General features: G+C 69.2%; 101 protein-coding genes, 1 tRNA gene and 2 riboswitches (1 of these 104 running past the window's edge). Of the genes, 52 read left to right on the top strand and 50 right to left on the bottom strand.

Annotated features, from left to right (window positions below; translation table 11 throughout):
• Positions 1-1,529 carry the 5' portion of a glycoside hydrolase family 43 protein gene (locus AC6CCG_RS20085; protein ID WP_496656400.1) on the bottom strand. The gene continues 718 nt to the left of window position 1, outside the view, so the window shows 1,529 of its 2,247 coding nt (coding positions 1-1,529); its start codon is at positions 1,527-1,529; its stop codon lies off the left edge, out of view.
• A 29-nt stretch (positions 1,530-1,558) separates the two neighbouring features.
• Positions 1,559-3,115, bottom strand: a complete 1,557-nt coding sequence (gene arfA / locus AC6CCG_RS20080; RefSeq protein WP_496656399.1) for an arabinosylfuranosidase ArfA — start codon at positions 3,113-3,115, stop codon at positions 1,559-1,561.
• A gap of 519 nt (positions 3,116-3,634) precedes the next feature.
• Here arfA and AC6CCG_RS20075 point away from each other — a divergent pair.
• The 5 genes from AC6CCG_RS20075 (at position 3,635) to AC6CCG_RS20055 (ending at position 9,225) form a co-directional block, all read left to right on the top strand.
• Entirely contained in the window at positions 3,635-4,966 is a 1,332-nt protein-coding gene (locus tag AC6CCG_RS20075; RefSeq protein ID WP_496656398.1) for an ABC transporter substrate-binding protein, read from the top strand.
• Complete coding sequence (locus AC6CCG_RS20070) at positions 4,963-5,949, top strand: carbohydrate ABC transporter permease (protein WP_496656397.1); 987 nt, start codon at positions 4,963-4,965, stop codon at positions 5,947-5,949. Before AC6CCG_RS20075 ends, AC6CCG_RS20070 begins: the two co-directional genes overlap by 4 nt.
• On the top strand, positions 5,946-6,839 hold the full coding sequence (locus AC6CCG_RS20065) for a carbohydrate ABC transporter permease (protein ID WP_496656396.1): 894 nt from the start codon (positions 5,946-5,948) through the stop codon (positions 6,837-6,839). The genes AC6CCG_RS20070 and AC6CCG_RS20065 overlap by 4 nt, the downstream gene beginning before the upstream one ends.
• Before the next feature lie 16 nt (positions 6,840-6,855).
• Entirely contained in the window at positions 6,856-7,857 is a 1,002-nt protein-coding gene (locus AC6CCG_RS20060; RefSeq protein WP_496656395.1) for a LacI family DNA-binding transcriptional regulator, read from the top strand.
• Between the two features lie 189 nt (positions 7,858-8,046).
• Positions 8,047-9,225 (top strand): DUF418 domain-containing protein, encoded by a 1,179-nt coding sequence (locus AC6CCG_RS20055; protein ID WP_496656394.1) that lies wholly within the window; start codon positions 8,047-8,049, stop codon positions 9,223-9,225.
• Here AC6CCG_RS20055 and AC6CCG_RS20050 read toward each other — a convergent pair.
• Both AC6CCG_RS20050 and AC6CCG_RS20045 read right to left on the bottom strand, forming a co-directional pair.
• On the bottom strand, positions 9,179-9,691 hold the full coding sequence (locus tag AC6CCG_RS20050) for a rhodanese-like domain-containing protein (RefSeq protein WP_496656393.1): 513 nt from the start codon (positions 9,689-9,691) through the stop codon (positions 9,179-9,181). The two genes, AC6CCG_RS20055 and AC6CCG_RS20050, sit on opposite strands and share 47 nt — an antisense overlap.
• Positions 9,688-10,170 (bottom strand): cysteine dioxygenase, encoded by a 483-nt coding sequence (locus AC6CCG_RS20045; protein ID WP_496656392.1) that lies wholly within the window; start codon positions 10,168-10,170, stop codon positions 9,688-9,690. Before AC6CCG_RS20045 ends, AC6CCG_RS20050 begins: the two co-directional genes overlap by 4 nt.
• A gap of 213 nt (positions 10,171-10,383) precedes the next feature.
• A riboswitch (SAM riboswitch) is annotated at positions 10,384-10,496 on the bottom strand.
• A 113-nt stretch (positions 10,497-10,609) separates the two neighbouring features.
• Between AC6CCG_RS20045 and AC6CCG_RS20040 the strand changes: the two genes are divergently transcribed.
• Positions 10,610-10,936, top strand: a complete 327-nt coding sequence (locus AC6CCG_RS20040; RefSeq protein WP_496656391.1) for a hypothetical protein — start codon at positions 10,610-10,612, stop codon at positions 10,934-10,936.
• 71 nt (positions 10,937-11,007) lie between these two features.
• Complete coding sequence (locus tag AC6CCG_RS20035; RefSeq protein ID WP_496656390.1) at positions 11,008-13,500, top strand: glycoside hydrolase domain-containing protein; 2,493 nt, start codon at positions 11,008-11,010, stop codon at positions 13,498-13,500.
• Here the strand turns inward: AC6CCG_RS20035 and AC6CCG_RS20030 are convergent.
• Both AC6CCG_RS20030 and AC6CCG_RS20025 read right to left on the bottom strand, forming a co-directional pair.
• On the bottom strand, positions 13,494-13,718 hold the full coding sequence (locus tag AC6CCG_RS20030; protein WP_496656389.1) for a P-loop NTPase family protein: 225 nt from the start codon (positions 13,716-13,718) through the stop codon (positions 13,494-13,496). The two genes, AC6CCG_RS20035 and AC6CCG_RS20030, sit on opposite strands and share 7 nt — an antisense overlap.
• Before the next feature lie 157 nt (positions 13,719-13,875).
• Positions 13,876-15,381, bottom strand: coding sequence for an ABC transporter ATP-binding protein (locus AC6CCG_RS20025; protein WP_496656388.1), 1,506 nt, complete (start codon positions 15,379-15,381; stop codon positions 13,876-13,878).
• 189 nt (positions 15,382-15,570) lie between these two features.
• Here AC6CCG_RS20025 and AC6CCG_RS20020 point away from each other — a divergent pair, with 189 nt between their 5' ends.
• Entirely contained in the window at positions 15,571-16,203 is a 633-nt protein-coding gene (locus tag AC6CCG_RS20020; protein ID WP_496656387.1) for a hypothetical protein, read from the top strand.
• A gap of 3 nt (positions 16,204-16,206) precedes the next feature.
• Here AC6CCG_RS20020 and AC6CCG_RS20015 read toward each other — a convergent pair whose 3' ends face one another.
• Positions 16,207-16,728, bottom strand: a complete 522-nt coding sequence (locus AC6CCG_RS20015; RefSeq protein ID WP_496656386.1) for a hypothetical protein — start codon at positions 16,726-16,728, stop codon at positions 16,207-16,209.
• A 109-nt stretch (positions 16,729-16,837) separates the two neighbouring features.
• Here AC6CCG_RS20015 and AC6CCG_RS20010 point away from each other — a divergent pair, with 109 nt between their 5' ends.
• Positions 16,838-17,818, top strand: a complete 981-nt coding sequence (locus tag AC6CCG_RS20010; RefSeq protein WP_496656385.1) for a phosphotransferase — start codon at positions 16,838-16,840, stop codon at positions 17,816-17,818.
• Here the strand turns inward: AC6CCG_RS20010 and AC6CCG_RS20005 are convergent.
• Entirely contained in the window at positions 17,778-18,797 is a 1,020-nt protein-coding gene (locus AC6CCG_RS20005; protein ID WP_496656384.1) for a phosphotransferase, read from the bottom strand. The two genes, AC6CCG_RS20010 and AC6CCG_RS20005, sit on opposite strands and share 41 nt — an antisense overlap.
• 74 nt (positions 18,798-18,871) lie before the next feature.
• Between AC6CCG_RS20005 and AC6CCG_RS20000 the strand changes: the two genes are divergently transcribed.
• Complete coding sequence (locus AC6CCG_RS20000; protein WP_496656383.1) at positions 18,872-19,309, top strand: HIT family protein; 438 nt, start codon at positions 18,872-18,874, stop codon at positions 19,307-19,309.
• Positions 19,310-19,384: 75 nt separating this feature from the next.
• On the opposite strand, the gene AC6CCG_RS19995 is transcribed toward AC6CCG_RS20000, so the two are convergent.
• The 4 genes from AC6CCG_RS19995 to AC6CCG_RS19980 form a co-directional block, all read right to left on the bottom strand.
• Positions 19,385-20,341, bottom strand: coding sequence for a hypothetical protein (locus tag AC6CCG_RS19995; RefSeq protein WP_496656382.1), 957 nt, complete (start codon positions 20,339-20,341; stop codon positions 19,385-19,387).
• Positions 20,342-20,501: 160 nt separating this feature from the next.
• Entirely contained in the window at positions 20,502-20,930 is a 429-nt protein-coding gene (locus AC6CCG_RS19990; protein ID WP_496656381.1) for a PIN domain-containing protein, read from the bottom strand.
• Entirely contained in the window at positions 20,923-21,777 is an 855-nt protein-coding gene (locus AC6CCG_RS19985; protein WP_496656380.1) for a hypothetical protein, read from the bottom strand. Before AC6CCG_RS19985 ends, AC6CCG_RS19990 begins: the two co-directional genes overlap by 8 nt.
• Positions 21,778-21,857: 80 nt before the next feature.
• A complete protein-coding gene (locus AC6CCG_RS19980; RefSeq protein WP_496656379.1) occupies positions 21,858-22,559 on the bottom strand; it encodes a VOC family protein in 702 nt (233 codons plus the stop codon).
• 70 nt (positions 22,560-22,629) lie between these two features.
• On the opposite strand from AC6CCG_RS19980, the gene AC6CCG_RS19975 reads away from it, so the two are divergent.
• Both AC6CCG_RS19975 and AC6CCG_RS19970 read left to right on the top strand, forming a co-directional pair.
• The gene (locus tag AC6CCG_RS19975; protein WP_496656378.1) at positions 22,630-23,208 is read left to right on the top strand and encodes a DinB family protein; all 579 of its coding nucleotides are present in this window, start codon (positions 22,630-22,632) and stop codon (positions 23,206-23,208) included.
• 54 nt (positions 23,209-23,262) lie between these two features.
• Positions 23,263-23,862 (top strand): DinB family protein, encoded by a 600-nt coding sequence (locus tag AC6CCG_RS19970; protein WP_496656377.1) that lies wholly within the window; start codon positions 23,263-23,265, stop codon positions 23,860-23,862.
• Between the two features lie 91 nt (positions 23,863-23,953).
• On the opposite strand, the gene AC6CCG_RS19965 is transcribed toward AC6CCG_RS19970, so the two are convergent.
• A complete protein-coding gene (locus AC6CCG_RS19965) occupies positions 23,954-24,439 on the bottom strand; it encodes an HIT family protein (RefSeq protein WP_496656376.1) in 486 nt (161 codons plus the stop codon).
• A 54-nt stretch (positions 24,440-24,493) separates the two neighbouring features.
• Between AC6CCG_RS19965 and AC6CCG_RS19960 the strand changes: the two genes are divergently transcribed.
• The gene (locus tag AC6CCG_RS19960) at positions 24,494-24,811 is read left to right on the top strand and encodes a hypothetical protein (RefSeq protein ID WP_496656375.1); all 318 of its coding nucleotides are present in this window, start codon (positions 24,494-24,496) and stop codon (positions 24,809-24,811) included.
• Between the two features lie 86 nt (positions 24,812-24,897).
• On the opposite strand, the gene AC6CCG_RS19955 is transcribed toward AC6CCG_RS19960, so the two are convergent.
• Both AC6CCG_RS19955 and AC6CCG_RS19950 read right to left on the bottom strand, forming a co-directional pair.
• Positions 24,898-24,971, bottom strand: a tRNA-Ile gene (locus AC6CCG_RS19955).
• A gap of 73 nt (positions 24,972-25,044) precedes the next feature.
• The gene (locus tag AC6CCG_RS19950; protein WP_496656374.1) at positions 25,045-25,857 is read right to left on the bottom strand and encodes a helix-turn-helix domain-containing protein; all 813 of its coding nucleotides are present in this window, start codon (positions 25,855-25,857) and stop codon (positions 25,045-25,047) included.
• Positions 25,858-25,928: 71 nt separating this feature from the next.
• Between AC6CCG_RS19950 and AC6CCG_RS19945 the strand changes: the two genes are divergently transcribed.
• Positions 25,929-26,744 carry a phytanoyl-CoA dioxygenase family protein gene (locus tag AC6CCG_RS19945; RefSeq protein WP_496656373.1) on the top strand — a complete coding sequence of 272 codons (816 nt, stop codon included), beginning with the start codon at positions 25,929-25,931 and terminating at the stop codon, positions 26,742-26,744.
• 118 nt (positions 26,745-26,862) lie between these two features.
• Here AC6CCG_RS19945 and AC6CCG_RS19940 read toward each other — a convergent pair whose 3' ends face one another.
• From AC6CCG_RS19940 to gyrB, 3 genes are all read right to left on the bottom strand, one after another.
• The gene (locus AC6CCG_RS19940) at positions 26,863-27,879 is read right to left on the bottom strand and encodes a DUF3566 domain-containing protein (protein ID WP_496656372.1); all 1,017 of its coding nucleotides are present in this window, start codon (positions 27,877-27,879) and stop codon (positions 26,863-26,865) included.
• A 221-nt stretch (positions 27,880-28,100) separates the two neighbouring features.
• Positions 28,101-30,734, bottom strand: coding sequence for a DNA gyrase subunit A (gyrA, locus tag AC6CCG_RS19935; RefSeq protein ID WP_496656371.1), 2,634 nt, complete (start codon positions 30,732-30,734; stop codon positions 28,101-28,103).
• A gap of 70 nt (positions 30,735-30,804) precedes the next feature.
• Positions 30,805-32,892: a DNA topoisomerase (ATP-hydrolyzing) subunit B gene (gene gyrB, locus AC6CCG_RS19930; protein ID WP_496656370.1), complete on the bottom strand. Its 2,088-nt coding sequence runs from the start codon at positions 32,890-32,892 to the stop codon at positions 30,805-30,807.
• Positions 32,893-33,227: 335 nt separating this feature from the next.
• On the opposite strand from gyrB, the gene AC6CCG_RS19925 reads away from it, so the two are divergent.
• Positions 33,228-33,929 (top strand): hypothetical protein, encoded by a 702-nt coding sequence (locus tag AC6CCG_RS19925; RefSeq protein ID WP_496656369.1) that lies wholly within the window; start codon positions 33,228-33,230, stop codon positions 33,927-33,929.
• On the opposite strand, the gene AC6CCG_RS19920 is transcribed toward AC6CCG_RS19925, so the two are convergent.
• From AC6CCG_RS19920 to AC6CCG_RS19895, 6 genes are all read right to left on the bottom strand, one after another.
• The gene (locus tag AC6CCG_RS19920; RefSeq protein ID WP_496656368.1) at positions 33,930-34,640 is read right to left on the bottom strand and encodes a hypothetical protein; all 711 of its coding nucleotides are present in this window, start codon (positions 34,638-34,640) and stop codon (positions 33,930-33,932) included.
• On the bottom strand, positions 34,637-35,287 hold the full coding sequence (locus AC6CCG_RS19915; protein WP_496656367.1) for a hypothetical protein: 651 nt from the start codon (positions 35,285-35,287) through the stop codon (positions 34,637-34,639). Before AC6CCG_RS19915 ends, AC6CCG_RS19920 begins: the two co-directional genes overlap by 4 nt.
• Positions 35,284-36,645: a hypothetical protein gene (locus AC6CCG_RS19910; protein WP_496656366.1), complete on the bottom strand. Its 1,362-nt coding sequence runs from the start codon at positions 36,643-36,645 to the stop codon at positions 35,284-35,286. Before AC6CCG_RS19910 ends, AC6CCG_RS19915 begins: the two co-directional genes overlap by 4 nt.
• Positions 36,646-36,785: 140 nt before the next feature.
• Positions 36,786-38,456, bottom strand: coding sequence for a hypothetical protein (locus AC6CCG_RS19905; RefSeq protein ID WP_496656365.1), 1,671 nt, complete (start codon positions 38,454-38,456; stop codon positions 36,786-36,788).
• Between the two features lie 33 nt (positions 38,457-38,489).
• On the bottom strand, positions 38,490-40,988 hold the full coding sequence (locus tag AC6CCG_RS19900) for a GH116 family glycosyl-hydrolase (protein WP_496656364.1): 2,499 nt from the start codon (positions 40,986-40,988) through the stop codon (positions 38,490-38,492).
• Between the two features lie 937 nt (positions 40,989-41,925).
• Positions 41,926-42,915, bottom strand: a complete 990-nt coding sequence (locus AC6CCG_RS19895; RefSeq protein WP_496656363.1) for a LacI family DNA-binding transcriptional regulator — start codon at positions 42,913-42,915, stop codon at positions 41,926-41,928.
• Positions 42,916-43,119: 204 nt separating this feature from the next.
• On the opposite strand from AC6CCG_RS19895, the gene AC6CCG_RS19890 reads away from it, so the two are divergent.
• Positions 43,120-44,217 (top strand): glycoside hydrolase family 172 protein, encoded by a 1,098-nt coding sequence (locus tag AC6CCG_RS19890; protein ID WP_496656362.1) that lies wholly within the window; start codon positions 43,120-43,122, stop codon positions 44,215-44,217.
• 75 nt (positions 44,218-44,292) lie between these two features.
• Here the strand turns inward: AC6CCG_RS19890 and AC6CCG_RS19885 are convergent, their stop codons facing one another.
• Genes AC6CCG_RS19885 through recF form a run of 3 tightly spaced genes read right to left on the bottom strand, consistent with a single transcriptional unit; the run spans position 44,293 to position 46,918 of the window.
• Positions 44,293-45,171 (bottom strand): TerC family protein, encoded by an 879-nt coding sequence (locus AC6CCG_RS19885; RefSeq protein WP_496656361.1) that lies wholly within the window; start codon positions 45,169-45,171, stop codon positions 44,293-44,295.
• A gap of 51 nt (positions 45,172-45,222) precedes the next feature.
• A complete protein-coding gene (locus AC6CCG_RS19880; RefSeq protein ID WP_496656360.1) occupies positions 45,223-45,786 on the bottom strand; it encodes a DciA family protein in 564 nt (187 codons plus the stop codon).
• The gene (gene recF / locus AC6CCG_RS19875) at positions 45,779-46,918 is read right to left on the bottom strand and encodes a DNA replication/repair protein RecF (protein WP_496656359.1); all 1,140 of its coding nucleotides are present in this window, start codon (positions 46,916-46,918) and stop codon (positions 45,779-45,781) included. The genes AC6CCG_RS19880 and recF overlap by 8 nt, the downstream gene beginning before the upstream one ends.
• Before the next feature lie 49 nt (positions 46,919-46,967).
• On the opposite strand from recF, the gene AC6CCG_RS19870 reads away from it, so the two are divergent.
• Positions 46,968-47,447 (top strand): GNAT family N-acetyltransferase, encoded by a 480-nt coding sequence (locus tag AC6CCG_RS19870; protein WP_496656358.1) that lies wholly within the window; start codon positions 46,968-46,970, stop codon positions 47,445-47,447.
• A 622-nt stretch (positions 47,448-48,069) separates the two neighbouring features.
• Here the strand turns inward: AC6CCG_RS19870 and gnd are convergent.
• The 3 genes from gnd to dnaA form a co-directional block, all read right to left on the bottom strand.
• Positions 48,070-48,966, bottom strand: coding sequence for a phosphogluconate dehydrogenase (NAD(+)-dependent, decarboxylating) (gene gnd, locus AC6CCG_RS19865; protein WP_496656357.1), 897 nt, complete (start codon positions 48,964-48,966; stop codon positions 48,070-48,072).
• 31 nt (positions 48,967-48,997) lie between these two features.
• Positions 48,998-50,158, bottom strand: coding sequence for a DNA polymerase III subunit beta (dnaN, locus tag AC6CCG_RS19860; protein WP_496656356.1), 1,161 nt, complete (start codon positions 50,156-50,158; stop codon positions 48,998-49,000).
• A gap of 550 nt (positions 50,159-50,708) precedes the next feature.
• Positions 50,709-52,325: a chromosomal replication initiator protein DnaA gene (gene dnaA / locus AC6CCG_RS19855; protein ID WP_496656355.1), complete on the bottom strand. Its 1,617-nt coding sequence runs from the start codon at positions 52,323-52,325 to the stop codon at positions 50,709-50,711.
• Between the two features lie 521 nt (positions 52,326-52,846).
• Here dnaA and rpmH point away from each other — a divergent pair.
• From rpmH to AC6CCG_RS19810, 9 genes are all read left to right on the top strand, one after another.
• Positions 52,847-52,984 (top strand): 50S ribosomal protein L34, encoded by a 138-nt coding sequence (gene rpmH / locus AC6CCG_RS19850; protein WP_377487806.1) that lies wholly within the window; start codon positions 52,847-52,849, stop codon positions 52,982-52,984.
• Between the two features lie 15 nt (positions 52,985-52,999).
• Positions 53,000-53,368 carry a ribonuclease P protein component gene (gene rnpA / locus AC6CCG_RS19845; protein ID WP_496656354.1) on the top strand — a complete coding sequence of 123 codons (369 nt, stop codon included), beginning with the start codon at positions 53,000-53,002 and terminating at the stop codon, positions 53,366-53,368.
• A complete protein-coding gene (gene yidD / locus AC6CCG_RS19840; RefSeq protein ID WP_496656353.1) occupies positions 53,365-53,658 on the top strand; it encodes a membrane protein insertion efficiency factor YidD in 294 nt (97 codons plus the stop codon). Before rnpA ends, yidD begins: the two co-directional genes overlap by 4 nt.
• A gap of 24 nt (positions 53,659-53,682) precedes the next feature.
• Positions 53,683-54,717: a membrane protein insertase YidC gene (yidC, locus tag AC6CCG_RS19835; protein ID WP_496656909.1), complete on the top strand. Its 1,035-nt coding sequence runs from the start codon at positions 53,683-53,685 to the stop codon at positions 54,715-54,717.
• Between the two features lie 146 nt (positions 54,718-54,863).
• Complete coding sequence (locus tag AC6CCG_RS19830; RefSeq protein ID WP_496656908.1) at positions 54,864-55,442, top strand: Jag family protein; 579 nt, start codon at positions 54,864-54,866, stop codon at positions 55,440-55,442.
• On the top strand, positions 55,439-56,062 hold the full coding sequence (gene rsmG / locus AC6CCG_RS19825; RefSeq protein ID WP_496656352.1) for a 16S rRNA (guanine(527)-N(7))-methyltransferase RsmG: 624 nt from the start codon (positions 55,439-55,441) through the stop codon (positions 56,060-56,062). The genes AC6CCG_RS19830 and rsmG overlap by 4 nt, the downstream gene beginning before the upstream one ends.
• Before the next feature lie 4,245 nt (positions 56,063-60,307).
• On the top strand, positions 60,308-61,081 hold the full coding sequence (locus AC6CCG_RS19820) for a ParA family protein (RefSeq protein ID WP_496656907.1): 774 nt from the start codon (positions 60,308-60,310) through the stop codon (positions 61,079-61,081).
• On the top strand, positions 61,078-62,031 hold the full coding sequence (locus AC6CCG_RS19815) for a ParB/RepB/Spo0J family partition protein (protein ID WP_496656351.1): 954 nt from the start codon (positions 61,078-61,080) through the stop codon (positions 62,029-62,031). Before AC6CCG_RS19820 ends, AC6CCG_RS19815 begins: the two co-directional genes overlap by 4 nt.
• A 120-nt stretch (positions 62,032-62,151) precedes the next feature.
• Positions 62,152-62,625 carry a hypothetical protein gene (locus AC6CCG_RS19810; protein ID WP_496656350.1) on the top strand — a complete coding sequence of 158 codons (474 nt, stop codon included), beginning with the start codon at positions 62,152-62,154 and terminating at the stop codon, positions 62,623-62,625.
• Positions 62,626-62,661: 36 nt separating this feature from the next.
• On the opposite strand, the gene AC6CCG_RS19805 is transcribed toward AC6CCG_RS19810, so the two are convergent.
• The 4 genes from AC6CCG_RS19805 to AC6CCG_RS19790 are packed head-to-tail and all read right to left on the bottom strand — an operon-like array spanning position 62,662 to position 66,026.
• Complete coding sequence (locus tag AC6CCG_RS19805; RefSeq protein WP_496656349.1) at positions 62,662-63,024, bottom strand: DUF3817 domain-containing protein; 363 nt, start codon at positions 63,022-63,024, stop codon at positions 62,662-62,664.
• Between the two features lie 2 nt (positions 63,025-63,026).
• On the bottom strand, positions 63,027-63,779 hold the full coding sequence (locus AC6CCG_RS19800; RefSeq protein ID WP_496656348.1) for an SURF1 family protein: 753 nt from the start codon (positions 63,777-63,779) through the stop codon (positions 63,027-63,029).
• Positions 63,776-64,732 (bottom strand): D-alanine--D-alanine ligase family protein, encoded by a 957-nt coding sequence (locus AC6CCG_RS19795; protein WP_496656347.1) that lies wholly within the window; start codon positions 64,730-64,732, stop codon positions 63,776-63,778. Before AC6CCG_RS19795 ends, AC6CCG_RS19800 begins: the two co-directional genes overlap by 4 nt.
• Before the next feature lie 49 nt (positions 64,733-64,781).
• Positions 64,782-66,026, bottom strand: a complete 1,245-nt coding sequence (locus AC6CCG_RS19790; RefSeq protein WP_496656346.1) for an aminotransferase-like domain-containing protein — start codon at positions 66,024-66,026, stop codon at positions 64,782-64,784.
• Positions 66,027-66,201: 175 nt separating this feature from the next.
• On the opposite strand from AC6CCG_RS19790, the gene AC6CCG_RS19785 reads away from it, so the two are divergent.
• The 8 genes from AC6CCG_RS19785 (at position 66,202) to AC6CCG_RS19750 (ending at position 72,356) form a co-directional block, all read left to right on the top strand.
• Positions 66,202-66,372, top strand: coding sequence for a hypothetical protein (locus AC6CCG_RS19785; protein WP_496656345.1), 171 nt, complete (start codon positions 66,202-66,204; stop codon positions 66,370-66,372).
• Between the two features lie 71 nt (positions 66,373-66,443).
• Positions 66,444-67,013, top strand: a complete 570-nt coding sequence (locus AC6CCG_RS19780) for a GNAT family N-acetyltransferase (RefSeq protein WP_496656344.1) — start codon at positions 66,444-66,446, stop codon at positions 67,011-67,013.
• A gap of 13 nt (positions 67,014-67,026) precedes the next feature.
• Complete coding sequence (locus tag AC6CCG_RS19775; protein WP_496656343.1) at positions 67,027-68,163, top strand: Gfo/Idh/MocA family protein; 1,137 nt, start codon at positions 67,027-67,029, stop codon at positions 68,161-68,163.
• A 182-nt stretch (positions 68,164-68,345) separates the two neighbouring features.
• Complete coding sequence (locus AC6CCG_RS19770; protein ID WP_496656342.1) at positions 68,346-69,764, top strand: ABC transporter substrate-binding protein; 1,419 nt, start codon at positions 68,346-68,348, stop codon at positions 69,762-69,764.
• Between the two features lie 6 nt (positions 69,765-69,770).
• Positions 69,771-70,709, top strand: a complete 939-nt coding sequence (locus AC6CCG_RS19765; RefSeq protein WP_496656341.1) for a carbohydrate ABC transporter permease — start codon at positions 69,771-69,773, stop codon at positions 70,707-70,709.
• Positions 70,710-70,711: 2 nt separating this feature from the next.
• On the top strand, positions 70,712-71,638 hold the full coding sequence (locus AC6CCG_RS19760; RefSeq protein ID WP_496656340.1) for a carbohydrate ABC transporter permease: 927 nt from the start codon (positions 70,712-70,714) through the stop codon (positions 71,636-71,638).
• 32 nt (positions 71,639-71,670) lie between these two features.
• Positions 71,671-71,943 (top strand): type II toxin-antitoxin system VapB family antitoxin, encoded by a 273-nt coding sequence (locus AC6CCG_RS19755; RefSeq protein WP_496656339.1) that lies wholly within the window; start codon positions 71,671-71,673, stop codon positions 71,941-71,943.
• Entirely contained in the window at positions 71,940-72,356 is a 417-nt protein-coding gene (locus AC6CCG_RS19750) for a type II toxin-antitoxin system VapC family toxin (protein ID WP_496656338.1), read from the top strand. Before AC6CCG_RS19755 ends, AC6CCG_RS19750 begins: the two co-directional genes overlap by 4 nt.
• A gap of 90 nt (positions 72,357-72,446) precedes the next feature.
• Here AC6CCG_RS19750 and AC6CCG_RS19745 read toward each other — a convergent pair whose 3' ends face one another.
• On the bottom strand, positions 72,447-73,409 hold the full coding sequence (locus tag AC6CCG_RS19745; protein WP_496656337.1) for a hypothetical protein: 963 nt from the start codon (positions 73,407-73,409) through the stop codon (positions 72,447-72,449).
• Between the two features lie 299 nt (positions 73,410-73,708).
• Between AC6CCG_RS19745 and AC6CCG_RS19740 the strand changes: the two genes are divergently transcribed.
• Positions 73,709-74,986, top strand: a complete 1,278-nt coding sequence (locus AC6CCG_RS19740; protein WP_496656336.1) for an alpha-L-fucosidase — start codon at positions 73,709-73,711, stop codon at positions 74,984-74,986.
• A 108-nt stretch (positions 74,987-75,094) separates the two neighbouring features.
• The gene (locus AC6CCG_RS19735; RefSeq protein ID WP_496656335.1) at positions 75,095-76,342 is read left to right on the top strand and encodes a GNAT family N-acetyltransferase; all 1,248 of its coding nucleotides are present in this window, start codon (positions 75,095-75,097) and stop codon (positions 76,340-76,342) included.
• A gap of 65 nt (positions 76,343-76,407) precedes the next feature.
• On the opposite strand, the gene AC6CCG_RS19730 is transcribed toward AC6CCG_RS19735, so the two are convergent.
• Positions 76,408-77,898, bottom strand: a complete 1,491-nt coding sequence (locus AC6CCG_RS19730; RefSeq protein WP_496656334.1) for a glycoside hydrolase — start codon at positions 77,896-77,898, stop codon at positions 76,408-76,410.
• A gap of 126 nt (positions 77,899-78,024) precedes the next feature.
• Between AC6CCG_RS19730 and AC6CCG_RS19725 the strand changes: the two genes are divergently transcribed.
• The 9 genes from AC6CCG_RS19725 (at position 78,025) to manD (ending at position 88,268) form a co-directional block, all read left to right on the top strand.
• The gene (locus AC6CCG_RS19725) at positions 78,025-79,410 is read left to right on the top strand and encodes an ABC transporter substrate-binding protein (RefSeq protein WP_496656333.1); all 1,386 of its coding nucleotides are present in this window, start codon (positions 78,025-78,027) and stop codon (positions 79,408-79,410) included.
• A complete protein-coding gene (locus tag AC6CCG_RS19720) occupies positions 79,407-80,309 on the top strand; it encodes a carbohydrate ABC transporter permease (RefSeq protein WP_496656332.1) in 903 nt (300 codons plus the stop codon). The genes AC6CCG_RS19725 and AC6CCG_RS19720 overlap by 4 nt, the downstream gene beginning before the upstream one ends.
• Positions 80,310-80,319: 10 nt before the next feature.
• Entirely contained in the window at positions 80,320-81,195 is an 876-nt protein-coding gene (locus AC6CCG_RS19715) for a carbohydrate ABC transporter permease (RefSeq protein WP_496656331.1), read from the top strand.
• Positions 81,192-82,415: a glycoside hydrolase family 32 protein gene (locus AC6CCG_RS19710; RefSeq protein ID WP_496656330.1), complete on the top strand. Its 1,224-nt coding sequence runs from the start codon at positions 81,192-81,194 to the stop codon at positions 82,413-82,415. The genes AC6CCG_RS19715 and AC6CCG_RS19710 overlap by 4 nt, the downstream gene beginning before the upstream one ends.
• A gap of 9 nt (positions 82,416-82,424) precedes the next feature.
• Positions 82,425-83,441, top strand: a complete 1,017-nt coding sequence (locus tag AC6CCG_RS19705) for a LacI family DNA-binding transcriptional regulator (protein ID WP_496656329.1) — start codon at positions 82,425-82,427, stop codon at positions 83,439-83,441.
• Between the two features lie 207 nt (positions 83,442-83,648).
• Entirely contained in the window at positions 83,649-84,485 is an 837-nt protein-coding gene (locus AC6CCG_RS19700) for a sugar phosphate isomerase/epimerase family protein (RefSeq protein ID WP_496656328.1), read from the top strand.
• A complete protein-coding gene (locus AC6CCG_RS19695; RefSeq protein WP_496656326.1) occupies positions 84,482-85,681 on the top strand; it encodes a Gfo/Idh/MocA family protein in 1,200 nt (399 codons plus the stop codon). Before AC6CCG_RS19700 ends, AC6CCG_RS19695 begins: the two co-directional genes overlap by 4 nt.
• 38 nt (positions 85,682-85,719) lie before the next feature.
• A complete protein-coding gene (locus AC6CCG_RS19690; protein ID WP_496656325.1) occupies positions 85,720-87,033 on the top strand; it encodes a mannitol dehydrogenase family protein in 1,314 nt (437 codons plus the stop codon).
• Positions 87,030-88,268: a D-mannonate dehydratase ManD gene (manD, locus tag AC6CCG_RS19685; protein ID WP_496656324.1), complete on the top strand. Its 1,239-nt coding sequence runs from the start codon at positions 87,030-87,032 to the stop codon at positions 88,266-88,268. Before AC6CCG_RS19690 ends, manD begins: the two co-directional genes overlap by 4 nt.
• A 75-nt stretch (positions 88,269-88,343) precedes the next feature.
• Here manD and AC6CCG_RS19680 read toward each other — a convergent pair whose 3' ends face one another.
• The gene (locus AC6CCG_RS19680; RefSeq protein ID WP_496656323.1) at positions 88,344-89,126 is read right to left on the bottom strand and encodes a hypothetical protein; all 783 of its coding nucleotides are present in this window, start codon (positions 89,124-89,126) and stop codon (positions 88,344-88,346) included.
• A 363-nt stretch (positions 89,127-89,489) separates the two neighbouring features.
• Positions 89,490-89,594, top strand: a riboswitch (TPP riboswitch).
• Positions 89,595-89,651: 57 nt separating this feature from the next.
• On the opposite strand from AC6CCG_RS19680, the gene AC6CCG_RS19675 reads away from it, so the two are divergent.
• On the top strand, positions 89,652-90,281 hold the full coding sequence (locus AC6CCG_RS19675; RefSeq protein ID WP_496656322.1) for an ECF transporter S component: 630 nt from the start codon (positions 89,652-89,654) through the stop codon (positions 90,279-90,281).
• Between the two features lie 47 nt (positions 90,282-90,328).
• Positions 90,329-92,596: an ATP-binding cassette domain-containing protein gene (locus tag AC6CCG_RS19670; protein WP_496656321.1), complete on the top strand. Its 2,268-nt coding sequence runs from the start codon at positions 90,329-90,331 to the stop codon at positions 92,594-92,596.
• Between the two features lie 52 nt (positions 92,597-92,648).
• Here AC6CCG_RS19670 and trxA read toward each other — a convergent pair whose 3' ends face one another.
• From trxA to AC6CCG_RS19630, 8 genes are all read right to left on the bottom strand, one after another.
• Positions 92,649-92,972 (bottom strand): thioredoxin, encoded by a 324-nt coding sequence (trxA, locus tag AC6CCG_RS19665; protein ID WP_496656320.1) that lies wholly within the window; start codon positions 92,970-92,972, stop codon positions 92,649-92,651.
• A 35-nt stretch (positions 92,973-93,007) separates the two neighbouring features.
• Positions 93,008-94,060, bottom strand: a complete 1,053-nt coding sequence (gene trxB / locus AC6CCG_RS19660; protein WP_496656319.1) for a thioredoxin-disulfide reductase — start codon at positions 94,058-94,060, stop codon at positions 93,008-93,010.
• An 87-nt stretch (positions 94,061-94,147) separates the two neighbouring features.
• Complete coding sequence (locus AC6CCG_RS19655) at positions 94,148-95,332, bottom strand: MFS transporter (RefSeq protein ID WP_496656318.1); 1,185 nt, start codon at positions 95,330-95,332, stop codon at positions 94,148-94,150.
• Between the two features lie 1,315 nt (positions 95,333-96,647).
• Positions 96,648-97,358: an anti-sigma factor gene (locus tag AC6CCG_RS19650; RefSeq protein ID WP_496656316.1), complete on the bottom strand. Its 711-nt coding sequence runs from the start codon at positions 97,356-97,358 to the stop codon at positions 96,648-96,650.
• A 147-nt stretch (positions 97,359-97,505) separates the two neighbouring features.
• The gene (locus tag AC6CCG_RS19645) at positions 97,506-97,985 is read right to left on the bottom strand and encodes a hypothetical protein (RefSeq protein WP_496656315.1); all 480 of its coding nucleotides are present in this window, start codon (positions 97,983-97,985) and stop codon (positions 97,506-97,508) included.
• Positions 97,986-98,016: 31 nt separating this feature from the next.
• On the bottom strand, positions 98,017-98,679 hold the full coding sequence (gene sigM, locus AC6CCG_RS19640) for an RNA polymerase sigma factor SigM (RefSeq protein WP_496656313.1): 663 nt from the start codon (positions 98,677-98,679) through the stop codon (positions 98,017-98,019).
• Positions 98,676-102,461 (bottom strand): murein biosynthesis integral membrane protein MurJ, encoded by a 3,786-nt coding sequence (gene murJ, locus AC6CCG_RS19635; protein WP_496656312.1) that lies wholly within the window; start codon positions 102,459-102,461, stop codon positions 98,676-98,678. The genes sigM and murJ overlap by 4 nt, the downstream gene beginning before the upstream one ends.
• 64 nt (positions 102,462-102,525) lie before the next feature.
• A complete protein-coding gene (locus AC6CCG_RS19630) occupies positions 102,526-104,925 on the bottom strand; it encodes a DUF6049 family protein (RefSeq protein WP_496656311.1) in 2,400 nt (799 codons plus the stop codon).
• Between the two features lie 240 nt (positions 104,926-105,165).
• Here AC6CCG_RS19630 and AC6CCG_RS19625 point away from each other — a divergent pair, with 240 nt between their 5' ends.
• The gene (locus tag AC6CCG_RS19625; protein ID WP_496656906.1) at positions 105,166-106,572 is read left to right on the top strand and encodes a CCA tRNA nucleotidyltransferase; all 1,407 of its coding nucleotides are present in this window, start codon (positions 105,166-105,168) and stop codon (positions 106,570-106,572) included.
• Positions 106,573-106,652: 80 nt separating this feature from the next.
• Here AC6CCG_RS19625 and AC6CCG_RS19620 read toward each other — a convergent pair whose 3' ends face one another.
• Together AC6CCG_RS19620 and AC6CCG_RS19615 are read right to left on the bottom strand one after the other, a co-directional pair.
• Positions 106,653-107,111 (bottom strand): hypothetical protein, encoded by a 459-nt coding sequence (locus AC6CCG_RS19620; protein WP_496656310.1) that lies wholly within the window; start codon positions 107,109-107,111, stop codon positions 106,653-106,655.
• A gap of 74 nt (positions 107,112-107,185) precedes the next feature.
• Positions 107,186-107,848 (bottom strand): TetR/AcrR family transcriptional regulator, encoded by a 663-nt coding sequence (locus AC6CCG_RS19615; protein ID WP_496656309.1) that lies wholly within the window; start codon positions 107,846-107,848, stop codon positions 107,186-107,188.
• A gap of 99 nt (positions 107,849-107,947) precedes the next feature.
• Here AC6CCG_RS19615 and AC6CCG_RS19610 point away from each other — a divergent pair, with 99 nt between their 5' ends.
• Positions 107,948-108,853, top strand: a complete 906-nt coding sequence (locus AC6CCG_RS19610; protein ID WP_496656308.1) for an SDR family oxidoreductase — start codon at positions 107,948-107,950, stop codon at positions 108,851-108,853.
• A gap of 10 nt (positions 108,854-108,863) precedes the next feature.
• On the opposite strand, the gene AC6CCG_RS19605 is transcribed toward AC6CCG_RS19610, so the two are convergent.
• The 3 genes from AC6CCG_RS19605 to AC6CCG_RS19595 all read right to left on the bottom strand — a co-directional run bounded on the left by AC6CCG_RS19605 (position 108,864) and on the right by AC6CCG_RS19595 (position 112,307).
• Positions 108,864-109,808 (bottom strand): hypothetical protein, encoded by a 945-nt coding sequence (locus tag AC6CCG_RS19605; protein WP_496656307.1) that lies wholly within the window; start codon positions 109,806-109,808, stop codon positions 108,864-108,866.
• A 61-nt stretch (positions 109,809-109,869) separates the two neighbouring features.
• Entirely contained in the window at positions 109,870-111,222 is a 1,353-nt protein-coding gene (locus AC6CCG_RS19600; RefSeq protein ID WP_496656306.1) for an MFS transporter, read from the bottom strand.
• A 29-nt stretch (positions 111,223-111,251) separates the two neighbouring features.
• Positions 111,252-112,307, bottom strand: a complete 1,056-nt coding sequence (locus tag AC6CCG_RS19595) for an LCP family protein (RefSeq protein ID WP_496656305.1) — start codon at positions 112,305-112,307, stop codon at positions 111,252-111,254.
• A gap of 151 nt (positions 112,308-112,458) precedes the next feature.
• Here AC6CCG_RS19595 and AC6CCG_RS19590 point away from each other — a divergent pair, with 151 nt between their 5' ends.
• The 3 genes from AC6CCG_RS19590 to AC6CCG_RS19580 are packed head-to-tail and all read left to right on the top strand — an operon-like array spanning position 112,459 to position 113,923.
• Complete coding sequence (locus tag AC6CCG_RS19590; RefSeq protein ID WP_496656304.1) at positions 112,459-112,863, top strand: hypothetical protein; 405 nt, start codon at positions 112,459-112,461, stop codon at positions 112,861-112,863.
• Positions 112,860-113,498, top strand: a complete 639-nt coding sequence (locus AC6CCG_RS19585; protein WP_496656303.1) for an IMPACT family protein — start codon at positions 112,860-112,862, stop codon at positions 113,496-113,498. The genes AC6CCG_RS19590 and AC6CCG_RS19585 overlap by 4 nt, the downstream gene beginning before the upstream one ends.
• The gene (locus AC6CCG_RS19580; protein WP_496656302.1) at positions 113,495-113,923 is read left to right on the top strand and encodes a GNAT family N-acetyltransferase; all 429 of its coding nucleotides are present in this window, start codon (positions 113,495-113,497) and stop codon (positions 113,921-113,923) included. The genes AC6CCG_RS19585 and AC6CCG_RS19580 overlap by 4 nt, the downstream gene beginning before the upstream one ends.
• The last annotated feature ends 160 nt before the right edge of the window (positions 113,924-114,083 follow it).

The raw sequence follows: 114,083 nt of genomic DNA, 5'->3' as shown, positions 1-114,083 counted from the left end.
CGCAGGCCGCGCGCCGTGAGCCGTACCTCGGCACTCGGGTCGGCGAGATCGGACTCACCGACCGACGCCGTCACCTGTTCCCCGTCGACCTCGATGATCACGGTGCGCCAGGTGTCGGACTCGGTCAGCTTCGCCGTCCCGGTGCTCCCGCGGGCGATCACGCGCAGTTCGTCGCCCGGCTCGACCGAGACCACGACGCGGTCCCGGCCACCGCCGAGCACGACCGTGAACTCCTCATCGGTACGGAAGTCGAACCGCACCCGGGCCTTGGACCGTGGTGCATCGGCCTTGGTCCGGGCACCGCCGTCCAGCAGCGCGGTCTTCCCGGCTTGATCATCCTGGGGTCCGCGACGCAACCCGAGGAAGCCGCGCGCCGCCGGATCGTCGGCCGTGATCCCGAGCGCCGAGGTGGTCACCGGCGCCGGTTGCGGACCGTCGCTCGGCCCGGCCCCGGCGCGGGTCCTCGGCCAGCCGTCGATCCAGTCGATCCGGTCCAGCAGCATGGGCCGCCGGTTGATCCCGAACGGGTTGTTCAGCCACGGTTCGTTCCGGTCGATCGCGTGGTAGACGATCCAGTCCCGGCCTTCGGCGTCGGTGGCGATCGCGTGATGGCCGGAGCCGATCCAGCGGTTGCCGTTCTGCGTGATCACCGTCGTGCCGCCGACGTGCGAATCGAGCAGCGAGATCCCGTCGGCATCGACGAACGGGCCGAGCGGGCTCTTGGACCGGCCCGCGAACACGGTGTAGCCGGTGGTCGGGCCCGCGCAGCAGTTCGCCGACGACCCCATCAGGTAGTACCAACCGCCGCGCCGGACGACGTAGCCGCCCTCGTAGCGGTTGTCGATCGCGACCTGGGTCAGTTCGCCGGTCGCGGTCAGGCCGTCGTCGCTGACCTTGCTGGCCCAGATGCCGCCGTGATAGCCGCCGAAGTAGAGGTACTGATCGCCGTTCACGTCGGTGAAGCCGGCCGGGTCGATGGTGCCGAGGAACGTGCCGTCACGCGGCCGCGGCGCGATCACCGGCGCGTCGGTGGGTTGCCACGGCCCGGTCGGCGTCGGCGCCGTCGCGACGCCGATCGCCTCGTCCTCGCCGGGGTTCAGCACGGTGTCGATCACCGTGTAGTAGAGGACGTACTTCCCTTGGATGTAACGGATGTCCGGTGCCCACAGGAAGGAGTTCGGTGCCGCCCAGGAGGGCCGGTTCGACGCGTTGAAGACGGTGCCCTGGTATTCCCAGGAGATCCAGTCCTTGGTCCGCGCGATGTGCATGATCCCGGACGGGTCGCCGGAGCGGAGCGGGTCGGCGGTGGAGTACGCGTACCACCAGCCGTCCTTGCCCAAGATCACCGACGGGTCGGCGAAGGTGTCGGCGAAGCTTTCGCTGATCGCGTTCGTGTAGCGGCCGGGCTTGGCCTCGTCCGCCGCGGCCGGGCCGGACGCTGCTGGTCCGATCAGGGCGAGCCCGGTGACAACGGCCGCCGTGGCGACCATGATCAAGAGGGTACGGATCGGGCGGGGTCTGATCATCATTGATCTCCTCGTCGTACAAAGGGGTTGGGTCAGCCCTCGGAGCGTGAGCTGGTGGCGATGCGGATGCAGTGCCAGGAGGCGGCCGGCAGGACGCCGGTCAGCCGTCCGTCGGTCAGAGTCGAGGCGCCCGGCTTCGGGACCACGCGGTCCGGCTGGTCGGGCGAGTTGTACGCGCGACGGTCGTCGTCGGCGATGTGCAGGTGCTCGATGATCCGGAGATCGGCGAAGGCGCCGAGATCGACAGTCAGGTCGAGATCACGGACCCGGTCCCGGTTCGCGGCGAAGATCACCAACTCCCCCGCGTCGGCGTTCCAGACCGTGGTCGCGTGCAGCGCGCCGACCTCGCCGTACCGCTGGGTGTCGATGCCGGGGCCGCTGACCGCGGGCTGCAGCACGACGCCGTGGCCGTACTTCGCCGTCAGGGCGAACGGGTGGAAGATCGTCTGCCGCCAGGCCGCACCGCCCGGCGCGGTCAGGATCGGCGCGATCACGTTGACCAGCTGCGCCTGACAGGCGATGGCGACCCGGTCGGTGTGCCGGATCAACTCGATCAGCAGGCTGCCGATGACGACCGCGTCCTCGACGTCGTAGACGTCCTCGATCAGGGCCGAGGTCTCCCGGATCTCGAGCTTCTGCTCGCCCTCCCAGCGCTTCTGGAACCAGACGTTCCACTCGTCGAAGCTGATCATGATCTTCTTGTCCGACTTCCGGGCCGCCGCGACATGATCGGCGGTCGCGACCACCGAGGAGATGAAGCGGTCCATGTCCTCGGCGCTGGCCAGGAAGGAGTCGTGATCACCGTCGACCGGTTCGTAGTATGCGTGCGCCGAGATGTGATCGACCAGGTCGATGCAGCGGTCCAGCACGATCCGTTCCCAGCTGCCGAACGTCGGCATCGACCGGTTCGACGAGCCGCAGGCGACCAGTTCGAGCTTCTCGTCGAACCGCTTCATCGCGCGGGCGGTCTCCTCGGCCAGCCGGGCGTACTCCTCCGGCGTCTTGAAGCCCATCTGCCACGGGCCGTCCATCTCGTTGCCCAGGCACCAGACCCGGACGTCGTACGGATCCGCGTGCCCGTTCTTGGCCCGCCGGTCGGCGAGCTCGATGCCACCCTCGGCGTTGCAGTACTGCAACAGCTCGCTGGCCTCGGTGATCCCGCGGGTGCCGAGGTTGACCGCCATCATCGGCTCGAGCTCGAGTCGCTCGCACCACTGCAGGAACTCGTCGGTGCCGACCTGATTGGTCTCGATCGTCTTCCAGGCCAGGTCGAGCCGGACCGGCCGCTCGGCGCGCGGACCGACCCCGTCCTCCCACATGTAGTTGGAGACGAAGTTGCCGCCCGGGTAGCGGATGATCGTCGGACCCAGCTCGCGGACCAGCTCGGCCACGTCGGCACGGAAGCCGTACTCGTCGGCGGTGGGGTGATCGGGCTCGTAGATCCCGGTGTAGACGCAGCGGCCGAGATGCTCGACGAAGGAGCCGAAGATCCGGCGGTTCAGCGGGCCGACCCGGAAGTCCGGGTCGACCTTCATCCGTGCCGGCACCGGTGCTCCGGTGGCTCCGCCTGGCTGCTGGTGATCGGTCAACGTTCCTCCTCGAACCCGGCCCGCCCGATGGCGGCCACCGGAACGCATTCTCACAGCCTGGGTTAACCGTTGTAAAGGTCGGATTCGCCTCCACGAAACGCCCCGGAAGGCCCTGTCGGCGACGATTCGTAATCGTTGTAAACCCTCCCCGTGAAGCGTTGGCGGGCACCCTGTCGATGGATTGGCGGATATCACTCCTAGTCAGGGCGCATTTCACAACAGCGACCCGGAATGGTGTGGTGTGTCGCGCGAAACGGTTCAGCCGACCGGCCCCGATCCGGCGACCAAGCGGGTCGGCGCGGACCGTTGCGGCCGGATGGGGTGCCAGGTATGGTCCCGAGTAATCGTTGTAAGTCCGGGTGATCGTTGGTGGCCGGCCTGCCGCGGGGATCGCCGGCACGCAGACGTCGCAACGAGCCAGATCAAGGCAAGAGACGCGCAATGATCATCGCCCGGTTCACATGCTTCAGGGAGGAAGACATGGCGAAGGCCACCCCGTTCGGTACATCCGTTCCCCGCATGAGCGGGAGTCTGATCAGTCGACGCGGCCTGCTGGGCGGCGCGCTCGGCGCGGCGGCCGTCGGGCTGACCGCCTGTGGCCCCGGTTCGGCCGGCCGGCCCGGGCAGCAGGCGCCGGCCAGCGGCGACGGCGGCGCCAGCGGCTACGACGGCCCGCCGGTGACGCTCGCGTACTGGAACGGCCTGACCGGCGGTGACGGTCCGATCATGCGCAAGCTGACCGATCAGTTCACCAAGGCGAACCCGAACATCAAGATCACCACGACGTCGATCGAGTGGGCCGAGTACTTCCAGAAGCTGCCGGCGGCAGTGAGCAGCGGCAAGGGCCCCGACGTCGGCATCATGCACGCGGACGACCTGGCCACCAATGCCGCCCGCAACGTGATCCAGCCGCTGGACGACGTCGCCACGGCACTGAAGCTGACCGAGGCCGACTTCGCCAAGATCGCCTGGAACGGCGGTCTCTACGACGGCAAGCGGTACGGCATCCCGCTGGACATCCACCCGGCCGGGCTCTACTACAACAAGACCGTGCTGGAGAAGGTCGGCGCCGACCCGGAGAAGCCGCCGACCAACGAAGAAGAGTTCATGGCGATCTTGGACCAGTGCAAGTCCAAGGGCATCCAGGGCTTCTGGGTCTCCGCGCTGAGCGCCGCCGGCCTGCTGGCCCAGACCTTCGTCTATCAGTACGGCGGCTACATGGTTGCCGACGACGGCTCGGCGGTGGGCTTCGCCGACGAGCCGGCGATCAAGGCGATCACCTGGCTCAAGTCCTTGATCGACAACGGCTACAGCCCGAAGAACGCGGCCGGCGACGGTGATCAGGTCTCGCTGAACAGTGACAAGGGCGCGTTCATGATCAACGGCCCGTGGATGGTCACCCCGCTGAAGGAGAACAAGAAGCTCAAGTGGGGTTGCGCCCCGGTGCCGCAGATCGGCACCACCCAGGCGACCTGGGCCGGCTCGCACCAGTTCGTGCTGCCGCGCCAGACCAAGCCCGACGAGAACAAGGCCAAGGCGGCCCGCTTCTTCGTCAACTGGATCTCGCAGCAGTCGCTCGGCTGGGCCGACGCCGGCATGGTGCCGGCCCGGAACTCGGTCCGCGAGCTGCCGGAGTTCCAGGAGAAGACCGAGGTGCTGGAGTTCACCAAGGAGATCGACTACATCAAGTTCACCCCCCCGATCCCCGGCGTCGGTGACGTGATGACCGAGTGGACCACCGGCGTCAGCGAGGCCATGCTGGGCCGCGCCCCGATCGCCGACGCCCTGGGCAAGGCGGCCGAGAAGGGCAACAAGATCCTCGAGTCCAACAAGAAGAAGTACGGCCGATGAGCACGACCGTCCAGGAGCAGAACGCGTCCCGGACGGTCGACGGTTCGCCGGCCCGGCGGCGCCGAGGGTTGCGGTTGCACCATCCGCTCACTCCGTACGCGCTGTGTGCCCCGTACGTGATCTTGCTGCTCACGTTCGTGGTCGGGCCGGCCATCTTCGGGGTCTGGATCAGCCTGCACGACTGGGACTTCCTGCTGCCGGAGAAGCCGTTCATCGGGATGCAGAACTATCTCGATCTGTTCGATCCCGAGTCGGTGATCTCGGAGAACTTCTGGATCGGCATGCAGAACACGGCGATCTTCACCGTGGCCAGCGTGCCGTTCCTGGTCGTGATCCCGCTCGCGGTGGCGCTGCTGCTGAACCGCAGGTTCCCGGCCCGGACGTTCTTCCGGGCGATGATCTTCGCCCCGTTCGTGCTCGGCATCGCCGTGATCGGCGTGTTGTTCAACTACCTGCTGGAGACCGACTTCGGCCTGATCAACGCCGTGATCGAGTTGTTCTACCGGTTCTTCGACCTGTTCCTGCCGTTGGCGCCGTACCAGCCGATCGGCTGGACGCAGACCCAGCCCTGGGCCTGGGTGGCGCTGGTCGGCATGACGGTCTGGTGGACGCTCGGCTTCAACACCGTGATCTACCTGGCCGGCATCCAGGGCATCCCGGTCGAGCAGTACGAGGCCGCCGAGATCGACGGAGCCGGCGGCTGGAACAAGCTCATCCACATCACCCTGCCGGGGTTGCGGATGGTGATGATCTTCATCGTGACCACGACGATCCTGGCCAGTGCCAACATGTTCGGCCAGTCCTACCTGGTCACCAACGGCGGTCCCGGTGACAGCACCCGGACCGCGATCATGGTGATGACCGAGGAGGGCCTGCGCGGCTTCAAGATGGGCACCGCGTCCGCGATGAGCTACGTGCTGGCGATCTGTCTCGCGATCATCTCCGTGATCAACTTCCTGGCCATGAGGGAGCGTAAGCCATGACCACGACCGTCGAACCCGAGGCGCCGCGGCGGTCGCGGCCCACATCGACCCATCGGCGGGCGTACCGCAGGGAACACAATGGCCCGGTCTTCTGGGTGGGCCTGGTGCTGCTGTCGATCATCTTCGTGGCACCGATCCTGTGGATGTTCCTGACCTCGTTCCGCAGCCAGGCCGACGCCCGGCGGATCCCGATCTCGCTGGTTCCGGACGAGATCACCCTCCGCGCGTTCGAGATCATCTTCAACCAGGATCAGAACCCGGTGCTGCTCTGGGCGTTCAACTCCCTCGTCGCGGCCGTACTGCATTCCCTGTTGGTGCTGGCGATCTCGTCGATGGCCGCGTACGCCCTGGCCCGGATGCAGTTCCGTGGCCGGAACCTGATCTTCGGCGTGCTGATCGGCACCATGTTCGTGCCGGGCTTCATCTTCCTGATGCCGAACTACCTGCTGATGGACGGCCTGGGCTGGTTGGACACGCTGTTCGCCCTGGTGGTGCCCGGTGCCGCCGGCGCGTTCGGGGTCTTCTTCCTGCGCCAGTTCTTCCTGTCCATCCCGCGGGAGCTGGAGGAGACCGCGCTGATCGACGGCGCCAACACCTGGACCATCCTGACCCGGATCGTGATCCCGATCTCGCGGCCGGCGCTGGTCACCCTCGGTGTGCTGGCGTTCCTCGGCAACTGGAACGACTTCGTCTGGCCGATCTTCGTCCTGTTCTCGCCGGAACGGATGACGCTGCCGGCCGGTCTGTCCAGTCTGCGCGGTGCGTTCGCGGTCGACTACCCGGTGGTGATGGCCGGTGCGACCGTCGCCGCCATCCCGGTGTTGATCTTGTACGCTTTCGTGCAGCGTTACGTGATCGAGGGTGTCGCCACCAGCGGCATCAAGGGCTGAACCCGCGGAGGGTGGCATGGTTGCCCGGCTGAAGGATGTCGCCGAGTTGGCCGGGGTCAGCGTCAAGACGGCCTCGAACGTCGTCAACGAGTACGAACACGTCAGCCCGGCCACCCGGGCCAAGGTGCAGGCCGCGATCGAGGAGCTGCGCTACCGGCCCAACGTCAGTGCGCGGCAGCTGAAGCACGGCCGGGCCGGCTTCATCGCCCTGGCGTTGCCGCAGCTGGACTCGCCGTACTTCGCCGAGCTCGGCGCCCGGTTCAGCGCGGCGGCCGCCAAGCTCGGTTCGCTGCTGCTGCTGGACGCGACGGGGGCCGAGCCGGAGGCGGAGCGGCTGGTGCTGAACGGCATGCGGTCGCACGTGATCGACGGGATGATCTTCTCGCCGCTGGCGGTCGACGCCGACGAGATCGCCGGCCGGGCGGACGATCTGCCGCTGGTGCTGCTCGGTGAGCGGGCCGTACCGCCCGGTTTCGATCATGTCGCCGTCGACTCGGTCGCCGCGTCGCGGGCGATGACCGATCACCTGATCTCGCTGGGCCGGACCAGGATCGCCGCGATCGGCCGGGAGTCGGTCGCCGGCACGGCGTCGGTCCGGCTCGAGGGCTATCGGCAGGCGTTGGCGAGTGCCGGGCTGCCGTACCGGCCGGAGCTGGTGATCGGAGTCGCCCACTACGACCGGATCGACGGCAAGCAGGCGATGGAGCAGTTGCTGGCGCTGCCGGAGCCGCCCGACGCGGTCTTCTGTTTCAACGACCTGATGGCGATCGGCGCGGTCCGCGCCTGTGTCGAGGCCCGGGTCGACGTGCCGGGCCGGATCGCCATCGCCGGCTTCGACGACATCGCCGAGGGCCGCTTCGGCAACCCGACCCTGACCACCGTCGCCGCCGATCTGGAGTTCCTCGCCGAGGAGGCACTGCGGCTGCTGCTGGCCCGGATCGCGGATCCGGACCGCCCGGCCGAGTCCGTCGCGGTGCCGTGGACCCTGCGGTTGCGTGAGAGCTCGATCGGCCGCTAGCCACAACGCTCCCTGAGCTTGTCGAAGGGCAACGTCGGATGTGGCTGGCCCTTCGACAGGCTCAGGGCACGAAAGGTCGGGTCAGGGCACGCAAGGTCGGGTCAGGGGACGAAAGCTCTGGACGATCGGACCGGTGTTCTGGCCGATCGGGGCCTCGCCTCACACCCCTTTTGCTGCTGGGCTGGTGCCATGACCAGTTCAACCGGACGGATGCTCGCCCCGGACCTTGCCCGCGGCTTCATGCTGCTGCTGATCGCATTGGCCCATGCGCCGTTGTTGATCACCGGACCTGACCTGGCGAACATCGACGAGCGGCTCCGGCCGGCGAGTGGAGTGGCCGATCAGCTGGCCAATCTCGGTCTGACCTTCTTCGTCTTCAGCCGGTCGTTCCCCTTGTTCGCCGCCCTGCTCGGGTACGGCCTCGTGTTGATCATCGAAAGCCGGCGGCGGCGCGGCGAGCCGGACGCCGTGATCCGGTCCCGGATCCGCCGGCGCGGCCGTTGGATGGTGATCTTCGGCCTCGGGATGGCGCTGCTGGTCACGCCGGTGGAGATCCTCGCCCCGTACGGGGTGATCACGATCCTGCTGGCCGGCGTCCTGGTCCGCGACGACCGGGCGTTGCGCCGGGTGATCATCGTGCTGGCCGGGGTCGCCGTGATCACCTCGGTCCTGCTCGGCTTCGCGCTCTCGGCGGGTCCCACCGAAGGCGCTCCGGCGATGGCGCTCGGGCACCTCGGCTACGCCCCGGCCGACCTGGCCCACCGGCTGACCAGCTGGGTGTTCGGGGCGATCATCAACGTCACGCTGTTCCCGATCGCGCTGGCCGTCCTGGTCGGTGCCTGGGCCGCCCGCCACCGGCTGCTCGAGGAGCCGGAGCGCAACCTCGGCCTGCTGCGCCGGATCGTCGCGATCGGGCTGCCGGTCTCGCTGCTCGGCGCGGTGCCGCTGGCCCTGATCGGGACCGGGACGCTGGGGCCCGAGCACGGCTGGTGGGCCCAGGCGCTCCATGTGACGTCCGGTCTCGCCGGCGGCTTCGCGTACGCCGCGATCTTCGGGCTGATCGGACGGCGCGTCCCGGCCACCGCCCGGTGGACCCGGCCGTTGACCGCGATCGGGCAGCGCTCGCTGACCTGCTACATCGTCATGGAGACGACGCTGATCCTGGTGTCGTCGACCGCGTTCCTCGGCTTCGGCGCCCGGGTCGGCCCGGCCGGCGCGATGCTGATCGGCCTGACCGCCTGGCTGGTCGCGGCCCTCGTGGCCAATCTGCTGCGGGCCGCGGACCGGCCCGGTCCGGCGGAGTGGTTGCTCCGCCGGCTGGTCAACCGGCCCGGCCGGGTCGCCGAGCCGGCGAGCTCGGGTGGGTGATCAGGCGGGCGAAGCGGCCGGCCGGAGTGCCCGGATCGCAGACCAGCATCTCCGACCACTGCCGCCAGATCGCCTCCAGCCAGCCGCGGTAGCCGCCGCTGACCCAGGTCACGTTGCCGCGGCCGCGCCGGTGCAGCACCTCGGCCAGCCGGTCCGACCGGTCGCCGGCACCGCAGACCAGGATCACGGTCGTCTCGTCGGACAGGTCCAGCTCGGCCACCTGGTCGGCGCCGAGCAGCAGCGCCCCGGGCAGCTCACCGGTCCGTCGGCGTTCGGCCGGGGAGCGGAGATCGATCACGGTGGCGCCGGCGTCCCAGGCGTGCCGGGCCTCGGCCGGAGTCAGCGCCGGCAGCCGCGGCGCGATCCGGACCGGTGGCGCGGTGAGCGTCGTGCCGTGCACGCCGACATCGAGAGTCGTGCCGTGCACGCCGACATCGAGAACCGTACCGGCGGGGGAGAGGTTCACCGCGGCGCCCCGATCAGGCGGACGTCGACCGAGTCGAGCAGATCGCCGTAGCGCGCGTACCGCCTGGCCTCGACCAGCGTCGGCGGGTAGAGATGCAGGCTGATCGCGGGATCGGACGAGCTGTTCACCAGCCGGTGGATGTGGAACGGGCCGAACTCCGTCGGCCGCCCGGCCTCGTGCACGATCGGCTCGGGGTCGATCTGGGCCGGCCGGGTCGGGTCGTCCCAGGCCAGGTGCTCCAGCAGGGTGCCCTGCAGGACCAGGATGACACCGCTGCCGGCGCCGTGGTCGTGCCAGTCGGTCGACTGGCCGGGCAGCCAGGTCTGCAGCCAGGCCTCGTAGTCGGGCGCCGAGTGGAGATGGGTACGGAAGCGGCTGTCCGGGTCGAAGGTGACCGCGGAGTGCCAGAGCCGCGGCGTGGCCGCGATGATCCTGGCGTGCTGGACCAGGTGAGGGTTCGGGGAATCGAAATCGGACATGATCATCCTCGGGGCAGGGCCGAGCCTCGTGTCGCCGTACGGCGAGCCGGGCAGGGCGGGGTTGTCGAAGGGACGCGGTCAGCGCATTCGACAACAGACGGCGCTTGCCGTCCGAGCAAGATCAACATGGAGCCGGGAACGGAACGCCGCCGCGGGGTCCCGCCAGAGCGGTTCCGCTGTTCCCTTCGTCATCATCGTGCCTCCGCATGTTCTGGAAGTGGCTTGTCCGACGCTCTGCCGGACCAGGTCCTCACCCGGAGCACCCCACCCGCTTCCGCGAGGGTTGCCGGTCAGCGAGCCGGGGCTTGGCGCTGACACTCATGACCTGCCTCGATGATCCACGACGACCGGCGCCTGATTCAACCGAGTTCCACTGTGTCCCACATCACGGACGGTGGTCCAGGTTGGAAAAATCGCTCAGGTGTTCGATACTGACGGGATGGCAGGCGTCAGGGACTCGTTCTGGTGGGAGAAGCTCTCGCCGGAGGAGCAGCAACAGGTCGAGAACGAGGAGTGGCCGCCGGGGGAGACCGCACGTTTCCTGGCCGACCACACCCGGATCGAGGTGGAGGCACGGGTGGTCTGGGCCCGCGACGGGGAGGAGTGGGTCCGCGGCCATGTCACCCGCTGGGTCCGGCCCGTGGTCCTGGTCGAGCTGCACGATCGGCGACGAGCTCGGGTCTGGCTGCCGGCCGGTGACGTCCGCCGGGTGATCGCTCCGGGGTCCGATCGGGACCCGCCGCCGACGGCGGGGCCAGTGGTCTAATCGGGATGTTTGTCGCCGTGCTGGGCCGGTTCCAACAATGAGGTTTCCACCGACTGTAGGGGAGTCAGCCGATGAAGCCGTTCCCGTTGTTCGCTGCCCTGGTGCTCGCCGTCGCCTGTGTCGCGACCGCGCTCACCGCGCCCGCGGCCCAATCGGCCGCGAAGCCTTTACTGTGGGCCGCGCGCGCGTCCACGCACGTCTTTCCGGACTCGTTGCCGGACGACACCGGCGGCGCTCCGGCGCTCGCCCTCGACTCGGCCCGGAACGAGTTCGAGGCCGGCCAGGTCGTCGTCCGCTGGGACCGCGAGTTCACGATCAAGAAGGTCTCGTTCGGTTCGCTGACCTCCGGTCGGCACTCGATCGCCGGGTCGAACCTGTCGTACAACTTCGTCAAGTTCACCTCGCTGAACCACAACTCGGTCTTCGACAAGAACGGCAGCAAGCAGATCGTCTACGCGCCGAGTCGGACCGCGCCGGACGAGTTCCCGGACGGCCTGTCGAACACGCCGACGGTCAAGGTCGAGGCCAACCGGACCCAGCCGATCTGGGTCCGGGTCAAGGTGCCGCGGGACGCCGCCGGCGGGGTCTACCGCGGCACCGTCACGCTGGAGACCGACCAGGGCAACCTGAGCCTGCCGCTGTCGATCAACGTCCGGCCGGTGACCATCCCGGACACCAAGGACAGCGGCTTCACCGACGTCGAGTGGACGTTGTTCTTCGGTACGGTCTCGTATCAGGAACCGCCGGTCGAGACGATGCTCGCCAACTACGGCTTCTCCCCGTTCAGCCCCGAGTGGTGGAAGCTGATGGAGGACTACGCGCGGATCCGCAAGGACTACCGCAACAACAACCTGACCCTGCCGATGAGCACGCTGCTGATGCAGGGCGAGAAGACCAAGGTCGATCCCGACGGCACCGTGCACTTCGACTGGAGCCGGGTCGACGAGGTGGTCAAGTTCTTCACCGAGCGCGGCACGGTCAGCCGCCTGGAGGGTCTCTGGATGGCCGGCGGCCCCGGCTACTGGTCGAAGTGGGACGTCGAGACCCTGGCCACCGGGCCGGACGGGAAGTTGATCAAGAAGTACGTCGACTGGGATTCCGCCGAGGCCGACAGCTACATCACGCAGTACGTCACCGCGCTTCGTGATCATGTGAAGGCCAAGGGCTGGGACCAGCGCTGGTGGATGCACATCGGCGACGAGCCGCAGGGGGCTGTCGGCAAGGCCGGCTGGGAAGGCGTGTACGGCAAGGTGAAGGCCGTCTGGCCGGAGGTCAAGATCGGCGACGCCACCTTCCACGAGCCGGTGGCCAGCGACGTGAGCAAGAACGAGGACATCGTGATCCCCAACCTGCTCAACTACGAGACGCATCCGGCGGCCTGGGACAAGGCCCGCTCGGAGGGCAAGGATCTCTGGCTCTACAACTGCAACATTCCGACGCTCGGCTTCCTCAACCGGTTCGTCGACCAGCCGCAGTACTACCAGCGCCTGATCGGCTGGCTGGCCGCCGCGCGCGGGGCCAACGGGCATCTGCACTGGGCCTTCAACAACTGGAACATCTCGATGGACGACCAGGAGGTGAAGGGCGACTTCTGGACGGTCAACGTCGACAAGGAGCACAAGGACCTGCTGGAGCGGACGCTGCGGCTGGAGTCGCTGCGGGACGGCATCGAGGACTGGGAGGTCGTCGAGATCTTGAAGCGGAAGCATCCGGGACTCGCCACCGACCTGGCCAAGGCCCTGGCCAGCAAGCCCGGCACGTTCACCGGCGATGTCACTTACCTGGAACGGATCCGGGCGCTCGTCCTGGATGCCGCCGCCGGCAAGCCGTTGGCCGCCCGGAACCTGGCGAAGGTGATCACGACCGGCGCCGCCGCTGACCTCGGCGCCCAGCACCAGGTGGACGGTGTCTTCGTCACCTGGGGCGACACGCACCCGGAGTCGTACACGATCCAGACCTCCTACGACGGCAAGAGCTGGGTCGACGCCGGCACCCGGACCGGATCGAAGGGCGGGGAGGAGTTCGTCGGGCTGAACGCCAAGGCGCGCTACGTCCGACTGAAGGCCGCGGCGCCGGGACTGGTCGAGTTCAAGATCGCCGGCGCCCCGGTCGGCCGGCCGAACCTGGTCGGCGGACGGACGTACCACAAGTCGTGGGAGCCGCCGAAGGACTTCGCCGACGACACGTTGCTGGAGTCCACCGACGGTGTCGTGTCGGACAACTTCGGCGACAAGCGGCCGTACGTGATCCAGGGTGGTCCGGACGAGACGAAGGACTTCTCGGTGACCTTCGACTTCGACGCACCGAAGACGGTGCGGGAGGTCGACGTGCAGGGCTACGTCGAGTACTCGTACTATCGCCCGGACACCGTGCGGGTGCTGACGAGCACCGACGGCACCACCTGGACCGACCGGGGCGGGCTGACCCGGCCGAACGACGCCTCCGGCAACCGCTACCTGGTCCGGTTCACGCCGGTCGAGGCCAAACACGTGAAGATCGCGTTCACCCGAACCTTCACCAAGCGGGACAACGGCGTGTTCATCGACGAGATCGAGATCTACTGACCACCGTGCCCTGAGCCTGTCGAAGGGCACAGCCGACCCTGGCGGAGCCGTACAGTGCGATCAGCGTTCTCGATCGTGCTCGGCCGGTGCGCGATGATCAACAGCGTACGGCCCGCCAGGTCCTCGGTGATCGCCCGATGCAGGGCGGCCTCGGTCAGGGCGTCCAGGTGGGCCGTCGCCTCGTCCAAGATCACGATGTCGGGCTGGGCCAGGAACATCCGGGTTAGGAGGGTGCTGAGGAATCCTGGCCGTGGCGGGCGGTGTCCAGGTGCGTGGCCGGCAAGGCGGAGGAGGAGAGCGATGCGGTGCCCATCGCGCGACGACGACAACGCAGCCGGGCGCGTGCCTGGGCGCCGCCCGGTAGGTCAGGATTCCTCAGCACCCTCCTAAGCTCAGCCGTTGACGTTCGCCGCCGGACAGCCGGAAGCCGCGGTCACCGACCACGGTGTCCAGACCCTGCGGCAGCCCGTCCACCAGGTCGGCCAGCTGGGCCCGCGCCAGGGCCCGTCGAAGTTGATCATCGTCCGCGCCCGGCCGGGCCAGGGTCAGATTGTCGCGGAGGCTGGCGTGCAGAACGTAGACGTCCTGGGTGACCATGCCGATGGCCCGGTGCCGGCCGGCCGGTGACAGCTCGGCCAGGTCCACCTCGTCGATCATGATCTTGCCCCGGGTCGGCCGGTGGATGCCGGCGGCGAGCAGGGCGGTCGTGGTCTTCCCTGCGCCGCTGGCTCCGACCAGGGCAGTGACGCCGCCGGGCACCAGGGTGAAGCTCAGATCGGCCACCGCCCAGTCCTGAACCTCCTTCTGCGCGGACTCGGCGGCCAGGTCGGGCAGGGTCGCCGTACCCGGCGCGGGATGTCGGAACCAGACGCCGTCGAAGGTCAGCCTGGTTGCCCGGACCGGCAGTGACCGGGCTTCGGAGCTCGACTCGGTCGGCAGGTCGAGCAGTTCGAAGACCTTCTCCAGCGCGACCAGACCGCCACTCAGGCCGATTCCCTGGATGCTGATCATGATCAGCGGGTCGTAGATCATCTTCACCAGGGCCGCCATCGCGACCACCTCGCCGACCGAGGATCCGTTGACCGCGCCGGAGCCGTACACAACCGCGACGCCGACCGCGGCCAGGGCCGTGGTGACGAACTGCGACGTGTAGAAGGTCCGGTTCCGGCGGATCAGGATGTCGCGGAGTCGGCCGATCAGGCCGGAGAAGGCGGACAGTTCGGCCGCCTGCGTGTGGTAGAGCCGCCGGGCCACGGCGCCCTCCACGTTGCACCGTTCGGTCAGGAAGTGTTCCAGCTCGCTGGTCGCGCCGGTCTGGTCACGGCCGGCGGCGAAGAGCCGCCGGGTGAAGGTCCGCATCGGAAGCAGGAACAGCGGCACCATGGCCAGCACCAGCGCGACGGCCAACAGGTCGAGTCTGGCCAGCGTGATCACCGCGATGATCAACAGGACGCCCTGCCCGACCAGCGTCCCGAAGATCGTCTGGATGACGCCCTGTGCCTCGCTCGGGCTGCGGGTGAGCCGGGACACCACCGCGCCGGCCTTCGACTGGGCGTGGAACGCGTACGGCTGGGCCAGGACGCGGGTGAAGAGCTCGTACCGGAGTCGTTCGGAGATCCGGGCACCGAGTTCGGCACCGGTCGCGTTGGCGACCGCGTTGAGGGCGGCCGCGGTGACGCCGAGGCCGAGGGCGATCCCGGTCCAGCCGAGCGCCAGGTCGACCCGGCCAGGAAGCAGGCCTTCGTCGACGATCCGTTGGAACGCGAGCGGCACCGTCACAGCCAGGCTCGCAGACATGAGCAGCGTGGTGAGATAGCCGATGAGTCGGCGTCGTTGCATGATCAGTTGCGGCCAGAGCCGCAGCAGGAGAGAAGAATTCACCGAGGCCTCGATTCGCTACGCAGCGGCCCCGGCTCGGTGTCAGGGTCTAGGTGCGGCTCTCGGGCAACGCTGTCACTGGATCGGACATGATCGTCACCCCCTTCGCACCTGACCCGGGCACCGTAGCAGCGGCGATCGCCGACAGGAAAGGCATTTTGTGGACGCGGAGTCGCGCGGGACGATGGCCGGGTGGACGATGCCGATCCCACCGATCCGGAGATCCGCCGCCGCATCCTGGCGGTGCGGTCCGCTGTGCGGCTCAAGGACGGCCGGCCGAACGACGGGCGGTGCGGCCACGTCTCGGAGGCACTCGAGGCCGAGTTCGGCTGGCAGCGCCGGTGCGGCTATCTGTTGCTGCTGGACTCCCTGATCAGCTGGGTGCACTGCTGGAACGTCCGGGACGACGGCAGCATCGTGGACGCGACCGCCGACCAGTTCCAGGACCAGTGGCTCGGCGGCGATGTGATCACGATCCGGCTCGGCGATCCTTACCATGATCATTACCGGCTCCGCGCGCCGGAGTGGCTGATCACGATCGATCCGTCCGGACCGATGCTGCACTGTCGGTCCGGCGGGGAGACGCAGTTGATCATCGGCGACGATCCGGACCGCCCCTGGTTCGGCCTGACCCGTTCCTTCGTCCTGATGCTGACCGGCTGCACGGTCCATGATCAAGTCATCGACCTGACCGCCCGGGTGCTGCGGGCTCGCGCGGATGCGCCCGACCCGATCCCGTCCGCGGAACTGCTGCACCCGCTGGTGATCCAGTCGGTCCGGCTCTCGAAGCCCTGGATCGCCCCGGAGTTCCGTGATCCCGTCTAGGGCTCAGGTCGCCGCGGTGCGACGGCCACGGGCGCGGCCGAGGACGTACGCGTGCAGGTCGGCCGGCCGCACCCGGAGACCGGACACGTTGAACGGGATCCGCTTCAGCCGGGACACCTTGCCGCCTTTGACGATGCCGCCCGGCGCGGTGAACCAGATCGCATGGCCACGCGGCTGACTGAGCACGATCTCCTGGATCGGCTCCCAACGGATCGTGGCCCGACCGAACACCGCGCGGCTGTGTACGCCCTCGTCGTCGATGACGATCTTCGGCCCGCGACCGGAGACGACCGCCAGCAGCCCCACCAGCACCCCGCAGGCGATCAAGATCAGCGGCGCCCAGAGCGGGATCTCCGAGCCTGGCCGCGGTGGGCCGGCCGGTTTCACGAGCAGCAGCAGGACACCGAGTCCCGCGATCAGGACGGCACCGATCCACAGCAGGACCAGCAGCACCGGGTGCACCTTCGATCCGACCGCCTCGCCCTCGCCCTCGCGCAACCGTTCCAGACCCCGGGGCAGCTCCATCGCCGACCACCTCTCCGTCGCGCCGAAGGCGCTCTGATCAGGGACGACAGCGTAGCGGCCGACGGCGGGCCGGGACGAGAGAAGTCACGGGCGCAGTACCGTGCTTGGCGTGACGGGAACGACGGCTGGGCGCGACGACGTGACGGAGGCCCTGGCTGCCTGGCGGCTCGAGCCGGTGACCGCGGTGGAGCGGGCGGCCAGCGGCACGATGAACGAGACCTTCCTCGTCACGGCCGGTACGCGGCGCGTCGTGCTGCGGCGGCATCGTCGGACCGACCGAGCCCTGATCGAACGCGAGCATGCGGTGATCGAGCACGCGATCAGCCGGGGCGTTCCGACTCCGGCCGCGCTGCCCACGGCATCCGGTGACTTGATCGTTTCCGCCGGGGGAGCGTTCTACTCCCTGTTCACGTACGCGCGCGGCGACCAGATCGCCGGAGGCCGGCTGTCCGTTCCGCAGGCCGGTGCGATGGGCCGCATGTTGGCCCGCCTGCACCTCGCACTCGCCGACTGCCCCGGTCCGCCGCCACTCGCGCGACCGGCACCGGCGGATCGCTCACGTACCGAAGGACAGCTGGTCGACCTGTTGAACCTGATCATGGCGCGGCCGGACCGGAGCGAGACGGACGAGTGGGCCGAGCAGCACCTGCGGACGAAACTGGACCGGCTGGCCGATCATGCCGAGCCGATCAGGTACGCGGCTCCGGTGAGCTCGCTGCAGTGGGTGCACGGCGACTACCAGGAGTCGAACCTCTTCTTCACCGGTGACGAGGTCTCGGACGTGATCGACTGGGACAAGGCGGAGATCCGCTGGCCGCCCGACGAGATCATCCGCACCCTCGACCTCTCCTGCGCCCTCCACCCGGAACTCTCCGCCGCCCTGCTCACCGGCTACCGCAGTGTGCGTGACGTCGCGCCGAGTGATCTCGACCGGGCGGCGGCCAACTACTCCCATGATCAACTTCACGGGCACTGGGTGTTCGACGAGATCTATCGCCGCGGCAACGACCGCGTCCGGGCCTTCCTGGAACCAGGCCCGTTCGTCCCCTTCACCGAGCGCTGGGCCGACCTCGCCCGGACGCTCGACTGAGCCTTTGGTTGATCATGGATGTCCACGCGGGCACCTGTCGCAGAGTGCGCTGAAGCCAGCCGAGGGTCTGGGCTGCCGCCTCGCCCTCTTCGTTGTGGTCCGAGGCAACCGCCGCCCACCGGCCCTGCGCCCGTTGTGCCTTGAACTCGTACCAACTCGCGATCCCGGCCACCCACTTGGCCCAGTCCGCGGGCCGCAACCGATCGAAGTCTCGCCCCTCGTCCCGATAGCCCGCAACGAAGGCAGCGAACAGATCTGCGGCCGGACCGCCGTCTCCGGCCCACGCCCAGCGCGCTGCCGCCTCGACCGCCTCCACCCGCGGATCGCAGGCACCGGCCTCGTCCCAGTCGAGCATGATCAACATCTGTCCGTGCCGCAGGCTGTTCTCCGGTTTGTGATCACAGTGCGAGGAGATCTCGACGCCGGACTCACGGCGCCATTCCGCCACCAACTGCTCCGCCTCGGTCAACACCGCCCAGCCGTCCTTGATCAACTCTGGCCGGCGATGGGCGAGGCCGTCGTAGGTCGCTCGGTCCGGTCGCATCCAGAGCAGCTTGCTGGGCAGGGAATCTCCGTAGGATTCCCCGAATCCCTGGATCCGGGCCAGCGACCTCCCCGCCGCCCGCACCACCGACCCGTCGACGGGCCGCTGTGGCTCAGCTCCCGGGACGTAGCGATGAAGCCGAACCAGCACCGGCTCACCGCGCGACCCGAGCATCGGCCGCGCCAGCCGCCCGTGCCGATCCGCGATCGGCTCGGCCATCGGCACCACTCCGGCCTCGAACACCGCCCGTTCGAACTCCGCCGCCCGCTCGAGTTCCGGCACGGTGGATACCGGCAGTTCCTTGATCACCTGGACTCCGGCCGCAGCCTCGAGCCGCCAGACCAGGTTGGCGCCGTTCCCGATCCTCCGGGCCGACCGTGGTGCACAGAGTCCGTACGCCGAGCACACCTCCCGAAGGAACTCCTGATCGCGCACGGCCACCCAGTCTCCAGGTCCACGACCGAGGAATCCACTTGATTCGGGCCACAGCCACCGAGGAGCATCACGGAATGCCCCGACCGTGCGTCTTCTGCTCCCTCCTCAACGGCGAGGGAACTGCCGTATGGCTCTATCGCGGTGATCATGCTTCGGCTCTGCTGCCGTTGCAGTCCGGACGACTCGCGCCTGGTCACACCCTGGTGATCCCGACCGATCATGTCGTCGGGGTGCAGGACGCCTCAGTCGAGGCGCTCCGGCAGGTCATCCTGCTGGTCCAAAGGGTGGCCCAGAGTCTCGCGGCCTCCGTCGATGCGCCCGGAGTCAACGTGCTCAACGCGAGCGGTCCCCACACCGGCCAATCCGTCGATCACCTGCACTTCCACGTGGTCCCGCGTTGGGACGGGGACGGCTTGGACACCTGGCTGCAAGGCAGATCGAGCCACCCGGCTGCGGACGACTGGACGCGCCAGCTTCGGACAGCTCTGCACGACTCGATGTCGCAGAATTGACGACAGTTTCCCTTCCACCGTTGGAATCGGACCGATCCGGAAACTGCCGTCACTCTTGCGACAGACCGGCTCGGGTCAGCCGCGGTGACTCAGATCGACCCGCTTCAGGGTGTACGGCGCGGCCACCTTCTCCGACAGGGTGAAGTAGGAGGTGCCGTCGGCCTCGTATTCGATCGCCTCGCCCTGGGCCTCGACGGTGTCGGTCAGCTCGACGCGCTCGCCGGTGAAGGGGAGCCAGGACTGGCGTTCGGAGCGGAACTCGTACACCTTCGTGTAGGTCCGCACCAGCAGGCGGTTCTTGCGCGGGTGGAAGGCGGCGGCGGTGATCTGGGCGGAGTTGGCCTTGCCGTTGACGATCGGCAGGGTGAGGTCGGCGACCTTGATCAGCGTGCTGATCACGCCGGGCTTCGGCAGCGGATCCGGGAACTTGTAGACCGGACTGGTGCCGGTGCTGGTCTTCAAGATCACGTAGATCTCGCCGGTGACCGGGTGCACGGCAAGGGCCTCGGCGTCGGGGCGGCGGCCGTCCGGGTAGACGTACGGGAAGTAGTCGCCGGTGAGGGTGCCGCTGGTCTCGCCGGAGGCCAGGTCCGGCTCGCGGACGCGTACCACGGACATGATGTTGTCCGGCTTCTCCGCGTACCCGCTGTTGGTGCCGATGTCGCCCGCGAAGATGCAGCTGCCGGCCGGGCAGGGGCCGACGGCCATGTCCTCCCAGTCGTACACGTTCGGGATCGTCACGGAGTACTTCCCGAGTACCTGGCCGTCGTTCTCGGAGACCGCGATCATGGTCTGCCGGTTCTTCTCGCTCTGGACGTAGAGCACGTCGCGGTTGATCCGGCTGGCACCGAGGCCGGACGGCTGGTCCAGCACGCTCAGCGGGAGCGCGGTGTTCGGCTGGCCGTCGACGTAGCCGTCCCACAGCTGGCCGACCACGATCGGAGCGCTGGACGGGTTGGCGTGCGCCGCGGTCGGCGCGAGCATCGTGCCGAGGGCGAGCAACGGAACGACCAACCGGACGAAGAGCCTCATGTACGACCTACCTCGAGTGATGACGAGCTGCGGGGCCGATCCCTGCCGGCGTTGAGCCTGGCACAGTTTCTGCCACGTCGCAGACGGAGTCGCCAAGGTTCTTCTGAGGTTCACCCGCCCGTCCCCGAAATGGGGCCGACTCCGGAGCCCATGCGCGTCGCTAGGCTTCGATCTCCAGCAGCCGCAGCTCGGGTACCTGCCGGAAGACATGGTCGCCTGACAGCAGCGGCAGCCCATGAGCCACGGCAGTGGCCGCGACCCAGGCGAGGTCCTGGTGGATCTTGTCGGCCAGCGCGTGACCGCGGGCCCGGCAGTTCGCTCGGAGCTCGGCCCAGGCGATGATCACCTCGGGCGTGACGGGAGCGGTGGGTGTCTGCTCGAGATGGGCGGTGAACCGCTCCGTGCTGTCGGGGCTCCACCGATTGGCTCGCGGCAGGAAGCGCAGCTCGGCCTCGGTCTGGGCGGCGATCACCGGTTGCCGCCCGACGAGCAGCCGGCGCCAGCTCGCGACCTGGGGATCGGCGTCCCGGCGGCCGAGGACGACCCGGCTCCAGACGTCGGCGTCGAGCAGGACGAACTGGTCAGCCATCGAGCGCCGCCAGGAAGTCGTCCAGTTCCTCGGGTCCCAGTTCCAGTGGCGGCGGCGCGGGTCTCCGGGCGGCGACCTGGGCGGCCTCGATCAACGACGGTTCCGGCGCAGTGCCGGTGCGCTGGCCGAGGTCGAACTGCTCGGCGATGACCGCCTGCTCCATCCGGTGGTGACCCGTACCTCGGCCGAGCGCCAGGACTCCGGTGGCGGTGACCGGCTCGCCGACCAGGTGTGCTGCGGCCTCGGCGTTCCGGACGTCGATCAGGTCGATCCCGTTCTGCGCCGCGTCACGGAGCCGGAACCGGGCGGTCCGCAGATCGACCATCTCCAGGACGCCGTGGATGCCGGACTCGCCCGTGCCGCCCGGGATCCGCCGCCGCCAGGGATCCCGGCTGAGCAGGCTGGTCCTCACCTCAACCCGACCATGGCCGGGCACCCTGATCTCCGCTCCCTGGGCAGCCTTGCCGAGGGCGACGACGAGTTGGTCCACGGCGTCCGCGACCGGATCGGAGGCGATGGCCGGCCGGGCGTTCCGCTGAATCCCCTGGACCAGGTCCCAGTACGCCTCGTCGACCCCGCTGCTGATCGGATCCTCAAGATCAAGAGCGGCCTCGTCGCCGACGACGAAGATCAGCCGCGCACTGTTCTGGGCCAGCCCGACCCGAACCGTACCGAGCCGTTCCAGGGCGGCGTCGGTCCGCCCCAGTCCCGTCCGATCGGCGACCGCCCGGGTGAGCCGGTACGTCAACTCCTTGAACGCCTTGATCAACGCGAGCGCGTCACCGGCGAGCAGGGTGCCCTCGCGGCTCGGATGTCCGAGCAGGCGGATCTCGAACTCCCGCGTCATCTCCGCCCAACTCCTCCGTGGACCAGCACCATGATCATCGACCTTAGGCCGCCGCTACGACAGTCCCCGGCAGGCCTGGATCAGGGTACGGGGCGCAGGTTGAACTCGTGGCCATCCGGGCCGGCCAGCACGACTCCGTCCGATGACGCGGAGCGGTGGGTCGCACCGAGCGAGACCAGGCGCGCCGACTCCGCGGCGAGGTCGGCGGTCACCAGGTCGAAGCGCTGCCCGGCCTTCGCGCTCCCGGTCTTCTGAACGCCCCAGGAGTCCCAGGAGATCTTGGTACCACCGAGGGGCGACTGGATCGCGGTCTGGTCGCCCTCGTCCCAGACGAGCGGCCAGCCCAGCGCGTCGTGCCAGAAGAGGCCGACCTCCCTGAAGCCGTCGCAGGTGACCTCGCCGAGGTAGCCGGTGCCGGCCAGGAAGTTGTTGCCCGGCTCGATCACACACAGTTCGTTGCCGCCCGGATCGGCGAGCACGACGAAGGGTTCCTCCGGTCCTTGGCCCACGTCGAGGTGGCGACCGCCCAGCTGAAGCGCCTTCTCGACGGTTCGCTGCTGATCAGCCGGGCTGCTGCTGGTCAGGTGCAGGTGCAGCCTCGGCCGGCCGACTGGTTCGGCGGCGGAGGCGACGAAGCGGAGCCCGACCTGGGTGTCGTCACCAGGGACCAGGACGCCGTCGGGCTCGGTGAGGACGTCCCGCCCGAGCATCTCGGCCCAGAACGTCGCCACCGCCTGCGCGTCCGCCACATCGAAGCTCACCGCTTGCAGCCACAAAGCCATCCCCGAACCCTAGACCGGGTTCACCGCTCGGGTGTTCCGGGTTGTCGGTGGAGCCTGCGAGGTTGGCTGCATGAAGGAGATTCTGTGGTCGGCGCTGCGAAGGAACCGTGACGCGTTCCTGTGGAAGCTGGAGGGCCTGGACGAGTACGAGTTGCGTAGGCCGATGACGCGGACCGGTACGAACCTGCTCGGCGTGATGAAGCACGTCGCGGCCGAGGAGTACGGCTACCTCGGGGAGACCTTCGGGCGCCCCGCTCCGGAGCAACTGGCCTGCTTCGAGGACGGAACGGTCTGGGAGGGTGGCGACATGTGGGCGACGCCGGAGGAGAGCGCCGAGTACATCAAGGGGTTCTATCGACGCGCTTCCGCGCACGCTGACGAGACGATCCGGGCGCTGGATCTGGATGCCGTGGGCTCGGTCCCGTGGTGGGGCGAGGGCCGGCGGGCGACCACGCTCGGCGCGATCCTGACCATGATGATCAGCGAGACCTCACGCCATCTGGGACACGTCGACATCGTGCGCGAGCTGATCGACGGTGCGGCCGGAGGGCGGCGAGACGCCACCGGACTGCCCGACACAGACGGTTGGGACTGGGAAGCCTGGGTGGCCCGACTCGAGAACGCCGCCCGCACGGCCGCTGGGCGTTGAGTGGCACATCCACCCCTTGGCGGACACCGAACGTGCGTGCCAGGCTCGGCTGTCATGACAGGCAAGCGCGCCGACGTGTTCCTCACCTGGATGGGACTCATCGACAGTTACACGCTTGACCGAGCGCGGAAGGACCTCAGCCAGGACGAGCTCGACTTCGAGCCGCACCCCGGTGCGTGGGGCATCCGCCCGCGAGGCGATCAACGGACGAAGCACCTCTGGTCCGAGGAGAACGGCGCGTGGGTCGTCGAGTGCGACTGGGACCTGGCGACGGACGAGCTGAACGGCCGGCCCGTGATCATGCCGATGACGACGATCAACTGGCTGCTCAACCACTTCGGCGCCGCGCCCGGCCTGTTCGCCGAACTCGAGATCGTCGGTGGCCCGACCACCCCGACCCAAGAGATCTACAACCGCATGTGGAGCCACACGGTCATCCCCACCGTCGACGAGAGCCTGGCGCGCTTCAACGACGGCTGGGCCGCACTCAAGGAAGCGCTCAGGACCACGACCGACGAGATGCTCGAACGGGACTACCCGGGACATCCCTGGCGGCGCGGTGATCATGCCCTTGCGGCGATGCTCAACGAGGTGAGCCACCACGGCACCCAGATCTGCATGATTCGCGACATCTACGCCAATCGCTACTGCTAGACCCGCCAACGCTGAAGCGGGTCCGTAAATCACCGCCGCACTTGGTAGGACGGCTGCGATGTCACCCACTATCTCAGCGGTGCTTGGTCTGTCACCCTGGACTGACGCCGTCCCGCCAGCACGCGGCTTCTCGGATCCGGGCGGCGAAGGCATGCTGGTCGGCCAGTTCGACCGGGCGGAGCCGGTGCTCACCGCGGATGAAGGCGTCGCCGGTCCAGCGGGGAATGACGTGCAGGTGCAGGTGCCAAACGTCCTGACTACCGGCCGGCTCGTTGTGCTGACGTAACGACGTACCCTCGCAGTGTTCGACCTCGACCAGGGCGCGGGCGGCGCGGCGACACGTTGCCAGCAGTGGCCCGGTCAACGCGTCCGGCAAGACATAGAGGTGCTCGACATGATCAATCGGCACGACGAGCAGGGTGCCCGGGTTGGTCTCCCACCAGTGCGGCGAAACGATGACCGCCGTCGCCGCGTCGCGATAGACCACGTTGTCCGGAGTGCTGATCGGCGTCGAGCCTCCCGCCAGCAAGACACAGAACGGACAGACGTACCCCGCCGGTTCATGAGACCGCCACATCCGCGGATTATCTACCGTGGCCGTGACGGCGGAGCGGCCGGGCAGAGTGGCGGCGTGCCAGAGCGCCGCCCGGCGCAGGCGGCCCGGAGGGCCGCCCTTGATGCGGTGAACGTGCGCCGGAACTTCCGCCGAGCGCTCAAGCTGGTGCCCACGATCAACGAACCCGGCGACTGGACGCCTCGCGAAATGCGGCACTCGTTCGTCTCACTGCTGTCTGAGCACGGGCTGCCCATCGAGGAGATTTCGAAGCTGATCGATCACGTGGAACGACCGTCACCGATCTTGTGTTCCACCACCAACTGCGGCCGGCGGTTCAAACCGGCGCGCCGGCCAGTGCGGCGCGCCAAGCGAACTGCGAGGACCGCACCGTAGGGGGTTATGGGGGACTCGGTCCCCCAACAGATGACCCCCGACATCGGCGAGGTTGCGCAGCAACCGAGCAGGGTGATCCAGAGGGGTGGGCCTAAGTGGACTTGAACCACTGACCTCTGCCTTATCAGGGCAGCGCTCTAACCGTCTGAGCTATAGGCCCGCGACTGCGGAGTGCCCGAGTGGGCACGAACGGACAGATTAGTCCTTCCGGAGACCTTGCTCAAATCGGTATCTCAGCGGCCGTCCCGGAGCCGGTACGCGGAGGGGCTGAGACCGACCTGGCGGCGGAACCTCGTCGAGAAATAGAGGGGGTCGGGGTAGCCGACTTCGGCGGCGATCTCGGCGATCGGCCGCGTCGTCAGGTCGAGGAGTTGCTTGGCCAGATCGATCCGACGGGCCTGGACGTACTGCTGCGGACTGCTGCCGACCTGCTCGGCGAACAGGTGGCCGAGGCGGGAGGGGGAGAGGTTGGCGACGGCGGCCAGGTCGGCGATGGTCAGCGGGTCGGTGAGGTGGCGGCCGACGTGTTCGATGACGGCGAGGACGCGGTCGTCCATCCGGCCCTCGGCGGGATTCTGGGTGTCGCACCAGAGCAGGGCGAGCTCGAGGGCGTTGACGGCGAACAGCCGTCCCCGGGCGAGGCCGCTGAGCGAGTTCCGGGCGGCCAGGGCCAGGGCGTCGGAGACCCGACCGGCCAGGGTGGGGGAGAGGTCGAGGACGCGCAGGCCTGGGGCGGCTTCGGGCCAGTCGAGCAAGGCCAGCCATTCGGCCCGCGGGTGGAAGTGGGCGAAGAGGAGTTCCCAGTGATCAAGGTAGGAGCCGTAGTCGTGTACGGTGCCGGGCCGGAGCAGGGCGACCGAGTCCGGACGGACGATCACCTCGGCCGTCCCGACGCCGAACCGGCCGGCGCCGCCGAGGGTCTGGATCAGCAGCCAGTCGGTCGTGCCGCGGCTGCGGTAGGTCGCATAGTCCGCCCCCTCCGACAGGTGACCGGCCTCGACCGCGTCGACCTGCGGGATGTGCGACTCGACCCGAGTGATGCCCACAGCACGATCTTCCATGAAGTCGGCCGTCGGTTCCATGGCTCGGTTCGGGATCGAGTCGGATGATCAGGTCTATGTCACATATCTTGCTTGATCAGGACGCCGACCTGGTCGACGCCTACCGCCGCAACGGGGTCGTGCACGTGCCGGGGCTGCTCACCGCCGAGGAGGTCGAAACGATCAAGGTCGCGTTCACCGAGCAGGTGGAGCGGGACAACTCGATCGGGCACGACGACGGGGTGCCGACCGACGATCCGCTGGCCCGCTACCCGCGGTTCGTCCAGCCGCACCGACGGTCCGATCTCGAGGTCGGCCGGCTGGCCCGGTCCTGGATGCTGGAGCCACGGCTGATGCAGCGGGTGCAGCGGCTGCTCGGTCCGACGTTCGCCGCCCAGTCGATGTTCTATTTCAAGCCGCCGACCGCCCGCGGCCAGGCCCTGCACCAGGACAACCTGTTCCTGCAGGCGCACCCGGAGACCTGTCTCGCGGCCTGGATCGCGGTGGACGACTGCGATGCCGAGAACGGTGGTCTGATGGTGGTGCCCGGCTCCCACGTGTACGACCTCGAGTGCCCGGAACCGGCCGACCTGAACGAGTCGTTCTCCGCGGTCCAGGTGTCGATCCCGCCGGGCCTGAGCACCGTGCAGACCGAGATGCGGGCCGGTGACGTGCTCTTCTTCCATGGCAGCACGGTGCACGGTTCGCTGGCGAACAGCAGCGACTCCCGATTCCGCCGGTCGCTGATCTTCCACTACGTACCGCAGGCGAGCGTGGAGATCGCCAAGTTCTACCAGCCGTTGCTCACCCCGGGCGGCGACGAGGTGTGGATCGACGAGTCCGCCGACGGCGGGCCCTGCGGCGTCGGCTGGGGGATGGCCGAAGGTCACTGACCTCTGCGCGTACGAAAGCGCCCTGGGCCCGCGCTGGGCTCAGGGCGCTTCGGCTTGGTCCGGCCTGCCCTTCGACAGACTCAGGGAACGTCGACCGACAGGCTCAGGGAACGTCGACTCAGTCCTCGGCGAGGGTGACCTCGAGGCCGCCGAGCATGGTGGCGGCGAGGTTGTAGAGGAACGAGCCGAGGGTGGCCAGGGCGGTCAGGATGACCACGTCGACACAGGCGATCAGCGCGGCGACGCCCATCACCTTCGGCGTGTTCACGTACTCCTCGATCCGGAACGGCGTGCTGTCGTTCGGAGCATCGGTGACCGATCCGATCATCAGGTTGACCGACTCGAACAGGCCGGAGCCCTGCAGCACAGTCCAGATCGCGTAGACCGCGACCACCAGCACGATGCCGGCCGAGATCGAGAACAGGAACGACGTCTTCATCACCGACCACGGGTCCAGCCGGGACAGCCGCAGCCGGGCCTTGCGGGTCCGGCGGGCCTGACCGGCCTTCGGCGGCAGGCCGAGCTCGGTCCGGGACCGTTCGGTCGGCGAACCGGCCGACGCCGCGGTGCCGACCGGCCGCGTCGGCGATCCGACGTTGAGCATCTCGGTCCGGGCCGCGGAGGACGGGCTCGTGGTGGTGGTGCCGGTCCGGGCGGTGTCAGGACGGGGAGCACCCGGTCGCGACGGGTCCGGCTGGCCGGTCCGGGCGGCCGGGCTCGGCTGCGGCCGGGCCCCTTGTCCGGGGCGGGTGACGCCAGGCTGGTTCGCCCGGGCGACCGGAGTGCCGGGCTGCCGCGTTCCCGCCGCGGCACCGGTACCAGCGGCACCGGCACCGGCTGCGCCCGCGCGGGCGACCGGCTGACGCGAGGTGGGAGCACCGCCGGAGGACGGTGATCCGGTCGCCGGGCGCGGCGCCCCCGCGCCACCCGGCTGAGCCTTCTGACCGAGACCGAGCTTGTTCCGCAACGACTCCTTGGAGGCCCCCGGCTGTGGCGCCGGCTGCCGCGCCTGCACCGGCCGCGGCTGCGGGGACTGCGCCGAACTCGGCTGCGGTCCACCCTGGCGCGGGGCTCCGGGCCGGCCCGGCTGAGCCGCGCCGTTCCGCCCGTAGCTGCCGTTGCCGTTGCCGTTCACCCCGTTGCCGGCGCCGTTCCCGTTGGGGGAGGACTGCCCCGGCGAAGGAACCGGTCGCGGACCGTTGGCCGGCCGCGGTCCGGTGGCGACCCGGCCGGTCCGGTTGGGCGATCCGGCACTGTTCTGACCCCGAGCGGCGTTAGCCGGGCTGTCACCTCCACCGGGTCCCGCACCCCGAGGAGGGATTCCCTCACGGGGAATCTGGCTCCGGTTGGCTTCGCTCACGTCTCATCCTCCTCAGCCCCGCCGGCTTCTGGTTCGTCACCAGCATCCGTTGCTTGCGGGGTGTTTGTCACGGCCTCCGGGGACACGTCCTGCGATTCGTCCTCTGCCGTCTGATCGTCGGCGTCGGCGGACTCGGCGTCCAGTTCGGCCGCTTCTGCTGTTGTCTCCGGATTCAGCGCAATGACCGCCACCGAATCCCCCTCGCGTACGCCAACGAACTTCACACCCATGGTGTCCCGGCCCTTGACCGGCACTTCAGCCACCGCACTCCGGGTGATCTGACCACTGGCCTTGATGGCGATCACTTCGTCATTCTCCGTTACAACCAGCCCTCCGACCAAAGATCCGCGATCTTCGGCCAGCTTCATGGCCTTGATCCCCAGCCCACCGCGGCCCTGCTGGCGGTATTCGGAGACCTTAGTCCGCTTGGCAAAACCGCCGTCGGTGACCGTGAAGACGAACAGTTCGTCCTCCTCGGCCTGCTCCCGGATCGCCGTGATGGAGAGGAGTTCGTCGCCGTCGCGGAACTTCATCCCGGTCACCCCGGACGTCGCTCGGCCCATCGGCCGCAACTGCTCGTCGCTGGCCGCGAACCGGATCGACTGGCCCTTCCGCGAGATCAGCAGCACGTCGTCGGTCGGCGCGCACGGCTCGGCGCCGATCAGCTCGTCGTCCTCGTCGCGGAAGTTGATCGCGATGATGCCGGCCTGCCGCGGCGAGTCGTACGCGGACAGGGCGGTCTTCTTGACCAGGCCGCGCTTGGTCGCCAGCAGCAGGTACGGATACGCCTGGTAGTCCCGGATCGCCAGCACCTGGGCGATCTCCTCGTCCGGCAGGAAGGACAACAGCCCGGCGACGTGCCCGCCCTTGGCATCCCGGCCGGCCTCCGGCAGCATCCACACCTTCGACCGGTAGACGCGGCCCTTGTTGGTGAAGAACAGGATCCAGTGGTGGTTGGTGGTCGCGAACAGGTGGTCGACCTCGTCGTCCACCCGCAGCGACGCGCCCCGGACCCCCTTGCCGCCGCGCTTCTGCACCCGGTACTGGTCGGTGTTGGTCCGCTTGGCGTACCCGCCGCGGGTGATGGTCACCACGACGTCGGAGTCCGGGATCAGGTCCTCGGCCCCGAGGTCTCCGTCGGCCGCGATGATCTGGGTGCGCCGGTCGTCGCCGTACTTGTCGACGATCTCGGCCAGCTCGTCGCCGACGATCTGCCGCTGCCGCTCCGGCTTGGCCAGGATGTCCTTGAGGTCGGCGATCCGGGCCTCGATCTCGGCCAGCCGGTCGATGATCCGCTGCCGCTCCAGGGCGGCCAGCCGGCGCAGCTGCATGTCGAGGATCGCGTTGGCCTGCAGCTCGTCGATCTCCAGCAGCTCGATCAGGCCGTCCCGCGCCTCCTCGGTGCTCGGGCTGCGCCGGATCAGGGCGATCACCTCGTCCAGCGCGTCCAGTGCCTTGACCAGGCCGCGGTAGATGTGGGCGTCCTTCTCCGCCTGGTCCAGCCGATGCTGGGTCCTGCGCTGGATGACCTCGATCTGGTGCGCCACCCAGTAGGAGATGAACTGGTCCAGCCGCAGCGTCCGCGGCACGTCGTCGACCAGCGCCAGCATGTTGCAGCCGAAGTTGTCCTGCAGCTGGGTGTGCTTGTAGAGGTTGTTCAGCACCACCCTCGGCTGGGCGTCCCGCTTGAGGACGATGACCAGCCGCTGCCCGGTCCGGGTCGACGTGTCGTCGCGGATGTCGGCGATCCCGGTCACCCGGCCGGCGTTGACCAGGTCGGCGATCTTGACCGCGAGGTTGTCCGGGTTGACCATGTGCGGCAGTTCGGTGACCACCAGCATGGCGCGGCCCGACTTGTCCTCCTCGATGTCGACGACGGCCCGCATGGTGATCGAGCCGCGGCCCGTCCGGTACGCGTTCTCGATGCCCTCCCGTCCGACGATCAACGCGCCGTTCGGGAAGTCCGGTCCGGGGATCCGCTCGATGGCGGCGTCGAGCAGCTCTTCCGGGGTCGCGTCCGGATGCTCGAGGTACCACTGGACGGCCGCGGCGACCTCGCGCAGGTTGTGCGGCGGGATGTTGGTCGCCATCCCGACCGCGATCCCCGGCGAGGGGTTGACCAGGACGTTCGGGAACCGGCTCGGCAGGACGACCGGCTCCTGCTCCTTGCCGTCGTAGTTCGGCTTGAAGTCGACCGTGTTCTCGGTGATGTCGCGGACCATCTCCATGGCCAGCGGCGCCATCTTGCACTCGGTGTAGCGCATCGCCGCCGCCGGGTCGTTGCCCGGCGACCCGAAGTTGCCCTGACCCTGAACCAGTGGCGCCCGCATCACCCACGGCTGGGCCAGCCGGACCAGGCTGTCGTAGATCGCGCTGTCACCGTGTGGGTGGTACTGACCCATCACCTCGCCGACCACGCGAGCGCACTTGTTCCAGCCCCGGTCGGGCCGGTAGCCGCCGTCGTACATGGCGTAGAGGATCCGGCGGTGCACCGGCTTCAGCCCGTCCCGGACGTCCGGGAGCGCCCGGCCCACGATCACGCTCATCGCGTAATCGAGGTAGGACTTCTGGATCTCCTCCTGCAGGTCGACGGGCTCCCGACGGTCCGCCGGCGGTGCGATCTCGCTCATTCAGTCACTCCATGATCATTTCGTACGTACGACACGGCAGGCTCAGAACCCTTCGACAGGCTCAGGGACCTTAGATGTCGAGGAACCGGACGTCCTTGGCGTTGCGCTGGATGAACACCCGGCGCTGCTCGACGTCCTCACCCATCAAGATCGAGAACATCTCGTCCGCGCGGGCCGCGTCGTCCAGCGTGACCTGGAGCAGGATCCGGTTGTCCGGGTCCATCGTGGTCAGCCAGAGATCGCCGGCGTCCATCTCGCCCAGACCCTTGTAGCGCTGGATCGGGTTGTTGTTCGGGGCCGGCAGCTTCTTGTTCTCCTCGACCCCCACCCGGAGCAGGGCGTCCCGCTCCGCGTCCGAGTACGCCAGCTCGTGCGGCGCGTTGGTCCAGCGGATCCGGAACAACGGCGGCTGGGCCAGATAGACGTGGCCGGCCTCGATCAGCGGCTTCATGAACCGGAACATCAGCGTCAGCAGCAGGGTCCGGATGTGCGCGCCGTCGACGTCCGCGTCGGCCATCATGATGATCTTGTGATAGCGCAGCTTGTCGATGTCGAAGTCCTCGTGCACGCCGGTGCCGAGGGCTGAGATGATCGCCTGGACCTCGTTGTTCTGAAGGATCTTGTCGATCCGGGCCTTCTCCACGTTCAAGATCTTTCCGCGGATCGGCAGGATCGCCTGGATCCGCGGATCGCGACCGCCCTTGGCCGAGCCGCCCGCCGAGTCACCCTCGACGATGAAGACCTCGCACTCCTCCGGATTGGTCGACTGGCAGTCGCTCAGCTTGCCGGGCAGTCCGCCGCCGCCGAGCAGGCCCTTGCGGTTCCGGGCCGCCTCCCGCGCCTTCCGGGCCGCGATCCGGGCGATCGCCGCGGCCTGGCCCTTGCGGATGATCATCTTGCCCTCGGCCGGGTTCTGCTCGAACCAGTCGCCCAGCGCGGCGTTCACGGCCTGCTGGACGAACGAGCGGGCCTCGGTGTTGCCCAGCTTGGTCTTGGTCTGGCCCTCGAACTGCGGCTCCTCGAGCTTGATCGAGATGATCGCGGTGAGGCCCTCGCGGATGTCGTCGCCGGACAGCTTGTCCTCCGGCTTCTTGATCATGCCCCAGTTCTCGCCCCACTTGTTCGCCGTGTACGTCAGCGCGGCCCGGAAGCCCTCCTCGTGGGTGCCGCCCTCGTGCGTGTTGATCGCGTTGGCGAACGTGTGCACCGACGGCTGGTACGAGGTGTTCCACTGCAGCGCGACCTCCAGCCCGAGGCCCTGCTCCGGCCGCTCCGACTCCAGCGCGATCACCGAGCTGTGCACCGGCTCCTTGCTGCCGGTCAGGTAGCGGACGTAGTCGATCAGGCCCTCGTCGTAGCGGAAGCTCTCGGAGAACTTCTGGCCGCCCTCGTCCAGCCGGTCCGGCCGTTCGTCGGTGATGTCGATCTGCAGGCCCTTGTTGAGGAAGGCCATCTCGCGGAACCGGGTGGCCAGGGTGTCGAAGTTGTACGTCGTCGTCTCGAAGATGTCCTCCGAGGCCCAGAACCGGGTCGTGGTGCCGGTCTCCTCGGTCGCCTCGTGCTGCTCCAGCGGCCCGTCCGGTACGCCGAGCGTGAAGGACTGGGTCCACCGGTACCCGTCCCGCTTCACCTCGACCTCGAACTTCTGCGACAGCGCGTTGACCACCGAGGCGCCCACGCCGTGCAGGCCGCCGGACACCTTGTAACCGCCCTGGCCGAACTTGCCGCCGGCGTGCAGCACGGTGAGGATCAGCGTCACCGCCGGCATCTTCTCGGTCGGGTGCTCCTTGACCGGGATGCCGCGGGCGTTGTCGGAGACCTGGATGCCGCCGTCGGGCAGGATCCGGACGTCGATCATCTTGCCGAAGCCGGCCATCGCCTCGTCGACCGAGTTGTCGACGATCTCGGTGACCAGGTGGTGCAGGCCGCGCTCGCCGGTCGACCCGATGTACATGCCGGGGCGTTTCCGGACCGCCTCGAGGCCTTCCAGCACGGTGATCGACTCGGAGTCGTACTCACCGGGGACGCCGAGGCCTGGGCCTGGTTCGAGATCGGAGACCGGGATCTGGACCTGGGAGAGATCCGGTGTCGCGCCGCTGGTCTGGTCGGTGCCGTCGTTCTGGTCGGGCGTCACGGTCTCGTGATCGGTCACGCGCATAGGCTCCTGTCACACAGGCGCCGCCCACGGGCGTGGGGCGCTCGGGCCCCGTGCGGACGGCGCGGTCAAACGTTTCGGATCCGACTGGCGAAGCCGCAGCGGAACCGTAGAACTTGTCCTCTCCATCCTAGCGCTTTTCTGCCCGATCCCGCTTCCACAGCGGCCGGGTCTCGACCTCAGAGGGCCATTCACAGACTGCCGGAGGCGGATCTGCCCGATTTACAGGTGCGGGTGACAGTCCCCGTACACGCCCGAGCCCTCCACGGCGTTCTGAGGCCGTTTCAGCGCATCGGGCCCGAGCTCGCCGCGAGCCTCGTCGCACTACACTGCTGCGCGTGTCGGAGCAGCAATCCCCGCCCGGGGTCCCAGGCCCGCCCGCCTTCCAGGCGCCGCGGTTGGACGAGACGCCGGTCGCCTCGGAATGGGGCCCGCCGGAGCAGGAACCCGACGAGCGGCGCCGACTGCCAGGTCCGGTCCGCGGCCTGATCGTCGTGCTGGCCGTCGCGGTCCTGGTCGCCGGCGTCTGGGCGCTCGGCGGCTTCAAGGTACGGACCGACACCGACGAGCGGGTCCAGCCGGGGCAGACCATCGAGACCGGCCCGTACGAGTTCGCGTTCAGCAAGGCCACGGCCCAGAAGTCCACCGACAGCGACGGCAAGGTGTCCTGGCAGGTCGTGGTCCTGGGCACGGCCCGGACGACCGGGGACGAGGCCATCTCGCCGAGCAACACGATGTTCGTGGCCAAGGATCCGGAGACCGTCGAGCAGCCCGATGCCGGGGACTCCGAGGTCGGGACCGGTGACACGGGCACCCATCCGGCCTACCTGACGCCCGGGCTGCCGCCGGTGCCGTTCCGGGTCGAGTTCCCGTTCAGTGAGCACTTCAAGCCGAGCGGCCGGATCCTGTTCGCGGTCTACCGGCTCGAGGAGGGCAACGCACTGATCCTCGACACCGGCGAGAAGGCCTGGAAGAACTCCCGGTACGTCTACCGCTACGACATCCCGGTCACCGTACTGCCGGAGCAGAAGGATTCCTGATCAGCGCGGCAGCGGCGGCCGGACCACCTGGAACGGCGCTCCGTAGTCCGTGTACTGGACCGCGATCCCGAAGATCTCGCCGGCGAACTGCTTCGGCACCGTGTAGATCTCGATGAACCGGTACGGCACGCCGACCTTGATCTCGTCGGACTGACAGTCCACCGGGACCTTGCTGTCCTTGAGGTGGTCGAGGTAGACCTCCGACCGCGGCTCCAGCTGGCGGTTGCCAGCCACGGCCAGGTTGGCCTGGCAGAAGAAGTGCTCGCCCTCCTCGACCCGCAGGATCTCGATCTCGGCGGCGACGAACACGGTGCCGGCCTCGGCCAGGTACGGCTGGTCGGGGTAGTCCGGGTTGTCGAAGCGCTCGGTGACGAACAGCTGATGCACCCGGTACTGCGCCTTGTTCACCGTGGTCGCCGACGGCTGGCCGGGCGGCACCTGGACGAACCGGTCGTGCATGTGGGTGTCGGCGTACCAGAGCCAGATGACCAGGTACATCAACACCAGGCAGCCCACGGTGACGAGCATCAGCCAGGACCGGCCGCGGGCGGTCAGCGGACGCCGGCCGGGCTGGGCCTGTTCCGGCTGCGGCTCGGACCACGCCGCGGGGTCGGGGGCCGGCCCGGCCGGCTGCGGTACGGGGGCCTCCGGCCGGTGGTCGTGCAGGTGCCAGTCGCCCGGCTGCTGCGGCCCGTGGTCCGGCGTACTCACTGCAACACCCTCGTGCTCGAGATCCGGCGCTCGGTGAGCTGCCCGCCCTGGGCGGCCTCACGCCACCGGTCCGCGTTCTCCGCCGTGATCCCGAGGTGGACCCGGACCCGGTCGTGGTAGCCGGACAGGAAGCCCTGACTCCAGATCTCCAGGGTCAGGTCGTCGATCTGGTTCGGGTCGACCTCGTACAGGAAATCGGTCGTCTCGCCGTAACCCGGATCGGCCCCGATGTTGGTCAAGGATTCGTACGTGTTGTAGACGCGGTCGCCCGAGAGCAGCCGGGAGCGACCCAGGATGGCCTTGTCGGTGCCGGTCGGGTTCGCCAGATCGATCTGGATCTGGACGAACATGCCGGTGGCCTTGGCCTCGATCGACTCGTCCTGGATGAGGATCTGGCCGACCCGGACGTCGCTCACCGTCAGTTCGGCGCCGTTGATCATGACCTTCTCGTCGAGCTTGCCGGGGATGACCCGGAACTCCTTCTCCGGATCGCTGAGCCGCGTGCCGATGGTGGCCACCACGATGCAGGCCACGACCGCCACCACGGCGAGCAGCTTGGACCGCTGCAGGCGCTGGTTGCGCAGCCGGAGCCGCTCCGCACTCGCGGGTGCCTGATTCGGGGGTGCCGGGTTCGGGGTCGTGGTCATGCCGCCACCTGCGCAGGGGTCGGGGCCGGGAGCCGGTCGGCCGGGTGGGCCCGGGCCCGGAACAGCTCCAGGCAGCGGCGGAACGCGACCGCGAGCAGGCACATCCGGAGCGGCTCGAACGGGAGCGTGTAGATCAGGTTCAGCAGCGGGTCGAAGGGCACCCAGAAGTCGATGTCATGGCCGCCGACGATGCCCTTGACCAGGAGGCGCAGGTAGTTGTTGAGGATCTGCTGGATGGCGTACACGATCACGTACGCGCCGAGGAAGATCACGCCGGCCCGGAGGATCAGCCGTACCGAGTTGATGGTCGGCAGGTACTTGTCGTCGATGTCGCCGAGCACGGCCTCCTTGAACTCGACGAAGAACCGCTGCACCGGTGCGGACGGCGGCTTGATGCCGCGGAACCGGCGCCGGTCGCTGCGGTCGTCGAACGCGGTCGCGCCGCGCAGCCGGTTGGCCAGCGGACGCCGGCTCCGCCACAGCTCGGCGACCGACATGACGTGCGTGCCGTACACCAGGGCGGCGACGGCCAGCCAGATGATCGGCTGGCTGACCACCTCCCAGAACGACGGCCAGACGTTGTCCAGATAGAACCGGACGAGTTGGTCGATCAGCTCCGGCACCCGGAACGGCAGCAGCGCGAGCACGTCCCGGATCGCGTCCCGGGCGGTCGCCAGCCAGCCGACGAAGGCGCGGCTCATCACCCAATTGATGATCTGCTGGATCAGCCGGATGCCACCGAACACCACGACGAGCATGAAGAACGCCTCGAGCAGCGCGACGCCGATGCCGAGTACCCGCCAACCCGTCTTGTCGTGCAGCAGGTCGACGCCGCGGCGGACCACGTAGGCCCCGACGACGACGGCCAGCATCAGCAGCGGCTGGTCGTTGGCGATGTTGCCCAGATGGGTGAGCACGTTGTCGGTGCCGATGGCGCTGTTGCGGACCATCTGGTTGATCCACAGCTCGTTGGCGGCGTCGTTGAGCTGACCGAACGCCGCGTAGATGCCCATGAACGGCAGCAGCGTGACCGCGAGCAGGTGGGTGATCGAGTTGTCCCGGTCGTCCTGCGCGTTGTCCTCCTCCGGGATCATCTCCCGGATGCCCAGTTCCCGACCGACCAGCCGCAGCATCAGCACGATCGGGACCAGCTTGGTCAGGAAGCCGAACGAGAAGATCGCCAGCGTCAGCCAGACGTTCTGACCTTCCACGAAGGCCGCGAACTTGAGGGAGACCTGGAAGCCCAGCCAGCCGAGCAGGTAGATGACTGCCAACTGGGGAAACAGCCGCCACCAGACCTTGATCGTGTCCACGATCAGGATCCGGATGTCGGTCCAGAGTTGGCTGAGCGGGTTCATCGCCCACGCATCCTATTCGGGTCGACGGTCACCGTGCACCACGCGCCCGGGTGTCGACGGTGCCGAACTCCGACGCGTCCTGAACCTGTCGAGGGGACCCGCAGACCCTTCGACAGGCCCAGGGGCGCGTGGTGTGAGCTTCAGCCGGCCTGGACCAGCCCCTGACCGACCTCCCCGAGATCTCCGCAGACGTGGACCGGCAGTCCGAGCCGGGCGAACAGGGCCGCCTTGGCGACCAGCGCCCGGTCGGCGGTCTCGGCGTCCGGGGCGTACGCGACCTGGGCGTGGTTCGCCTTGTGCCGGGCCATGAACTGGTCCCGGCTGACCCCGTGCAGCACGACGTGCATGATCGGCCACTCCGGGTTGGTCGCCTGCTTGCGCCGCTCGGTCTCCTCGGCCGGCAGCTCGACGACGCTGGCCCGACCGAGGTCGACCTGGAGTTTGCCCTCGGCGATGTAGACCCGGGACCAGACGATCTCGCCCGGCTTGGAGACGCCGTTGATGGTGCTGCCGCCGGCCGGGAAGAAGACCGGCTGCTGCCGCCAGCCCTCGGCCTTGTCGTAGCCGCCGAGGTGGGAGGCCGGGACCGAGCCGGAGATTTCGTACACCCAGACGAACTGGCCGTCGTAGTCCTCGCCCCAGCGAACGTCGTGCAGCGTGTTCGCCGGGTCGAGACCCATCGCCTTCCAGATCCGGTTGGTCACCAGGGTGTCGACCGCGACGCCCTCGTCGGCCTCGTTGAAGTGCGGGAACGCCTCGCCCTCGGCGATCACCCGGGAGCCGTCCCTGGTGGTCACCGGCGGCCGGTCGACGTTGTTCAGCAGGCCCTCGACCAGATCGCTGGCCGGCACCAGGTCCTTCAGGCCCTGCTGGTACTGGATGCCGATCGCGTCGCAGCCGAAGTCGTCGGCGATCCGCAGCGCGGCGATGTACATCTTGTACTGCCACCGCAGCTGGGCCTCGGTCAGTTCGGTCTTCTCATCGGTGCCGAGCTTGAACGTCATGCCCTTGCCGGTCAGCCACGCGCCGATCTGGTCCGCCTCGGCGTCGTCGACCTTGAGCATCTCGGCGTAGAGGGCGCTCTGCGAGAGCCGCTCCTTGTAGATGCCCAGCTGGTTCAGCAGCTCGTCGTCGAAGATCGCGTTGTACATGCCCATGCAGCCCTCGTCGAAGACGCCGATGATCGCCTTCTCGTCGGCCAGCTGGTCGGCCAGGGCCTCGCCGAGCGCCTTCTCCGGACCCTCGGCGAAGCCGGTCACCGGGTGCACGTGGCTGCTGTCGTGGGTGATGGTGCCGTTCTGCACCCACTCGGCGATCGCGTCGGTGAAGTAGTCGTCGCTGAAGTCGACGCTCCAGATCGTGCTGTACGGCTTGTCCATCTTGGTCAGGCCGGCGTTGAGGCCGAGCAGCCCGACCAGGCCGGGCCAGTCGCCCGCGAAGTTGGCCACCGTGAGGATCGGGCCCTGGTGGGTCCGCAGGCCGGCCAGCACATGGTGGCTGTACTGCCAGACCGCCTCGGCCACGATCAGCGGCGCGTCGACCGGGATCCGCTTGAACACCTCCAGACCCATCCGCTGGCTGCTGATGAAGCCGTGCCCGGTCACAGGATCGACCGGGTTCGCCCGGATGACCGTCCAGCCCTGGCTCTGGAACGCCTTCGTGACACCGGCCTCGAGCTCCTGCTGGATCGGCCAGCCGGCCGTGTTGGCCGATTCGCGAAGATCACCGCTGGCGATCAGATAGGCGGTCTTGGGTGCCGCCGCCGGTCGGTCGAGCGGCGTCGGGACCGCATAGCTGGTGTTCGCTGACATCGTTGATCTCCTTGTCGAATCTGCCGTTGATCTTCAGGCCGCGGTGAAGCGGGCCGTGCGGCCGGCCGGAACCGGTCCTTGATCATCGGGCGTATAGCTCCGGTTGTTGATCACCAGTTCGGCGACGTCGAGGCTGCCGTGGTCCACGGTCAGCTCGGCGCTGTCGCCGGTGATGGTGACCCGGCCCTGGGCGGTGCCGGTGGTGAAGAGGGTACGGAACGGCTGATCATGATCACCGACGACCGGGGCGAAGGCGAGCCGGCCGGTGCCGGCGTCCCAGTCGAAGCCGGAGCAGGCGATGATCAACGCCCAGCTGGCCATCGAGCGGGCGTAGTGGTTGCCGCACTCCGCCTCGTTCCACGGATTGCGGTTGCGGCCGGTGAACCGCTGCCGTACCGCGCGGGTGATCGTCAGTCCCTCGTCGACGAAGCCCTCGAAGATCAGGTGCGCGGCGACCTGGTACTCGATGCCGGTCCAGACCTCGTCGCTGTAGACGAACGGGAGGGCCGGCCGGCCGCCGTTCGGCCAGGAGCACAAGATCAACCCGGCCTCGTCGTTCAGTGCGTATGTCCGCTGGACGCTGACGTGCTCGGACAGGTCGGGCCGGAAGTTGTGGTCGTACACGGCCTTGATCGCGGAGCGTACGTGATCTTGGTCGAGCAGGTGACCGAGCCCGGCGATGTGGGCGAGGAACTGGCCGAGCAACTGGTCCGACAGCACGCCGAGGCCGAACTGGTAGCGGTGGGCGTCCACGTCGTCGAGCTTCTGGACGTAGAACTCCCCGTTGTAGAGCAGCTCGTCCATCGCCTTGGCACCGGTGCCGGCGGCGTCCGCGTAGCGCTTCGCGCGATCCTGGTCGCCGACCTTCTCGGCCATCGCGGCCGCGGCCCGCAGGGCTCCGTAGAACATCACGCTGCCGAGCGGGTTCGGGCCGTAGAACTCGATGTCGTACGTGTTGTGCTGCACCGACTCCAAGATCAGGTCGCCGTCCGGATCCCAATAGCCGAAGGCGAAATCGACGGCTTCGGCGACCTTGGGCCAGAGGTCGGTCAGGAATTGATCATCGCCGCTGAAGCGCCACTCGCGATACATCCGGAGCACGGTGCCGAGCTGGCCGTCGACCGCCGGATGGGAGAAGTCCCAGGGCTTCGTCCCACCGAAGACGCGCTGGCTGCGGAAGTGCATCCGGCCGCCCTCGTCGGTCTCGGTGAGGAACTCGTTGCGGCGAGCGCTGCGCTCCAGGCTCGGGAAGACGTACGCCAGCGTCTGGGCGTAGTTCCAGACGTGGGTGCAGGTGCCGAGGCAACTGCCGTCGCGGTCGAAGCTGCCCTCCCAGGCCAGGAACTGGCCCTCCGGCGTGCCGTTGTCGATCATGAAACAGGTGGTGCTGCGGGCCACCGAGAGGCTGGCCGCTGCGGCGTCGATCACCTCGGCCGGCAGCGTCGAGCCGAACAGCGCATCGGTGAAGCCGCGGGTGCTCGCCTCCAGGACCGGCAGGTGCTCGTGCACGTGCCCGGCCACTGCCCAGGCGTCCTTGAATCGGGTGGCGTAGTGGTTCAGCACCACCTGGTCGTAGAGCTCGCCGCCGGCGTCCCAGGCCCGGTGCCGGTTGGGCACGTGCCAGGAGAGGACGAACTCGAAGTCGCCGGTCTCGCCGGGGGCCAGGGTGCGGTGCAGGGCGAGGCTGCCGATCCGGGCGCCGCCGGTGGGCGGCTGGTCGTCGTAGCTCTCCCGGGTCTCGGCTTCCAGCCGGCCGTCCGCGGTGAGGTCGTTCCAGAAGGCCTGGACGCCGTCGGACCAGTGCCCGGCCAGCCATCGCGGCTTGACCGAGACGTCGTCGTGCCGGGTGGTCAGCGTCGCGGTGCCGTATCCGAAGGCGTCGGGATCGCCGGCCGCGGTGAAGGTGAGCCCGCGGATCCCGTCCGCCTCGCGGTAGTCGACACTCGGCGCGGTCGGGTAGGTCGGGAAGCCGTTGTGCCGCCAGCCGTCCATCCCGACCGGGCTGGCCAGCGACAGGGCGAGCGTCACCTGCTGGGCCTGGTCGGTCGGATTGTGCACCCGGTAGCGCAGGACGGCCGTCGGCAGCCCGGACTCGGCCGGGTCGAGCGGCACCAGCGGCGTGAACGCCTCCAGCGTCGGCCGGACCGGAACCCGGTCGTCGGCGAAGTCGATCGACAGCAGGGGGTAGCGGCCCAGCATCTCGGCCGAGGCGAACCGCGGCAGGCCGGCGACCCGCCCCCAGCCGTACCCGTCCTCACCCTCGTGCGGCCCGGGGAACCGAGCCTCGAGAACCTTGGTCACCGCCTCGCCGTCACCCTCCGCGGGCCGGACGTCGATCGAGCAGAACGTGAACGGCAGGAGATTCCCCTTGCCCGGACTGTTCTGCAACTCCCAGTCGCGGAAGTCTCCGCGAGCCCCGATCGAGACGTTCCCGGTACCGATGCCGCCGAGCGGGAACGCCGCGACAGTGGCATCGGGACCGAGGGGATGAGTGGATGCGAGGTGAAGGTCAGCTGGCTGCTCAGTTGGCACGCCCCCAGCATTGTCGAAATCGATTTCAGTCGTCAAGGGTGAGGGCAGAGGGGATCGCCTTTCGGGAGCATCTTCGAGAGGGTTCTGGTTGCTGTGGCTCGGGGTGGACTTGGGGATCCCCCTGTGGTCGGGACTCGAGTCGAGCGCTGATCGGGTTGGTTCGGCTGTTCGGACCGGGCGCTTCGGTGATCGTGAAGGGGGGCGGGTTCGCGGGGGGTTCGCGGGGGGGCGAGTCTGGGGTGGGAGCGAGGTCTGGGTGGGAGCGAACGTGAAAGCCAGGCCCGGACGTGAAAGCCAGGCCCGCGCTTGAAGACCAGGCCCGCGCCTGGGGCGAGGGGCCGCGGTGGTCTGACGGGGAGGCCTCGGCGCCGAGCATGATCAACGGCCGGCGCGGTGCGGCGTGCCTTATCGAGTGAGCCGAGGACGGCGAGTGATCACGGCGTCCGCGGAGACGCACCGCCGCCCAGCGTGCCGTGTGCGGGCTCGTCCGCTGGTGCCGGCTGGGCTTCCGTCATCCGGCGGACGGCTGTCCGTCGGTCTTGGTCATCGCCCTTCAGGATCGTCGGCGGATCTGCCAGTTCTTGCGGATCCCTCGCAGGGATCCCATGCCCGAGGGAATCTTGTGCGCACCCGCCCGCGATTCCGTCCCCGCCGGGACGACGACCTCTGCCTACCCGGATTGGCGTCGGTTGTCGACATTCCGACGCTCTCGGGGCGTTGCGAGGTGGGTTTGTCGACAACCCACCCGGACTGCCGGTGTCACGGATCGATCGGTCCTTGGCCGCGTCGGCCCCGATCGACCCGGAGATCAGTGAGACGGTCAGGACGACAGAGCTCCCCACCTCATTGCTGCGCGCCTGCGACTGCGACCGCCCCATCGCAGGCGGATGGTTGTCCGCGCACCTACCCCCTCAGACCCCCGCGAGACCAATCCCTCTCAAGTCCGATGAGAGATCGTGGCCGGTTCGACGCTGTGCGACAGGACGACTTCGCGGGCCGGTTCGGCGTCCCCGCCGATCCGTTCCAGGAGCAGGGTCGCTGCCCGTACCCCCATCTCCCGGGCCGGAAGGCGGACGAGAGTGATCGCGGTGGGGGTGAGCGTGGTGAAAGGCAGGTCACCGATGACGGCGACGCCGAACTTCGGCGGAGTGAGACCTTGTTCGGAGAGCACCTGCAGAGCCCCGACGCCCATCAGGTTGTTCGCGGCGACGACGGCGTCCGGCGGCGGGTCGAGGGCGAGCAGTTCGGCGATGGTGTCGCGGCCGCCCTCGACGCGGAAGTTGGCGTGCCGCAGGTAGGCCTCGGGATCCTCGAACTGGCCGTGCTCGGTGACCACCGCGGCCCAGCCGGCGGCGCGTTCCCGGGCGGTGCCGACGTCCTCGGGGCCGGTGATGCAGGCGATCCGCGTGTAGCCGGCCTCGATCAGCGAGCGGGCGGCGATCTCGCCGCTGTCCCGGTTGGCCATCACGACGGCGTCCACGTCGTAACTGATCGGGCGGTCGACGGCGACCACCGGGCGGCCGCGGTCGATCATCCGCTCGATCTTCGGCTGCTCGGAGACCGCGGCGATGATCACGCCGGCCATGTTCTCCAGCGCCGCGATGTCGACGTAGGTGGCCTCCTTGGCCGGATCGTCGTCACTGTTGCAGAGGACCACCGAGTAGCCGGCGGCCTGGGCGACGTCCTCGACCCCGCGGGCGAGCGAGGTGAAGTACGGGTTCTCGATGTCGGGGATGATCAGCGCGATCACCTCCGACGCCTGCCGGCGCAGGGCGCGCGCGGTCCGGTTCGGCACGAAGTTGAGCTCCTCGGCCGCCTGCCGGACCAGCCGGGCCTTCTCCTCCGAGACCGGAGTGCCGTTGTAGACCCGGGACACGGTGGCCGGGGACACGCCGGCACGGGCGGCCACCTCGAAGATCGTCGCCATTCCTGACCTCCCGGTTCCGGACCACCCCGTTGGCATGCGGCGTCGGTCCCGCCTCGGCGTCGCTTGACTCGCAGTATCGCCGATGGGCGGCGACAACGCCGCATTTCCATCGCCGGTGAAAACACCCTATCGGGCCGTACCCGTCGTTGAAATCGATTACACGCGCGTGTTTGAATTTGCGGAACCGACTACAAGGAGAAGTACGTGTCCCACTTCGGCTCGCTCGCCTCGCTGCGACAGGTTGAAACACGTTCGATCAGCCCCGAGAACTTCGACGGCACCCGCGGTGGCGGCGGGCGCGCGACCGAGGGCACCGGCGCCCGCGCCGCGCGCGATCTCGGTCAGGGCTGGAAGGTGTCGCCGAGTGTCGCGATCAAGCCCGGCGAGACGTTCACCCTGGCCGACATCGACCAGGCGGGCAAGATCACCCACATCTGGATCACCACGCATCGTGATCACTGGCGGCAGTTGATCTTGCGCGCCTACTGGGACGGTGCGGCCGAACCGGCCATCGAGGTCCCGTACGGCGACTTCTTCTGCAGCGGCTGGGGCGTCTTCGACCAGGTCAGCTCCGCCATGGTCGCGGCGAACCCGAACGGCGGCTTCAACTCGTACTGGCCGATGCCGTTCCGCAAGTCCGCGCTGCTCACGCTGGAGAACACCACCGACGCCGAACTGATCGTCTACTACCAGGTGACGTACGAGGTCGGCGGCGACGTGGACGGCACCGGCTACCTGCACGCCCAGTGGCGGCGCAGCAACCCGCTGCCGGACCGGACCACGCACGTCCTGGTCGACGGCGTCGAGGGCAGCGGCCACTACGTCGGCACCTACCTGGCCTGGGGCGTCAACTCGCCGGGCTGGTGGGGCGAGGGGGAGATCAAGTTCTTCCTCGACGAGGACGACGAGTTCCCGACCATCTGCGGCACCGGCACCGAGGACTACTTCGGCGGCGCCTGGAACTTCGACGTGCCGGGCCAGGGCTACACGGCCTTCAGCACGCCGTACCTCGGCATGCCGCAGGTGATCCGGCCGGACGGTCTCTACCGGAGCCAGCAGCGGTTCGGCATGTACCGCTGGCACGTGCCCGACCCGATCCACTTCGCGACCGGGCTGCGCAAGGTCGACATCCAGGCCCTCGGCTGGCACAGCGGCTGGCGCTACCTGCCGCTGCACGACGACATCGCCTCCACCGCCTGGTTCTACCTGGACCGGCCGTCGACGAACCGGCCGCCGGCGCCGACGTTCGACACGATGGAGATCAACGACGGCAGCGGGCACCCGCCGGCCGGCAACGCCTGAGAATCAACCGAACCCTGAGCCTGTCGAAGGGCCTGATGATCTTGGCTCCTTCGACAGGCTCAGGGCGCTTCTGGATCAGGGGAACGAACGGTCCTGGCTCTGGCTGCCGCTGACCGGCCGGTTGGACAGTCCGACCGAACCGTCGCTCTCGCCGTTCGACGCCGCCAGCGCTTCTTGATCATCGGCGCGGGACGCGGCATTGCGCAGGTGTACGGCGTCGTCCGGCTGATCGTGCTTGCGGCGCTGCCGGCTGCGGTAGACCAGGTTGAGCGCCTCCACGCCGATCGCGAACGCCATCGGTACGTAGATCAACGCCTTGTCGACCTTCACCCCGAAGCCGTCGACGATCAGGAACACGCCGATCATCACCAGGAACGACAGCGCCAGGATCTTCACCGACGGGTGCTTGTTGACGAAGCTGAAGATGAACCGGGACGAGAAGAGCATGATCCCGAACGAGAGCACGACCGCGGCGATGATCACCAACAGGTTGTCGATCATGCCGACCGCGGTGATCACCGAGTCGAACGAGAAGACGATGTCGAGCAGCAGGATCTGGACGATCACGCCGGCGAACGAGGCCCGCGCCGCCTTGGTGCCGTGGCCCGGCTCGGCGCCCTCCAGTTTCTCGTGGATCTCCTTCACCGCCTTGTAGATCAAGAACAGTCCGCCGAAGATCAAGATCAGGTCGCGGCCGGAGAAGCCCATCCCCAGGATGGTGAACAGATCCGCCTTGAGGCTGATGATCCAGGACGCCCCGAAGAGCAGCCCGATTCTGATGATCATGGCCAACGACAGACCGAGGTTGCGGGCCTTGGCCTGCTGCTCCTTCGGCAGCTTGCTGGCCAGGATCGAGATGAAGATCACGTTGTCCACGCCGAGCACGACTTCGAGGACGAACAGAGTCAGGAACGCAATGAGCAGTTCGGGACCGAGGTCCAGCGAGAAATCCACCAGCGGAGGATAACGGTGGGCAGGCTACGGCACCTGTGAGCGGACTGAGATTCAGCCGTAGGTATCCCGAGGTCCACGGCCGCGGACCGACCGCCGGCCGTGCTTCCAGGACGGCGCGTCCGGACCGAGCACCCGGATCCTGGTCACCGTACCGTCGCCGAGCTGCTGATTCAGGGTGGCGACCAGCTGCGGGGCCATCGACCGCAGCGATGTCGCCCAGGCGGTCGAGTCGGCCCGGACGGTGAGCACCGTGTCGACGTAACTCTCCGGATGGGTGTGCTGGGCGTTCGTGGGGCCGACCAGAGCGGGCCATTTCGACAAGAGGAGGTGGACGCTCACCTCCGTGGTCCAGCCGCGGCTGTCCACCAGCCGTTCGATCGCGCGGCCGAGCAGCTGCGGGTCCCGGTCGTCCGGCCGCGCGCCGGACGACTGCGGTTCGGTGGGCTCCGGACGCGAGGTGCGGGCGCCGTCGGGGCGGCGGCGCAGTCGCCGGGACTGGGCGCCGATCGCCCGGGCGACGTTGCGGGCCAGATTCAGCCCGGTCGGATCATGATCATCGGCGGCCTCGGGGGACCCTTGGCCGGAGCGCGGGGGATCAGGCTCGGCCTCAGTCACGGGTGACCTCGCCACCGGCGACCGCAAACCGGGTGCCGGCCAGCTCGGCCGGCACATCGGCACCGACCGCGGCCGTGACCAGCACCTGCTCGGCGCCGATGACGCCGCGGGCCAGGCGTTCCCGGCGCATGGTGTCCAGCTCGGCGAAGACGTCGTCCAGCACCAGCACCGGTTGGATCCCGTCGTCCTGCAGCAGTTGGAAGCTGCCCAGCTTGCAGGCCAGCGCGTACGACCACGACTCGCCGTGGCTGGCGTACCCCTTGGCCGGGAGCGAGCCCAGCGACAGCACGATGTCGTCGCGGTGCGGCCCGACCAGGGAGACACCGCGCTGCAGTTCGTCGGAGCGACGCTCCCGGATCGCCGTGAGCAACGCCTCGTTCAGCGCTTCGGCCTCGGTCGCCCCGGTCAGGTCGGCGGAGGCCTTGTATTCCGCCGTGGCGTCGTTGTTGGTCGGCGCGATGTCGGCATAGCTCTTCGACACCTGTGGCATCAGGTCGGTCAGCGTCGACAGCCGGGCGGCCAGCAGTTCGGCACCGTTGCGGGCCAGGTGCGAGTCCCAGACCTCGAGGGTCGACTCGGCCTCCGGCCCGGGCTTCCGACCGCCGCGAGCCCGGCCGGCCAGCGACTTGAGCAAGGTGTTGCGCTGCCGGAGCACTCGGTCGTAGTCGGCGCGTACGCCCGCCAGCCGGGGCCACCGCGCCACCAGCAGCTCGTCCAGGAAGCGGCGCCGCTCACTCGGGTCGCCCTTGATGATCGCCAGGTCCTCGGGCGCGAACACCACGGTCCGCAGCACCCCGGCGATCTCCCGCGGCCGCGACACCGGTGACTTGTTGAGCCGGGCCCGGTTCGCCTTGCCCGGCGTGATCTCCAGCTCGAGCAGCAGCCGGCGCTGATCCTCGATGCCGGCCCGCACCCCGGCCCGGACGATCGCGCGCTCGGCACCGGCGCGGACCAACGGCAGGTCGGTGGACACCCGGTGCGAGGACAACGTGGACAGGTATTCGACCGCCTCGACCAGATTGGTCTTGCCCTGGCCGTTGGCTCCGACGAACGTCGTCACGCCGTGGTCGAGCGCGATGTCGACCGCGGCGTAGGACCGGAAATCGGCCAACTGGAGATGGTCGACGTACACGTTGTCCAGACTAACGGTGGGACGACCGCAGACGATCTACGCTGCCGTCGTGACTGAGATCCGTCCGGCCCGCCCCGACGACGCGGCCGCCGTCGCCCAGATCTGGTACGAGGGTTGGCAGGAGGCCCACCGAGGCCGGGTGCCCGATGCCCTGGTCGAGGTCCGGACCCGTGAGTCGTTCGACACCCGCGCCGCAGCCCTGGTCGAGGAGACCAGCGTCGCCGACCAGGACGGCGCGATCACCGGCTTCATCATGATCAACAACGACGAGGTCGAACAGGTGTACGTCGCCGAAGCCGGCCGCGGCACCGGGGTCGCGGACGCCCTTCTCGCCGAGGCCGAGCGCCGCGTCGCCGCCGGCGGCCACCCCCGAGCCTGGCTCGCCGTCGTCGCCGGCAACACCCGCGCCCGCCGCTTCTACGAGCGCAACGGCTGGACCGACGAGGGCCTTTTCGATCACCAGGCCCCCGGCCCGGACGGCCCGATCCCCGTCCCCTGCCACCGCTACGCGAAGTCACTCACCACGTGAAACCAAACCAACCGGACCCGACCATCCGAGAGCCCGCGGACCGCCCCGTCCGGCCGATCATGATCAACAGTCGGTGAGGGCGACCAGCCCGACGCCTGTCGAGACCCGAGTGCCCGAGAGTCCTTGATCCGAAGGCTGGACCGGAGTGACGGGCGCGGGCCCTGACGCGTGTTCGCGGGGAGACGAAGCACCCGCTGGTCACCATCGCCGGGAGGCCAAGACCGAGACCGGCCGCCGGACACCATGATCGCCGCCGGGACCCGGGGATGGGAGCTCATCGGTCGGAGGGTGTGCGCGGACGCTGACGGCCCGGCGGAGATCCCTGGCTCGCGTCCGATCGCGACAACGCGCCCGCCGGGAAGACCTGCGGCCCGGTCCGACCGAGACGATGCACGCGGCTCCACGGCACCACCAACCAGATCAGCGCTCGACTCCTGACCGGATTCCCCGACGAGCGCTGACCGGGAGCGGGGGGTCTGGAGGGGTGGGTGCGCGGATGTGGATGGGCCTGGCGGGAGGCCGCATCGCAGAATCGCGGCAGCGGCACCCGGACCATCGCGGCCGGATGGTTGTCCGCGCACCCACCCCCACAGACCCTTCCCACCAGCGGGCCCCGCGGGAGTCAGATCTCGTCGATCTGCGCTGCTTCTTTCTGCACCGCATGCCCCCCGAACTGATTCCGCATCGCCGCGACCATCTTCATGGCCGGCGAGTCGGGCTGCCGGGAGACGAAGCGGGCGAACAGGGCGGCGGAGATCGCGGGCACCGGGACGGCCAGGTCGATCGCGGCGTCGACGGTCCAGCGGCCTTCGCCGGAATCCTCGGCGTAGCCGCGGATCTCGGTCAGCTGCGGGTCCTCCTGCAGGGCACGAACCAGGAGGTCGAGCAGCCAGGACCTGATCACGGTCCCTTCCCGCCAGGAGTTGAAGGTGGCCGGCACGTCGGTCACCACATCGGCGGTCTCGAGCAGCTCCCAGCCTTCGGCATAGGCCTGCATGATCGCGTACTCCATGCCGTTGTGGACCATCTTCGCGAAGTGCCCGGCACCGTGCGACCCGGCGTGGACGAAGCCGAATTCGCCCTCCGGCTTGAGCGCGTCGAAGATCGGCTGGACGACCGCGACGTCCTCGGCCTCGCCGCCGCACATCAGGGCGTAGCCGTTCTCGAGGCCCCAGACACCGCCGGAGACGCCGCAGTCGATGAACTTGATGCCCTTGCCGCCCAGGAACTCCGCGCGGCCGGCGTCCCCGTCCCAGCGGGTGTTGCCGCCGTCGATGACGATGTCGCCGGGCGCCAGCAGGTCGGCCAGATCCTTGATCACCGCGTCGAGCGCCTGCACCGGGACCATCACCCAGACCACGCGCGGGCCGTCGGTGAGCCGGGCGGCCAGCTCGGCCAGATCCTTGACGTCGGAGATCTCCGGGTTCGTGTCGTACCCGATCACCTCATGGCCGGCGGCCCGGATCCGGGTGGCCATGTTGCCGCCCATCTTGCCCAGTCCAATGAGTCCCAGCTGCATCGAAGTCCTCGCAGTCGTCGGGGGATGAAGGTCAGGCCGGCAGCCGCATCAGCATGATCACGTGCCGGTAGTCGGTCAGCGGTTCGCCGTCCAGCTCGGGCAGGCCGGTCAGCTGACACGGCTTGCTCGGCGCGGTGAAGGCGAGGTTCACGTACGGGGTGTCGAAGACCCCGAGCGCATCGAGCAGGTAGGTGGGGTTGAAGCCCGCCGCCGGCACCGCGATCTCGCCGCCGTCGAGCTGGTTCACCACGGCCTCGATCGCCTCGGACGCCTGGGCCTGGTCGCCGGTCGCCGCCTCGAGCGTGATCGAGTTCTCGTTGATCAACATCCGCAGCGAGGTGTTCCGCTCGGCGACCAGCGCGACCCGGCGGGCGGCCGCGATAGCCTCGGCCGTGTTGATCCGTACGGTCAGCGCCGGCGCGAAGTTCATGATGTGCCGGACCTTGGGGAACTCGCCGTCCAGCAGCCGGGTGGTGGTCTGCCGCCGGCCCGCGGCGCCGTCGCCCTCGAAACCGATGATGCCGTCGCCCGCGCCGGTCGAGGCCAGACTCAGCGTCACCTTCTCGCCGGCGGTCATCGACTTCGCCGTGTCGGACAACACCTTGGCCGGGACCAGCGCGTTGGCCGAAGTCTGCGGCGACTGCGGATCCCAGGTGATCTCCTTGAGCGCCATCCGGTAGCGGTCGGTGGCGAGCAGCGAGACCTGGTCGCCCTCGATCTCGATCCGGATGCCGGTGAAGACGGGCAGCAGCTCGTCCCGGCCGGCGGCGACGACGACCTGGGCGACCGCGTGCGCGAAACCGTCGGAGGGCAGCGACCCGGTGGACTCCGGCATCTCCGGCAGCGACGGGTACTCGTTCACCGGCAGCGCCTGCAGGGTGAACCGGGCGCTGCCGCAGGTGAGTTCCATCTTGCTGTCGTCGGAGACGATGTCGACCGGCTTGGCCGGGAGGGACCGCGAGATGTCGGCCATCAGCCGGCCGGAGATCAGCGCCTCGCCCTCGTCGGTCACGGTCGCGTTGACGTGGATCTGCGCGGACGTCTCGTAGTCGAAGCTGGAGAACGTGACCCCGGTGGCGTCGGCCCGGACCAGCAGGCCCGCCAGGATCGGCACACTCGGCCTGGTGGGCAGGCTTCGGGCCGCCCACTGGACGGCCTCGGCCAGCACATCACGCTCGAGTCGGATCTTCACGGTTCCTCCTGTGCGGTGTGGCCCGGTCGCGGAACTGGGTGGTCGGGAGCGTGACTTGTCGATGCGGTTGGGGGCGCGCTGCCGTACGCGATCCGGGCCGGCCGGGCGAATGCCCGACGATCATACCGACGATGGCTCCGGTGTGAAGCGGGCCAGCAGACCCCGTGCGGGGTTGTGCACAAGCAGGTGGCCGGGTGACTTCAGCCCTTGAGGTGATGTTTGTCTTCTGGTCGTGGTCGTAGCGGTTGTGCAGACTGGGGAAAACCATTCGTCATCCCTGGTCAGGGTGTGATTCGGTGCCGGGACAATCCTGTGGAATGACAAAAATTACACGGGGAGTATCTTGGGAAAGACTGTTGTTCCCCCGGCTGCGTCCACCGGTCGTCCAGATACTTCGGCCCCGGTTCCACAGTTGTCCACAGTTCTTTCCCCACCTGTGTGAGATTCCTCCCCGACCGGATTGACCTGGGTACGTGATTTTTAACCTTCCGAATCCGGGCAGGCGAACGTCCGCCCTCGCATCCGTATGGAGCGAGGGCGGGGTGGACGGTCAGCGCTGGGACTGGTTCTTGATCCGGTTGGTCAGCTCGGTGACCTGGTTGAAGATGCTGCGACGCTCCGCCATCAGGCCGCGGACCTTGCGATCGGCGTGCATCACGGTCGTATGGTCGCGGCCACCGAACTGCTGACCGATCTTCGGCAGCGACAGGTCGGTCAGCTCGCGACACAGATACATGGCGATCTGGCGCGCGGTGACGAGCGCGTGGGTCCGGCTCTGGCCGCAGAGGTCGTCGATGGTGAGCCCGAAGTAGGCCGCGGTCTGGCCCATGATCGTGCCGCTGGTGATCTGGGCCTCGCCACCCTCGGGGATCAGGTCCTTCAGCACCACCTCGGCCAGCGCCATGTCGACCTGCTGCCGGTTCAGGCTGGCGAACGCGGTCACCCGGATCAGCGCGCCCTCGAGTTCACGGATGTTGGTCTGGATCTTGCTCGCGATGAACTCGAGCACGTCCGAGCCGGCGGTGAGCCGTTCCTGGGCCGCCTTCTTGCGCAGGATCGCGATCCTGGTCTCCAGGTCGGGCGGCTGGACGTCGGTGATCAGACCCCAGCCGAACCGGCTGCGCAGCCGCGGCTCCAGGTTCTCCAGCAGCTTCGGCGGCCGGTCCGACGTCATCACGATCTGCTTCTGTGCGTTGTGCAGCGTGTTGAACGTGTGGAAGAACTCTTCCTGCGTCTGTTCCTTGCCCTCGAGGAACTGGATGTCGTCGATCAGCAGTACGTCGACGTCGCGATAGCGCCGGCGGAACTCGGCACCCTTGTTCTGGCTGATCGCGTTGATGAAGTCGTTGGTGAGTTCCTCGGTCGAGACGTAGCGGACCCGGACCCGGTCGAAGTAATTGCGCACGTAGTGACCGAGCGCGTGCAGCAGGTGGGTCTTGCCGAGACCTGACTCGCCGTAGATCGTCAGCGGGTTGTACGACTTGCCCGGGTTCTCCGCGACGGCGACGGCGGCCGCGTGGGCGAACCTGTTCGAGCCGCCGATGACGAAGGTCTCGAAGGAGTACTTCGGGTTCAGCCGGGAGTTGCTGTCGGGCCGACGCCCCTCACCACTGGATCGTCCGTCGCCGTCGTAGGAATGGAGTCCGGCCAACTGTGGGCGCTCGGGCGCGGGCTCCGGATAGGAGAAGGCACCGTCGCGTTGCGGCTGGTCGTCGAGCTGATCCCGGTGCAGGTCCCGATCCAGGTGGTCGCGATCGAGGTGGTCGCGGTCCAGCCGGACCTGATCCAGCCGGGAGTGATCGATCCGCGGGGGATCGAGCGGGTCGTGGTCGCGCCGGGAACCGGCGTCCAGATCGTCGTCGAGCCGATCCGCGTCGGGCGGCTCGAGGTCCAGCGGCGGTGCGGTCTCCAAGGTGTCGTCCACAACGACCCCGAGCCGGATCGGGCGCTCGAAGCGGCGCCGCAGACTCGACTCGATCTCGTCCCGGAACCGGCTCTCCAACTGGTCCCGGGTGAAGTTGTTGGGTACGGCGACGACGAACTGATCCTGCTGGAGGGCGAACGGCCGACTGGTGATCCACCAGGGACGCAGCCGGGGCTCGGCCTCCGCGTGCACCTGCTGCCAGGCGAGGAGGCTCTCATCGGCGGAGCGGTCGGAGTCGCTCATGTCAGCTCCGCTGCCGATGATGACTCACGCACGTCCAGCTCCCGGCTCGTTGAAGATCACTACCGCCATTATGTTGTGCCTGCGGCCGTGGGGCCGGTCGGACTGCTGTTCAGACTAGTCGTGCTTCCACACACTTATCCACAAGCTGTGAACAAGACAAAGCAAAGCTTCGCCCAGTCCCGAGTCCAGGGAGCGGTTCGATGAGCGACTATGTATCCGTCCGGGGGCGCAGCAGCCCAGTAGCAGTTGATCCCGCATCTCCTGCGTGGCGAGACGCTAGCAATGGCCGTCATGCTTCTGCAACCCACGCCGCGGCATTTGTTCATCCGGTCGGCGTGTCGGCTGGACGGTTGGCACTCTTTGTGGTGCGTGAGCTGGGTCTCGCTGGTTTGACCGGGAACGCTCAGGACCCGTACCGTTGGTCCGGTTGCCGGGACCCCGGCGCCCCGTTCGTTGTGCCCGTGCGTTCCACTCGTAGACCGCGGGACAGGTTTCAGCACTATAGATATGGGAGAAGTCCCGTGAGCAAGCGCACGTTCCAGCCAAGCCACCGTCGTCGGAGCCGTACCCATGGGTTCCGGCTGCGGATGCGTACCCGCGCCGGCCGGTCCATCCTGGCGGCGCGGCGCCGCAAGGGGCGCGCGCGACTCTCGGGCTGACCGAGGTGCGGTCAGATGTTGCCCGCCCGGCTGCGGATGCGCGCGTCCGCAGAGTTCCGAGCGACCATCTCGACCGGACGCAGGATTCGGCGATCGACCCTGATGTTGTACGTGGCTGACCCCAGTGAAGCGGACTCCCCGTCCGCAGCCGGTCCGCGGATCGGGCTGATCGTCGGCCGCAATGTCGGCAACGCCGTGCAGCGGAACCGGGTGAAGCGTCGGCTTCGGCATGGCGTGGCCCGGTTGCTCGAGGACGAGCCCACGGGGGCCCGGATCGTGATCCGTGCGTTCCCGTCGGCCGCCGGCGGATCGGACCGGTTGATCGAGGACCTTTCGTCGGCCTGGCATGCTGGGCTGAACGAGAAGAAGCGAATCCGGCCATGAAGTACGTATTGATCGGCCTGTTGAAGGCGTACCGGCTGTTGATCAGCCCCCTGTACGGCGATGTCTGCCGTTACTGGCCGACCTGCTCGGCGTACGCGCTCCGGGCGGTCGAGGTGCACGGTGCGCTGCGCGGATCCTGGCTCGCCGCCCGGCGCCTGGTGCGCTGCCACCCCTGGGCCAAGGGTGGGTTCGATCCCGTACCGGGAACCCCTGAATTCGAGCGCGAGATGCGCGAACGGGCCGAGAAGGCCAGAACAATGGAGCCCCATGGTCATGGTGCGTGCCGGTGATGAGGTGTTGTCGTGATTGACGGGTTGATCCCGATGCTCGTACCGATGGCGTGGTACGACCCGATCGTGCAGTTCGGCAGCACCTTGATGCAGCCCTTGTACTGGGCGGTTTCCGGCCTCTTGGTGCTGTTCCACTCCCTGTGGTCGCCGCTGCTCGGTCCCGACAGCGGCTGGACCTGGGTGCTGTCGATCGTCTGCCTGACCGTGATCATCCGGGTGTTGCTGATCCCGCTGTTCGTACGGCAGATCAAGTCGTCCCGGCAGATGCAGCTGATCCAGCCGAAGGTGCGGGAACTGCAGAAGAAGTACGGCCACGACCGGCAGAAGCTCGGCGAAGAGACGATGAAGCTCTATCGGGAGGAAGGCGCCAATCCGATGGCGTCCTGCCTGCCGCTGCTGCTGCAGTCGCCGATCTTCTTCGCCCTGTTCCGGGTGCTCGACGGGGCCGCGCACGGGATTCCGCGTGGACAGTGGCTGAAGGATCGCAAGCCTCTGTTGGATTCCCTGCAGAACGCGGAGATCTTCGGGGCGCGGATCTCGGACACGTTCATGGGCGTCGGGTTCGCCAACGGGATCACCAGCATCCACGTCGTCTGTGTGTTGTTGATCATCGCGATGACGGTGACCATGTTCATCACGCAGCTGCAGTTGATGCGGAAGAACATGCCGGCGGAGGCGCTGACCGGTCAGTTCGCGCAGCAGCAGAAGATCATGCTGTACGTGTTCCCGCTGGCCTTCGCCGTCGGTGGCATCAACTTCCCGGTCGGTGTGCTGATCTACTGGTTCACCTCGAACCTGTGGACGATGGGGCAGCAGTTCTACGTCATTCGCCGGAACCCTTCTCCTGGTACGCCTGCGTACGAGGCGTGGGAAGCGCGGCGGCGGGCGAAGGGCAAGCCGGTCACGCCGGCTGACAAGGACAAGAATTCGGCGCCGAACGGCGTCGCACGGCGGAACGGCAAGGGTGCCGAGCCGGCGACGGTTCCGGTGGAGCCGGACGAGCCGAGGGTGGTTCGACAGCAGCCACGTCGGCAGACCAGATCACAGCGCAAACGGTGAGCGCACAACCAGGAGGACCAGTGAACGACACCCAGCAGATCGACCAGGCGACGGTGGCGGATCCCGCGTCGGATGAGCAGGTGCGCACCGAGGTCGACGTACCCGAGGCGGCTGCGGACCAGGACGCGGCGGCTCCGGCTGCCGAACTGGACTCCGACGCGGCCGAAGCGGTGGAAGCGGACGAGCTTGAAGACGACGCCGAGGACGACGACTCGGACGACTCCGAGGACGAGGACTCGGAGGACGAGGACTCGGAGGATGCCGGGCCGACCAGCCGACTCGAGATCGAGGCGGAGGTGGCGGCGGACTACCTCGAGGAGCTGCTCGACATCGCCGACATGGACGGCGACCTGGACACCTTCGTGGACGGCGACCGGGCCCACGTGTCGATCCTGACCGACACCGACGTACTGGTCGGGGCGAACGGAGAGGTGCTCGACTCGCTGCAGGAGCTGGCCCGGCTGGCGGTGCTGACCGAGACCGGGGACCGCAGCCGGCTGATGCTGGACATCGCGGGATACCGCGAGCGTCGGCGCAAGGAACTGACCGATCTGGCGAGCGATGCCGTGACCGAGGTCAAGGAGAGCTCGGAACGGGTGGCCCTCGCGGCGATGAACGCGTTCGAGCGCAAGATCGTGCACGACGTGGTTGCGGCCGCCGGCCTGGTCAGCGAGTCGGAGGGCGAAGAGCCGAACCGGCGCGTCGTGGTCCTGCCGAACGCGTGATCGACCGCTCGACGCTGGATCAGGTCTTCGGGGATAACACTAAAACGACAGAGCGATATGTCGACATATTGATTGATCGAGGTATCGCCTGTGGATTGCTGGGGCCACGTGAGGCCGAGAGCATCTGGCCGCGGCACATCCTGAACTCGGCGGCCGTCCGGGAGCTGGTGCCGGAGGGCACGACCGTGGTCGACGTCGGTAGCGGTGCCGGCCTGCCGGGGATTCCGCTCGCACTGAGCCGGCCGGACCTCGAAGTGGTCCTGCTCGAGCCGCTGCTGCGGCGGGTGACCTTTCTGCAGGGCGTGATCGACGAGTTGGGCCTGGCGCCGCGGGTGACCGTGTGCCGTGGTCGCGCCGAGGATCACGGCATGCGGTACGAGACCGTACTGTCGCGGGCGGTGGCGCCCCTCGGCCGGCTGATCGGCTGGTGCGCCCCGCTGCGTACGGATGGCGGTCAGGTGCTCGCGATGAAGGGAAGCTCGGCCGAGCGCGAGGTGACCGAGGCCCGAGCCGCCCTCGCCGAACACGAGCTGGCGGCCCAGGTGATAACGGTCGGGAGCGCTGCCGCCGGAGCGACTGCGACGGTCGTTCGGATGGCACCGCGGCAGCCGCGTCGCTGATCATGCCCCGCTCTGAGGCGGTCTGTGATCTCCCTTGCTCACAAGGGATTTCGTCATGATCAACTTTTGACGGCGAGCTGACGGACAGGACCGGATCGGCTGCGTGGGGCCCTGCACTCCGCCGACGGGACACTGGTGTTGGAGTTGATCACTGCAGGGCGGGAGTGCTCGCGCGCAGTGGGCCCGACATGATTCGCGTGTCGGTCGGGTCGGGGGCGAGCGATCACTCGGCGACGCGTGACTCAAAGAGTCGGTGGGCATGGCGGCAATCTGGACCCGCGGGCCTCTTGCGAGCCGGGAGCGAGCGCGGGAACGTACTCGGACAATCGTCGAGCGCACGGCATATGGGACGCCGGCGCGCCACTGATGGTGTCGGGTCATACCCCTCCACGGCCACGCCCGCCGTCAGTTGATGAGGTGTTCGGCGCGCCACCTCTGACGTGCAACCGACTGGCGTTCTGAGGCCAGAGCCCGACAGCCCGAGTCCATCCCAGCCTGAGGCCCTAGCAGGAGGGGTACGTTCCCTGCACCGCCGCCAGCGGTTGCTCAGGTTTGCGCGGTGATCCGTCTTGCCCGGCGCGTCGGGTGGCTCCATCGGCTGCGACCGGAGCGTCGGCCGCAGCGGGGCCAAGGGAGAAGCTTCCGGTTCGTGGTGCGGCCTGGAGCTCGCCGAAGTTGCCGGTGCTCCCCCGAGGCCGCGAACATCTGTGACTCTCCCAACCGCGGCATGAGCGGCGGCAGCTCTGTGACCTCCCTGCCCTTGTGTCGAGGCTGGGGCCGGCTCCACATCTCGGGCGGCGGCTGCAACATTGTGGCGTGCGAGCAGAGCTCGCGCGAGGTCGTGGACGATTGGGGTGGCTGGTTGAGTTCGCCTCGTGAGCCGATGCTTGGACCGGCGCAGGTCCTGTTGGTGATCGAGTCCCTGAGAGAGGGCGACGGTAGGACGAGCAGTTCGTGGGTGCGGACTGCGTGCCTACGTGCGGCGACCGGAGCTCGCCGCGAACGGGCGAACGTGCGGCCTGTGCGGTGATGGTGGTGGTGACCGGGCCAGATCACGGTGGGCTGACGTGATCATGATCTGCCGGCCGGCACCGACCGGATGCGGCACGGTCGGGCGAGCTCGGTGAGATCGAGATGTCGACCGTTCCCGGCTACGCCATCCCCGAGGTAGGTGAGAGGTGTGCTGTGGTCTGTGCATCCCGCTCGTAGCCTCACCGCTGCGCTGTGACCTGATCCTCTGAGTGGTTGGTGTGTGGTGCCGTGAACATCGGCATCCCGCAGTGTCCACTGCATGGTTGTTCGTTCGGTGCGGGAGCAGAAGTGATCGAAGCGAAGGCTGCGGTGCGCCCCTTAGGGACCGGTGGCGCGATGAGGTTGCTGGAGTGGTGGCGGAGTTGGTGTCCGAACGAAGCGGAAGTTGGGATCTGGCTTGCTCACAGTTCGCGATCTCGGACATCTCTGGTGTGACCAGGGCCTTCCTGTTCCACGTGAAACAGCGGCGACTGCTGGGCTGGGGTCCAGAGGACCGACAGTGACGACGGGGTCCCTGATCTCGGTTGGTGCGGACTCGGAGGATGTCGGCGGCATCCATCTCGACACTGGACCTCCAAAGGCGCGGCGGTCGAGCTGGTCTGGCTCCGACTCGGGTTCTTGAGTCCCTGGCCGCGTGGTCCTGGAAGCCTCCGGATGAGCCACAGCTGTCGAGGGAGTCCTTCCAGACCCGATCGCGCTCGGATGCCAACGGCGGCTCAAGCGCTCGGATCGCTTGCCGATCATCGCGCCTGCCCGGGACCGGCCAGTGGCGACGCCGGCGGCTCGAACCAGCAAAGGTCGAGCAGGTTGTGCGGCGGTCGGGCGTGACTGAGTCCGGCCACGACGAGTGTGTGAATGAGATCGACCCGGCAGTCGCTGGCTCGATGATCACCCGGTAGGCACGGAGCGTGGATCGTCACGGCACGACACGCGCGTGCCCGCGGAGAGCCGACTCGGTGCAGCAAGGCTGTGTCCACCGCGTCAGCCCGAGGTCTGCAAAGGACCCGCTGCGGGTCCACGCCGAACGTGAGGCGACGGCTTGGGTGCAAGGCCGAGGGCGACGGAGTGGTGGGAACAGCCCTCCGGATCTGCGAGACACAGCGTGCGTCGTGGCAGCACGTGGATTCGGATGGCGACGAGCTGCTCAAGGAGCCGGCGCCGGTGTCGGTGTCCCTGCACCCGGAGGCTTGGGTCTGGGGAGGATCGACGGCGGTCTGATCAATCTAGGAGAAGGTCACGGTCCGTCACGCCGGCGACGATCTGAGGTAAGCGCGCTGCGCGGATCGGGACGAGACCTCCGATCGGTCACTGGTGGGCTGGGGTAGAGGTTCCGACCAACACATCCGCTGCGCACCGAGTTACTCACGAGTCCGGACGTCGGCCGTTGCCCTTCTGTCCCGGCGTTGTGGGGCCCGGCTGGGCCGGGACCTGCCCTCTGTGTACACTCGCCATCGGATGCGACCTTGTGCCGGCTGTCACCGTGAGTCGTGGGCATGGTCCAATCCGGACCGAGGCAGCGAGACCCGTCGTGTGCAGAGAACTGGCGATTGATAGCAGCACGTCAGCTGGGGAGCACTCGAGAGTACGAGCGCTTGCGGCGGCGACGAGACAACGCGCCGGGACTCGCGAGGGCATCCTGGCCACCGAGAGTCAACTGCACGGACGGACATCAGCCAGCACGGACTGCTGACCGCTCGGAGCGGCCAGATCATGCGGCAGGCCGAGTGCCACTTGAGTAGGTGCCGTTTCGAACCGGACCGCGCGACCGGGGTCCACGCCAACTCAGAGGTGTCCGGCGCCGAGTGCCCCGGCGCACGCCGTCAGCGGCATTCCCGTTCCAACCCCTACTTGGGCGCCGGCGCAGGCATCCTTGATCTTGGCGACTGCCTCGACCGGATCCCGGCCAACTCGGTTGTGGCCAGGCGAGTGCCGCGGTGCCGCGGTCGTTGGAGGGCACCCGCCGTGGCATCTCCCGGGCGCTCGATGTGACCCGTTCCCGCGGGAACTGCCTCGAGTCTTACAGTTGATTCCCAGGCCGGAATGAGCACTGGCCGAGCTCGTCAGCGCTGGCATCGGTTCCTGATCGGGTTCTCTGCTGCCGGTCCGGCTCTGCGCAGTCCGAGGTCGACAGTCGCCAGTGCTCCCGAGACCGTCCTACGCCGCCGCCGAATCAATGGGGTCGAAGAATCTCACGCCCCGGGTCTTGTCGATCGGCGCATGGAGGCAAGGATGACTCGGTCCCGAACGAGCTGCGACGAGCGCGTCGAGGGCGCGGGGAGTGAGACCAGCACGAGTTCGTACAGGGTGGCGAGTGGTGTGTGGTGTGGAGTCGACTAAGAACTCTTGCCGTGCAGGGCGGGCGGAGGAGGCTCGGGGAGAGTCAGTGGCGGCCGATTCGGCCTGTCGTCGGAGGTTCCCTGTGGATGGCGCGGTGTGGATGGCGCGGGTGTCGGTGGGCGTCCAGTAACGTAGGCCTGTCGGTAGGGGAGGACGAACGTGCAGGGAACTGGGATGGTGGCATTGCGGCGGGGGGTTCGCCCGGCCGCCCCGGGTGGATTGGGATGGCCCGGGGTCGCGCACGACGCCAAGTCACTCGGTTGGCCCTCTGTTTCACGGGAAACATTGAACTCGGGATCGGTACCTCCTACCAACGGAGCGACGCGTGACGAGTTGCCATCGACGCCAGTCACTGAGGCTCACGGATCGACGGCTGAAGCAACGACGCCTCCCGCTCAGGATCCAGCCGAGCAGCGCGACCAGGGTCCTGCGGGCCCCGATGCTTTCGGAACGGGAGATGAATCACCCACTGCCGTGTCTGAAGCGGAGGTTGTCACTCCGGACGCGGCGCGTGGTGAGAACCAGTCGACGACGGAACCGGCCGACGCTGTCGCAGACGGGCAGTTCGCGGTGACCGAACCCGGCGCGCAGGAGTCGGTCGCGGACCACACCGAGGTGAACGGAAGCGCCGTTCGCACGATCACCGCGCCAACTGACGTCGTGCAGCCCGCCGTGGCGGTACCGGAAGTCGTGCCGGCCCAGCAGGAAGCGACGACGACCGCGCGGGCAGATTCTTTCCCGACCAGCGAATCCGATGCGCCGGCGGTGCCTTCGTCCAACGAGCTCGAACCGACCGAAGCACCTGAGGTCGATGAGGAAGTTGCACCGGCACGGCCGCTGATCGAGCAACTGCCGGCACCGGCGGACACCAGGATCATGGTGGTGGCGAACCAGAAGGGCGGAGTCGGCAAGACGACGACGACGGTGAACCTCGCCGCGGCCCTGGCCATGGGTGGCCTCTCCGTTCTCGTGATCGATCTGGACCCGCAGGGGAACGCGTCGACCGCACTCGGGGTCGAGCACAGCTCCGGCACCCGCGGAACGTATGAGGTTCTGCTCGACGGTGACTCGATCGAGGACTTGGTCGTCGAATCCCAGGAAGCGCCCAACCTCCGCGTTCTTCCGGCGACGGTCGATCTCGCCGCCGCCGAGGTCGAGCTGGTGTCGCTCGTGGCCCGCGAGGGGCGGCTGAACAAGGCGCTTCGCGCGTACCTGAAGGATCACCCGGCCGACTACGTCTTCTTCGACTGCCCGCCGTCGCTCGGCCTGCTCACGCTGAACGCCCTGGTCGCCGCGAACGAGATCCTGATCCCGATCCAGTGCGAGTACTACGCGCTCGAGGGCGTCTCGCAGCTCATGCAGACGATCAACCTGGTGAAGGGTGAGCTGAACGACGAGCTCGAGCTCTCGACGGTGCTGCTGACCATGTTCGACGCGCGGACCAAGCTCGCGGCGCAGGTCGTCGACGAGGTACGCGCCCACTTTGCCGAGCAGACACTGCCGATGGTGATTCCGCGGTCGGTACGCATCTCCGAGGCGCCCAGCTACGGGCAGACCGTTCTGACCTATCAGCCGGAGTCGACCGGCGCTGAATCGTACCTTGCGGCTGCGAGAGAGATCGCCCGCCGCGGAGCAAAGGAGAACTCATGAGCGTCGGCGCCGAGCGTCGTGGACTGGGTCGCGGTCTGGGTGAACTCTTCCAGCGAACCGAGCCGCGCGAGACCACCGAAGCTTCGGAACCGGCACCGGCGCACCCAGTGCCGGAGGGCTCCTACTTCGCGGAGATCGACGCGAACGCGGTCACGCCGAACCCGAAGCAGCCGCGCACGGTCTTCGACGAGGACGCGATGGCCGAGCTGGTCGCCTCCATCGAGGAGGTCGGACTGCTGCAGCCGATCGTCGTGCGGCCGATCGGCGACGGCAAGTTCGAACTGGTCATGGGGGAGCGTCGGTGGCGCGCCTCGCAGCAGGCCAACCTGGAGAAGATCCCTGCGATCGTCCGGGAGACCAAGGACCATGACCTGCTCCGGGACGCCCTGCTGGAGAACCTGCACCGCTCCCAGCTGAACCCGCTGGAAGAGGCCGCGGCGTACCAGCAGATGCTGGAGGACTTCGGCTGTACGCACGAGGAGCTGTCCCAACGGATCAAGCGGTCCCGGCCGCAGATCTCCAACACGATCCGACTGTTGAAGCTGCCGCCGACGGTGCAGCGCCGAGTCGCCGCCGGCGTGCTGAGTGCGGGCCACGCGCGGGCGCTGCTGTCTGTGGAGGACCAGGCGGCGCAGGAGCGGATGGCTCAGCGGGTGGTCGCCGAAGGCCTCTCGGTACGGGCGGTCGAGGAGCTCGTGGCCCTGGGGGAGACCGGTGACGACGAGCCGGTACGGAAGCGGCGCTCGAAGCCGTTCGCACCGAAGGTCGCCGAACTCGCGGACCGGCTGTCCGACCACTTCGAGACCAGGGTCAAGGTCGACCTGGGCAAGACCAAGGGCAAGATCGTGGTCGAGTTCGCCACGGTCGACGACCTGCACCGGATCGTGGCGGCGATGGGCCTGCCGACGCCGAACGTACCGAGCAGCGACTCGGACGCTCCGCGGGACTGAGCAACAAAACAACACAACCACTTATCGATACTGCGACATAGAAATAAGTCGACAAATCGGCTTTCGGGAAGATTCCCCGCGAGACTGGGCAGGATCGCCGCGGAGGCGGAGAATAACGTGATGGAGGCCTCCGACAAGCACGTGCTCGGTCCTGGATTGCTCCCGACCCCGTTCACGGCGGAGGAGATCCGAGAATCCAGCCGATCCGGGAAGACCATCCGGCTGCTGGTCGAGGGCCCCGACGGCTCCACCTTCGAGCGCCTCAACCGCTTCCGGGACGGCGACGACACGGGAGCCACCCTGGACCGCTGGAACGCCGATGCCCCGGACGACGTGTTCACCAGTCGGGTCACCTGGCGCGAACTGCAGGGACATGCTTCATTCCCGGCCGATCGCACCGAGGTCAGCAACGAGTTCGTGGAGCTTCCGCTGGGCCGGCTGGAGTGCGTCCGCTACGACACCCGGGCGACCAGCGACGGCGAGATTCAGACGTTCTGGTTCGCGCCGGCCTATCCCGGCATGCCGGTCCGGTACGAGGTCCCGGCGGGCAGCGGCATGATGCGGACGACCGTTCTGAGCATCGACGCCGGCTGAGGTAGGAGGGTGGTGTCCGACAACACCCCTCCTAGGTCAACGACCGGGTTCGGCAACCTCGGACTCGGCCCGACCGGACGCTTCGGCGGCCTCGAGCTTGGCGAGCTTCTCCCGTACGTCCTTGGTGGCCGACCGTTCCGCGACGAAGGACAGGAACGGCACGGTCCCGGCCAGCGCGATCAAGATCAGCCGCTTCCAGGTCCACTTGGCCCGCCGGCCCAGGTCGAACGCGGTGATCAGCAAGATCATGTAGAGCCACCCGTGCGGCATTCCGGTCCAGGTCACCACGGTCTCGTCGTGCCAGATGTAGCGCATCGGAACCCCGACGCACATCAAGATCACCAAGAGGACCCCGACCACGTAGGCCATGATCCGATACCGAAGCAACGCACCGCGCATGACTACGACTCTACGTCGTAGTTCTTGTCGGTGCCGGGCCGGGGCCGACCGAGGTCACGGGCGATCTTGATGGCCATCCCGATCGCGAAGGCGGCGAACACCCACCACTGCACGGCATAGGCACCGTTGCGCAGCCGGCCGGGCGCATCCGGAAGGCGGTACGGCGAGGGCGCGATCCTCTGGCTGCTCGCCTCGCCCGGCGCCAAGGTGACGTACCCGTTGACCAGGGCACCGGGCCACTGCTGCGCGAGCCGCTGCACCCGGATGGCTGTGATCACGCCCGGCGCGTCGGGATCGTTCTCCCCGGAGTCCTCCGACGGCAACAGTAGGCCGGACTGGGTCAGCGTGCCGCTCGGCGGGGCCGGCGGCTCCGCCACCCCGGCGGGCAGCGCGCCGCGCACCACGGCGACAAGATCTCCGTTCTCCAGCTCGAAGCCGGTCAGCACCCGTACCTCGGCGTCGTCGGCCGACCGGACGAGCAACTGCAGGTCCGGCCGGTAGCGGCCGGTGAAGGTGACCGTCCGGCCATAGCCGTCGGTGACCGTCGAGCCCACCGGCGCAACGTCGGTGAGGGCGCGGGCCGGCTCGGCGGCTCGCTGCGCGGCCGCCTCGAGTCCCTGCGACTGGTAGACCCGTGCCTGCCATACGCCGAGGACGCACATGGCGGCGGCGAGCGCCAGGCCGAGCAGGACGATCCCGGCCCGTTGCAGCGGCAACAGCCGGGACCGATCGGCGACGTCGGACACGATCGTCATCCACGACCCCGGCGGCCGGCCGCCCGGGCCAGATCGGCGCAGGTCTCGCCGAGCCCCCAGCCGGCGGCCTCGATCGCCAACGGCACGGACGATGTCTCGGTCATGCCGGGCGCGACGCTCACCTCAAGGAACACGGGCACCCCGTCCGCCCGGACGATCAGGTCGGTCCGGGACAGGTCGGCCAGCCCGAGCAGCCGGTGCACGGTGAGCGCCACCTCGGAGCATCGCTGCGACACCGGGTCCGGCAGGTCGGCGGGGCAGAGGAAGCGGGTAGCGCCGGCCGTGTAGCGGGCCGCGTAGTCGTAGATCCCCGAGTCGGGCCGGATCTCGACCGCGGGCAGGGCCACCGGGCCGTCGCCGCGGTCGATCACGGTCACGGCGACCTCGGTGCCCTCGATGAACTTCTCCACCACCGCCACCGAGCCGTACGCGAACGCCGCGACCATCGCCGCCGGCAGCTCCTCGGGTGTGGCGACCTTGCTGCAGCCCAGCGCCGAGCCGCTTCGGGACGGCTTGATCATCATCGGAAAGCCGATCCGCTTCGCCAGCGCCGACACCAGCGCCTGCGCGCCGAGCTCGCGGAAGATCTCGTGCGGCAAGGCGACCTGCTCCGGCGTGGCCAGCCCGGCGTCGGCCACCACCGTCGTGGCGATCGACTTGTCGAAGGCGACCCGGCAGGCCGCGCCGTCCGAGCCCACGAACGGTACGTCGAGCAGCCGGAACACCTCCCGCAACGCGCCGTCCTCGCCGGTTTCGCCGTGCAGTAAGGGAAAGACGACGGCACCCGGCAGCGCGTCCAGCCGTTCGACCAGGCCGGAGTCGACGTCGGACTCGATCACCTCGAGGCCCTCGTCACGCAGGGCCTCGGTGACCTGCCGGCCCGAGCGCAACGACACCTCCCGCTCGTGGGAGAGGCCGCCGGCGAGGACCACCACGGTCCCGACGTCAGTCACCCGACTCCTCCGTTCATGATCATGATTCCATGATCGACTCGTACGATGATCAACTCTGGTTCGGCCTCGGCGCCTGGTACGGCAACGCGGGCCCGGTCGGGTCCGTCGGCCCGACCGTACCGAACGTCTCGTGCAGGGCCGCCTCCCGGTTGAGCACCTCACCCAGCCGCCGGGTGCCCTCGATGATCCGCTCCGGCGTCGGATAACAGTACGACAGCCGCATGAACCGGCTCCCGAAACCGTCGGTGTAGAACGCGCTTCCGGGCACGTAGGCGACCCGCGCGGTCACCGCCCGAGGCAGCATGGCCTGCGAGTCGAGCCCGGCCGGCAGGCCGACCCAGACGAAGAAACCGCCGGCCGGGGTGTTCCACGTGCAACCGGCCGGCAGGTGATCGGCCAGACCGGCGATCATGGCGTCGCGGCGCTCCCGGTACATCTCCCGGAACACCTTGATCTGGCCGCGCCAGTCATGATCACGAAGGTACGACGCGACCGCGAACTGGGAGAACACCGGCGGGCACAGGGTCGCGGATTCCTGGGCCAGCACGAGTTTCTCGCGTACGGCGTGCGGGGCCAGCACCCAGCCGATCCGGAAGCCCGGCGCGAACGTCTTGGAGAACGTCCCGAGATAGATCACCAGCTCCGAGTCCAGCGAGCGCAGGGTCGGCAGCGGTTCATGATCGAAACCGAGCAGCCCGTACGGATTGTCCTCGATCAACAACAGGTCGGCCTCGCGGGCGATGGCCAGGATCTCCCGGCGACGCTGCTCGGACTGGGTGACGCCGGCGGGATTGTGGAAGCTCGGGATCGTGTAGAGGAACTTGACCCGCTTCCCCTGCTGGCGCAGGACTTCCAGCGCCTCCCGGAGCGCCCGCGGCGAGAGTCCCTCGGCGTCCATGCCGACGTGGCGTACCTCGCACTGGTAGGCGCGGAAGACGCCGAGCGCACCCACATAGGAGGGCGCCTCGCAGAGCACCACGTCGCCGGGATCGCAGAACAGCCGGGTGACCAGATCCAGGCCCTGCTGCGAGCCGACGGTGACGGTCACGTCGTCCGGGTGCGCGGCGATCCCCTCCAGGCCCATCACCTCGCAGATCGCCTCCCGCAGCATCGGTTCGCCCTGCCCGCTGCCGTACTGCATCGCGACCCGGCCGTCGTCGAGGACCAGCCGTTGCAGCGAACTGCCGACCACGTCGAGCGGCAGGTCGGTGATGTTCGGCATCCCGCCGGCCAGTGACACGACCTCGGGCCGATTGGCCACCGCGAACAGGGCCCGGATGGCCGAGGCCGTCATCCCGTGGGTCCGCACGGCGTACCGGTCGACGTAGTGGTCCAGGCGCGTGTCCCGGCGTCGGACCGGAGGCTCCGCGGGTCCACTCGAGGAATCGGGAGAAGGGGTCACCCCACTAGGGTGCATCACGTCGGCGATCCGCTACAGCCCATCTCGCCACGGCACTAGCATGGTGGGCATGAACAGGGCGCGGCGATCCTCGGCGCCACCGGACTCGGGCGGCCCCAGGCTGCGCCGGTGGTTCGGCTGGCTGCTGACCGGTCTCGCGTTCGGGCTGTTGATCGGCTTCGCGGCGGGGCTGACCCGGCCTCGCCCGGCACCGGGCTTCGCCGACCCCGGGTCTCGCTGATGCGCTCCCGCCGGACCCGACCGCTCACGACGAGCGACCTGAACCGGCTGCCGCCTTCTTGTCTGGAAGCGATGCCGGGCGTCGACGCGGCCTGGGCCGAACAGGTCTGTGGCCGCTGGGGCGCTTGCGGCGTGATGACGGTGAACGCCGGCGAGGTGATCGGCTACCTGCTGCTGGCCCCGCCCGACCTGTTGCCCGAGGAAGCGGTCTTCGCGGCCGGCGCGAGCCGGGATGCCGCGGTCCTGCTCACCGGTTGGGTGGCCGAACCCCATCGCGGGCACGGGGTCGGCAAACAGCTCGTCCGGTCGGCGGCGGCGCTGGCCGTGCGACGCTCCATCCGGGCTCTGGAGGCGTTCGGTGCCGGCGGTACGGGCAGCAACGGAACCAGGGCCCAGCTGCTGCTGCCGGTCGGTTGGCTCACCGCCGTCGGATTCGAGGTGACCCGGCCGCACCCCGTGACGCCGCGGTTGCGGATGGAGCTCCGCTCGACGGCTCGCTGGCGTTTCGAACTGAGTACGGTGATCGGCCGCCTGTCCGGACTGGTGGCGCGGCCGGCCCCACCGGAGCCGGCCAGCTACGAACCGGTTCGTTTCGAGTCCGGCCGGACCGGGGTGCCCACTCGGGAATCGCACGGCATCTGAGAGAGTACGGGCCATGGCGGAGGGGTTGCCGCGGCTCGCGGTCGTCGGAATTCACGGGTACGGGGCGTCCCATCTTCGGGCGGCCACCGAACGACTGGACCGGATCGAGCTGGTCGGGGTCTGCGACACCAAGCCGGACGACAGCGGTCGCCTCGATCCGAGCGTGCCGGTGTTCGGCGACGTCGCCGAGTTGCTCCACCGGACCCGGCCGGAGATCGTCACCATCGCGACCCCGATCCACACCCACCTGCCGTTCGCCGAGGCGGCCCTGCGCTCCGGTGCGGACGTGTTGCTGGAGAAGCCGCCGGTCGCCACGATGGAACAGTTCGACCGGCTGCTCGCGGTCGCCGCGGAGACCGGCCGGGTGGTCCAGATCGGCTTCCAGAGTCTCGGCTCCGCGGCGTTCCCGGCGCTCGATGCCATGATCGACTCGGGCCGGCTCGGTGAGCTGGTCGGCATCTCCGGGGTCGGGGTCTGGCTCCGTACCTTCAGCTATTGGCGCCGTTCGGCGTGGGCCGGTCGCCGGGTGATCGACGGTGTGCCGGTGATGGACGGCGTGATCACGAATCCGCTGGCGCACGCGACCTCGGCGGCGCTGCGGCTGGCGCGGGCCCAGCGGGCGGACGAGTTGGCCGAGGTCGAGGTGGACCTGTTCCGGGCCAATGCGATCGAATCGGACGACACCTCGGTGGTCCGGGTCGTGACCGGCGACGGGACCAAGGTCACCCTCGGCCTGACCCTCTGCGCGGAGCAGTCGCAGGAGGCGCCGTACGTCGAGGTGGTCGGCACCGAGCAGGCGGCCCGGTTCTTCTACACCCAGGACATCGTGGAACTGCGCCCGGCCGACGACCTCACCGGTGCGCCGGCCGAGACGCTGACGTACCAACGGACCAGCCTGCTGGACAACCTGCTCGACCATCGGGCCACCGGTGAGCCGCTGCTCTGCCCTCTCCTCGACACGGGCGGTTTCATGCGGGTGGTCGACGCGGTCGCGGCCGGCGAGCCGCGCCAGTTGGATCCGTCGGCGACCGAGCTGGTCGAGGCCGACGGCGAACAGCGGATGATGATCCCCGGCATCGACGCCTGGGTGCGTCGCGCCGCGTACGAGCACGCGACGTTCACCGCGCTCGGCGCCCCGTTCGCCCGCTGAGCCGACACCTCGGACGCCGTGGCGGCGAGGATCGCCGGCCGCGAACGATGAAAGGTATCAGTGGACCCAACCGGCCGCCCGCGGCCCGGAGCTATTGACCGCCCGTGAGGCCTGGCCTAGTGTTTTGAATCCACGATCAAAACGATTCAATCGCGGATCGACGTACGAGGGGGTGCGTGCCGGTGACCGATGCTGCAAGCCCGGATCGGGGTTCGACCGAACGACCATCACTGTCCCGGCGCTCGCTGCTCCGAGCGGGAGGCCTGCTGACCGCGGGCCTCGCCGTCGGCGCGGGCGCCGGCTGCTCGGTGGTCAGTTCCGGACGGGACGCGACCGCGGTACGGCCGAACAAGGAGCCGGCACCGGGGCGCAAGAAGACCATCGAGATCTACAACATCTGGGGGTCCACGGTCGGCAGCGGCCTGGTCCAGTGCGCCAAGGCGTTCGAGGAGGCGCAGGACGAGATCGCCGTCCGGGTGACCTTCGCTCCGACGCCGGGCGGCGGCAGCACCATCCAGCAGAAGCTGTTCACCGCGATCGCGGGCGGCCAGGCGCCGGACATCGGCTTCTGCGACGCCGCGCTGGCGCCGAGCTGGACCTCGCTCGGGATCATGAAGGACCTGACGCCGTACTTCGAGCGCGACGGGATCCGGCTGGACGACTTCTTCCCGGTCTGCGCGGCCAGCATGGCCTACCAGGACCGGGTCTGGAGCGTGCAGTGGGACGCCGACGCGAACTTCCCGTTCTTCTGGAACAAGGGGTTGTTCGAGGAGTGCGGCCTGGACCCGGAACGGCCGCCGACCACGATCGAGGAGATCGACGCGATGGCGGCGGAGATCAACCGGGTCGAGGGCGGTCAGGCGACCCAGATCGGGATCATGCCCTGGAACCAGTACGGCGGCGGCAACTCGATGCTCACCTGGGGCTACTCGTTCGGCGGCAAGTTCTGGAAGGACGGCACCAACGAGGCCACCACGGACGACGAGCCGAACATCCGGGCGCTGGAATGGATGACCAAGTCCGCGCAGAGCATCGGCGGCGCCGAGGCGGCCGCGATCGCTCCGCCGTCGCTGCAACTGCACCCGTTCTCCACCGGCAAGCTCGGCATGGCCTGCCTGGTCACGCCGAACCTGTTGCAGATCAAGCAGCTGCACCCGGAGATCGAGATCGGTGCCACCCTGCTGCCGTACGCACCGCCGGGAGCCAGCCGGCCCGGTGAGGGAGCCTGGCTCGGCGGCTGGTCCTGCTTCGTCCCGGCCGCCGCCAAGGAGCCGGACGCGGCCTGGGAGTTCATCAAGTGGTTCTCGATCTCCGACGAGGGGACGCAGACCCAGTGGGACAACATCGGCTTCCCGGTCGGGTACGCGAAGGCGCCGGTCAACCAGGTGATCGCCAACGACCCGGACGCCGGGGTCTACCACGAGACCTTGAGCAAGATGGAGCACACCCGGCCGTTGATCACGGTCAGCGAGTTCCACCACCAGCAGATGGAGACCCAGGTGATGGCCGCCGTGTACGGGCAGCTGACCGCCCAGCAGGCCTTGCAGCGGGTCAAGGAACTCAGCCTCCGCGAGGCCGAACGATTCGAACGGGTGGGGTGATCACCGATGGCCACAGTCACCGCGGACCGGGCCCCGGCCACAGCGCGCCGGCGCCCGATGTCCCGCCAGACCAAGAGCAACATCAAATGGGGTTTGATCTTCTGCTCACCGGCGATCGCCGGCTTGTTGATCTTCACCGCCTACCCGGTGCTGCGCTCGCTGCAGGCGAGCTTCACCTCCGGCACCATGCTGACGCCGGGCCGCTGGCTCGGCTTCGACAACTACGCCGACCTGTTCGGTGATTCGATCTTCTGGCAGGCGATGGGGAACACGGTCTACATCCTCATCTGGTCGGTGCCGCTCGGCATCGTCACCGCACTGTCGCTGGCCCTGTTGCTGAACCTCAACGTCCGTGGGCGATCGGTCTATCGGGTGATCTTCTTCATCCCGAGCATCGTGCCGCTGGTCGCCTCCGCCGTGATCTGGTCCTACGTGTTCAACCCGCAGTACGGCGTGCTGAATTCGATCTTGGGCAAGATCGGCATCGACGGCCCGTCCTGGCTGGCCGATCCGGACTGGGCCAAGCCCGCCTTGATCATCATGGCGGTCTGGGGCGTCGGCAACCTGATGGTGATCATGCTCGCCGGTGTGCAGGACGTGCCGGTGCAGCTCTACGAGCAGGCCAAGATCGACGGCGCCGGGGTCTTCTCCCGGTTCCGGCACGTGACGCTGCCGTTCATGTCGCCGCATCTGCTGTTCGCGTTGGTGACCGGCCTGATCGCCGGGTTCCAGTACTTCACCGAGGTTTTCGTGCTGACCAGCGGCACCGGCAGCCCGGCCGGGTCCACCATGGTCGCGGGGATGTACCTGTATCAGAACATCTTCGCGTTCTTCAAGGTCGGCTACGCCAGCGCGATGGCCTGGGTCCTGTTCGTCCTCGCGGCCGTCTGTGCGGTGATCGTCTTCCGTACCGTCGGCCGCCGGGTCTACTACGGGGGGAACTGATCATGTCGAACACCGTTGCCGACGACGCCGTCCTCGGTGAACAGCGCGAGCAGACCCTGGCCGACGTGGGCCGTCGTGATCTTGAAGTGCGGCGCCGACCGTTCTGGTCCCGACTGCTCACCGGCCTGGCCAAGCATGCCGTCCTGATCGGCCTGTCGATCATCTTCCTGATCCCGTTGATTTGGATGGCGACCGGCGCCTTCAAGACCGCCGCCGACCTGAACGCCAGCCCGATCGTCTGGATCCCGGACGAGATCACCTTCGACAACTTCGCCCAGGCCGGACAGTTGTTCCCGCTGGCGCAGTACTTCCTCAACACGGTGATCATCTCGCTGCTCTCGGTGATCGGCGCCGTGATCTCCTCGGCCATGGTCGGGTACGGCCTGGCCCGGATCGAGTGGCCGGGCCGGAACGTGCTGTTCGTGATCATCCTGGCGACGATGATGATCCCGTTCTACGTGACGATGTTCCCGGCGTTCGAGATCTTCCGGACCTTCGGCCTGACCAACACGTGGGTCCCGTTGATCTTGCCGCACTGGCTCGGCGTGCCGGTCTACATCTTCCTGCTCCGGCAGTTCCTCCGGTCGCTGCCGAAGGAGTTGTCGGAGAGCGCCCGGATCGACGGTGCGAACGAGTGGCAGATCTTCACCCGGGTGATCCTGCCCTTGATCAAACCGGCCCTGGTGGCCGTCGGGCTGTTCCAGTTCCTGGTGTCCTGGAACGACTTCCTCGGCCCGCTGATCTACCTGACCGACCCGAACCTCTACACGATCTCGCTCGGCCTGAACTTCTTCAAGGGCGAGTACGCGACCGAGTTCGGCCCGCTGATGGCGGTCAGCACGCTCGCCGTGCTGCCGGTGATCATCCTGTTCTTCATCGCCCAGCGCACGTTCATCCAGGGCATCACCCTGACCGGCGTCAAGGGGTAGTGGAACTACACCATTCGAGCTACCTTTACACCATGGCACTGAACATCAAGGACGCCAGGACCGAGGAGCTGGCTGCCGAGGTCGCCCGCCTCACCTCGGACACGAAGACCGGGGCGATCCGAAGCGCGCTCGAGGAGCGGCTCGAACGGGTGCTCCGGGCGCATCAACGCGGCGCCCGGACGGATCGGCTGCGTCGGTTCCTGGTGGACGAGGCGTGGCCGCAGCTTCCCCTCGAAGTCCGCGGGGTGGAGATCACCAAGGCCGAGCGGGAGGAGCTTCTCGGTACCGCGTCTGAGGGTGTGTGACCACACCCTCAGCGATGGTGCTGGACTCCTCGGCCCTGATCGCCGTGCTGACGGCCGAGCCGGCCAGCAAGAAATTGATCGACAGGCTCAGCGAGGCGACCACGATCCGGGTCGGCGCGCCGGCCTTGGTCGAGGCCGGGATCGTCCTGGTGGCTCGGATCGGGCTGCCCGGAAAGACCTTGCTGGCCAGGTTCGTCGAGGAGGCGGGCGTCGAGGTCGTCCCGATGGACGATCGGCATTGGACGGTCGCCGTGGATGCGTTCGCCCGCTATGGCAAGGGACGGCACCCTGCGGCCCTGAACTTCGGTGACTGCCTCACCTACGCGGTCGCCCGGCTGTCCGGAGATCCGCTGCTCTGCCTCGGCGACGACTTTCCACAGACCGATGTTGATCTTGTGGATGACGGCAGCTGATCAAGATCAAAAAAGATCCCCTGCGGCACGGCTGGGACCGTGCCGCAGGGGATCTCTGGTGTTACGGAGCGCTACGTCAGCGACGGAGGATCAGAAGGCCTTGCCGGCCTCTTGCCCCTCGCTGACCGCGGCCGCCTTGCGCTCGGCGACCTTGCCCTTCAGCTCGACCAGCCGGTCCTCCGGGGCAGCCCGGCGAGCGGCGGCCGGCGGCTGCAGGTCGACGAACTGACCGGACAGCGCGCCGCGGACCCGGTTGTCCGCACCGACCGGAGCCGGGTCGTTGCCCTCGCCACCGAGGTTGCCGCGGATGATGTTGCCGATCACCGCGACGCCGCCGTTGTTGTTGGCGATGGTGACGTTGCCGCCGAAGTAGTTCACATCGGAGCAGTCGTCGATCAGGCTGCCGCCGCCCACCTGAACGGTGCCGTTGCCGTCGAAGGTCGCCGCGCCGTCGATCTCGCTGCCACAGACGACGGAGCCGTCGACGTTGCCGGTGACGGTCAGGCCGCCGGTCAGGGTGGTGTCGATCACGTCGGCGTACGCGGTGCCGGCGCCGGACACCGAACCGGCGACGCTGCTGCCGCCGACGTACAGCTCACCGGAGGCGGACTGCACGTTCTTGGTGATCTTGCTGTCCTCGAAGTACGCGAACGGGACGATCGTCTCGTCGCTCGGCGCCTGGCCCGCGTAGCCGGCCGACAGCGTGGACGCCCCGAAGGTGACGCCGTAGCCGCCGCGGCTGGTGACCTTGCCGGCCACCGTGGTGTTGTAAGCGTCGAGGTAGCCGTCCTCGGCCACCACGACGACACCCTTGAAGACGCCGTCGGTGACGACCAGATCTGCCCCGGCCTGGACGGTCACCTTTCCTTCCACCGTGGTGCCCTCGAGGACACAGGACTTGCCGGCCGGGACGACGAGATCGCCGGGCACGGTGACCGCGCCGCCGGTGCCGACGCACCGGGTGACGAGATCGGCGGAGGCCGTGGTGGTGACGGCTCCGGCCAGAGCGATGCCGGCCAACGAGGCCAGCGCAAGGACGGTACGCGCTTTCATGATCGACTTTCCCCCTCGGTGATGAACGACGCAGCTGCGCGCTGTGACAGGGCGACACTGCTCGATCGACATTTCCACAGACTTGACGCTTGCTATCGGTTGCATGACGCGCGAACGACAGAGCGTCGACTGAAGGTAACCCGGCCCTAAGTGGCCGTCAATGGATCGGCACAAGTGTTCCAATAACTCACGAGCGCTGTCCGACGAATTCAAATCCAGGCCCGGAACTGCTGGCATATCGAGCCGATTCTTGATTGAATCGAGATCAATCATCAGATGAATTCGGAGGAGCGTAGGCGATGACGCAGGACCACGCATGGTTCACCCACGACCGGTTCGGGATGTTCGTCCACTGGGGGTTGTACGCGCTGCCGGCGCGGCACGAGTGGGTGATGCATCGCGAGCAGACCCGGATCGCCGACTACGAGCGCTACCTGCGCTACTTCGAGGCCGATCTGTACGACCCGGAGCAGTGGGCGGCGACAGCCAAGGAAGCCGGCATGAAGTACGTCGTGCTGACCACGAAGCACCACGAGGGCTTCTGCCTCTGGGACTCCAAGCTGACCGACTACAAGATCACCAACACCCCGCACGGCAAGGACGCGATCCGCCCCTACGTCGAGGCGCTGCGCGCGGCCGGGCTGAAGGTCGGGTTCTACCACTCGCTGATCGACTGGCATCACCCCGACTACACGATCGACGTGATCAATCCGCGGCGCGAGGACGACGACATCCCGCAGCAGAACGAGGGCCGCGACATGGCCCGCTACCGGGAGTACCTGCACGGCCAGGTCCGCGAGCTGCTCACCGACTACGGCCAGATCGACTACCTGTTCTTCGACTTCTCCTACCCCGGCCGGGAGCACCCGAACGGGGGCGCGCCGGGCAAGGGCCACGAGGACTGGGACTCGGAGAAGCTGATGGCGCTCTGCCGGGAGCTGCAGCCGAACATCGTGATCAACGACCGGCTGGACATCCCGGGCGACCTGGTCACGCCGGAGCAGTACCAGCCGAGCGGCCCGATGCTGGAGGACGGCAAGCCGGTGGTCTGGGAGGCGTGCCAGACCCTGAACGGGAGCTGGGGCTACGACCGGGACAACGACGACTACAAGTCGCCCGAGTTGTTGATCAAGATGCTGATCGACGGCGTCTCCAAGGGTGGCAACCTGCTGCTCAACGTCGGCCCGACCGGCCGCGGCGAGATCGATCCGCGGGCGCGCGCCTCGCTGGCCGAGATCGGCGACTGGATGGCGTACAACAGCAGGTCGATCTACGGCGCCGGTCCGTCCGAGTTCACCGCTCCGGTGGACTGCCGCTACACCCAGCGCGGTGACCGGCTCTACCTGCACCTGTTCTCGTGGCCGCTGAAGCACGTCCACCTGAGCGGGCTGGGCGGCAAGGTCGAGTACGCACAGTTCCTGCACGACGCGTCCGAGATCGCCTTCTCGGAGGCGGATCCACACGCCGTCGCGCAGAACACCAGCCCCGGCGCGGAGTCGGAGGGCACGGTCACCCTGACCCTGCCGGTCCGGCCGCCCAACGTCGCCGTGCCGGTCGTCGAGATCTTCCTGAAGTAGGTCCGCCCGATGGCGGATGCGCGTGCCTCGGTCCGGACCGCGCATCCGCCCCGACCCGGGCACCGGAAATGGCGTGCAGGGGGTTGAATCATCGGGTTGACTGTCGGCATGTCTGCACGTACTGCGCCGCATCGGGCGACCCCGGAACTCCGTACCGTCACCGAGGAGACCCGGGAGGACTATCTCAAGGCCGTCTCGCGGGGGTTCCACGACACCTTCAACGCCGACGACTGGGGCCCCGGCGTCGAACAGATCGAGCCGGAGCGGAACTTCGGCTTCACGGTCGACGGGCGCTGGGTGTCCAGCACCGGTGCGTACACGCGGGTGATGACGACGCCCGGCGGCTCGGTCCCGGTGGCCGCGGTCACCGTGGTGACGGTGGCGCCCGGCTATCGCCGGCGCGGGTTGCTGACCCAGATGATGCGGCACCAACTGACCCAGGACGTGATCGCCCGCGGGACCGAACCGCTGGCGCTGCTGTGGGCGTCCGAATCTCTGATCTACGGCCGCTTCGGGTACGGCCGGACCACCTCGCAGCTGAGCATCTCCGGCGCGACCCGGGACATGACATTCCTGCCTGGCGTCGACCTCGGCGACGGGTCGGTCGACGAGGTGAGCAAGGACGAGGCGCTGTCGGTGGCGCCCGGGGTACGGGAGAGCTTCCTGGCCGACCGGCCCGGCGCGCTGAACCGGACCAAGCTCGAATGGGACTCGATCGCGCACGATCCGGAGAACCGGCGCCGCGGCAACTCGGAACGGCGTTACCTGCTGCACTTCGCGGCCGACGGGACCCCGGACGGATACGCCGCCTTCCGGACCAAGTGGACCGACGACGGCGGCGAGGTCATGATCAACGAGCTCGATGCCGCGACCCCGCAGGGCTATGCCCGGCTGTGGCGGTTCCTGCTGGACCTGGACCTGATCCGGAAGTTCCGCTTCCACAGCGTGCCGACCGACGAGCCGCTGCGTCAGCTGGTCGCCGATCAGCGGGCGATCAAGACCGAGTGGCACGACGCGACGTACGCCCGGCTGACCGACCTGACCCGGGCCCTGGCGGCCCGCAAGTACGCGACCGACCTGGACGTGGTCTTCGACGTCGCCGATCCGTTCCTGCCGGACCTGGCCGGTCGCTACCGGTTGCAGGGCGGGCCGGAGGGCGCGGAGGTGACCCGGACCGATGCGGCCGCCGACCTCAGCCTGAACGTGCGCGATCTCGGCGCGATCTACCTCGGCGGCACGCCGCTGACCGCGCTGCACCGGGCCGGCCTGATCGGGGAGCACACGCCCGGCAGCGTGCAGGCCACCACCCTCGCGTTCAGCTGGCCGCGCGCCCCGCACTGCCCGGACGACTTCTGATCATCCCCTTCGTTCCCTGAGCCTGTCGAAGGGCCAGGCCCGTTGTGGCTCGCGCTTCGACAAGCTCAGGGAGCGTCGTGGTCACGGCGGGTGCTGACGGTGACGTCCGAGACGTCGACCGTGCCCTCGCCGGCGAAGACTCCGAGCCGGCCGGAGCGGTGGTCGTACACGCGCGCACTCAGCACCACAGCGTCGTCGATCACCGCCACCAGCACGGAGCCGTCCATGATCAACTCGATCGTGTGCTGGCCGGGCGGTAGCGGGCAGGGGCGTTCCAGTTCGATCGCGTACGGGACGTCGCCGGACAGCTGCCACTGCTCGTCGCCGATGCGTCGCCGCGGCCAGCGATCCAGGACGACCCGGTTCCGCCGCGGTTCCAGCCGGAGCCGGTAGCCGATCTCACCTTCGGCGTCGGTTCGCAGCAGCAGCCCGCACTCGGTGACCGGGTCCGTCCAGGTGAACCGCGCCGTGATCCGGGTGGTCCCGGGCAGGTCGACGTCGTCGACGGCGACGGCCAGCCCGGCCGCCGCCAGCCGGCGCGGATCCGCGAGACTCGTCGGCACCGAGGTCGCGAAGCTCGCGGTCAGCTCCGGCGGCAGCCCGAAGGCGAGCGTGCCGTCCGGCCGCTGCCGGGCCTCCACGATCGACAGCGTCCCGGCCCACTGGTACGCGCCGTCGTCGGAATCCCCTTCCCTGGTGGCGATCCAGCCGCAGAAGAAGCGCCGCTCGCCGTCGCCGACCGACTTCGCGGCGTAGTAGGCCCGGCCGTCGATCGCATCGGACTCGGGCACCAGCCAGGGGCCGTCCGGGTCGCGCGCCAGCCGGTACCGGGTGGTGAAGGACTCGGAGAACTCGGAGTAGACGAGATACCACCAGTCGCCGATCCGGAACACGTCCGGGCACTCGAGGGCGAGGTAGCGGCCGGGGCTCCAGAACGGCTCGGCCGGCCGCCAGGTCACCAGGTCGGCCGAGGTGAGCTGGGCGATCACGCCGCGCCGCCGGTCCGGACCGGTGTCGTGCCGGGCCGAGACGAGCATCCGCCACTCCTGGTCAGGCCCGGTCCGGAAGACGAACGGGTCCCGCCAGTCCGCGGTCTCGTAGCCGGCCGTCGGACGCACCGCGAAGTCCGGCTCCTTCTGCCAGGTGATCAGTTCCTGATCGCCGGTCGCGTGCAGCACCACCTGTTCCGGTTGGCCGTCCGGGCCGAGCCGGTGTGGATTGTGGCCGGTGTAGAACAAGTGCGCCCGGTCGCCGTCGATCACCACGGAACCCGTGTAGGCGTTGAAATCCAGGGCCTCCGTGCCGCCGCTGGGCAGCACTACGCCGTGATCATGGAAGCGGACGAAGTCGGTGGTCGACACCAGCGCCCAGGGCATACCTCCGGGGTCCCCGCGACCTTGTTCGGGGGAGCGCAGCGGAGGAGAAGAAGGTCGTGGGGTGGTGGGGCCGCCGGCGCGCGTCTCGTACAGGTAGAACAGCCAGAACCGGCCGTGGTGCCGGAACGGGATGACGTCACCGACCCAGGCTCCGGGCGGCCCGAAGAACACGTCAGACACAGGGAACACCTCGGACACAACTCCTCCTCGTCGAGCACTTGACACGTGTCAGGTCCTGGGAGACAGTAAAGCATCCGAAGACCTGACACGTGTCAGGAATCGACGAGTTCACAGGGAGGTGAACCCATGGTCGACCTTTCCCGCCGAGCCGTGATCGGCGCACTCGGCGCCACCGCGGTCGGTACCGCGCTCTCCTGGCCGCGGCTGACCGCCCAGGACATCCCGGGCCGCGGCGAGGACGTGCTCACGATCTGCCTGTTCGGCACCGCGCAGGACGCCGCCGCCCGATCGCAGTTGGTCGCCGCGTTCCGGGAACGGCATCCCGACATCCGGGTCCAGATCCGTCCGATCCAGGGCGTCGACTGGAGCGACTTCCTGGCCAAGATCCTGACCCTGGTCGCGGCCGGTACGCCACCGGACCTGGTGCTGGTTGCCACCGAGGGCACCCAGCTGTTCGCCGAACGGCTGGGCGAACCGCTGGATCCCTATGTCCGCAGGGATGCCGACGAACTGCGCGACTACTTCGCCGACGTGCACCCGGCGCTGGTGGAGTCGTTCATGTACCAGGGCAGCCTGTTCCAGGTGCCGAACGGCTTCAACGCGGCCAACCTCTACTACAACGCCGAGCTGTTCCGTGCGGCGGGGCTGGACCGGCCCGCCGACGACTGGACGGCCGAGGACTTCCGGGACACGGCACGGGCCCTGACCCGGGCGGCCGGTCCCGACTTCCGGGCGTTCTTCTGGACCAACCGGCTCTGGGGCGGTGTCGTGCCGTGGCTGTATGTCAACGACACCTCAATCCTGTCCACCCGGAGGATGCCGGGCGGGGACTGGCTCTGGTCGGACTTCTATCCCGAGGAGACCGGCCGGGGCGGCGGCTTCGCGTACGAGCAGTCGAATGCCCTGGATCCGCGGGTGGAGGAGAGCTTCGCGTACCTGGCCGAGCTGACTGCCGAAGGTCTGGGCAGCTCGCCGGCCCAGGGCGGCGGGTCGGAGCTGGTGTCCCGGTTCGCCCGCGGCCACATCGGCATGACGCCGGCCGGCGGCTTCTGGATGGACGGACTCTACGAGGGCGGCATGTCGTCCGAGCAGTACGACGTCTGCTACTTCCCCCGGATGCGCGGCCAGCGGCATCAGTTCGGCGCCGACGGGTACGCGATCATGCGCGAATCGCCGCGCAAGGACGCGGCCTGGGAGTGGATCAGGTTCTGCCTCACCCCGGAGGCGGTCCGGCTGGCCATTCCGACACCGAACACCACGCCGGCCCGCCGCTCGGTGATCACCGAGGACTGGCTTCAGGGCCGCGGACCGAAGCACTGGAAGGTCTTCTACGACACCCTGGACAAGTTCGGCGACACGGCGCCGATCCCGGCACCACCGAACCAGGCGGCCGTGGAGACGGCCATGATCAAACACGTTCAGTCGGCCGTCACCGGTCCGCCGCAGAACCTGCGCCGTGTGCTCGGCGCGATGGACCGCGACCTGACCCGAGCCCTGCGGAGGTCCTCATGATCACCACGGCGAATCCCGGCCGTCGACGCAACCAACGCCGCCTGCTGGCCGCGGTCTTCCTCGCGCCGACCATGATCGGCATCGGCGTCTTCGTCCTGATCCCGATCGTCGCCTCGCTGGTGCTGGCGTTCTTCCGCTGGGACGTGATCAGCACGCCGGAGTTCATCGGGCTGGACAACTTCGCCTCGATCGGCGCCGACCCGACGGTGCGGACCAGCTTCCTCAACACGTTCGGCTTCGTGATCATCGCCGTGCTGCTTCAGCTGGCCCTGTCGCTCGGCCTGGCCATGCTGGTGCAGGGCCGGCTGCCGGGCTGGCTCCGGACCTTCTTCCGGTCCTCGCTGTTCTTCCCGTTGATCTTGTCCGCTGCTTCGGTGTCGTTGGTGATGGCGTACCTGTTCAACCAGGAGTTCGGGCTGGTCAATGCCGTGCTACGGGCGATCGGGCTGCCGGCCGTGGGCTGGCTGACCACGCCGACCGGCGCCACCGCCGTGGTGATCGCCGTCTACGTCTGGCAGAACTTCGGCTTCACCTTCCTGCTCTTCCTGGGTGGACTGGCCGGTATCCCGCGGGACGTCTACGAGGCCTCGGCGATCGACGGGGCCCGAGGCTGGAGTCAGTTCCGGCACGTCACCCTGCCGCTGGTCTCACCGACCCTCCTGGTCGCGTCGGTGATGGCGGTGATCAGCGCGCTGCAGATCTTCGACCAGCCGTACGTGCTCACTCGCGGCGGCCCGGAGGACGCCACCCGGACCGCGGTCATGGTGATCTTCGAGACCGCCTTCCGGCAGCTCGAGTTCGGCCGCGCCTCCGCGATCGGGCTGCTGTTGACCTTGATCATCATCGCCGCCACGGCGGCCCAGTTCGTGATCAGCCGCCGGCTGGTCTTCTACCAGTGAGGAGTTGATCATGACGACACTCACCAGCACGCCGACCCGACTGGCCGCACCCGTCACTGGGCCGGTCCGGCGGAGTCCACGACACGTGATCACGCCGGCCGACGTGGCCCGACTGATCGGCCTGGTCGTCGCGACCGCGCTCACCCTCGGGCCGGTGCTCTGGACGCTGTGGACCGCGCTCACCCCGCTGGACACCGAGACCGGGCAGCGCGTCTTCAGTATCGCCGCGTTCGCCGACGTCCTGGACCAGGTCAACCTGGGCCTGCTGGTCTGGAACTCCGCGCTGGTCACGATCCTGGTCGCGGTAGGCCAGATGATCACTGCGGCGATGGCGGGCTACGTCTTCGCCAAGATCGAGTTCCGCGGCCGGCGGTTGTTGTTCGGCCTGGTGCTGGCCACCATGATGGTGCCGCTGCAGGTGACCATCGTGCCGGTCTTCATGCTGCTCCGCGGGATGGGCCTGGCCGACACCCTGCTGGCGTTGATCGTGCCCGCGCTGCCGACGGCCTTCGGCACCTTCCTGATGCGGCAGTACTTCCTCACCCTGCCGACCGAGCTGGGCGAGGCGGCCGAGATCGACGGTGCAGGTCCGTGGCGCACCTTCTTCCTGGTCTACGCGCCGCTCGCCGCACCGGGCCTGGCGATCGTCGGGATCCTGGCCTTCAACTATCACTGGAACGAGTTCTTCCGGCCGTTGATCTTGACCATCAGCGAGGAGAACTTCACGCTGCCGCTCGGCCTGGTGTCGCTGCAGGGCAACCTCGGTACCGGGTCGGTGGCCACCGTGCTGGCCGGCGTGGTGATCTCGATGATCCCCGCCTTGATCGTTTTCGTCTTCGGGCAGCGGCCGCTGCGCGAGGGCCTGACCGCAGGGAGTGGCAAGTGACCGATCCGTTCTTCCCCAGGCTGCATCCGCGCCCGGACCGCGGCTGGATCAACGACCCGAACGGGCTGGCCCGGATCGACGACCGCTGGCACGTCTTCTTCCAGTGGAATCCGGAGTCGATGCGGCACGAACGGATCCACTGGGGCCACGCCTCGTCGCCGGATCTGCTGCACTGGCGGATCGAACGAGCGGCGCTGGCACCGCGAGCCGGCCGTCCCGACGCGTACGGCTGTTACACGGGTTGCCTGGTCGACGACGACGGCACACCGACCGCGGTCTACTCGGCGGTGACCGGCCGGTCCGGCCGGTCCGACGTGCTGCTGGCCCGCGCGGAGGACGGCTCGGGGGAGTGGCGCCAGGATGATCATCCGGTGCTGCCGATGCCGGCGGACCCGCGATTCTCCGATGTGCGGGACCCGTTCCTGTTCGAGTTCGATGATCATCGCTGGGCGATCATCGGGGCCGGCCGGCCGGGTGGCGATCCAGCCGTGCTGGCGTACCGGGTGGACAAGCTGACCGACTGGGTGCCGGCCGGGACCCTGCTGGACCACACCGATCCGGTCGCCGCGGAGTCCGCGCCGGCCGACATCTGGGAGTGCCCGAACCTGGTCCGGGTGGACGGCCGGTGGGTCCTCATCGTGTCGCTCTGGCGCGCCGTCGACAGTCCCGAGCAGCGGGAGCTGTCCGGGGTCCGGGCGCTGATCGGCGACCTCGAGCGCGACGGTGATCAACTCAGGTTCCGGGCGGAGAGCTGCGGACCGGTGGACGCCGGGCCCGCGTTCTACGCGCCGCAGGTCCTCGCCGCCGAGGGCCGCGCCCTGCTCTGGGGCTGGTCCTGGGAGTTGCGGAGCCCGGGGGACGCGGCGGCCGCGGGCTGGGCGGGCAGCCTCACCCATCCGCGTGAGCTGGCGATCCGGGACGGCCGGTTGACCAGTCGGCCGGCGCGCGAGCTCGAGGCCCTGATCGGGGCGAAGCTCACCGGGCCCACGGCCCCTTCGTTCCTGGTCCGGTTCGCCGGGCCCGGGACGCTCGTCGCCGACGGTGCTCCGGTGCTCACGGTGGACGAGCCGACCGAGGTGTGGGTGGACGGCTCCGTGGTGGAGGCCTTTCCCTCGTCCGGCATCCCCTCCACGACCCGCGGCTATCCCGCCGAGGGCTGGAGTGTCACCGGAGCCGCCGACGTGTACGAACTCCGGCTGCCTGGAGACCGTACGGAATAGGGTGACCGCATGCCGACCAGAGCGACCGCGAAGGACGTCGCCCGCCGGGCCGGAGTCTCCCGGTCGGCCGTCTCGATGGTGCTGAACGGCCACGGTGCCGGAAACATCGCCGCCGACAAGCAGGAGGCGATCCGGCGGGCCGCCGCCGAGCTGGCGTACCAGCCGAACCGGGCGGCCGTGAACCTGCGTCGGCAACGGACCCACACGATCGGCGTGATCACCGACGCGATCGCCAGCCACGCCTTTGCGGGCGCGCTGCTGACCGGTGCCGCCGAAGCGGCCCTGGCGCGCGGTTACGTACCGTTGGTGATCGACACCGGCGACGACCCGGACCGGGAGCGGCAGGCCGTGGCGACGCTGCAGGAGCGTCAGGTCGACGGCTTCCTGTTCGCCGCGATGTCCTTGCGCTCCTGGGATCTCGGCGAACCGGCCGAGGCCGGCACCGCGGTCCTGGCCGATGCGATCGACCCGGCCGGTCGGGTCGCCGCGTTCGTACCGGACGAGGTGGCCGGCGGCCGAGCGGCCTGTCAGGAATTGATCGACCACGGCCACACCAAGATCACCGCGCTGGTCGGGGCGGCGAGCTCCCTGGCGGCCGAGCGACGTTGGCAGGGCCATCGCGACGCCCTGCGGACGGCCGGGCTGAAACCGGGCCGCCCGGTCCGGACCGGCTGGACCATCCGGGACGGCTACGAAGCGGCACACCGGGTGCTGGACCGGCCGGACCGGCCGACCGCGATCGCCTGCGCCAACGACCGGGTCGCCGTCGGGGTCGTGCTGGCCGCGCTCGGCCTCGGGCTCTCGGTGCCCGGCGACCTGTCGGTGATGGGGTACGACGACGACGAGAACGTCGCGCCCGAGATGGCCCCGGCCCTGACCACGGTCGCGCTGCCGCACCACGCGATGGGCTGGCAGGCGATGACCCGGCTGCTCGACGTCCTCGACGGCGCTCCCGCCGAGCCCTCCCTCACCCTCCTGCCCGGCCCCGTGATCCGCCGCGACTCGGTCGCCCCGCCAGCCCCCTGACGTTCCCACGCCGACCCCTCCCGCCCCGCCCGGCCCCGCCCGGCCCAGCCCGTCGGTTTTTCACGTCCCGTGAAAAACCGACGCTTTACCAACGAAGCTTCTCTGGTAAAGCGTGAACTTTTCACGTGACGTGAAAAACTGCGAACCCTTGGCAACTGATGGCAAGCGTTTGCCCCTCTCGTGGCTGCCCGCTTAGGGTCGGTTGGCGTGACCACGACGTGGACCTTGTCCGGTTTCGGGGACGAGATCGACCCGGATCCGGTGGTTCAGATCGCGGTCCTGCAGGCACTCGGCGCGCGGTACCTGGAGGTGCGCAGCGCCTGGCGGACCAATGTGGTCGAGTTCGATGATGATCAACTCACTCGGCTGCAGGCAATCCTCACCGAACGCGAGATGGGCGTCTCCGCGATCGCCTCGCCGATCGGCAAGGTCGACGTTGCGGCGCCGTTCGAGAACGAGCTGAAGCGGCTGGATGCGGCGATCAAGGCGGCCGAGCTGCTGGGCGCCGGGTTCATCCGGATCTTCTCCTTCTATCGGGCCGAGGGTGTCGCGGTCGAGTCGATCCGGGACCAGGTGATCGACCATCTCGGCGCCCTTGCCGACCGGGCCGCGCGGGCCGGGCTGGTGCTGCTGCACGAGAACGAGAAGCACATCTACGGCGACCTGCCGTCCCGGGTGCACGACCTGATCACCGCGGTCGACTCGCCGGCGCTCAAGATCGCCTGGGACAACGCCAACTTCGTCCAGTGCGGCGTGCGGCCCTACACCGACGGCTTCGATCTGCTCCAGCCGCACATCGCGTACCTGCAGGTCAAGGACGCCCGCGCCGCCGACGGCACGGTCGTCCCGGCCGGTCAGGGCGACGGCGAACTGGCCGAGACCGTCGCCGGGCTTCGCGATCATGGTTTCGACGGCTTCGCCTCGTTGGAGCCGCACCTCACGCTCGCCGGCCAGCTCGGCGGATTCTCCGGACCGGCTGCGTTCGGCACCGCAGCCCGCGCCTTCGCCCATCTCGCCGAAACCCAGGGAGTGAACCTTCGATGACGAGCCAAGCATCTCCGCGACCGGCTGGAGCCGGACCGACCCGGATCGTGATCATCGGCTGCGGGGTCATCGGCAAGCACCATGCCGTCGTCGCGACCCGGCACGCGGAGTTCGTGGTCGCCGGTCTGGTCGACACCGACCCGGCCGCGATGGAGAAGGTCGCGGACGCCGTGGTGGAACACGGCGGTGACCGGCCGAGCTCGTACGGGAGCATCGCCGAGGCGCTCGCCGCCGGAGCGGACCTGGCCGCGATCTGCACCCCGAGCGGGCTGCACATCGAGGAGGCCGAGGAGTGCCTGGCCGCCGGCGTGCACGTGGTGATCGAGAAGCCGCTCGACGTCAGCGTCCAGCGCGGGGTCGAGTTCGCCCGGCTGGTCGAGGCCGCCGAGCAGCGCGGCCAGGTGGTCAGCGTGATCAGCCAGCACCGGTTCGATCCGGGCAGCCAGGTGGTCCGCAAGATCATCGAAGAGAAGAAGCTCGGCACCGTCACGTCGGCGATGGCGAGCATGGCCTGGTTCCGCAGCCAGCAGTACTACGACTCCGGTGACTGGCGCGGCACCTGGGCGCTGGACGGCGGCGGTGCGGTGATGAACCAGGGCGTGCACACGGTTGACCTGCTGCGCTGGTTCCTCGGCCGGCCGTCCGAGATCTTCGCCCACACGGCGCAGCTGGCGCACGAGCGGATCGAGATCGAGGACACCGCGACGGCGACGATCCGGTTCGAGTCCGGTGCGCTGGCAGCGCTGCACCTGACCACGGCCGCCTACCCGGGCCTGACCGTCCGGCTGCAAGTGCACGGCTCGCTCGGCTCGGCGATCATCGACAACGACGAACTGAAATACCTGCACGCCGGCGACGGCGAGGTGGACGCGAACCTGCGCAGCGCCAAGTCCCGGGCCAACCAGGCCGAGGCCAGCAAGGCCGACGACGAGTTCTCCGGCAGCCGGAACGATCCGAACGCGTTCCTGGCCGGGCATCTGCGGCAGTACGACGACATCGCCGCGGCGATCAAGGACGGCGGCCGGCCGCTGGTCGACACCAACGAGGCGCTGCTCTCGCTGGCGCTGGTCCGGGCGATCTACGTGTCCGCCACGCTCGGCCAGCCGGTCGCGTTCGACGACGTGCTGAACGGCAAGTACGACGACGTCGAGGCCGTGATCAAGGGCCGTCCGGTCGACGTCGCGACGGACGCGTGAGTCTACGGAATCACTGAGGGACAAGGGATTCTCCGCCGATGAGCTCTCGCGCCGTACACCTCGGACTGGGTGCGTTCTTCCGCGCCCATCAGGCCTGGTACACCCACCGGGCCAACCAAGATCAGCCGGGCGATCCCTGGCTGATCACCGCCTTCACCGGCCGTCAGGTGGAGCTGGCCGCCACCCTCACCGCACAGGGGTGCCGCTACACCCTGATCGAGCGCGCCGCCGACGGTGATCATGGGACCGTGATCGAGAGTCTGGGCGCCGCCGTACCGGGTGGCGATCATGAGGCCTGGCTGGCCGCACTCGCCGATCCGGCGACCGGGGTGCTGACCAGCACGGTCACCGAAGCCGCCTATCGGATCCATGATCAGGACCCGGACCGGCTGGCCGCCGGGGAGCCCGGCATCTCTGCTCCGGCAAGAATCCTGGACGGGTTGCGGGCCCGCTTCCGGGCCGGTGGCGCGCCGCTCGCCGTGCTCTGCTGCGACAACCTGACCGACAACGGGACCATGCTCCGTGCCCGGGTGCTGGAGCTGGTCGGTGAGCTCGGCGGGGACGCCGGGCTGGCCGACTGGGTGGCCGAGTCGATCACGTTCCCGTCCAGCATGGTGGACCGGATCACTCCGGCCACCACGCCCGATGATCTTGTCGTCGCGAAGCGGCTGTCCGGTTGGGATGATCAAGCTCCGGTGGTGACCGAGCCGTTCAGCGAATGGGTGATCACCGACGACTTCCCGTCCGGGCGGCCGGCCTGGCACACCGCCGGGGTACGGCTGGTGGACGACGTGGAACCGTACGAGCAGCGAAAATTGTGGCTACTCAACGGAGCCCATTCGCTGCTCGCCTACTACGGGTTGCACCGCGGCCTGGCCACGGTCGCGGAGGCGATGGACGACCCGGCCTGCGTCGCCGCCATGGAGAACGTCTGGGCCGACGCTGCCGCCGTGCTGCCGTTCCAGGACTCGGAGATCACCGAAGCCACGGACGCTCTGCGGGAGCGGTTCGGGAATCCGCGGATCCAGCACCGGCTGGCCCAGATCGCCGCCGACGGCTCACAGAAGTTCCCGGTCCGGTTCGGTGAGGTCTACCGGCGCCGTCGGGCCGTCGGACTTGATCATGGAGACGGGCTGCCGCTCGCGGTGGCCGCCTGGATCCGGCACCTGGCCACCGACCAGGTCAAGGACGCCGGTGCCGCCGAGTTGATCACTCGGCTGAACGCCGCGAGCAGCGACGCCGACCGGGTCCGACTGGCCCTCGGCGTGCTCGGCCCGGATGCGGCCGACGATAATGATCTTGCCCGGGACACCGGAGCCCGGCTGACCGAGTTACAGGAGCACAAGTCGTGAAGATCGAACGCGCCGAGGTGATCGTCACCTCGCCGGACCGCAACTTCGTCACGCTGAAGTTGACCACCGACGACGGACTGACCGGACTCGGTGACGCCACCCTGAACGGCCGCGAGTTGTCCGTCGCGTCGTACCTGTCCGACCACGTGGTGCCGTTGTTGATCAACCGGGACGCGCACCGGATCGAGGACACCTGGCAGTTCCTCTACCGGAGCGCCTACTGGCGCCGCGGACCGGTCACCATGGCCGCCATCGCCGCCGTCGACGTGGCCCTGTGGGACATCAAGGCCAAGGCGGCCGGGATGCCGCTCTACCAGTTGCTCGGCGGGGCCAGCCGGAACGGCATCCTCGCCTACGGCCACGCCAGCGGCCCGACCACCGAGGCGTTGTTCGACAGCATCCGCTCCCATCAGGAGCAGGGCTATCGGGCGATCCGGGTGCAGACCGGCGTGCCCGGCCTGAAGGCGATCTACGGCGTCGCGGCCAACCAGACCGCCGAGGGCAACAAGGGCAAGCGGTACGACTACGAGCCGGCCCAGCGGGCCAACCTGCCGACCGAGGAGGACTGGGACACCCGGTCCTACCTGCGGCACCTGCCGAGCGTCTTCGAGGCAGTCCGCAACGAGTTCGGCCCGGAGTTGCCGCTGCTGCACGACGGCCACCACCGGATGACGCCGATCCAGGCCGCCAAGCTGGGCAAGGCGCTGGAGCCGTACGACCTGTTCTGGCTGGAGGACTGCACGCCGGCGGAGAACCAGGAGGCGCTCCGGCTGGTCCGGCAGCACACCACGACGCCGCTGGCGATCGGCGAGATCTTCAACACCGTCTGGGACTACCAGACCCTGATCCGCGAGCAGTTGATCGACTACGTGCGCAGCGCGGTCACCCACACCGGCGGCATCACGCAACTGAAGAAGATCTTGGAGTTCGCCGCGCAGTACCAGATCAAGTCCGGCATCCACGGCCCGACCGACATCTCGCCGGTCGGCATGGCCGCCGCCCTGCATCTTGATCTTGCGATCCACAACTTCGGGATCCAGGAGTACATGAAGCACGGCGACAAGACCAACGCCACGTTCCAGCAGACGTTCACGTTCGACGACGGCTACCTGCATCCGGGTGATCAGCCCGGGATCGGGGTCGAGCTCGACGTGGACGAGGCCGGCAAGTACCCGTACCAGACGGCCTATCTGCCGTTCAACCGGCTGGCCGACGGGACCGTACACGACTGGTGATCATGAACCGAAAGCCCTGAGTCTCGTCGTTGAGACTCAGGGCTTTCGGCTGTTCAGTGCCGTGTCGGCACTGGCTCAGATGCAGACGAGGCCGAGCAGGTCGATGATCTTGCAGTCCCGATCGTCGTCATCGTCGTCGTCGCCCTTGGGCGGCTTGGTCGGCTTGCTGGTCGGCTCCTTGGTGGGTTCCTTGGTCGGCTCCGGATCGTCGGTCGGCGTCGGCTTCCGCGTCGGTTCCGGATCCTCGGTCGGCTCGGGAGCCTTGGTGGTCGGCGCCTTGGTCGGCTCGGGATCCCGGGTCGGCTCAGGGGCCTTGGTCGGAGCCCTGGTGGGCTCCGGTTCCTTGGTCGACGGTGCCTTCGTCGGCTCCTTGACGGCCGGCGGCTTGGTCGGCTGAGTCTGCTTCGGCGCCGGCTTCCTGGTCTGAGTGTCCTTCGGCGTCGCGGTACGGCCTGCGGTGGATCGTCCGGTCGGCGCGCCCGTCTCGCCGGACGGTTCGCCGCGCTCGCCGGACTGTCCCTGCGGGGTGCGGGAGGTCTCCGGCGGTGGCGTCGGGTCCTGCGGCTCGTCGGTCGACGGCTGCTCGGTCGGCGGGGTGGCCGGCGGCTCGTTGGTCGTCGGCGGATCCGTCGGCTGCTGGTTCTGCTCGGCCTCCAGCCGGATCCGGTCCAGTTCCTCCTGCCGTTCCTTGGCCAGGCGCTCGGCCTCGGACCGGCCGGGTTCCTCGGCGCCGGCGCTCCAGACGCCCGGCAGGATGATCCGGCTACCGGGCGCGACACTCGAGTTGACCGGCTGGTGCTGACCGATCACGGCGGTCGTGCTGACCGCCAGCGACAGGCCGAAACCGGCGCCGATCACCAGGAGGCGCCGAAGGCCGGTCTTGCGGGGTGGTGGGGTGCCCTTGTGGTCGGGGGGTCCGCTCTGCGGGGGCGGTGCCGCCGCGCGTCGCGGGTTGGGTGAGTCGGATGAGGGTGTGGGTCGGCCTGACACCGAGTAGGACCTCCTCAACGCGCCATCGGGCCCCCTGCGCGTGTCCTGCTTCAACGGCGAACGTCCCCGATCAACGTCCGTTGTCAAACCTTCGGATCCGAGCGCCCTCCCATGGGTGCTCAGGGCACCCGGCTCGGATCCGAAGGGCTCAGACTACCGAGCCGCCCGGCCCACCGGAACCCTGCACAAGCCACCAGTTCGAGGAAGTTGTGCGGTGGGCGTTATCGTGGTGTTGAACGACAGGGGAGCGCCGTAGGGCGCTGAGAGTGCGACACATCGCAGACCCTCGAACCTGATCCGGTTGACACCGGCGTAGGGAGTCGGGCCTTTCTCGAGCCGCGACGGGCCACCGTCCGGCTTTCCCTTCCATCGACCGTTGGAAGGACCATGATCATGACCACCGAAACCACCTCGACCGACCCGCATCGCGCGGTCGGGCCGCTGTTGCGCTGGCGTACCGTCGATCTGATCACCGCCGTGATGATCGGCGTCGCGTTCGGCATCGCCTTCATCGGCTGGGCGCAGGTGAGCAACCTGACCGGACCGCTGTTCCTCGCTCTGCCGCCGCTGGCCGGGCTGCTCGGCGGATTCTGGTGGTTGCCGGCCGTCGTGGGCGGATTGATCATCCGCCGGCCCGGCGCGGCGCTGCTGGCCATGCTGGTCGGGGCGAGCGTCGAACCGCTGCTCGGCGGTCAGTGGGGCATCAGCACGCTCGGCTCCGGCCTGTTCCAGGGCATCGGCGTCGAGCTCGGCTTCCTGATCTTCGGCTACCGGCGGTTCACCGCCCTGTCGGCGATGCTCGGCGGGATTCTGGCCGGCCTGCTGGAGACGCCGTACGAGTGGCTGACCTACTACCAGGAATGGGCCGTGCCCTACATCCTGCTGTACGCGGTGACGATGATGATCTCCGGCGCCCTGCTCGGCGGCCTGGTCGGATTGGCCCTGGTCAAGGCACTCGCCGCGACCGGCGTGCTGGCACCGTTCCCGCCCGGCCGGGAGCGCGCCGCCGCGCATCAGGTGTAGGCGTGGAGCCGTTCCCGCGCACGGCAGTTCCGGTTCGGGGCTGAGCCGTGGCGGAGTTGCGAGACGTTTCGAGCGAGACCACCGCGACCGGGCTGACCTGGCGGCCGCACGGGCGCCGGGAGCCGACGCTGCGCGACCTGACGCTGACCCTGCGACCCGGCGAGCGGGTGCTGCTCGCCGGCGCCAGCGGGTCGGGCAAGTCCACACTGCTGCGGCTGCTCGCCGGGCTGGCCGATGAGAGCCTCGGTGAGCTGACCGGGGAGTTGCGGCGGTCCGGTGAGGATCGTCCGGGGCGAGCCGGCCTGCTGCTGCAGGACCCGACCCACGCGGTGGTGGCCGAGCACGCCGGGCGGGACGTCGCGTTCGGCCCGGAGAACCGGCGGCTGGAACGACGGGAGATCGCCGACCGGACGCGGCGGGCGTTGGCGGCTGTCGGCTTTCCGTACCCGGCGGCGCGACGGTCCACCGACCTGTCCGGCGGGGAACTGCAGCGGCTCGCGCTGGCCGGCGCGCTCGCCCTCGCCCCCGAGCTGCTGCTGCTCGACGAGCCGACTGCGATGCTCGACCCGGACGGCGCCCGGACGGTTCGGGAGGCCGTGATCGAAGCCGTCGCCGACCGGCCGATCACCGTGGTCGTGGTCGACCACCGCCCCGGTGACTGGCTCGACTTCTGCGACCGGATGCTGGTGCTCGGGCCGGACGGCCGGCTGATCGCCGACGGCCCGGCCCGGACCGTGCTGGCGGAGCAACGGGACGAACTGCTCGCGGCCGGCGTCTGGGTGCCGGGCGAACCGCCGCCCGAGCCGGTACGGATCGACTGGACCCGGCCGACCGGCGGGTCGACGACAGCGTCGGCTCGCGATGACGCGGGGGCCGTTCTTCGGGTGCGCGGGCTGGGACTCGGTTCGCCCGGGGCCGAGCCGCGTCCCTTGGTGACAGGACTGGACCTGGACCTCCGCCCGGGCGCCCTGGTCGCGGTGTCGGGGCGGAGCGGCAGCGGGAAGTCCACCCTGCTCCGGGCACTGGCCGGACTCCGGCCGGCCGACACCGGAGAGCTGGCCGTACCCCGGGACGGCGGCGAGTTCCCGCTGGACCGGCTGGCCCGGCGGTCCCGGGAACTGGCCCGCGTCGTGGCCTGGCAGCCGCAGTATGCGGAGCAGCAACTGACCCGTCGGACCGTCGAGGCGGAGGTGCTGGCGACCAGCGAGGCGATCTACGCGGACGACCCGGAGCGGCTGGCGGTCGCGCGGCGGCGGGCGGAGACGCTGCTCGTCGCCCTCGGGCTGGACCGGTTGCGCGGCGCGGATCCGTACCAGCTGTCGGGCGGAGAGGAACGTCGGGTCGCCCTCGCGGCCGCGGTGGCGCACGGGCCCGCCGTCGTCCTGCTGGACGAACCGACCGTGGGGCAGGACCGACAGACCTGGGCGGCCGTGGCCGGCGTCATCGAGGCGTTGCGGGCCGAGGGCATCGCCGTCGTCGTCGCGACCCATGACCGGGACCTGGCCGACCGCGCCGACCGCCGGCTGGAGCTGGGCGGACCGGCGGTGGCCGAGACCGAACGACCCGACCACACGATCGCACCGGTCGTCGAGCCCGGCGACCCGCCGGCCGCACGCTGCAACCCGGTGGCGCTCCTGGTCATCGCGCTCGGCGCGGCGATCGGCTCGTTCTTCGTCTCGGACTGGCGGGTCGGCCTGATCACGCTCGCGCTGTCGCTGCTGCTGGCCCCGCTGGCGGTCCGCAGTGTCCGCGCGACACTGGCCCGGTTGGTCCCGGTGACGTTGGCCGCGATCACCGTCGGCTGGTCGGCGCTGGCCTTCTCCGAGCGGGGCTTCCTGGCGCCGGACGCCTGGCCGGTCGCCGCGGCTGAGGTGACCCGGATCGGCTGCCTGGTGATCCCCGGCGTGCTGCTGATCCCGTCGTTGCCGCCGAGCCGTCTCGGCGATGCGCTGGCGCAACGGTGCAGACTGCCGCACCGGCCGGTGGTGGCGGCCGCAGCGGGCCTGCTCCGCCTGCAGCAACTGCTCGAGGTGTGGCGGACCATGGCCGACGTACGGCGGATCCGGGGGCTCGATCCCGGCCGGTCGCCGGTCGGCCGAGTCCGGCAGGCGGCCGGAATGACCTTCAACCTGCTGGTCTACGCACTCCGCTCGGCGCAGCAGTCGGCGCTGTCGATGGACGCCCGCGGTTTCGCCGCGGCCCGCCGCCGGACCTTCGCGCTGCCGTCGCCCTGGCGTGCCGTGGACTGGCTGGCCATCGGCGTCGCGGCCCTGCTGACCGCGACGCCGATCCTGCTCAGCCTCGGGTTCGGCTGACCGTGGCCTGTCGGTTTTTCACGTAAACGTGAAAAACTTGTGACCAGAGTGATCAGAGATATTCCTCGATCGCGCCGAGCAGGACCGACTTGGACTTGGCGCCCTTGAACGCCTTGACCAGTTCGCCGCCGACGTACACCTGGATGGTGGGCAGGCCGAGGACGTGGTTGTTGGCCGGCGTCACCGGGTTGGTGTTGGTGTCCAGCTTGACGAAGGTCACCTTGTCGCCGTGCGCCTGGGCCAACTCCTCGATCACCGGGGCGACCTGCTTACACGGACCGCACCAGTCGGCCCAGTAGTCGACCACGACCGGCTTGTCGGACTTGAGGACGACCTCTTCGAAGGTGTCGTCGGTGACTTCGCTGACGGAGCCCATGTCTCTCCCTGCTCTCCTGATTCGGTGCTGACTTCTCAGACGCCGGCCGGTACGGCGGCCTCGGTGGCCTGATCCGCGAGCTCGGCCAGGTAGCGCTCGGCGTCCAGCGCGGCCGAGCACCCGGTGCCCGCCGCCGTGATCGCCTGCCGGTAGGTGTGATCGACCAGGTCGCCACAGGCGAACACGCCGGGCAGGTTGGTCCGAGTGCTGCCGGGCTGGGTGAGCACGTACCCCTCGGCGTCCAGATCGACCTGGCCGCGGACCAGCTCGGACCGCGGGTCGTGGCCGATCGCGATGAACAGGCCGGAGATCGGCAGGTCCCGCTGCTCGCCGGTCTGGGTGTCCCGCAGGGTCACGCAGTCGAGCGCGTGGTCGCCCTTGATCTCGGCGATCTCGGAGTTCCAGCCGAACTTGATCTTGGGATCATTCTCGGCGCGCTTGGCCATGATCTTGCTCGCCCGAAGTTGATCACGGCGGTGGATCAGCGTGACCGACTTGGCGAACCGGGTCAGGAAGGTGGCCTCCTCGACGGCCGAGTCACCGCCGCCGACCACCGCGATGTCCTTGTCCCGGAAGAAGAATCCGTCACAGGTGGCACACCAGGAGACCCCGTGGCCGGACAGCCGGTCCTCGTCCGGCAGGCCGAGCTTGCGGTAGCCGGAACCCATCGCCAAGATCACGGCGCGGGCGGAGAACGTGTTGCCGTACGCGTCCTGGACCGTCTTCACGTCGCCGGTCAGGTCGACCGCGGTGATGTCCTCGGCCACCAGTTCGGCACCGAACCGCTCCGCCTGGGCCTTCAGGTTCTCCATCAGGTCCGGGCCGAGGATGCCGTCCGGGAAGCCCGGGTAGTTCTCCACGTCGGTGGTGTTCATCAGCGCGCCGCCCGCGTCGACCGAGCCGGTGAACACCAGCGGCTTCAGCGCGGCCCGCGCCGCATAGATCGCTGCCGTGTAGCCGGCCGGCCCGCTGCCGATGATGATCACGTCGCGGACCTCGCCCGAGGGCTTGGTCGCGACCGTTTCAGCGGCCGGGGCCGAGATCGTGATCGCATTGACGGCGGGGACGATGCCGGAGAGGTTGCTCATCGAGATCCTTGTGGTCGCTTCTGTTTCAGGGTGGTACGGCTTCCGCCATCGCCACCCTACAGCGACCAAACGCCCTCACCGGGCCTGCTATTCCGGCACGGACCGACGGGCCAGCAGGGCCACCCCGACTGCCCCGAGCAAGGCTACCGGCGGCAGCAGGAACAGCCCCCGGACGCCGAGGTACGGCAGCGCAGCGGCGGCCAGACCGCTGCCGGCCGCGCTGGCCAGCAACGAGGCGCAGACCAGCGACGAATAGCCGCGGGCCAGGTCCGATGCCGGCACCACCCGGTCCAGCAGGCCCGACAACAACACGCTGAGCGGCGCGCCGAGCAGGCCGCCGCCGAAGCCGGTGACCAGCAGCAGCCACGGGAGCCCGGCGACCGCCCAGGCCGCCGTCGCGACCAGCGCGGCGACGCCGGCCACCACGGCCACCCGGGTCAGCGCCCGGCCGGGCCAGACCCGAGCTCCGTATCCCAGCGCGCCGGCCACGTCACCGAGCGCAGCAGCCGAGGCGACGGCACCGGCCAGGAACGCCAAGCCGGCTGCCGAGGTCACGCCCGGGACCGCCACCGCGGTGACCCCGGCCGCCAGCCCGACGCTCACGTTGATTCCCAGCAGCCAGCCCAGGCCGCCGCGCCACCACCGGGACCCGGAGCGAGCCGTCTCGCTGGGCCGGGCGACGGCGGTGCGTGATCGTACGGCGGAGCGGAAGAGGACGGCCGAGCCGAGCATCAGCACGGCGATCAGTCCGAGTCCGGCGGCCGGCACCGCGATCGCCACAGCGAGGCTGACCAGCAGGGGGCCGATCAGGACGGCACCCTGGAAGAGCACGGCCAGCAAGGCATAGCCGGCGGTCCGGCCGGCCGGGTCGATGATCACTCCGGGCAACCAGGCCCGGACCGCGGTGGTGATCGCCGGCACCGTCAGGCCGCTGACCGCGACGACGCCGATCATGATCACCTGGGGTCCGCCGGCGTACCCGATCATGATCAGCGCGGCGAACCCGGCCGCCGACACCAGGCCCATGATCATGATCAACGTCGCCGGGCTGCGGCCGCTGAGCAGGCGGCCCTGGATCAGCAGGCCGACCGCGTTGCCGGCGCCGAAGACGCCGGCCAAGGTGCCGGCCCACTGCAGGGATCCGGTCCACTGCTGGACGCTGAGAATGATCGCCAGCCCGGCCATGCCGATCGGCAGGGCGCTGACGAAGACGGCGGAAAGGGCGGGTACGACGGCAGGCGTCGACCAGAGCTTCCGATAGGGCTGCAACATGTGGGCATACCTCCAGGAGGCTGCCCACCCACCCATGCCGGTGCGAGTCACCGGCTCGTATGTCGTCAGGCTAGCCGAGATGCTGCTTCAGCAGAACGTCCATCTCGGTCGCTGACCCGGGGCACGGTCGTAGCGGTCGGCGGCCGGGGAAGGCAGTGGGCGGGTGGGCGCCGGCGCGGCGGACGGACAGGAAACGTCCGGTGCGCGAGAGATGTGCTGGCAGGCGGGGTGGGGAGGGGGTTGGGTGCGCGAGATGTGCGGGCAGGCGGCCAAGTGGGGAAGGTCCGGAGCGCGAGATGTGCCGGCAGGCGGGTGGGGAGAATCGGGTGCGCGAGCTGGGTTCGCGGCCGGTGGGGAGGGCGGGTGCCTGAGATGTGCGGACAGGTCGGGAAGGCCCGGCGGGTGGAGAAGGTCGGGTAGGCGAGCTGTGGCGACCGGCGGGTGGGGAAGGCCCGGCACGCGAGACAGGTCGGGAAGGCCCGGCGGGTGGAGAAGGTCGGGTAGGCGAGCTGTGGCGACAGGCGGGTGGGGAGGTCCGGCACGCGAGACATGTCGGCAGGCGGGGGTAGCGAAGGTCCGGAACGCTAGAAGTGCCGGCGGACAGGTCGGGAAGGCCCGGCGGGTGGAGAAGGTCGGGTAGGCGAGCTGTGGCGACAGGCGGGTGGGGAAGGCCCGGCACGCGAGACATGCCGGCAGGCGGGGGTAGCGAAGGTCCGGAACACCAGAGGTGCCGGCGGCGGATAGGTGGGGGAGGTCCGGTGCGCGAGATGTGCTGGCGGGTGGGGAAGGTCGAGTAGGCGATCTGTGGCGGCAGGCGGCGGCCGGGCACTCACGGGTCCCGAGCAGGTGCCGGCGGTCGCGGACGAGTCGCCCCGCCAGGTTGTCCATGCCGGAGTTGGGCGCGAAGCCGGACGCCGGGCTCGCCGGTCGACCCGAGGAGTGACCGAAATCGAGCCGAACTCTGCGGCAGCGCCGCACAACGCGTCGATCAGCGCGGAGTGCGCTTGATTTCGGTCACCCACTGCTCAACGCCCCTCGCGGTCCGAACGCAGATCCGGCTTTTCGGCCTACGGCGCGAGTGTCACAGATCTGCCACACAACGCGGCCCGGAACCGATTTCCTGGCTTCGGGGGCGCGTTGCGCGCCAGATTTGTGACACCGGCAACTTCGACGTCCCGGGGTGGGTCGGTTCGAACTGGCGCGCGGCGCCGGTCGCGCTGATGTGCTTCGGCGATCGCGGCGCGGTCTCCGCCCAACCAGCGTCGACGACCCGTTCCGGGTGAAGCGCCGCCTGTGACCGTTGCTGCGGGAAGGGCTACTTGGGCAGGGGCGTGGTGGTGCCGGCTCGCGGGTCGTCGGGGCAGCCGGTCACGACGGTGACCCGGGACTGGCCGTCGGCGGAGGTGTAGACGAGGAGGGCCGGGGCGCCGTCGACGGTGACCTTGGCGATGTCGGTGATCCGGCCGTCGGTCACCTTCTGGGCGCAGGTCCAGGACTGCGAGAGCCAGTGCGTGTCGAGGTCCTTGGAGGAGCGGAGCGACTCGGCCTGGGAGGCGAGGTCCTTGCTGGTCAGCGGCGACCGGATGGCTTCGGGTTCGCCGAGGCCGGCCCGCGCGCTCGCCGCGTAACCGGCGAAGCCGATCCCGACGGCCGCAACACAGGCCACCAGGGCGCGGCCGAAGAAGCGGGACCGGGACGGCTTGTCCAGGTCGCTGCCCAGGGTGCCGAGGCTCGGCTTGGGCCGGTCGGCGAGTTCGCGCCGGTGCAGTTCGGCGGCGTCGGCAGCCCCCGAGCTGCGCCGCTGCAGCTCCAACGCGATGACCTCGGCGAGGCGGTCGGCGACCGCCGCCGGCATCGCCGGTACGGGTTCGGCGGCGAGCCGTACGCTCACCTGGTCGAGGTCGGCCTTGCTGGCGGAACACTGCCGGCAGTCGGCCAGGTGTGCGTCGATCTCCGCAACGCGGGTGGTGTCGAGCAGGCCGGCGGCTGCGTCGGCCAGTTCGTCCACAGTCAGATGAGCGGCCACAACGGGTTCCTTGGGCTGGAGAGGGGAAGAGCGGGGGCGTGGCGCCGGAGCGCCGTGCGCTTGGACGTCGCGTGGGCCGGGTCTGGTTCCCGGCCTGGTCGGAGAGATCTCCGGGGCTCGTTCTTCATGGTCGTCACCGCCGCCCAGTCAAACAGTTCCGGGGTCAAGCATCCCCTGGGTCCGGAGCCGGTCCACGGCGGACTCCGTCGCCGGATCAAGTGTCGCCTGCTGCGCGTACCGAACCAACCAGCGCAGCAGGGTCGGTTCACCGTCGCGGAGCAGTGAGGTGGTGACCGCCCGCCGGGTGCCGTCGGCCAGCGTCAGCCGGTAGCCGGGGCCGGTCAGCGTCCGCAGCCGCCGTACGGCCACGACGTCCGCCCCGGCAACCCGATGCTTGGTCCGGAACCGACGCACCGTCGCCCAGCCGCCGTCCACCTCGAGGAAGGCACGGGTCCGATACCAGACCACGGCCAGCAGCAGCAGCCAGCTGAGCACCAGCACCACCAGGACCGGAACCCAGCCCGCCGTCCGCTGGCTGACCAGCAGCATGACGCAGGCGAACAGACCGACGGTCGACACCAGGATCGGCGTCCGCCAGTTGTAAGCCAGGTCGAGCGGGTGGGACATGGGGTTCTCTCGGTGGGGGCGGATGGTCGGGTCAGGGGGCCGGACCGTCGCGCTGCCGCCCCGGCGTCCGCACCCGTGGCCCGGCCGGCTCCGGTTCCGGCGTCTCTGCTGCAGGCTCCTCGGGCTTGGCGCGCAGGTGCCGCAGCAACGGCACGAGCTTGGCCCGGCCGCGGGCGCACCGGCTCTTGATGGTGCCCGGCGCGCAGCCGAGGATCGACGCGGCCTCCTCGACCGAATAGCCCTCCATGTCGACCAGCACCAGCGCGGCTCGCTGGTCGGCGTTGAGCTGGCGCAGCGCGGCCGCGACGTCGCTGCGCTCCTCCTTGACCTCCATCGGATCCTCCGACGCGGTCACGCCGAGCTCGGCGGCGCGGTCCGGGTCCTCCGGCAGCGGCTCGGCCCGGCGGACCTTGTTGCGTCGGATCCGGTCCAGGCAGGCGTTCACCACGACTCGGTGCAGCCAGGTGGTCACCTGGGCGTCGCCGCGGAAGCTGCCGGCCCGGCGGAAGGCGGAGATGTACGCGTCCTGCAACGCGTCGGCCGCCTCTTCCGGGTTCCGCATGGTCCGTAGGGCGATCGCCCAGAGCCGTTCCTGATGTCGCCCGACCAGCGTCGCGAAGGCCTCCGAGTCCCCGGCGACGTGGGCGCGCAACAGCTCGAAATCGCTGGGACCGCCCGGGGGCGATCCAGTCACCGATAGACCTCGACCTCGTGAATCCCACCGCGGAAACGCTGGGGTTCCTCCTCGGGCAGTGAGGTCAGGTAGACCAGGACGAACCGGGTGGTCACCGGCTGTTCCAGGGGTACGTCGATCTGTTCGCCGGCATTGTTGACCTCGGCGACGACCCGCCAGTCCTTGTCGGTCCCCATCGGAGGCTTGTTCACGCCCTCCTTCTCCGGCACCCGGAGCTCGAAGTCGGTGCCCTTGCCGCTGAGGATCAGCTTCACCTCGCGGACCGGCACCTCCTCGCCCAGGTCGAAGACGACGCCCACGCCCCGCTTCAGGCCGCCGAGCTTCGCGTCGTTGCGGTACTGCATGGTGCGCCAGCGGGTGTCCGGTTCGCCGTCGTACGCGTTCGGCACCTCGTCCGGGTTCTCGTCCGACGGGTCACCCTGCGGATCGAAGTCGCGGGCGTCCTCGATCGGCACCAGCACCGGGTCGGCCGGTGGCAGTGGCGTCTCGCTGGCCGGCTGGGACGGGTTGCTGATCGGGTTCGGCAGACCGCTCGGGCGGATCACGAAGGTGGCCACGATCGCCGCGATCACCAGCAGGGCGACCAGCGCGACCAGCAGGATGATCCAGCGCTGCGGCTTGCTCGGCGTCCCGTTGCCGTTGCGCGGGCGTACGTGCGGGATCAGTGCCGTACCGCCGTCCGGCGGCGGTGGCTGCCGGATCATCGTCGAGCGGGCCGACTCGGGGCTGGTCGGCGAGATAGAGCCGGCCATCGGGAGCGCCGGTCCCTGCCGTACCTGCTCCTCGGTCGGGTTGTTGTCCGGCGTGCTGGAGATCGGCGATTCGGGCCGGTCGACGGCCGCCATCATCCCGGTCGGCTGCTCGCTGAGAGGGATCTCGCCGGTCTCGTCCGGCCGGACCCGCGGGATCGGCTGGCGCAGCCGGCGCTCCAGGTCGGCGGTGGCGTCGGCGGTGCCGAGCACCTTGGTCAGGGCGTTGACGACCTCGTTCGCGGTGTCGAGCTGCGGCGCGTGGTGCCGCGGCGGGCGGCCGAGGATCTGGTCGGTGACCTGGTCCAGCGCCGGCGACACCCCGGCCCGGACCTGGCGCGGGGTCGCCCAGCGGCCGCCGAGCACCGGGGCGGCGCCGAGCCCGTACGCAGGACCGCCGGGCCAGCGGGAGACCAGGCAGGAGTAGAGCAGCCGGCCGAGGTCGTACACGTCGGCGGCCTCGCCGTGCCCCTCGGCGGGTTCGCCGCGGACCGGCCGCAGGGCCGACTCGATCACCAGGCCGATGATCTTGACGTTGCCGGTCGGCGTGACGACCACGGTCTCCGGGTTGATCCGCTCGTGGAACAGGCCGAACCCGTGCACCGCGGACAGCGCGTCGGCCACCTCGCGGGTCACCCAGGCCGCCTCCAGCCCGGTCAGCGGACCCTGGGCCAGGATGGCGCTGAGCGGCTGGCCGGTGGCGTACTCACAGACGATGTAGGAACCGATCCGGGCGTCGTCGGAGTAGACCGCGTCGAGCACCCGGAGGAAGCGGGAGTCGGTCGCCGCGGCGCCGCGCCGGGCGGCGTCCAGGACCTCCGTCGCGTGCGGGTCGAGCGGTGGCAGCAGGTGCACCAGGACGGACCGGGAGAGCACCTGGTCGAAGGCCCGCCAGGTGACCGTCGGATCGTCCGCGGCCAGCATCTCCTCGAGCCGGTAGCGGCCGGCCAGGACGGTGCCGGGGGCCGTGATCGAAGCGCCGGGAGCCGTGTCCACGCCGCCGGAACGGTCCCCGCCCGGATCGACCGCCGGAGGCGTCGCGGCAGCGGCGCTCGGGGACTCCTCCGGACCGACCTGATCCGGGGTGTCAGCCGAGGGCGCGACTGGTGTGGTCATCTCGGACCCGGGTTTAGCTGACATCGTGATGGGACGGCCATGGGCTGACCGGTCGGGAACGATCTTAGGATGCGAGGCCGCCCGACGAGCGGCTTGGTTCGCATCTGGGACGATCCTAGGCTCCGGGGCACCCGTTTCGCCGTAGAACTCGCGCAAGGGGCGGATCACGGTCTGGATGCTGGCCTCGTCCTCGATCGGCGCCGGTGCCGGCTGCCGGCGGCGCAGCACGAAGGCGAGGATCTGGCTGACCTCGGAGATCTTGAACAGCCGCGCCAGCAGCAGGAACACCACGATCGCGACGAGCCCGGCGACCACCAGGGCCAGGGCCTGGACCAGCTTCGCCGACGACCAGAGCTTGAAGCCCGCCGTGATCCCGTACGCCAGCGCGCCGGCCGGCGCGACCGCGGCGAACAGCTTCCCGGCATGCCCGACCAGGCTGCGGATCGGCATCCCGGACAGCCGCCGGGACAGGACGCCGACAGCGAGGACGAGCCCGATCGTGTACGCGATCACGTGCGCGATCGCCAGCCCGACGGCCGTGGTGGCCGGCGAGTTCAGCAGCAGCACGATCAACACCGCGAGCGAGGCGTTCGCGGCACCGATCGCGATCTGGATCAGGAAGGCGGTCTTGTTGTCCTCGAGCGCATAGAAGGTCCGCAGACAGAGGTAGTGCAGGCTGAACGGGACCAGTCCGAACGCGAACGCCATCAGGGTCCAGCCGGTCAGGTAGGCGTCGCTGGTGCCCTTGCCGAAGCCGAAGACGAACTCGGCCAGCGGTACGCCGAGCGAGAAGAACGCGACCGCCGCCGGCACCATCGCGGTGAGCAGCAGCCGCATCGTGCCGAGGGTCTCGTCCCGGACGCCGGCCAGGTCACCCGCCGCGACCAGCCGGGACGCCGACGGCAGCATCGCGGTGGCCAGTGAGACGGCGATCAGCGAGTGCGGCAGCTGGTAGGCGGCGTAGGCGTACGAATAGACGGTCAGACCGCCACCGGTGCCGCCCGTGGTCGCACCGCCGGCCACCTTCTGGATCACCACCAGCGCCGCCTGGTTGACCAGCACGAAGCCGAGCGTCCACTTCGCCAGCCGCACCGTCCGGCCCAGCCCGGTGCCCTTGAAGTCGAACCGCGGCCGGAACTTGTAACCGACCGCCTTCAGGTACGGCAGCAGCACGATCGCCTGGCAGACGATGCCGAAGGTGGAGCCGAAGCCGAGCAGCAGCTCCTGCTGACTGGTGAACGGGCTGGTCCCGTCGCCGCTGCCGAAGACGACGAAGAAGACCGCCAGCACGCCGATCGAGATGATGTTGTTGGCGATCGGCGACCACATCATCGGGCCGAACCGGTCCCGCGCGTTGAGCACCTGGCCGGCCAGCACATGAATGCCGTAGAAGAAGATCTGCGGCATGCAGTAGTAGGCCAGCCGCACCGTCGAGTCGTAGCTGCGGGCCAGTTCGGGCACGTGCCAGGACTCGGGCGTGTAGATCCAGATCACCAGCGGCGCGGCCAGCGTGAGCACGACCGTGAGCAGGCCGAGCACCAGGATGCCGAGCGTCATGATCCGGTTGGTGTACGCGTCGCCGCCGTCCGGGTCGTGCTTGATCGCCCGAACGATCTGAGGCACCAGGACCGTGTTCAGGATGCCGCCGGCCAGCAGGATGTACATGCTGTTCGGCACCGTGTTGGCGTAGTTGAACATGTCGGCCTGCCGGGTGGCATTGCCGAACAGCGCCACCAGCAGGGCGAACCGGCCGAAGCCGAGCATCCGGGACACGGCCGTCCCGGCCGCCATCAGGACCGTGGCCGAAACCAGCCGGGACCGGCCGCGGGGCGGGTCGGCGGACCGGCCGGACGAGCCGCCGGAGACGTTCGGCGAAGCTCGGCCGGAGGTCGCGGCCGGGTTGCGGGCGGAGTTCATGCGAGGTCCCCGCCGCGGGGGTCAGGGGAGCGCAGCGCGTTCCGGCTCCGGTGTCGCGGGCGCATCATGGGCGCGCCCGTCGCGGCCCGTCGGGCGTCCCGGCGCCGGGCCGGGCCTGGGTCGGATCGGGCCGGCTCGGATCGGGCCGGCCCGGGTCGGACGGAGCCGGCGCGGACGGGGAGGGCGCGGACGGGGTAGGTCCGGACGGGGAGGGCGCGGGTCGGGCCGCGCCGGACCGGGCAGGGTCGGAATCGGCGGGGCCGGACGGGGTAGGGCCGGACGGGGCGGGTCGGGGCGCGCCGGACCGGGCCGGTCGTGGCTGCGACCGATCGGCTGGGGGCGCACCGACGGCGGCGGCCGGCGGCTGCTCGGCCGGGTCGACCGCGACAGCCGCGCGCTCCACGGTGTCGTCGTCCTCGCGCTCCTGCGCCCGCTCCCGGGCGACCTGCTGGATCCGGAACACGGTGGTCCCGATCAGCACGATGCCGGCGGCGATGGCGATCACCCAGCCGACGGTGCCGGCCTGGGTGACGGTCACCTGGACCGTGGCCGGCTTGCCGACCGGCCGGCCGGAGGCGGTGACCAGCTGTGCGGTCACCTCGACCGGTCCGTTGGCCCGCGCCTCGATCTGGGTGTTCCGGGTCACCGAGGCGTTCCGTTCCGGGTTGGCGCGGATGACGACCGGGTCCAGCGGCTTCACCGTGAGCCGCTGCGACTGCGCCGAGGTGAACGTGATGCCGACCCGGATCGAGTTCTGATCGCCCGGCTGTTCGGGGCCGGGCAGCGTGTTGGTGATCGTGATCGGGAAGCTGATGTCGTTCTGGCCGGTGGTGGTGAACCGGGAGACCAGGCCGATCTTGACCGCGTCGCCGATCACCCGGTCGACCTGGTCCAGCCGGGCCGCGACCAGGTCGGTCCAGCCGTCGTCGCCGCGCCAGGTCGCCGAGACCGCCTTCGCGACGGCCGCGTCCGCGTCCTTCTTCGCCTGCGCCGGGTCGAGCAGCAGTTCGGCGTAGGTCTGGTACGAGTCCGCCAGGTCGTCCACCTCGCGCAGGCCCTTGGCCGGCAACTCGGCCCGCTGCGCCGCCTTCGGGTAGTCCGGCTTGTCGGTCAGCCGGTCCGGCTGCTGGCGGAGCAGGTCCGGCAGCGGCACCGAGCGCAGCCAGGGCGCCGCGAGCTGGCGGTCGGTGCCGGCCTCGGTCGGCGTCGTGATCAGCCGGACCCGGCCGGTGAGGTCCTTGCGGTCCGCCGTCATGGCTTCGATCCAGGTCTCGGCCAGCGTCCGCTGCCGCTGGTGGACGGCGGTGTTGCTCGGGTCCGGGCCGGGCCCGCCGGCGGAACCGGCGCCCTGGTAGTTGATGATCGGCGGGCCGTCGCCGTCCCGGAGCAGCGGCGCCGAGCTGCCGGTGGTGGCATCGGAGAGCAGGATGCCGGCCGGGTCCAGGTCGGCGGCGGCCCGGAGCGTCGCGGCGTCGGCCGCCCCGTCGCCCGGCCAGACCAGCAGCGGCAGGGCCGAGGTCTCCGGTACGGCAGCCCCGGCGGCCTTGACCCGCTCCAGCAGCTCGGTGCGGTCGGACCGGACCAGCGCGGCCAGGTCCGGCGTCCCGTACTGCAGGCGGAAGCCGGGATTGCTGTCCAGCAACTGTTCGAAGCCCTGCAGCCAGGCGGCCGCCCGCTCGGTACCGATCCCGGCGGTCAGGTTCCCGTCCGCGTCACGGACCTGATAGCCGGCCCGCATCGCGGTCAGCTCCTCGATCAGCGACGGGTCGACGGCGAACGTGGTGCCCGGGTTCTGCGCCGCGGCCAGCAGCTGGGTCAGCCGACCGCCCGGCCCGACCTCGTCGGCCAGATGGTCGTCGATGAAGACCCGGTCCTGCAGCCGGCCCGGCCGGGAGTTCAGCACCACCACCGACGAGATCGGCAGCACCTGGTCCGGGGGCTCATTGAGGATCGGGACGAACAGCCGGGCTCGGCCGATCGCCGGTGCCCGGTCGGTGCCGTCCAGGACGTGGACGCCGACCAGGTAGACGCCGTCGGCATCCGGCAGGTCCAGCTGCTCCGGCGTCGCCGACACCGTGAACTTCGCCGACTCGCCCGGCTCGAGGGTCGGGTCCGCCTCGGTCCACAGGTGGAACCGGTTCTGCACGTCGGCGGTGACCCGGGCGCCGAGCGGATCGGTCGGGGCCGAGTCGAGGGCGGTCCGGAAGCCCTCCTGATCGGTGATCGGCGCCTGGTTCCGCCAGAAGTAGACCCGGGGCCGGTCGATCGGCTCCTTACTGGTGTTGGTGACGACGCCGGTCAGCGTGATCGTGTCGGTGGGGCTGGGCAGACTGGGCGACAGCGCGGTGATCCGGATCGAGACCAGGGCGTCCGGGTCGTCGGCCGCGGCGGGGGTGGCCGAGCCGGCCACGATCAGCCCCGCGAGGGCGTACGAGAGCGCGAGCGACAACACCCGGAGCAACACGGACCGGTCGGGCCGGCCAGGAGTCGAGCGCCGGGGTCGTCGGGACGCACAAGGTGCCCCCCAAGCTTCCGGTCTCCCCACCCCGACATCCTAGGGTGTACAACGCAATCCCTAGTCGGCCGCGCAACGGTATCCAGGGCCTTCTCAGCCAATGTTCGTGATTCGGCGAATCCCGGTCGGCGCCGCGGCGGGGCGCGACTACAGTCTTCGCTCGTGACATCCTCTGCCGCCCAGTCGAACGTGGTCGCCGCGCTGCTCCGGATCGCGCCGATCGCCGATGACCTCGGCCGGGTCTTCGCGGCGGCGGGACACCGGCTGTACCTGGTCGGCGGCAGCGTCCGGGACGCGCTGCTGGGCCGGCTCGGCCACGACCTCGACTTCACCACCTCGGCGCGGCCCGACGAGATCGAACGGCTGCTCCGGTCGGTGACCAAAGCGGTCTGGACGATCGGCAAGGAGTACGGGACGATCGGCGCCAAGTTCGCCGTCGGCGGCCAGGAGTGGCTCGTCGAGATCACCACGTTCCGGGCCGATGCGTACCGGCCGGAGAGCCGGAAGCCGGAGGTCGCGTTCGGCGACACCCTGGAGGGCGACCTGGTCCGGCGCGACTTCACCGTGAACGCGATGGCCGTTTCGGTCCCGGACAAGGAGTTCCACGACCCGTACCGGGGGCTGGAGGATCTGGCCGAGCGGCGGCTGCGGACCCCGGCGGCGCCCGAGCAGTCGTTCAGCGACGATCCGCTGCGGATGATGCGGCTGGCCCGCTTCACCGCCCAGCTCGGCTTCGAGCCGGCAGCGGACGCGGTCCGGGCGGCGACCGGGATGGCGGACCGGCTGGACATCGTGTCCGCCGAACGGATCCGCGACGAACTGTCCAAGCTGCTGCTGGCCGAGCAGCCGCGGGCAGGCCTCAACCTGCTGGTGGCCACCAAGCTGGCCGACCGCATGCTGCCGGAACTGCCGGCGCTGCGGCTGGAACGCGACGAGCATCACCGGCACAAGGACGTCTACCAGCACAGCCTGACCGTGCTGGACCAGGCGATCGAGCTGGAGGACCGGCTCGGTGGGCAGCCCGATCTGGTGAACCGGCTGGCGGCGCTGCTGCACGACATCGGCAAGCCGAAGACCCGCAGGTTCGAGCCGGGCGGGAAGGTGTCGTTCCACCATCACGACGTGGTCGGCGCCAAGCTGGTCCGGAAGCGGCTGACCGCACTGCGCTACCCGAGCGATGTGATCGACGCGGTGGCCAAGCTGGTCGAACTGCACCTGCGCTTCCACGGGTACGGGGACGGACAGTGGACCGACTCCGCCGTCCGCCGGTACGTCCGCGACGCCGGCGATCAACTGGACCGGCTGCACGTGCTGACCCGGGCCGACTGCACCACCCGGAACCAGGCCAAGGCGGCCCGGCTGCGCTCGGCGTACGACGACCTGGAGCACCGGATCGCCGAGCTGCGGGACCAGGAGGAGCTGGACGCGATGCGGCCCGACCTGGACGGCAACCAGATCATGGAGATCCTCGGCATCCGGCCCGGCCGGGAGGTCGGCGAGGCGTACAGGTTCCTGCTCGAGCTGCGGCTGGACCGCGGCCCGCTCGGACCGGAGGCCGCCGAGGCCGAGCTGCGCGCCTGGTGGGCCGCCCGCTGAGCCACAACGCTCCCTGATCCTGTCGAAGGGCAGGCCCACAGCTGACTTGGCCGTTCGGCAGGCTCAGGGCACGTGAGCGGTCAGCGGACGGCGGGGATGAAGCCGATCTTCGAGACGTAGCCGTGGTAGAGCCGGGCGGCCTCGCCGACCGGGATCTGGCCGAAGTCGAGCAGCGTCCGCAGTCCGTCCAGCTCGGCCGAGCACGTCTCGGCAGCGGCGACCCGGCTGCTCAACTGCTGGCTGTTGGCCAGGTTGATCGTCACAGTGGTGGCGACCGAGACGATCAGGGCGAGCAGGCAGAGCACCTGCCAGACGATCGAGGTCTGCGGCAGCCCCAGCAGGTCGGTCGTCGTCTGGGTGAAGCCGGGTCCGCCGAACGCCGGCCCGGCCGTGAAGGCCGCGGAGGCGCCGCTGCAGACGATGCCCGCGACCGCCAGCCGGTTGCCGCGCGGCCGGGCCGAGCGCAGGTAGCCGGACAGGTCCTGCTGCCGCGCGTCGATCATGGTGATGAGTTGACGATCCGGCGTGATCACATCCATCGCAGCCTCCCGGCCGACGCGGTGCCCCTCCGCACCGACCCCAGGAGAATTCTAGGGAGCAAACCCGCCGGATTTCACGGATTCTGCGCGAGCAGGCCGGCCAGGATGACCGTCAGGAACCGCTGCAGGTCCCTGGCGAAGTCGATCCGGAGCGCGGCCAGCTCGGGATGCGCGTCGTAGACCGCCAGGATCGCCTCGCTCGGGTGGGCGTGCACGCAGAGCGCGCCGGCGGTGAGCAGCGCGGCGGCGGCGAACGCATCGGCCGGTTCCTCGCCGAGTTCCGGAACGGCCCGGCGGGCGAAGGCGCCGAGGTCTCCGAGGACCGCGAGCGAGGCCCGCTTGTGCCGCTCGGCCACCTCGACCGACACGTTCCGCTCCAGTACGGCCGCCTGGCTGCTGATCAGGTCGCAGAGCACCGACCGCGCGGCCAGCGAGTCGGCGATCGCTGCCGCCAGCCGCCGGCACCGGGTCGTGACGGCTCCGCGCATCCTGGGCGTCCGGCCCAGCTCGGCGACCCAGTCGGTGAGTTCGGTGGTCAGCAACTCCAGCAGGATCGCCTCGCGGGAGTCGAAGTAGCGCAGCACGTTGGACTTGGCCAGCCCGACCCGGCGGGCCAACTCGTTCAGGGTGAGGTCGGCGACCGGCTGTTCCCGCAGCATGGTCGCGGTGACGTCGAGGATCGCGGTCCGGCGGGCGGCCCGCTGCTCCTCAGTGCGGGCCCGGTGGAAGGTGGCCATGACCCCAGTATTTCAGACCGGCGGTCTCTTGATAACAGACCCATGGTCTGTTAGCTTCGAAGCAATAGAACAGACCATCGGTCTCTTAAGGGTGGAGCCATGTATCAGGTACCCGATCAGACGGGCAAGATCATCATCGTCACCGGTGCGAACAGCGGCACCGGCAAGGAAGCGGCGGCCCGGCTGGCGGCCGCCGGGGCGCACGTGATCATGGCGGTACGGACTCCGGAGAAGGGTGACCAGGCCCGGCAGGAGATCCTGGACCGGTATCCCGGCACGAGCCTCGAGGTACGCCGGGTCGACCTGGCCGACCTGGCCTCGGTCGAGGAGTTCGCGGCCGGCGTGGACCGGGTGGACACCTTGATCAACAACGCCGGCGTGATGATGCCGCCGACCCGGCACACCACGGCGGACGGCTTCGAACTGCAGTACGGCAGCAACTTCCTCGGCCCGTTCGCGCTCACCGTACGGCTGCTGCCGGTGCTGCTCCAGTCGGCGGGCGCCCGCGTCGTCACGATGAGCAGCGGGGTCGCCAACTTCGGCAGGATCAGTTTCGACGACCCGCAGTGGCAGCGCCGGCGGTACCGGCCGATGGGCTCGTACGCGCAGTCGAAGCTGGCCGACCTGATCATGGCCCGGCAGTTGTCGGCGATTGCCGCGAACCGGGGCTGGGACCTGATCAGCGTCGCCGCCCATCCCGGCTACACCAGGACCAACCTGCAGAGCACCGGGCCGAACCTGGGCCGCGCGTCGAACGGCCGCTCGGCCTTCGACTTCCCGCTGTTCCCGTCGCAGGAGGTCGGGACCGGCGCCGAGCCGCTGCTCTACGCGGCGGCCGATCCGGCGGCGGTCAACGGCGGCTACTACGGCCCGAGCGGGAGGTTCGAGCTGGTCGGGCCGACCGGGACGGCCCGGGTCCCGCGCCGGGCCAAGGACCTGGAGACCGCCCGCCGGCTGTGGGCGGACGCCGAGCGGCTGACCGGCGTCTCGCTGGCCACCGTCTGACCCGGGCGGCTCAGAAGGGCTCGGTCTCCTGGGTGCTGGCGTTGCCGCCGATCCGCTTCTTCAGCTCGATCTCCCAGTTGGACTTCGGCAGGAAGGACAGCTGGAACCGCTGGAACGCGCAGCCGCGGGTGAAGGTCCTCCGGTCGTCGTCCCAGTCCGTGCCGGTCTTGTAGTAGACGGTGTAGGTCTTGGCGGCCAGGTTGTACAGCGTGGTGTCGGAGTTGGCTCGGACGTAGACACTGGCCATCGGCTTCTTCGGGTTCTTCGTCACCGCGGCCACCACGTAGTCCGACGGGGTGTCGTTCTTGATCTTGAGGAAGCGATCGCCCCGGCTGCCGTTCCGTTCGATCACCTCGCCGTTGTCCGCCCGCCGCTTCTTCTTCGCCGGCGGCTCCGGGCTGGCCGGCAGCAGCTTCCCGCCCCAGCTGTAGCCGGCCTTCTTGAACCGGCCGGTCAGCCCCTTGAGTTCGTCGGCCGCCACCGAGGCGTGCACCTTCCGTTTGGCCGTGATCAACTGTTCGGACGTCGTGGGGGTGATGCCGCACTCGTTGGCCGCGGGCTTGCTCGCCGTGAACGACGGCACGGAACCGAGCAGTGTGACCAGGGCGGAGTTGGCGGTGGTCGCGGAGTCCGGGGCGAGGGCTTTCTCGAACTTGCCCGATTCGCTCTGCAGCACCTTGGCCAAGGCGTCCGCGGCGGCCTCGAGTTCCTTGATCGACTTGGTGGCCATCACCTGGTCGAAAGCCTTCCGTACGGTCGCTTCCGAGCTGCTGAGCAGCTTCTGGTACGCGTCCTTGGACAGGGCCTCGGTCGTCGGTGAGGGAGTCGGCGTGGCCGGGGCGGACGAGACGCCGGGCTCCGGGGCGGCCGGGTCCTCGGGCGTCGAGCCCGTACCGCAGCCTGCGCCGACCAACAGGATCAGGGCGGCCGTGGCCCCCAGCAGGCGGGTCCTCATGGCCCAAGATTAGTTTCCGGAACGCCGGTCCGGGTACAGAAACCGAAGTCCGCGAGACGGGTCAGCCGCGCTGGTCGTCGGCGGCGGCCTCGTCGTCGATGACCTCTCGCATCGACTCGGTGCCGGCGTTCAGGTCGAGGCCGCGGGTGACGATGAGGAAGCCGAGGCCGAGCAGCGCGTAGCAGACCGCGAGCCCGATCAGGACCGGCACCGAGCGGCCGTCCGGCGGCATGATCAACGCGGTGATGCAGGCGGCCAGCACCAGGGCGACGTTGAAGATCATGTCGTAGATCACGAACGCCCGGCCCTTGACGTCGTCGTCGACATGGGCCTGGACCAGGGTGTCGACGCAGATCTTCACGCTCTGCGCGGTGACCCCGAGCAGGAACGCCGCGATCATCAGCGTGATCTTGGTGTAGATCGCGCCCGGGAACACCTGCAGCACGGCGGACGCCAGCAGCGCGGCGACGACCCAAGCGCGGACGCCGGCACGGGCCGTGATCAACGGGGTGACCGCCGCCGCGACGACGAACCCGGCGCCGGTGATCACCGCGAACAGCCCGAGGTCGGCGATGGCCGGGTTCACGTCGTCGATGCTGTGGAAGTGGTTCCGGAAGATCAGGATGGTGGCCACCGTGACGACGCCGAAGACCAGCCGTTGCAGGCCGATGGTGATCAGGCCGATCCCGGCCGCCCGGCGTTCCCGCAGGTGCCGCAGCGCTCCGGCCAGCCCGGCGATCACGTCGCGGGCGGACCTGGTGCCGCGCTCGTCCGGGCCGAGTTGATCACGCGGGATCCGCAGGGCCAGGCAGGCACTGACCACGTACCCGCCGCAGGCGACGATGAACAGCGTCGCGTCCGCGGCGAAGGACGGCACCTGGCTGCCCAGCACCAGCCGGAGCAGGGTGCCGATGGCCGCGCCGAGCAGGGCGCCGGCCGGCCCGACCGTCGGCACCACGGAGTTCGCGACCATGTATTCGGTCGGCTCGATGGTGTGCGGCAGGGCCGCCGACAGCGCGGCCAGCAGGAACCGGTTCAGGCTCATCGCGAGCAGCACGCCGCCGTAGAACAGCGCCTCGATCGAGCCGGTCCGCAGGCCGGTCGCGACCAGAGCGGCCAGGCCGAGCACCAGCACGGCGCGGATCAGGTCGACCACCACGAGGACCTGGCGGCGGGACCAGCGGTCCAGGATGACACCGACGAACGGGCCCAGGATCGAGAACGGCAGCAGGGTGATCGCCAGCACGGCCGCGATCGACCCCGCGTCCGGCTGGCGCTCCGGCGAGAAGAGAACGTACGAGGCGAGGGCCACCTGGAGCAGCCCGTCGCAGGACTGGGTGGCGATCCGGACCGCCATCAGCTTCCGGAAGTAGCCGTGTCGCCACAGCAGTCGCAGGGCGCGGATCCACTCCATCGGGTCAGTCTCTCGTACGGTCCGGGCGGCTATTCCTTCGGAGGGTACTTGGCGACGTACTCGTCGAGCTTGTCGTCCCGCAGCGCCTTCGACAGCTCGGCCATCTTCTCCTCGTCCACCAGGTCGATCGCCTGGCCGTCGTCGGAGGTGCCGAAGCCGGCGATCGGGGCCTGCAGGCTGTAGATCTGCGACGGCGGCAGCCGCAGCGAGAAGGCCAGGTCGCGGATCTTGTCGTCGGTCAGCGCGTCGTCCACGGTGAGGTGCGAGGCGACGCCGCCGACGAAGGTGGTGAACCGCTGCGGGTTGGCGATCGTCTCCGGGCTGAGACCCTTCTCCAGGATCGCCTGGATCACCTTCCGGTGGTTCTTGGCCCGATCAAGATCACCGTTCTTCAGCTTCTTCCGCTCCCGGACGAACCAGAGCGCTTCCTCGCCCATGATCGTGATCTTGCCCTTGGGGTAGTGGAAGCCGTGCGTGCTGAACTCTTGATCATTGGTGACGGTGACCCCGCCCAGCTCGGTGGTGAGCTCGGTGAAGCCCTCGAAGTCGATCAAGGCCAGGTGATCCATCCGGGCCCCGGTCAGCGACTCGACGGTCTTGATCGTCAGCTTGGGCCCGCCCCACGAGTAGGCGGCGTTGATCTTCGCCTTGCCCTTGCCGGGGATCTCGACCCAGAGATCACGGGTGAACGAGATCAGGTACGCCTTGTCCCGGGCCGCGTTCAGGTGCGCGACGATCAGCACGTCGGACCGGCCGGTGCCGCTCTTGTTGTTCGGGTCCCGGCTGTCGGAGCCGAGCAGCACGAAGTTGACCGCGCCCTTCTCCTGCGACGGCTGCTTCTCCGGACGGTCGGTGTCGCTGTCGTCCGGCATCGAGTCGTTGGTCCGCTGCAGGTTCTCCGAGACGGACTTGTTCAACGAGGCCGCGTACAGGAACCCGGCGACCAGGGCCAGCACGAGCACGCCGGCGACGGCGATCAGCACGGCCGGCAGGGCACGCCGCTTCTTCTTCGTACGCGCCGGCGGACGCTCTCGCGGTTCCTCCTCCTCGTTGAAGGTGAACAGGTCGACCGGCGTCTCCGGCATGGCGTCAAGACCCTTCGCTGACTGATGTTCCCCGAATGTGCTGCGGGCCACGGCCCCACGGCCTGCCCGATTGTAGTGGCCCGACGAAGTCAACTCCGGCCGAAGCCGATCGGTTCCCCGTGCCGCCGGCCGGGTGGGTAGGGTCATTCGGGTGACCGATCCGCGCTCAGCCCGCGCCGAGGGCGCCGCTCGCCGGGCCGATCTGGCGCAGGGCCAGCAGCGCACCGAGGCGGTCAAGGCGCAGCGGCTGATCGATGCCTTCGTCGCCGAGGCGCGGCAGCGCGGCCTGGCGCCCGAGCGGCTGCGGGCCCGGCTGATGTCCGGCGCCGAAGCGCGGACCGACCGGAGCGGCTGGTATCTCCGCCGGGACCGTTCCGTCGCGATCGGCGAGAACGGCGAGTACTTCGTGCTGCTGGTGCCGGGCGGCCTGGCCGAACGGGTCCGCGGGGTCAAGCTGACCGCGACCCCGCCGCCGCTGGTGGTCGGCCGCGGCGGACCGGACGGCGAGGCCGGCGATCTGGCCGAGTTCCTCCGCCGCCGGCTGGAGCAGGGGTGACGCTCGCCCGCTCGCTCACGGTGGCCCGGGGCGGCACCGGCCGGTACGAGGCCAAGGGCTCGGTCTTCCGCGGCCGGGTCGAGCGGGTCACCACCGAGGACCAGGCGCGCGCCGTGATCGACCAGGCCAGGCGGGAGCACCACGACGCCCGGCACCACTGCTCGGCCTTCGTGCTCGGACCGGGCGGCCGGATCACCCGGAGCAACGACGACGGCGAGCCGTCCGGCACCGCCGGCGCCCCGATCCTCCAGGTGCTGGCGGGAGCCGGGGTCAGCGACGTGGTCGCCGTGGTCACCCGCTGGTTCGGCGGTACGTTGCTCGGCGCCGGCGGCCTGGTCCGCGCCTACACGGCGGCCGCCCAGGCAGCGCTCGCGGACGCGGGCACCCTGGTCCGCGAACTGCGCACCCTGGTCGAGATCTCCGTACCGGCGGCGCAGGCCGGGAGGCTGGAGAACACGGTCCGGCAGGCCGGCGCCGACGTCGGCGAGGTCCGCTGGGCCGACCCGGTGGTCATCCCGGCCGCCGTCCGCGACCCGGACACCCTGACCCGGCTGGTCGCCGAGGCGTCCGGCGGAGTCGCCGAGGTCGCGGTCATCGGACAGTCCTGGATCGATCTGGAGGGAGCAGGCGGATGAGCGACGTACGGGTCCGGCAGGCCATGCCGGAGGACCACGACCGGATCCACCCGGTGCTGGACGACTGGTGGGGCCGCCCGATCGCCGCGGTCCTGCAATCCCTGTTCCTGGACCACTTCTTCGACACCAGCTTCGTCGCCGACGACGACCAGGGCCTGGCCGGCTTCCTGGTCGGCTTCCTCTCCCCGTCCCGCCCCGAGGTCGCCTACGTCCACTTCATCGGCGTCCGCCCCGACCTCCGCCGCACCGGCCTGGCCGCCGACCTCTACCAACGCTTCTTCACCCTGGCCCGCGAGGCCGGCCGCACCGAGGTCTGGGCCATCACCTCCCCCGTCAACGACCGCTCGATCGCCTTCCACGAAGCCCTCGGTTTCGAGGTCACCCGAACCCCCGACGGCCCCGTCCGCTTCCGCCGCCCCCTCTGACCCTCCCCCCGCCAGGAACCCGCCGACCGGTCACAAACGCAGGCGTTCTGGCGGGCGGAATCTCGGGGTGAGTGCAACACGGCCTAGATGGGGTGTGTTGTGGGTGGTTCGTGGTTTGGTGCTCGGCCGGGGTTTTCCCGGCGGGTTCAGCGGGTGTTCT

This window comes from Microlunatus sp. YIM B11417 (assembly GCF_059617205.1).
Note: the sequence above shows the minus strand (reverse complement) of the source record. Positions and strands in the feature narration are given on the sequence as shown.

Excerpts from the sequence above, each read along its gene's own strand:
- AC6CCG_RS19705 (WP_496656329.1), top strand. The coding sequence starts at position 82,425 with ATGCCGACCAGAGCGACCGCGAAGGACGTCGCCCGCCGGGCCGGAGTC.
- AC6CCG_RS19785 (WP_496656345.1), top strand. The coding sequence starts at position 66,202 with ATGAACAGGGCGCGGCGATCCTCGGCGCCACCGGACTCGGGCGGCCCC.
- AC6CCG_RS19810 (WP_496656350.1), top strand. The coding sequence starts at position 62,152 with ATGGAGGCCTCCGACAAGCACGTGCTCGGTCCTGGATTGCTCCCGACC.
- AC6CCG_RS19715 (WP_496656331.1), top strand. The coding sequence starts at position 80,320 with ATGACGACACTCACCAGCACGCCGACCCGACTGGCCGCACCCGTCACT.
- AC6CCG_RS19595 (WP_496656305.1), bottom strand. The coding sequence starts at position 112,307 with ATGCCGGAGACGCCGGTCGACCTGTTCACCTTCAACGAGGAGGAGGAA.
- trxB (WP_496656319.1), bottom strand. The coding sequence starts at position 94,060 with ATGAGCAACCTCTCCGGCATCGTCCCCGCCGTCAATGCGATCACGATC.
- AC6CCG_RS19655 (WP_496656318.1), bottom strand. The coding sequence starts at position 95,332 with ATGTTGCAGCCCTATCGGAAGCTCTGGTCGACGCCTGCCGTCGTACCC.
- AC6CCG_RS20075 (WP_496656398.1), top strand. The coding sequence starts at position 3,635 with ATGAGCGGGAGTCTGATCAGTCGACGCGGCCTGCTGGGCGGCGCGCTC.
- AC6CCG_RS20070 (WP_496656397.1), top strand. The coding sequence starts at position 4,963 with ATGAGCACGACCGTCCAGGAGCAGAACGCGTCCCGGACGGTCGACGGT.
- AC6CCG_RS19815 (WP_496656351.1), top strand. The coding sequence starts at position 61,078 with ATGAGCGTCGGCGCCGAGCGTCGTGGACTGGGTCGCGGTCTGGGTGAA.
- AC6CCG_RS19720 (WP_496656332.1), top strand. The coding sequence starts at position 79,407 with ATGATCACCACGGCGAATCCCGGCCGTCGACGCAACCAACGCCGCCTG.
- gnd (WP_496656357.1), bottom strand. The coding sequence starts at position 48,966 with ATGCAGCTGGGACTCATTGGACTGGGCAAGATGGGCGGCAACATGGCC.
- yidD (WP_496656353.1), top strand. The coding sequence starts at position 53,365 with ATGAAGTACGTATTGATCGGCCTGTTGAAGGCGTACCGGCTGTTGATC.
- AC6CCG_RS19735 (WP_496656335.1), top strand. The coding sequence starts at position 75,095 with ATGTCTGCACGTACTGCGCCGCATCGGGCGACCCCGGAACTCCGTACC.
- AC6CCG_RS19600 (WP_496656306.1), bottom strand. The coding sequence starts at position 111,222 with ATGGAGTGGATCCGCGCCCTGCGACTGCTGTGGCGACACGGCTACTTC.
- AC6CCG_RS19610 (WP_496656308.1), top strand. The coding sequence starts at position 107,948 with ATGTATCAGGTACCCGATCAGACGGGCAAGATCATCATCGTCACCGGT.
- AC6CCG_RS20065 (WP_496656396.1), top strand. The coding sequence starts at position 5,946 with ATGACCACGACCGTCGAACCCGAGGCGCCGCGGCGGTCGCGGCCCACA.
- AC6CCG_RS19980 (WP_496656379.1), bottom strand. The coding sequence starts at position 22,559 with ATGGCTTTGTGGCTGCAAGCGGTGAGCTTCGATGTGGCGGACGCGCAG.
- AC6CCG_RS20015 (WP_496656386.1), bottom strand. The coding sequence starts at position 16,728 with ATGGAGCTGCCCCGGGGTCTGGAACGGTTGCGCGAGGGCGAGGGCGAG.
- rnpA (WP_496656354.1), top strand. The coding sequence starts at position 53,000 with ATGTTGCCCGCCCGGCTGCGGATGCGCGCGTCCGCAGAGTTCCGAGCG.
- AC6CCG_RS20055 (WP_496656394.1), top strand. The coding sequence starts at position 8,047 with ATGACCAGTTCAACCGGACGGATGCTCGCCCCGGACCTTGCCCGCGGC.
- AC6CCG_RS19745 (WP_496656337.1), bottom strand. The coding sequence starts at position 73,409 with ATGAAAGCGCGTACCGTCCTTGCGCTGGCCTCGTTGGCCGGCATCGCT.
- AC6CCG_RS20030 (WP_496656389.1), bottom strand. The coding sequence starts at position 13,718 with ATGTTCCTGGCCCAGCCCGACATCGTGATCTTGGACGAGGCGACGGCC.
- AC6CCG_RS19965 (WP_496656376.1), bottom strand. The coding sequence starts at position 24,439 with ATGTGGCGGTCTCATGAACCGGCGGGGTACGTCTGTCCGTTCTGTGTC.
- AC6CCG_RS19675 (WP_496656322.1), top strand. The coding sequence starts at position 89,652 with ATGACCACCGAAACCACCTCGACCGACCCGCATCGCGCGGTCGGGCCG.
- AC6CCG_RS19990 (WP_496656381.1), bottom strand. The coding sequence starts at position 20,930 with ATGGCTGACCAGTTCGTCCTGCTCGACGCCGACGTCTGGAGCCGGGTC.
- AC6CCG_RS19620 (WP_496656310.1), bottom strand. The coding sequence starts at position 107,111 with ATGGATGTGATCACGCCGGATCGTCAACTCATCACCATGATCGACGCG.
- AC6CCG_RS19985 (WP_496656380.1), bottom strand. The coding sequence starts at position 21,777 with ATGACGCGGGAGTTCGAGATCCGCCTGCTCGGACATCCGAGCCGCGAG.
- AC6CCG_RS19605 (WP_496656307.1), bottom strand. The coding sequence starts at position 109,808 with ATGAGGACCCGCCTGCTGGGGGCCACGGCCGCCCTGATCCTGTTGGTC.
- AC6CCG_RS19895 (WP_496656363.1), bottom strand. The coding sequence starts at position 42,915 with ATGGCGACGATCTTCGAGGTGGCCGCCCGTGCCGGCGTGTCCCCGGCC.
- AC6CCG_RS19780 (WP_496656344.1), top strand. The coding sequence starts at position 66,444 with ATGCCGGGCGTCGACGCGGCCTGGGCCGAACAGGTCTGTGGCCGCTGG.
- AC6CCG_RS19820 (WP_496656907.1), top strand. The coding sequence starts at position 60,308 with ATGGTGGTGGCGAACCAGAAGGGCGGAGTCGGCAAGACGACGACGACG.
- AC6CCG_RS19760 (WP_496656340.1), top strand. The coding sequence starts at position 70,712 with ATGTCGAACACCGTTGCCGACGACGCCGTCCTCGGTGAACAGCGCGAG.
- AC6CCG_RS19915 (WP_496656367.1), bottom strand. The coding sequence starts at position 35,287 with ATGACCACGACCCCGAACCCGGCACCCCCGAATCAGGCACCCGCGAGT.
- AC6CCG_RS19725 (WP_496656333.1), top strand. The coding sequence starts at position 78,025 with ATGGTCGACCTTTCCCGCCGAGCCGTGATCGGCGCACTCGGCGCCACC.
- AC6CCG_RS19910 (WP_496656366.1), bottom strand. The coding sequence starts at position 36,645 with ATGAACCCGCTCAGCCAACTCTGGACCGACATCCGGATCCTGATCGTG.
- AC6CCG_RS20045 (WP_496656392.1), bottom strand. The coding sequence starts at position 10,170 with ATGTCCGATTTCGATTCCCCGAACCCTCACCTGGTCCAGCACGCCAGG.
- AC6CCG_RS20000 (WP_496656383.1), top strand. The coding sequence starts at position 18,872 with ATGCCCCGACCGTGCGTCTTCTGCTCCCTCCTCAACGGCGAGGGAACT.
- murJ (WP_496656312.1), bottom strand. The coding sequence starts at position 102,461 with ATGAACTCCGCCCGCAACCCGGCCGCGACCTCCGGCCGAGCTTCGCCG.
- AC6CCG_RS19800 (WP_496656348.1), bottom strand. The coding sequence starts at position 63,779 with ATGACGATCGTGTCCGACGTCGCCGATCGGTCCCGGCTGTTGCCGCTG.
- AC6CCG_RS19645 (WP_496656315.1), bottom strand. The coding sequence starts at position 97,985 with ATGTCCCACCCGCTCGACCTGGCTTACAACTGGCGGACGCCGATCCTG.
- AC6CCG_RS19690 (WP_496656325.1), top strand. The coding sequence starts at position 85,720 with ATGAGCTCTCGCGCCGTACACCTCGGACTGGGTGCGTTCTTCCGCGCC.
- gyrA (WP_496656371.1), bottom strand. The coding sequence starts at position 30,734 with ATGAGCGAGATCGCACCGCCGGCGGACCGTCGGGAGCCCGTCGACCTG.
- AC6CCG_RS19695 (WP_496656326.1), top strand. The coding sequence starts at position 84,482 with ATGACGAGCCAAGCATCTCCGCGACCGGCTGGAGCCGGACCGACCCGG.
- AC6CCG_RS19995 (WP_496656382.1), bottom strand. The coding sequence starts at position 20,341 with ATGAGGCTCTTCGTCCGGTTGGTCGTTCCGTTGCTCGCCCTCGGCACG.
- trxA (WP_496656320.1), bottom strand. The coding sequence starts at position 92,972 with ATGGGCTCCGTCAGCGAAGTCACCGACGACACCTTCGAAGAGGTCGTC.
- gyrB (WP_496656370.1), bottom strand. The coding sequence starts at position 32,892 with ATGCGCGTGACCGATCACGAGACCGTGACGCCCGACCAGAACGACGGC.
- AC6CCG_RS19945 (WP_496656373.1), top strand. The coding sequence starts at position 25,929 with ATGTCACATATCTTGCTTGATCAGGACGCCGACCTGGTCGACGCCTAC.
- AC6CCG_RS19790 (WP_496656346.1), bottom strand. The coding sequence starts at position 66,026 with ATGACGGCCTCGGCCATCCGGGCCCTGTTCGCGGTGGCCAATCGGCCC.
- AC6CCG_RS19975 (WP_496656378.1), top strand. The coding sequence starts at position 22,630 with ATGAAGGAGATTCTGTGGTCGGCGCTGCGAAGGAACCGTGACGCGTTC.
- AC6CCG_RS19905 (WP_496656365.1), bottom strand. The coding sequence starts at position 38,456 with ATGTCAGCGAACACCAGCTATGCGGTCCCGACGCCGCTCGACCGACCG.
- AC6CCG_RS19775 (WP_496656343.1), top strand. The coding sequence starts at position 67,027 with ATGGCGGAGGGGTTGCCGCGGCTCGCGGTCGTCGGAATTCACGGGTAC.
- AC6CCG_RS19805 (WP_496656349.1), bottom strand. The coding sequence starts at position 63,024 with ATGCGCGGTGCGTTGCTTCGGTATCGGATCATGGCCTACGTGGTCGGG.
- dnaA (WP_496656355.1), bottom strand. The coding sequence starts at position 52,325 with ATGAGCGACTCCGACCGCTCCGCCGATGAGAGCCTCCTCGCCTGGCAG.
- AC6CCG_RS19765 (WP_496656341.1), top strand. The coding sequence starts at position 69,771 with ATGGCCACAGTCACCGCGGACCGGGCCCCGGCCACAGCGCGCCGGCGC.
- AC6CCG_RS19970 (WP_496656377.1), top strand. The coding sequence starts at position 23,263 with ATGACAGGCAAGCGCGCCGACGTGTTCCTCACCTGGATGGGACTCATC.
- AC6CCG_RS20040 (WP_496656391.1), top strand. The coding sequence starts at position 10,610 with ATGGCAGGCGTCAGGGACTCGTTCTGGTGGGAGAAGCTCTCGCCGGAG.
- AC6CCG_RS20035 (WP_496656390.1), top strand. The coding sequence starts at position 11,008 with ATGAAGCCGTTCCCGTTGTTCGCTGCCCTGGTGCTCGCCGTCGCCTGT.
- AC6CCG_RS19740 (WP_496656336.1), top strand. The coding sequence starts at position 73,709 with ATGACGCAGGACCACGCATGGTTCACCCACGACCGGTTCGGGATGTTC.
- AC6CCG_RS20060 (WP_496656395.1), top strand. The coding sequence starts at position 6,856 with ATGGTTGCCCGGCTGAAGGATGTCGCCGAGTTGGCCGGGGTCAGCGTC.
- AC6CCG_RS19615 (WP_496656309.1), bottom strand. The coding sequence starts at position 107,848 with ATGGCCACCTTCCACCGGGCCCGCACTGAGGAGCAGCGGGCCGCCCGC.
- AC6CCG_RS19580 (WP_496656302.1), top strand. The coding sequence starts at position 113,495 with ATGAGCGACGTACGGGTCCGGCAGGCCATGCCGGAGGACCACGACCGG.
- AC6CCG_RS19755 (WP_496656339.1), top strand. The coding sequence starts at position 71,671 with ATGGCACTGAACATCAAGGACGCCAGGACCGAGGAGCTGGCTGCCGAG.